We start from the raw sequence: 100,193 nt of genomic DNA on the forward strand, positions 1-100,193 counted from the left end.
TTTTTAACAATTTGCAGTTTCATCTCTGAAGTTCATTTCATTTTCTATTTTTACCAAAATTTTGAAAAATGAGACCTTTTTTGCAAGTTGAAAATCTTTCAAAGAGATGGGGAGAAGTCATGCTCTTCGAAAATATTTCGTTTACGATTTTCGAAGGACAGAAAGTTGCGTTAATTGCAAAAAACGGAACCGGAAAATCAACACTTCTCAATCTTCTCGCAGACGAAGATTCGCCGGATTCGGGAATAATCACCCTTACAAACGATATAAACATTGGCTATTTTGAACAAATACCAAACTTAAATCCTGAGAATACCGTTCTGGAGGAAATTTTTGAATCGGATAACCTAAAACTAAAAACAATAAAAGAGTTTGAGCTCGCCGTAGCAAAAAACAATCAGAATGCAATTGCCAGCATTTCGGCTAAAATGGACGAATTAAATGCCTGGGACTTTGAAGTTGAAATTAAACAAATTCTTACCGAGCTAAAAATCAATATTCATGACAAACTCGTGAGAGAATTATCAGGCGGACAGCAAAAACGGTTGTCGCTTGCCAAAGTCTTGGTAAACAAACCCGACCTGTTGATATTGGATGAACCTACAAACCACCTTGATTTGGAAATGATTGAATGGTTGGAGGCTTACCTTGAAAAAACAAAATCGACACTTTTAATGGTCACACACGACCGCTATTTTCTTGACCGTGTTTGTAATGAAATCATAGAAATGGAAGACAACCAGATTTACAGGTATCTGGGAAACTATTCCTATTTTCTTCAGAAACGAGATGAGCGCATTGAAATTCAACAAGCTACGGTTTCAAAAGCTAAAAACCTGTTACGCACTGAAATGGAATGGATGCGTCGAATGCCCAAAGCCCGCAGCCACAAAGCAAAATACAGGATCGATTCGTTTTATGATTTAAAAGACAAGGCATCACAAAAAATAAAAGAAGAGAATGTAAATCTGAATGTAAAATCAGCTCGGCTTGGAAAAAAAATTATCGAAATCGAAAATGTTTCCAAATCTTTCCCGGGGGTTAAGCTGATTGAAAATTTCAGTTACAAATTTTCACGCTTTGAAAAAGTTGGGATTGTAGGAAATAACGGTACAGGAAAATCTACATTTTTAAACCTGATAACCAACAGCCTAAAACCTGATTCGGGAGCAATTGAAATAGGGCAAACAATAAAATTTGGTTACTACAGACAGGAAGGAATTCAGTTTGATCCCAAAGACCGGGTTATTGATGCGGTAAACAAAATTGCAGAGTATATTTATTTTGAAGATGGAACTAAAATGAGCGCTTCACAAATGCTGACTCATTTTCTATTTCCACCTGAAACGCAATACAACTATATTGAGAAACTCAGCGGAGGCGAACAAAGAAGGCTGTATTTGTGTACTGTTCTGATGCAAAATCCAAACTTTCTCATTCTTGACGAGCCAACAAACGATTTGGATATTATGACCCTTAATGTTCTGGAAGAATACCTACAGTCATTTGCAGGATGTGTAATTGTTGTTTCGCACGACCGTTTTTTTATGGACAAAATTGTTGATCACCTTTTTGTTTTTGAAGGGAACGGAGTTGTAACTGACTTTCCGGGAAACTATACCGTTTACAGAAACAAAACGCTGGAAGAAAAAGAAAAACAGGAAGCAAAAAAAGCTGCCAGTGTTTCCAAAGAAAAGCCCAAGAATATTTCAAATAAAGACACAGAAAAACGTAAACTCTCTTTCAAAGAAAAAAGAGAATTGGAGCAACTGGAAAAAGACATTGCTGAATTGGAGGATAAAATAAATACAATTGAAGAAGAACTGAATTCAGGTAATTTGCCGCACGATAAACTTTTTACAAAATCGGAAGAATTAACACAGATGAAAACTCAACTTGACGAAAAAGAATTTCGCTGGTTGGAATTAAGTGAGTGGGAACAATAAAAAAAATACTGATTTTTAGCTAAATATCTTCAAAATCAACATTTGTGTAGTCTTTGGCAGGCCCGTCAAGTACAACTTCTTCTTCCAAATCTACCTCCTCTGAAGCGGACTCCGGTTGATTTTTACGAATATACCCTATTATCTCCTCAAGGCTATCCGCAAACTTCTCAAAGTCCTCTTTATAAAGAAAGATTTTATGCTTTTCATAATGAAACTTACCATTATCAGCATACTTTCTTTTGCTTTCCGTAATGGTTAAATAATATTCATCATTACGTGTACTTTTTACATCGAAGAAATACGTTCTCTTGCCGGCTCTGATTACTTTAGAATGAATTTCCTGCCTAAAATTGCCTTCAGAATTTTTCATTCCATCCTTATTTTCAACGCTTTCCATTCTTTGTTGTTTTCGATTTTTTTTACCAATGTTAGTATTCCAAAAATAAAAAAATTATTTTAATATCCTTCTTATTGGCAATATTACCTCAACATTTACAGCACTTTGTACTAATTTATAATTATTCCACACAAACAAACAAATTCTTTGAAAAACAAACAGTTAAAGAAAAATTCAGTTTCTCAGGTTATTTGTAAATTGTTTTTTTTGACGCCAATAAAGTATTGTATAACAGTGAAACACGCGTCATAGGCCCAACGCCACCGGGAACCGGAGTGATGTACGAACACTTTTCAGCAACCTCTTCAAAAAGAACGTCTCCTTTTAATTTGAATCCGGATTTTGTTTTGTCTGATTTAACCCTTGTTGTTCCCACATCGATAACAACGGCACCTTCTTTTACCATATTCCCTTTTACAAATTCGGGAACTCCCATGGCAACTATCAGAATATCAGCGTTTCGGCAAACTTCTTCCAAGTCTTTTGTGCGGCTGTGTGCAACTGTAACGGTTGCATTAATAGCTTTTTGCGACATCAAAACACTCATTGGCCGGCCTACTATATTGCTTCTTCCCAGAACCACACAATTTTTCCCGCTGGTTTCAATATTATAGCGTTTCAATAATTCAACAATTCCAAACGGTGTTGCAGAAACAAATGACGGCAGCCCAATAACCATTCTGCCCACATTAATCGGATGAAATCCGTCTACATCTTTTTTGGGATCGATGGCTTCAATTACTTTTTGCTCCGAAATATGTTTTGGCAAAGGCAGCTGAACAATAAATCCGTCCAAATCTTCATCATTATTCAATTCATGAACTTTAGCCAGCAACTCATCTTCCGTAACATCCTCTTCATAACGAATAAGCGATGATTTAAAACCAACGGCCTCACAGTCTTTAATTTTGTATGCCACATAGGTTTCACTTCCACCGTCGTGGCCCACAAGAACAGCAGCAAGGTGAGGTGCTTTTTCACCGTTTTCTTTCATTATCGCTACTTCAGCAGCAATTTCCTGCTTCATCTCAGCAGAAATCTTTTTCCCGTCGATTAAAATCATTTAATTTTTTTTGAATTCCGGATATTTGCTAAACAATCAATTTAAAATCTTCTTCCTCCGCGCTGCATTCCGCTCATCACGCGTTGCATATTTTTACCCTGAGAAACCATTTTCATCATTTTCCGGGTTTCAGTAAATTGTTTCAAAAGGCGATTAACTTCCTGAATATTTGAACCAGAGCCGTCTGCAATTCGTTTTCTGCGGCTTCCGTTAATTAGTGAGGGGTTTTCACGCTCCTCATTTGTCATGGAAAAAATAATGGCCTCAATACTTTTAAAAGCATCATCATCCAAATCCATGTTCTTCATTGCTTTTCCCATTCCCGGAATCATGGACATCACATCTTTAAGATTTCCCATCTTTTTTATCTGGTTTATCTGCTTCAGGAAATCGTTAAAATTGAATGTATTTTTTGCAAGCTTATTCTGTAGTTTTTTCGCTTCTTCGGCATCAAACTGCTCCTGTGCTTTTTCTACCAAAGAAACAATGTCACCCATTCCTAAAATACGATCAGCCATACGGTCGGGGTGGAAAACATCAATGGCATCCACTTTTTCACCGGTACCTACAAATTTGATTGGCTTTTCAACTACCGATCGGATAGAAAGCGCAGCACCGCCACGGGTATCACCGTCGAGTTTGGTAAGAACAACACCGTCGAAATCCAAACGATCGTTAAATTCTTTGGCGGTATTTACTGCATCCTGGCCGGTCATTGAATCGACAACAAACAGAATTTCTTCCGGATCAACTGCTTTTTTTATCGCCGCAATTTCATTCATCATCTGCTCGTCAACTGCCAAACGACCTGCGGTGTCGACAATAACTACATCGTATCCTTTATTCTTGGCTTCTTTAATCGCAGCCTTTGCAATTTTTACAGGATCCATGTTCCCTTCTTCGGTATAAACCGGAACATTGATTTGCTCTCCCAGTACTTTTAACTGGTCGATTGCCGCCGGACGGTAAACATCGCCTGCTACCAAAAGCGGATGGCGTCCTTTTTTGCTTTTCAACAAATTGGCCAGCTTACCTGAGAATGTGGTTTTCCCTGAACCTTGTAATCCAGACATCAGAATTACGGTAGGATTACCGGTTAGATTCACATCTTCAAATTTACCTCCCATTAATGATGTCAACTCGTCTTTTACGATTTTCACCATCAACTGCCCCGGCTTAACCGCTGTAAGCACTTGTTGTCCGAGCGCTTTTTCTTTTACATCGTCGGTAAATTTTTTGGCAATTTTAAAGTTAACGTCGGCATCAAGCAACGCACGACGAATATCTTTTAACGTTTCAGCTACGTTAATTTCGGTAATCATTCCCTGGCCCTTCAGTATTTTGAAGGACTTCTCCAGCCTGTCACTTAAATTCTCAAACATGCTTTAAAACTTTTCTAAATGAGTTGCAAAAATAAAGTTTAAAGTTGAATGATAAAAGTTTAGAAAAAAAAGTTTATCGCATTTTATCAGCAATAGCTCTTTAATAATAATTGTTTCCCGAAAATACAAACAATAGTCCGGTAAAAACACAAGTTTCAAAAATTTTCTTTTACTAACTTTGTGTTCAGAAAACAAAACATATGAAAACTCAAATCATCGAAATTATAGCTCAGAACCTTGGTATAAGGAACAATCAGGTTTTGAACACCATAAATTTGTTTAATGAAGGCGCTACCGTTCCGTTTATTTCGCGTTACCGGAAAGAGCGCACCGGAAGTTTGGACGAAGTTCAGATTTCAGAAATAAAAGAGCAGAACGAGAAATTTACGGAACTGGAAAAACGTAAAGAGACCATTTTAAGAACCATTGACGAGCAGGAAAAACTTACGCCCGAGTTAAAAGTCAGAATTGAAAATTGTTTTGAAGCCGTTGAACTGGAAGATATTTACCTTCCGTACAAACCCAAACGCCGTACCAAAGCCACCATTGCCCGCGAAAAAGGATTGGAACCGCTGGCAAAAATTATAATGAAGCAAATGGAGCTTGACCCAATTTTTCGGGCCAATTCATTTCTGAATGAAGATGTGAAAACTGCGGAAGACGCGCTTTCCGGCGCCCGCGATATTATTGCGGAATGGATAAGCGAAAACGAGAAAGCAAGAAATATTGTTCGCCGTGGTTTTGATTTGGGTGCAGTTATTTCGTCGAAAGTGGTAAAAGGCAAAGAGGAGGAAGCTGCCAAATACCGCGATTATTTCGACTGGAACGAACCCTTGAAAAAATGCCCTTCGCACCGTTTACTGGCGATGCGTCGTGGCGAGAAAGAAGGATTCCTGCGGGTTTCTGTTACGCCCGATGAAGAGCGCGTTTTGGAAAATCTGGAACGTTTTTTTATTCGCGGGAATAATGAAAGCTCAGATCAGGTTGCGCTGGCAGTAAAAGACAGTATGAAACGATTGGTTCAACCGTCAATTGAAACTGAGTTTACCAATCTTTCAAAAGAAAAAGCCGACGAAGAGGCGATTAAAGTATTTGCCGAAAACCTGAAGCAACTTCTACTTGCACCTCCACTGGGTCAGAAACGAATATTGGCAATCGATCCCGGTTACCGCACGGGCTGTAAAGTGGTTTGTTTGGATGCTCAGGGAAACTTGTTGCACAACGAAACCATTTATCCGCACAAGCCGCAGGAAGAACGAAAAATGGCTGCGAAGAAAATCACATCAATGGTGGAAGTGTACCAAATTGATGCGGTTGCCATAGGAAACGGAACCGCCAGCCGCGAAACCGAAGCCTTTATAAAAAAATTACGCTACAACCGCGAAATTCGTGTGTATGTGGTTAGCGAAGATGGTGCGTCAGTGTATTCAGCGTCGTCGGTTGCACGAAAAGAATTTCCGCAATACGATGTTACCGTGCGAGGTGCGGTTTCTATTGGCCGAAGGTTAATGGACCCGCTGGCTGAATTGGTAAAAATAGATCCGAAAAGTATTGGCGTGGGGCAATATCAGCACGATGTAGATCAGAAAAAACTAAAAAGCAGTTTGGATACCGTTGTTGAACTTAGCGTAAACTCAGTGGGTGTGAACCTTAATACGGCCAGCCAGCATTTGCTAACCTACATCTCGGGTTTAGGTCCGCAACTGGCAGAAAACATTGTTGCTTTCAGAAAGGAGAACGGAGCTTTCACTTCCAGAAGCGAATTAAAGGATGTGCCTCGAATGGGGCCAAAAGCATTTGAGCAGGCCGCAGGATTCCTTCGAATTCCCGATGTGGAGAATCCACTCGATAATTCAGCCGTTCACCCGGAATCGTATAAAATTGTTCAGAAAATGGCCAAAGACATTCAATGCGAACTAAAAGATTTGGTGCGCAATGAAACGATGGTTGCAAAAATTAATTTCGAAAAATACCTGAGCAACGAAGTGGGCTGGCCAACGCTAAACGATATAAAAAACGAACTGCAAAAACCAGGGCGCGACCCGCGAAAACCCATTAAAGTATTCGAATTTGCCGAGGGAATTTTTTCGATTGAAGATTTAAGAGAGGGAACTGTTATTCCGGGCATTGTAAACAACATTACCAAATTTGGCGCCTTTGTAGATGTTGGCGTAAAACAGTCAGGACTGGTGCACATTTCGGAACTGGCCGACCGTTTTATTTCCGACCCGAATGAGGTAGTGAAACTGCACCAGCATGTGATGGTGAGAATAAAAGAAGTAGACCTAGCCCGCAAAAGGATTCAGCTTTCCATGCGGGGGGTAAATCAGGAATAAAGCGGCTTTTGAAACCGCTCTATTTCCCAGGTATGTAATTTTGATATATGGTGATTTACTCATTGCCATAATACGCAGTAATTCTGTCCCCAACATTCTTTTCCAAATTCCTATACCACATGGCGTAATCAAAACGATGATATACGCCTTCATTATATGGTCCTATCTTTAGATTTTCACCTTCCGGTATTGTTGTTGTCAGCGCTCCTTTTTCTGCGTTTATCTTAGCCCCGCAATAATGTTCAACTTCACGTATGAATTCACCGGTTTCATCGTTAAAAAACACCGCGCCCAAATTCTCTGATGATTCAGCATAGACATTGTCAGTTCTCCAGTTAAGCGGATTGATACAATTTGCGCCGTCCATTAGCATGGGGCCTCCTGTTGAAGTTATTGACTGAGTATTGTATGTTACAACCACACCTATATCAGTAGCATTTTGAGCGGCAGTTAAACCTGCTCTCGACAGATCGGCATCGGTTACTGTGTAGCCAATCAAATAGGCAGCTACTAAACGATTGCGGAGTTCGGCGTTATCGCCAAAACGTTTTTTCACCAACTCAATCAGTGCCATTGTTCCCTGGCTATGCCCGGCAATAATAAACGGACGATTATTATTGAAATTCTTGATGTAATAATCGAAAGCGTCCTGAACATCAACTGCCGCCTGCTTAAATTCTTTTGTATCTGTTGCGAGTCCTCCGCCCGACATATCAACTTTTGTCGACATCTGACGATAGTACGGTGCAAAAACATTGGCATTTGATTCATACACACTTGCCTGGGCTTTAAAAATCCCGATGGCTAAATCCCGCTCACCGGCATCGGTTATATCCATCGCTCCACTGGTGTTGCTGCTAACCGTAGGATACACATAAAACACATCTACACTTTCTGTTACGGTTGGAATCGACACCCAATTTTCCAAATCACTGTAATCAACTCCATGATTAATTTCGAAATCATCTTCGTTCTCTTCGCAATTGTATAACAACACTGAGCTCGTCAAAATAATAACCGGCATAAAAATGTAACTGTACATTTTCGTGTTTAATTTTTTCCGAGGTTTGTTTAATTTCATTTTTTAAGTTTTTACTGTTTGTAATTATTACTGCATCTGTTTATTATGTCGCTTACGTTCTCTCTGCAACCTACTCAACTATTAGCAATCATTGAAATTATCCCCCGCCAGGGCAAACCGATAAATAAAAAATATGCATTTATTAAAATTTAATTTTACAATGTAAAATCACAGACTGCGTCCTTTTAGTGTATCCGGAGAATCACCTTTTAAAGATTAGAATTACTCAGCTTTTTATCAATTTTCCAATGTCTCATTAAATAACATACATGTCTCACTAAGAATAACACCAACAATAACAAGCTGAATAAAAAGCACATAACAACCTATAATTTTAGACACAAAGGGGTAATATATAAATAGCTGAATTTAATTTTTACTTTTTGTCTTTTGAAATATTCTATTTTGTCTTTTTTGAGAACGAGTAAATGATACAAATTTCACGACTGCCCTTATTTTTATTTATTGTCAATCCAATTACACAAAAGTATCCTGCATCAACCTTTGATAATAACACCTCCAGGCCACTTTAAAGTCAGAAAAAAAGAATCATGAAACACTATTATCAACTTAATACCCAAGAGAATTTTTGATCCCGGGTATCTCGTCGGAGGCATCAGCTCTTCAACCTGGAATTTCAAATTATAAGCTTACTCTGTCAACAAAGAATGTCGCTTAGGATAACTTCTCCAATTTTACTATCAGCCATTGAAGAAGATTAATGTACGTGAGCAATTTTACAATCGGATAAAAATCCTCCTTTTGTAAAGAAAATAACAAACGTACCAAAGCATTGCCGCAACCAAAAGAGTTGAAAGAATGATAAGAGTAATCTCCCCTGTCCACCCAAAAATCCGATAAATAAACGGATCGACAAGACTGCTAAAAAAGCTTCTGAAGCTACCGGCCATTAAATAAATAAACAAAGGATTCATTCCGAATACAGCAAAAAACATAGGTACTTTCTTAATATTTAATACATCAATTATCCAATATGAAATGGCCATTCCAATCAGGCACCAGCCTCCACTTACAATGATAAATGAGCTGGTACAAATATGTTTAATTATCGGAATATTCGGGCTCACGGCAAAACCAATAATTACTCCGGCTGCCCCAACAGACAAAAGAACCATAATCTTCTTTTTAGGCAGCCAGTCATTTTTTAATATGTAGCCAACAATTACTCCCCAAATAGTGTGCGCCGAAGTGGGAATAGCATTAAACGGCACCCAGTTTCCATGTTCCAGACTTCCTGTAAGCATTAAATCGGTCCACGACCCAAAGTTTTGCCCTGCTGTAAAAGGATGATTAAATCCTTCAACAGGCCAAAAACGGTATAACAAATCTGAAATAAGAATTAAAATAAATGAAATAAGTAACTGCCACATGATTTTTTTTCTCATAATGAGAAAAGCAATCAGATAGGTGACAGAAAGCTGTGCCATTACATTATTAAAATTTGAAGTTGTGGGTCCCGAACTTATCGCCCAGCCAATAAGTAAAAGAAAAAGACATCGAAGCAATACATGTTTGAACGTTTTCATCCAGCTATCTCCCCTGTCCCATCTTTTCGAAATTGAAAATGGCATGGCAATACCAACTATAAACATAAAAAAGGGCTGTATGAGATCCCAGAAATGAAGGCCCTCCCACGGTACATGTTCCAATTGTTGTTGAAGGAAGCGTAAAACAGTGCCACTTTCTGATAAATCAATCTTACTAAATAATCCGCCAATGCCGCCAACAAGCATGAACATTGTAAAACCACGAAAAAAGTCAATTGAAAAAATTCGATCCTCTTCTTTAGATAAATTTGTTGTATTCATCGGTTTAGTTTTAAAAAGGTTTGGAAATTAAGTATAATATATATGGAATTTGGATTTTTCCGCTGGAAATATTTATCTGGTAAAAAATAAACAAAAAGAAGAATTCTTTCACAAAGGATGATCCTTCAGTTTGCAAGCGAGGCCAGCCAACGTCACACAAACTTTCACCGTGGATATTTGCCTTGCAGATTTGCATCAGGCAATATCTAAAGCAGACAAACATCTACATAAAACTTGAACAGAAACTCAATTTCGAAATTTTCAGGAGCATCACTAAAAACCCCTCATTGAGCGTTTGGCTCTATCAGCAGAGCAGATTGCAGATTTTCCAACGCTCTTTTATTCCTCGCTGTCATCCAGCAATTCCTCATTTTCAAACTCTTTTTCCAAAAAATCTTCTGCTTCCTCAACCAGTTGCGAAATTAGATCTTCATCTCCCGGTTCACCATCGATCCAGTGAATTTCCTGATTATTCCAAAAATCATCAATATCAGCTTCAATAATAAAACGGGGGTTTTCGGTATGAACCACAAAAATAGTATCCGGAGTTTCCAGAGAATTGTCGGCAAGTAAAAATCGCGGTAACATGGCTTTATCTTTTTATCGTTAAATAATTGAATAACTATAAACTATTGTTTTGTTATTTCACCAAAAACAAAAATAAGAGATTATATTGACATAAGACACACAAAATCAGCAATGAATATTAAAATGATGTAAAATAATACACTAAACTAACATTTAGAAATTTAAAAATCTGATTTTATTGACGACCTATATTGTTTCCAAAATAGAAAGAGATTACTATTTTTAGCACTCTTAATAAAAAAAACTGCCTGTAATGAACAAACTGAATGACATCCTTTCTCTCATCGATGGTTATATTGGCGGATCTCAATGGTTCGTATTTTTACTGTTGGGAACCGGAATATTTTTTACCATTTATTTAAAATTTCCTCAGTTTAGATATCTAAAACATTCCTTTCGAATTGTACGTGGAAAATTTGACAGAGAAGGAGATCAGGGCGACACATCTCATTTTCAGGCATTAACCACAGCCTTATCGGGAACGGTAGGGACAGGCAACATTGCAGGAGTTGCTTTGGCCATTCACCTGGGAGGACCGGCAGCATTGTTCTGGATGCTGGTAACTGCTGCTTTAGGTATGACCACTAAATTTGTTGAGGTTACGCTTTCGCACAAATACCGCGAAACAGCTGCAGATGGTTCCATCGCCGGCGGCCCCATGTATTATATGAAAAACAGGCTAAATCTAAAATGGCTGGCAGTAATTTTTGCTATCGCCACTATACTCTCCTCTTTCGGAACAGGAAACTTGCCGCAAATCAATAGCATTTCCAATTCGCTTTTCGAGACTTTTGGAATCAACCACATGCTTACAGGAGGAGTTTTAGCAGTTCTTCTTGGCTTTGTTATTATTGGCGGTATCAAACGAATTGCCAGTGTAACGTCAAGGCTCGTGCCTATTATGGCATTAGTATATTTTGTAGGTGCCATTGCAGTAATTATTTATAACTACGAAAATATTATTCCATCGCTTGTTTCCATTTTTGGCGATGTTTTTACAGGTTCAGCTGCAGCAGGTGGATTTTTAGGCGGAAGTATAGCATTTGCTTTTAACCGGGGCGTAAACCGCGGACTCTTTTCCAACGAAGCAGGCCAGGGGTCGGCTCCGATTGCCCACGCTGCAGCGCGCGCACATGAACCTGTTTCTGAAGGTTTGGTAGCACTTCTCGAACCTTTTATTGATACAATTATAATTTGCACCATAACGGGTTTGGTTTTGCTTTCGTCTGGTGTGTGGACCGAAAAAATGGAAAATACTTTTCAGGAAACAGATATGGTTGTTCTGGATGGAACCTATTCCGAAAGGAATAAAGACGATGTAGAACAACTACACAATTATCTGGTTGGAAAAGCTGACTTACCATTATTTACCGGAACACTGAATGTGACAAACGGAATTATTGAAAACCAACCAACCATTTTGCATGCACGCTCGGTAGCCGAAGAAATAAAAGTTTGGACAAATGATCAACCTTACTCCGGTAAAATAGAATTCAACGAGGGAAATATTGCAAGTGGCCAGGGTGTTACATTAACAGGGAAATCGTTGATGCACAGCGCCCCTCTTACTACTGTTGCTTTTACCAGGAGTTGGTTTGGCGATTACGGGAAATACATTGTCTCCATCGGTTTACTGATGTTTGCCTTTTCAACGGCAATAAGCTGGTCGTATTACGGCGACCGCGCGGTTACCTATCTCTGGGGCTCAAACAAAGTAATATATTACCATATCATTTATGTTATCGGATTTTTTCTGGCATCGTTTACCGATACAACCATTATTTGGACACTCTCCGGAATTACTATCGCCTTGATGACCATTCCCAATTTATTTGGAATTCTCTCGCTGGCAAAAGAAATGAAGAATGAGGTGAAATCGTTCTGGCAGGAATATGCAAACCGTTTCCCCGATGAAAAACTACCAAAGGGATAATATCCTCGTTTCTATGTATCAAAAATAAATCTGTTGTTATTTGGTAAAGACAGTTGTCTTTTTCATGTAGGTTTGGATGTAAATTATAAAATTCTCAAAAGACTCTTTCTAATAAACTAAAAACATTCTAAATTATAATCTTCCGGAATTTATAACAGAAATCTGGTTATTTTTATTTCCTCCTAAATAAACCAAATTTTCAATAAATGAGAGCCTCTTATAGCCCTATAGTTAATGTGAGATATTTACACCACACATCGCTTAATTATATCTTTCTTAAGTACCCAGAGATAATTGACCAGAAATTCAGACTATCTTCCAACGCCGTGCCCCCAAAGGCGAGCATCTGCTTTGGGAACTAAAAAAAACATTTATGAAAATTTAATCCTTTCTCAAATTAATAAAACCAAACATGAATACACTAAAATTAAAACTCTTAAAAAAAACAATTCTGCCACTGCTACTATTATTGCTCACTTATACTTTATTTGGACAAAGAGGATATCTTGTAACCGACAGCACCACGTTGAGTGGAATAAAAATAATGGATAAAGGAAAAACAGGAAACGCCTTGTGGTGTGAAATAAAAAAAGAAAATAAAACACAAAAATTTTCTCCCGATGATGCAAAAGAATATGGATTTCATGATGGACGAACCTATGTGTCAAAAGAAATACCATATTCCGATTCAACCAGGCGTTTCTTTCTTGAACAACTCGCAGAGGGAAAACTAACGCTGTTTTATCTTGCCGAAAAAAAACATCATACTTTTTTCATAGAAAAGGACAGTACTTCTTTTTCTGAACTTCGCAAAGGAAAGAAACATAAAGATTCATATTTCCAAAATCAGCTAGAGAAAATTACATCCGATTTCCCTGTAATTAAAGAGAATGCCCGTTTTGTTAATTATAATCCAGAGGACTTAGGAAGATTTATTACCGATTATAACAACCGTTTGTACCGTCCATTTCCTCGTATAAGGATAGGAATTGTTGTCGTCTCCGAAATGTCGAAATTTAAAGCATCCTCACCAAAAACAGATGGTTATAAATACATATTAGACTATAGTAAAGTAGATTTCAAATATCAAAATTCGTTGAGCGGTGGACTATTAATAGACCTACCGGTATCAGCGAGTTATTTTTCATCACACATGGAAATCCAATTTGTAAAACATAATTATTCATATTCAGTTGGAGTGAACGAAAAGACGATCGATATATCGACCAATCTTTCATCTATAAAAACGCCGGTATTATTGCGATATACTTACCCGTTAAAAAAAATAAGCCCGTTCATTAATGGCGGAGCTATTATTGCTTACAACACCGATAAAAAAACACAAATGTCAGGTGTGGAATCTTCGGAAAATTTAATCAGCGCTCCAACCATCTCATACCTTCAGGAGGGATTTGCTGCCGGAGGAGGTATAGAATACCGACTAAATTACAAACATTCGCTTTTTTTTGAAATAAGATATAATAAACTCTATAGCAATGACGCAACGTTAAACAACACAGATATCCAATTTTTAAGCGGTTTTAACTTCTAATTGAAATCTTCAAATTGTCTTAACCCCTGGCTATTTTCAAAACTAAAAAAGATAAAACGATGAAAACTTCAGTCTTTTATTACGCTCAAAAAAAACTCAGATTTAAAAATACAACAATTAAAAAATTCTTTTCTACAGTTTTGTTTCTCTTTCTGTCATATTTTATCGACGCACAAACTAATTTTCGTCCGGGGTATTACATCACCTGGGAAAATGATACTGTTTACGGATTTATCGATTACAGGGGCGAAATCAGAAATTCCAGTTTTTGTTCATTCAAAGAAAATGAAAAATCAGAATCTGTTAGGTTTGAACCATCAGAAATTAAGGCATACCGCTTTACCGACAGTAAATATTACATTTCAAAAGAGATAAAAATTGACGACAGAGAAAAGCAGGTTTTTGTAGAATTCCTGCTGAATGGAATTATTGATTTGTATTTCTATCGCGACATAAATAATTATATGTACCTGATTGAAGGAGAGAATGGACAACTCGTTGAACTCACCAATGAGAAAAATACTGAATATATTGCAGGAAAAGGCGAAACCGAAAGAAAAACACTAAAATATATCGGGCAGTTAAAAGCTACGCTGGCGGATTGTAAAGAAATTCAAAAGGATATTGAAAACGTAGCACTAGAACACGAATCGCTGATCAATATCACCAAAGAATATCACGATTATATGTGTGACGATGAACAATGCATCATTTATGAAAAACAGGTGCAAAAGAGTAAAATTAAAATCGCGCCGGTAATAGGTGGTGGAATTTCGTCACTGTATTTTGATAAAGGCGAATTTTCGAATTACAATTTTGACAACACGCAGTTTCCAATGATTGGTTTACTGATTAATATTTCTTTGCCCAAGTGGAACGAAAAATTATCGATGGAGATCGAAGCGGACTTTTCCAAGCTTGATTTTCAAGGCTCGTACATTGACGACCATTCGAGTTTTAAAACAGATTATTACAACGCACAAATTAATGTAATTTCATTTCAGCCGTCAGTAGCTTTAAAATATAAATTTGGAAATGGTAATATCAAGCCAACTTTAGCTGCCGGAATATATTCCAATTTTTTAGTTTCTCCCGATGAAAAAGTAGGCAAAAAAAGCATTCATACCGATGCTGAATATAACTCTGAAACTTACGAGACTCCTCTTGCATCGAATGTTTTCGGTGTGCTTTTGCAAGCAGGATGTAATTTCGAACTTAAAAACCGAACTCTATTTTCAAATATAAAAATTTGCCAAACTGCACTAAAAGAAGCTGGTGTTTCAACTTTTGTAAATTCAGCAAATTTGAGTGTTGGAATGTATCTTTCAAAAAATTAGTCCGCGACACAAAAAGCATAAAATCGAGTTTAAACCGGAGCTAACTTTTTTAATATCCCGTGTATTAAACGAGTAACTTCAATTTTGGCTCGTTTTTCTGTTGCTTTTCAGATGTAAGTGAAAGCAGCTCATTAACACTTGTCGTCCAGTTGTTACCAACAATTTCAAAATCGTTTGTTTTATTTAAAGTAAATAACCAATGATGTAAACGTCTTGTAATTCTATCCGGCGATTCCTGAAACCGATAGTTTGAATGCATATTTACTTCTACCGTTGCACCTTTAAATTTGTAGTTTATCCCAAAAGAACCGATTGAATATTTGTAAGTGGGATTACAAACATCTGCCTGGCTGATAAAAAGGGAACCACTCTTCTGTATCGTTCTATAACTTTGTTGTACAGAACTCTTCAATTTATTCAGAACCGTTTCGTTTTCAACAACAAGCTTCTGTGTGTCAACAACCATACTTTTTCCTTGTCCCCGAAAATAGTTTATCAAAAATTTTCTGGGTAGTTTGAACAAAGAAATGTATAACATCGCCAGAACAGAATTGAATTTTCTTTTAAAAAAATCTTCGCTTATTTTCGGCACAAAATGGTTCCACAGGTACAGGTCGATACTCATTAATAGTTTCATAACCAGAAGTATTTTATAATTTCAACAATCAAAACCACCATAATTTAATGTATATCCCGAAAAAAGAACACCACAAAACACAGTATGTTTTTAGAGAAATGTGAATAAATCTAAAAAAAGCAGACAACTCAAAACCAAAACATTAAATTTTAAACTTTCTACCTAAAAGCGATTTATTATTTTTGCGCTGAAAAACAAAGACAATGCAGAAAATTTATCCTGAAAATTTTGAAGTAAAAATCGGGTTCGACCGTATTCGTGAAATGCTACACAACAAATGCCTGAGTACCATGGGAAGCGAATGGGTAGATGAAATGCATTTTCAGGAAGAATTCGAAAATATTCAGAATCAGCTGGGAGAAGTTGATGAATTTTGTCGGATTATCCGCGAATTTGACAACTTCCCGGCCACTCATTTTTTCGATTTACGCAGTGCTCTGCAGAAAATAAAAACCGAAGGTCGTTTTTTGGAGATATCAGAACTGTTTGACTTGAAACGTTCGCTGGAATCGATTCGCGCCATTGTTTTCTTTTTCAACAAACAGGACGAAGAAGTATTTCCCCTGTTAAAAAAGAAAATTACTGCCGTTCAGATTTTTCCATACATCTACGATCGTATAGACAGTATCCTGAATAAATTTGGTAAAATCCGCGATAACGCTTCACCCGAACTGGCACAAATCAGAAAAGATATTATTTCAAGGCAATCGAGCATGTCGAAACGGCTGCACGCTATTTTAAAACAAGCGCAAAAAGACGGGTTAGTTGATGAAGAAGCAACCATTTCTATTCGCGACGGGCGCGCTGTAATTCCGGTTTCATCAGGCAATAAACGAAAATTACAGGGAATTATTTATGATGAATCGGCAACCGGAAAAACGTCGTATGTAGAGCCAAATGAAATCGTGGAGATGAACAACGAAATCCGCGAACTGGAATATGCCGAACGACGTGAAATCGTTAAAATCCTAACCGATTTTGCCAACGATATTCGCCCCTATCTGGACGAACTTTTTTATTCTTACGATTTTCTGGGTGAGATTGATTTTATTCGTGCCAAAGCAATGCTGGCAGTTGAGTTCGATGCCATTAAACCTGATGTACAAAACCAGCCGGTTGTTGACTGGTACCAGGCAATTCACCCGCTCCTTCAAAAAACGTTAAAAAAAGAAAACCGGAAAATCGTTCCTCTAAATATCCGCTTAACCGAAGAAAAACATATTTTGCTGATATCGGGGCCAAACGCCGGAGGAAAGTCTGTCTGCCTGAAAACCGTGGGATTACTGCAATACATGTTGCAGTGCGGACTTTTAGTTTCCATCAGCGAAGGAAGTAAAACCGGTATTTTCAGCCGCCTTTTTATTGACATCGGCGATGAGCAGTCGATGGAAAACGACCTGAGTACCTACAGTTCGCACCTGATGAACATGAAACATTTTGTGAAGTTCAGCGATGAAAAAACACTCATCCTCATCGACGAATTTGGAACAGGAACAGAACCCATGCTGGGAGGTGCAATTGCAGAAGCTATTCTGGATCAGCTCAACCAATTGCGAGCATTTGGTGTGATTACAACGCACTACACCAACCTGAAACATTTTGCTTCTTCAGCGGAAGGAATTGAAAACGGAGCGATGTTGTATGATTCGCAACATATGAACCCCTTGTTTCAACTGGAAATAGGGAAACCCGGGAGTTCTTTTGCTTTTGAAATCGCACGAAAAATTGGTTTGCCCGAAGATATTTTGGAAAAAGCGACCGAAAAAGTGGGGAAAAAGCATATCGATTTTGATCGTAACCTGCGACAAATCAATCGCGACAAACGCTACTGGGAAAGTAAACGGAAAAAAATTCGCCAGGTGGAAAAAATCCTGGATGAAATGGCGGCCAATTATGAAAGTGAATTACAGGAAACCAAAAAGCTGCGAAAAGAAGTGCTGGCTAAGGCCAAAGAAGATGCAGACGGATTGCTTTCAGGCGTAAACAAAAAAATTGAAAATACCATTCAGGAAATCAGGGATGCACAGGCAGAGAGAGAACGTACAAAAAAGGCGAGGGAAGAACTGGACGACCTGAAAAAACTTGTAAAACACAAGAGTGACAGCGACGATAAATTTATTCAGCAAAAAATTGACAAACTCCGTCAACGCGAAGACAAGCGGAATAAACGACGTCCGAAAGATGAAAAAAAACCAATTCCAAAAGAAAAACTGGAAGAACGAGTAGAATTAAAACCCGGTGATAAAGTTCAGATTAAAGGTCAGAATACAGTAGGCGACCTGATTGAATTAAATGATAAAAACGCGGTGGTTGCATTTGGACAACTGATTACAACATTACCCCGAAAACAGGTAGAACGCATCAGCAATAACGAAGCAAAAAAACTGGAAAAAGGAAAACGTACGGGGAATTCATCTCTAACCCAAAATTTCTCGCAACGGCGTTTAACATTTAAACCTGAAATTGATATTCGCGGACAACGTGTAGAAGAGGCCATTTCAAAAATTCAGGAATTTATTGATGAAGCCATTATGTTTGAAGTGGCGCAATTGCGGATTCTTCACGGAAAAGGCCACGGCATTTTAAAATCAACTATTCGCGACTATTTACGTTCGGAACCCATGGTACGCAGCTACAAAGACGAACATGTGGATTTTGGTGGTGCGGGAATTACAGTGGTGAATCTGGCTTTGTAACGAAACCTGCCCTATCCCCTCAAAGGACGTAAAAAAAGGGAGCGGAACTCCCGTAATTCTTACAATTCATCAATTTTTGCAGCCATAATAAAATCATTCTCTGACAGACCTCCGATGGCATGCGTGCTCAACTCTACATCAACACTTTTGTAGTGGACACAAAGGTCAGGATGGTGGTCCTCATTCTCGGCAATCCGCGCCACTTCCTGTGCAAAAGCCATACTTCGTTTAAAATTTTCAAATGGAAAACTGTACTTTATTGTTTTATTGTCGATCACTTTCCAATCGTTTTTTAACCTTTCCAAATATTTTTCAATCTTTTCGCTCTTTAATGGTTCTTCATTTCCGTTGCAGGGTTCACATTTTTGTTCTTTTAATAGTAACATAATATTTCAATTTTTATGATTCATAATTTACAGTTAAAGTCAGTGAAAAGAATATGCCATAAATTGTAAGCTGGCCGAATAACCGCTAGACAGCCGCAAAAACCGGTTTAAACCATTTAGATTTTAAAAAATTGTGGATTCGATGCACGGGAGATGGGAAAGCTGTTCCACACCAAACTTCAACACAAAAAGAAATAGACTCTGATTTTCAACAAAATAAAACACAGGAACGGCGTTTTCTCATAAAAAAGACATGTACTCCGAAATTTGGCATATTATTGGGACATTTACTTATGTTATTAAAAAAGAGGAGAAGTTATGGAAACACATGAAAAATTTAAAACAGAAATAAACCAAAAATTAAGTGAAGCAAACGCAAAAATTGTGGATTTAAGAAGGCGATCAAAAGAAAAAGGAAATACAGACGTAAAAAAGGATTTGTCAGTTATTTTACGACATCTGGAATCAGTACGCAACAACATCATGCTACAATATGAAAAAATCGACAAAACACAAAAGAAACAGGACGAGTTTCCCGAGTTGAAAAAAAATATTTACAGAAGTTTCGACTCATTTGAAGAGGCATTTTCACAGGCTGGTTCTTTGGTAAAACCGAGCAAATTCAGAACACGGGAGCGTTCAGTTGACTTTAATAATCCATTTGGAAACAGATAATATTCCTGATTCAGAGAGTCAAAAAGGGAAGCAAAATCCGGGAAACGGATACGCCTCCCTTTTTTATTTTTTTCTTTTTCTCAAAAAATTGATTAATCCTCCAGCTAGTAACAGATTCTTTTGCTGCTGCGTTAATTTACAAACGACCGGAAATTCCGCCCCTGAAATTTTGTTTACAACAAGGGCTGGTTTGCTCTCACGAATTGCTTCCCACACAAACTGAAATTCGAGAATATCACCGGAGTCTATTTTATCATAATCTCGCTGATCTTTAAAGAAAAAAGGAACAATACCGTAATTCACCAGATTTTGAAAGCCAATACGGGCATAATTTTTTGCAATAACTGCTTTTTGCCCCAAATAGCGAGGTGCAATTGCTGCATGCTCACGGCTGGAACCCTGTGCGTAATTTTCTCCTGCCACAACCACATGCCCGCCATCCGATTCTTTCATCGTCAAAGCTTTATCAAAAAATTCCTGATCGATTACATAATATGCGTATTTACTGATGGCTTCAATATTACTTCGTAACGGTAGAACTTCTGCCCCCGCTTTTAAAATTTCATCAGTAGAAATATTATCTTCCATTTTTAAAGCTACCGGCACTTTAAACGAATCTTCCACAGCTTCAAAATCGGGTAGCGACTTTATGTTTGGCCCTTTTTTCAATTCTATATCTTCATTTTTTTGTGCAGGAGGAACCAACATAAATGTATTTTTAGAAGCGTTTTCCGGCTCTTCATATTTGGGATATTTCATATACTTCCCATATTTTTTGGGATTGGTTATTTTCCCGAACAATGCAGAAACTGCCGCTGTTTCCGGACTACACAAAAACACCTGGTCGTCGGCAGTACCTGAACGGCCGGGAAAGTTACGCGGCATAGTGCGCAGGCTAATGGTATTGGAAGCAGGCGCCTGCCCCATTCCGATACATCCCATACAACCGGTTTGATGAAAACGTGCTCCGGCCTGCATCAATGCGTTTATCGCGCCCATTTTACTGAGATCTTCAATTTTTTGCCGGGAGGAAGGGTTGATATCCAGTGAAACTTCAGGAGGCATATCTTTTCCTTTTACGATTTCACTTACCATCCAAAAATCACGCAAGCCCGGGTTGGCAGAAGATCCAACAACCACCTGCGAAATCGGCTCCCCATCCACCTCATACACCGGCACTACTTTACCGGGGCTGCTGGGTTTGGCAATCAATGGCACCAAATCAGGAAGATGGATGTGGTCAGTTTTATCATATTTTGCCCCTGCATCGACCGTAATCTCCTGCCAGTCGTTTCCGCGATCTTCCTGTTTGAGCATCACCCAGGTCATATCATCCGACGGAAAAACGCTGGTTGTTGCCCCCAATTCTGCTCCCATGTTGGCAATCACGTGTCTGTCCCATGCCGAAAGTGTTTTTACCCCTTCTCCAAAATATTCAATAATGTACCCCACTCCACCTTTTACATCATAGCGTCGTAACATCTCCAGAATAATGTCTTTGGCGCTCACCCAGTCGGGCAATTCTCCTGTAAGTTCCACACCAAATATCTTAGGCATGGTAATGTAAAAGGGTTCGCCTGCAGCTGCGGTAGCCACGTCGAGTCCGCCGGCACCAATGGCCAGCATCCCCATACTTCCTGCAGAACAGGTGTGACTGTCGGAGCCAATCATTGATTTCCCCGGTTTTCCAAAACGCTCCATATGAACCACATGACTAATGCCATTTCCCGGCCGGCTAAACCAGTGTCCAAACTTTTTTGCTGCCGACTGTAAAAACAGATGATCGTCGGCATTCTTAAAATCAGTTTGTAAAAGGTTATGGTCTACATACTGAACTGCAACTTCTGCGGAAACTCTTTTGATGCCGATTTTTTCCAGCTCCAGCATAATCAAGGTTCCTGTTGCATCCTGTTGTAAAATGTGATCTATTTTTAACCCTATTTCTTCACCCGGAACCATTTCTCCGCTTAGCAGATGAGACTGAATGAGTTTTTGTGTGACATTTAATTTTTTCATCTTTTTATCCTTTTGCTTCGTTCATTTCCAATTCCATTTTCTCACTGATCTGATCCTTTTCCTTTGGAGAAGGTCTTAAAATCAAACGGATTCCGCGGTCGTAGGTAAAATAATTCCAAACCCAGTTGGCAAAAACCACTGCCTTATTTCTAAAACCAACCAAAAATAAAAGGTGAACAACCATCCACAGCAGCCACCCGGCAAAACCAAAGACTTTGATATTTCCAGGCAAATCGGCAATGGCTTTATTTTTTCCAACCGTAGCCATCACTCCTTTATTTTTGTATTTAAACTTTTTAGGCGAACGATTTTTCGCCATCCGTTTCAGGTTTCTTGCTATATGCTTTCCCTGTTGAATAGCAACCTGTGCAAGTCCGGGAAGACCTGCCTCATAGTTATCTGTTTTCATAAGAGAAACATCGCCAATGGCAAAAATCCGTTTAAAAACATCATTTGTCGATTTTCCTTTCTGAACCTGATGAAATTCATTTACAACAAGTTTTCCTTTTTTGATACTTCCGTTTTCAAAACCTTCCGGTACATTTCCTTTCACTCCGGCGGCCCAAATCAGCGTTTTTGTCGGAATTTTATTTCCGTTATTTAATGTTGCTGTTTGTCCGTCGTATTCTTCAATCATAGTGTTCAAAACGACCTGAACTCCCATCTTCTTCAAATACATGTGAGCCTTTTCTCCGGCTTTCTCCGACATGGCAGGAAGCACGCGATCCATGCCTTCAACCAAATAAATTTTAACTTTCCGAATGTCCAATTCCGGATAGTCTTTGCGCAATGCATGATATTTTAATTCGGCCAGAGCACCACAAACTTCAACACCTGTAGGTCCGGCGCCAACCACTACAAAATTGATGGGCGCACTGTTCTTTAGTCCTCGTCTTGAAACTTCCAATCGTTCAAACTGCTGAAAAATATGGCTTCGTAAATCGAGTGCATGTGTCACCTGTTTTAAGGGGAATGAATTTTTAGCAATACTTTTATTCCCAAAAAAGTTCATTTTAGCACCGGTTGCAATCACCAGGTAATCGTATTTTAAACTCCCGGCGTTGGTTTCAACTTCATTTTTTGTAGGAATTACCCGTTCAACCGTCACCATCCGAAAATAAACATCATTTTCCGGATCCATGATTTTTCTCAAAGGTCCCGCCACTGAATCGGGCTCCAATCCGGCGGTAGCTACCTGATATAAAAGTGGTTGAAAGGTGTGGTAGTTGTACCTGTCAAGTAAAACCACCTGGAAATCTTTTTTTGAGATACTCCGCAATAAATGAATCCCGCCAAAACCTCCTCCAACAATTATCAAGCGTGGTTTATCCGACTCGGGGATATTTAAAGTAAATTCTGAATGATGCTGCATAATATTTAACCTTTCCCTTTTTACTGAAAATAATATTCCACTTTTAGTGTAATCTGTAACTATTAGTTCCCGGAAAGATCATCCTACGCTATCATCGGCATTTAGGGCGCTTGGTTATAATCTTATCAATTATTTTTTGAAAAGAGCTTTTGCAAATCTGTAGAAATAAGTCTCATCTTATCCAAACATTTCCACAGGAAAACAATTACCATAATTCCCGGGAACCCGACTTAAACCAAAGCATTTCAACCAGTAAACCACCACTGCTTGTTTTTTGAAAAGTAAAGTTTTCTGTTGGAACGACTGTTGTCTCGCTTAAACTGAAAACCGACGGGAGAAAATTTTGCAGAAACAAAAAAGAAAAAAATATGGCAGTGGATACAAATGAAAAAAATAAAGTTACAGCGTTTGAAAACAGGGAGTGGCTGGATTCCATTGATTACGTCATCAAAAACAGTGACCCGGAACGTGTGGAGGAAATTTTTGAATTATTACGAAACAGAATCAGTGAAAATGGAATATCGTTAAATCACCAACTCAACACACTTTATATAAATACAATTCCCAAAAATGGAGAGTCAAAATATCCGGGAAACCGCGAGTTGGAGCGGAAAATTAAAAGTATTATCCGCTGGAACGCCATGGCAATGGTTGTTCAGGCCAACAGAAAAAAAGACGGAATTGGAGGCCATATTTCAACCTATGCTTCAGCTGCTACGCTTTACGAAGTTGGATTTAACCATTTTTTCAGGGGAGGTGATGACGACAAACCAGCCGATATTATTTATTTTCAGGGACACGCCTCTCCGGGAATATACGCTCGTTCGTTTCTGGAAGGAAGAATTTCAGAAAAGATGCTGGAAAATTTCCGGCGTGAATTAAATCCCGACGGAGGATTACCTTCTTACCCACACCCGCGATTAATGCAGGACTACTGGCAATTTCCAACTGTTTCAATGGGGCTGGCGCCAATTATGGCCATTTACCAGGCCCGGTTCAATAAGTATTTACAGGACAAAGGCTTGCTCAAAGCTCCAAATCAAAAAGTGTGGGCATTTTTGGGCGATGGTGAAATGGATGAGCCCGAGTCGATGGGGGCGCTTACACTGGCTTCACGTGAAGAACTGGACAACCTGATTTTTGTAATCAACTGCAATCTTCAGCGCCTCGACGGCCCGGTGCGCGGAAACGGATCGATTATCCAGGAACTGGAAGCAGCTTTTAAAGGAGCCGGCTGGAATGTGATAAAAGTTGCACAGGGAGAAAACTGGGACCCTCTGCTTGATAAAGACAAAAACGGCGCGCTTAAAAAACGCTTAGGCGAATTGGTTGACGGGGAAAGACAGAAATTCTCCATTTCAGGGGGGGATTATATTCGAAAAGAATTCTTTGGAAAAAGTGAGGAATTAAAAGCATTGGTGAAAAACATGAGCGACGAGGATTTGGAAAAACTTCGCCGAGGCGGCCATGATCCTCAAAAAGTATTTAATGCTTACAAAAAAGCGGTGAATACAAAAAATAAACCCACTGTAATTCTGGCACAAACCATAAAGGGTTACGGTTTAGGCGAAGCCGGTGAAGGAAGAAACATTACGCATCAGCAAAAAAAATTAAACGAAGAAGAGCTGATGCATTTTCGCGACAGATTTAACATTCCAATTTCAGATGAAGATGTGGCAAAAGCTCCGTTTTACAGACCAGACGAAAAAAGCGAAGAGATAAAATATTTAATCAAAAGACGAAAGGAATTACAAGGATTCCTTCCTAAAAGAAACCGGGGGAAAGCAAAATTTGAAATGCCGGAATCTAAGGTTTTTGAAGAATTTTTCAGAAGTTCAGGTAAACGCGAAGTAGCTACAACTCAGGCTGCTGTTCAGCTGCTTTCAAAACTTTTAAAAGATAAAAATATTGGAAAACTAGTCGTTCCAATCGTTCCCGATGAATCGAGAACATTTGGAATGGACGCGCTGTTTCGACAATCGGGGATTTACGCCCATAAAGGCCAGTTGTACGAACCGGTTGACAGGGAAAGTTTGCTGTATTACAAAGAGGCCAAAAACGGCGCAATTCTGGAAGAAGGAATCACCGAAGCTGGCTCCATGTCGTCGTTTATTGCTGCAGGCACAGCTTATTCAACGCATCAGATCAATTGCATTCCCTTTTATGTTTTCTACTCCATGTTTGGATTTCAGCGGGTTGGTGATTTTATGTGGGCCGCCGCTGATGCGCGGGCCAAAGGATTTTTGCTGGGAGGAACTGCCGGACGGTCTACGCTCGCAGGAGAAGGCCTTCAGCATCAGGACGGACACAGTCACCTGCTTGCCTTAACCATTCCCACAGTACGAGCCTACGACCCGGCATTTGCCTTTGAGCTGGCTGTAATTATTCGTGATGGGATAAAAAGAATGTATGACAACGGAGAAGAAATTTTCTACTACATCACAGTAATGAACGAAAAATATAAAATGCCGCCAATGCCTGCACGAAAAGAGATTGAAACGGGAATTATAAACGGAATGTACAAATACCGCAGCAGCCAGAAAAACAAACACAATATTCATTTGCTGGGAAGCGGCTCCATTCTGAACGAGGCACTAAAAGCCGCCGACATGCTCAAAAAAGAATACGATATTTTCCCGGAAGTGTGGAGTGTTACCAGTTATAAAATGTTGTATGACGATGCCGTGGAAACAGAACGTGTAAACCGCTTTAATGAAGAAAAACGGAAAAGTTATATCGAGGAATGTGTAGGCACCGATCTGGGGACCTTTATTGCAGCAAGCGATTATGTGAAAGCACTTCCACTTTCGGTTTCCAGGTGGTTTCCCGGAAAATTTACAGCACTTGGAACCGATGGATTTGGCCTTAGTGAACACCGCGATGAATTAAGAGAACACTTTGAAATCAATGCAAATCATATTGTTTGGGAGACTTTGTTGAATCTGTATTATCAGAAAAAAATCAACAAAACGGTTTTAAATCAGGCAAAAGAAAAACTGAACATCAACAGCGATAAAAAGTCGCCTGCAAACATCTGATAAAAAATCGAAAAATCTATCAAGTATTTGTTTTATAAAACTTTAAAAGAAATGAAAAAAGAAATTAGAATTCCCGATATAGCAGAAAATGTTGAAACCGGATTAATCGCCGGAATATTGGTTTCAGCAGGCGATAAAGTCTCGGAAGATCAAGCCCTGGTTGAGATAGAAACCGACAAAGCAACCACCGATATTCCTTCGCCTTTTGATGGCGTTGTTGACGAAATAAAAGTGGAAGAAGGTGATGAAGTAAAAGTAAACCAGGTTATTATAATTATTGAAACCGAAGGAGAAGCGAAAGGCGACACAGAAAGCGACGACAAAAACAAAGAAAAAAACGCTGGCTCGGAAGACGAAAAAGAGGAAAAGACAAAAGAAAAAGCTGAGGATGATGGCGAAGAGGCGGGAAGTAAAGATGACGAACAAAGAAAAAAAGAAAGTGACACAACTGAAAAAGATGAAAAAGAAACAAAGGATTTAAGTGATATTCCTGCATCACCATCAGTTCGAAGGCTGGCGCGTGAATTGGATGTAGATTTGACTCAGGTTGAGGGCAGTGGACCGGGGAAAAGAATTACTGCAGAAGATGTAAAAAGTTTTAGCAAAAGACCGGAGAAAACAGAAGAACAAAAAAAATCTGCTCATCTACCCGATTTTTCGCAGTGGGGACCGACATCCAAAAAATCAATGACAACCATTCGAAAAATTACCGCAAAAAATGTTTCAAAAGCATGGCAAACGATTCCGCATGTAACTCAATTTGATGAGGCCGACATTACCGGACTTGAAGATTTCAGGAAAAATTATGCAGGAAAAGTGGAAAAAGCCGGTGGAAAGCTTACCGTTACAGCTATCTTATTAAAAATCTTGGGATTCGCGCTTCAAAAATTCCCTCGTTTTAACTCCAGCCTTGATATCGAAAACGATCAAATTATAAACAAACATTATTACAATGTGGGAATTGCCGCAGATACGCCACAGGGTTTGCTGGTTCCGGTGGTTCGCGATGTGAATTCAAAATCGCTTACAGAGCTCTCTACAGAACTAAGCGAGCTGGCACAAAAAGCCCGCGACAAGAAACTTTCCACAGAGGAAATGCAGGGAGGCAATTTTACAATTTCGAATCTTGGTGGTATTGGCGGAACTGCATTCACACCTATTGTTTTGCCGCCTCAGGTGGCCATTCTGGGTGTATCAAGAGCAAAATACAAACCGGCTTATAAAGACAATGAGTTGAAAAAACGCTTAATCATCCCGTTATCGCTTTCATACGATCACCGGGTAATTGATGGTGCGGACGGCGCCCGCTTCCTGCGTTGGATTTGTGATGTGATTGAAGACCCTTATGCCATTTTGCAATAAAAAGAACAAATTATGAGTACATCAGAAAAACATAAATTGGTAATTATAGGTGCAGGCCCGGGGGGCTACCGAGCCGCTTTCATGGCGGCTGATCTGGGACTTGATGTTACGTTGATTGATTCGGAAGTCAACCCGGGAGGCGTTTGTCTGTACCGGGGATGTATTCCAACCAAAGCCCTGCTTCATCTGGCGAGAATAAAAGCCGATGCCGAACATGCAGGCGACCTTGGAATTCATTTTGATAAAGTGAGAGTAAATACAGAGGAAGTTGGAAAATGGAAAACCGGCGTAGTGAAAAAACTTACCGGTGGTTTGGGCCAGCTGGTAAAAGCACGAAAAATAAATTATGTCCGCGGGAAGGCAACATTTTTGGATTCGGAAACCATTCAGATCGAAACAAACGAAGGCGATAAAAAAGAGATAACATTCGAAAATGCAATCGTTGCAACCGGAGCCAAACCCATCGAACTGCCGGGAATTGATATGAGCAACCCGAAAATAATGCATTCGGCACAATCGCTCGAATTAAAAGACATTCCCAATAAAATGTTGGTTGTTGGCGGAGGTTACATCGGGTTGGAAATGGCGGTAATTTATAAATCGCTGGGAACGGAAATAACAGTCGTAGAACTGACTGACGATTTAATGCCGGGAATGGATAAAGATTTGGTCCATGAATTCAAAAAGGTCAATAAAAATACCTTTAAAGAAATTCTTCCGGAGACAAAACTAAAAACCCTCCGGGAAAAAGGTGAAGCAATTGAAGCCGACTTTGAAGACGCAAAAAAAAAGAAGTTTAGCAAAACATATGATAAAGTTCTCGTTTCGGTAGGGCAAAATCCGAACTCCCGAAATATAGGTCTGGAAAATACTTCAGTAGGAACCGATGAAAAAGGTTTTATTAAGGTGAACAAGCGAATGCAAACCACACAAAAAAATATTTATGCCATTGGCGATGTTGCCGGGCCGCCTCTGTTGGCGCATAAAGCAAGCTACGAAGGAAAAGTAGCCGCAGAAGTAATAGCGGGGAAAAAATCGGCAAACGATGCCAAAGCAATCCCGGCTGTAATATATACCGAACCCGAAATTGCAGTTTGCGGACTCAGCGAAAAAGAGGCAAAAGAAAAAGGAATCAGTTACAAAGTAGTAAAATTCCCGTGGCCCGCGTCGGGTAGGGCAATTGCAATGAATGAAAAATCGGGATTTACAAAACTTTTAGTAAACCCCGACAACGAACGAATTTTAGGAGCGGGAATCGTGGGCAGAAATGCAGGAGATATGATTGCTGAGATAGCACTTGCCATTGAAATGGCAGCTACTGCAGAAGATGTGGCATTAACCATTCACCCCCACCCTACGCTTTCGGAAACCATTATGGAAGCCGCCGAAATGTTCTACGGGCATCCGGCGCACACATTCATAAAAAAATAAAATTTATCATAATGAAAACAATTATTATCAGCGACATAAAAAGTAAAAAAGATTCAATAATAAAATTCGGATTACATCTTGCAAAACATTTGGAAACAGAAGTTGATGTTCTTCACCCAATCGATTCGCGGGTACATCAGGGGGAATACAGTGCGGTTTCCGATTCACAATCAGTTACACCCGGAAACACTCTTTCGCACGGAGAAATCATTTTCAGAGAAAAAGAGAGTGTAAAAAAAGATCTGGATAAATTACTCAGTGGCGAAGCATCGAGGCTAAATTATCCGCTGAAAATAAATGTAGCTGTTGAAGAAGAAAGTATTGATGATGCAATAAAAAACAGTTCAAATGATAGCGATGACAAGATTTTTGTTATCAGCGCTGAACCCGATGGAAATATTTTTCACTCAAAAAATGAGATACGAAGTACTGTAAAAAACAATAATGCGATTTGTTTGCTGGTTCCGCCGGGGACTTCATTCTCTTCGCTCCATAAAATTCTAATTCCGGTTGATTTCCACACCAGTCATGTAAATACATTTACCGGCCTTCATTCTTTTTTCAAAAAGATAAATCCGTATTTGATTGCTGCAGATGTTTCAGAAAACAGCGATTATGCGGAAAAAGAGCTTAAAAGTCAAACCTGGATGGAATTGGTAAAAGAAATCATACCCGCTTCAAAAATAAGTACCAGTACACTGGAAGGAAAAAATTACGCTGATACCATTGCCCGCTATTGTAACCGAAATAGACCAGATTTGTTACTGCTATCGCTGCAAAAACAAAATCCTGTAAAACAAATGTTTAGTAAAAATGACCTGGATAAACTAGCCGATAAGGTAAATGTCCCCGTTTTAATTCACTATTATTAACAATTGTAGAATTTTACGCAGAGATGAGGAAATGTTACACAAAACATTTAAAACACTCTCTGTCTCCATTTTATAAGTTAACTCCGAACCGCTGCACATAACCTGGGATTCAGCCCTAAAGCAAGATATAAAAAGCAGGCATCCGTGTTCTGGCACATTTTTATCACTAATAATTACTGAGAAAAATATAAAGTTATGAAACGCAGTATTAAAGAATTATTAGGATATACAATACAAGCTATTGATGGGCAAAAGGGAAAAGTAAATGATTTTTTGTTTGATGACGAAACATGGATAATTCGTTATCTGGAAGCTGAATTAGGAAATTTTTTTTCCGAGAAACGGGTGCTTATTCCCCGAAATCATTTAAAGGAACCTCATTGGGAAAACAAACATTTTACGGTTGATCTAACGGTTAAGAAAATAGAGAATTCGCCTGATTTGGAATTTGACCTACCTGTTTCGCGTACTTATGAAAAGGAACTGGCTAAACATTACGACCTAAAACCCTACTGGCCGGTAAACATGACAGTGCACAACGGAATTACGTCGCTTTATGATCCGCGGAGCCCTTTACAAATTCCAACAAAAATTGTAGACAAAGAAATAGAAGAAACTCATTTACGAAGTTTCAAAGAAATAAGCAGCTACAATATAAAATCCATTGATGACCGATTTGGACATATCCACGATCTGATTATCGACGACGATTTATGGCAAATTGTTTATGTAGTGGTCGACACAATAAATATTGTGCCCTGGAGCAAAAGAGTTCTTTTACCTATAGAGGTGATAAAGAGAATTAGTTATAAACATCAGCAAGCAGTAATTGATTTGCCCAAAGAAACCATTAAAGATGCTCCGGAATATGATCCTTCAATGGCTATTAACTCAGAGTTTGAGAAAGTCTTGTATGATTTCTACGGAAGAAAAGTAATTCACTAAACAGGAAACAATAAAAAAGGAATTGTTATATCATTAAAATTCATCATTATGAAAAAGATAAGTTTACCCTTTACCGGGCTACTGACAGCCCTTCTTTTTATGTCAGTACAATCATGTACAAACAGTACAAAAAACAATCAGGAGAGTGAAAAAGAAATACAGCCGGTGCTGGAAGAAAAGCATGCGGAAACAAATTTTACAAAAGCAATTTGTGTACTGCATCCTACCGAAGGCAACGATGTGAAAGGAACAGTAACATTCACTAAAACTACCTCGGGAGTTGACGTTGTTGCCGATCTGGAAGGTCTGACTCCGGGAAAACATGGTTTTCATATACACGAATATGGCGATTGTTCAAAACCCGACGGAACATCAGCTGGAGGACATTTTAATCCGGACCATAAAGACCACGGCGGACCGGCGGACATGGAAAGACATGTTGGAGACCTCGGAAATATTGAAGCAGGTGAAGATGGAAAAGCACATCTGGAATTGAATGACACAATGATTAAACTAAATGGTGAACATTCAATTATTGGCAGAGGAATTATTGTTCACGCGGGAGAAGACGATTTAACGTCTCAACCCACAGGAGCGGCCGGTGCCAGAGTCGCCTGCGGAGTTATTGGAATAGCAGGCACAGAATAAATTGATAAAAGAAAAAGAAAGCGATACTAAAAAGAGAGGCCAACCGGTCTCTCTTTTTTACATTTTACGAACGTCGAGAAATAAACCCGACTCGTAGTTTTTTAAACGCTCAATCTTCTTTGAAATATTTCCGGCTGCGTTTTCAGGGGTTGGCATTTGCTCTGTCCCTTTTGCACTTTTTAATCTTTTCATGGTAGGAAATTTTTCATTCTCCGGTAATCCATAAATATAATCCTGCATTTTTGTATCGATTAACCCGGGAGCAAGCGCACAAAAATGAATATCGGGAAACTCTTTGGCATACAAATTTATCAGCATATTTAATGTGGCTTTTGACAGGGAATATGCATTCCATCCGCGTGAACCGCTTACCGATGCTCCGGATGAAATAGCCACAATTTGTTTGATTTCTTTAACCGCATCAGTCAGAGCATCAATAAGTAATTTATTGGCCCACACATTTACATCCATCACTTTCTGTATCTCGTTGAGCTGAGTCTCTTTTAAATCTTTTATTTCACTCAACATTCCGGCATTTAAAATAACGAGGTCAAGTTGTTTTACTTCCTGTAGAAAAGAAAAAATATTTTGAGGTAAACGTTCAAAATCAGTCACATCCTGACTCAAAAAATGAAAATTTTCGTTCGAGTCTAATCCCTCATTTATTTTCCTGCTGATGCCGAAAACCGTGTTCCCATTTTCAAGATAATATTTTGCAAATCCAAAACCTAATCCTGAACTGGTACCTGTTATTAGAATATTCATAATTATTTTTTTTGTTCATTTTTTTCAAAAGGGAATCAACAAACCGCGCTGCAGAAAAGCTAATTCTGACGAAATTTTGAAGTATTTATAATTGAAAACAATCCGTATATCAACGCATAGATACCTATTAAAACCGTAATCATACGTGTACTCTCAAAAGGATTAAGAACGATAATCCCTCCGGTAACAACCGACAATATTCCTACGAGTAACATAATTGTATTTGTAAAACCTGCATTTCTGTTTCTAAAAAAAGAAAACATTAAAATTGCTCCGATTACCAAAGCCCAAATACCGATAATAGCGACCAAAAGAGTGGCAACCAACTCCGGTTTTGACAAAATCAACACTCCCAGTAAAAGTCCGATTATACCTTCCGGCAACAACAAATACCAACGCGAATTATTTTTTCTTAAACGAACAGCGCCGGCAACTGTTGCAATCCCGCCCACCAGGATAGTAAATGCAAAATAAACTCCAAGTGCAGCTAAAGTTATCCCGGGAAACAGGATGGCTACCAGTCCGAAAACAATGGCTAAAAAGCCATTTATATTGATAAAATAACGTTTAAACATCTTTTACAATTTTATTTATTTACAAATCGTTTAGAAATAATTGTACCAATTTAAAAAGTGTTGCTTTAAGAACATTCCTTAATTCTTCCTGCGAAGAAATTCTACAGTCACTCTACATAATTCCTCACACTGCGATTTTAATAAAGAATTCTCTGTTCAATCCTTTAAAACACGAGTCTTCCGGAAGACCAGACTCAGCTTGTTTTGAACAAATGATAAAACTACTTTGTTTTTATTTTTATTCTCTCCCCAAAAAAACACACAAAACACTCACAATCAAAACAATAAACAACAAACAAAACCATCTCATTTTGTCAGGGAACACTTTATTTTAAAAATTTCATTATCCTTTTTATCGCCCTCTGGCTCCATAACAAATTTGGTTACTTTCAATCAAAAATACTCGATTCATGGCATAGTATTTTCATCTTTTTATATAGAAATAAAGTTAAAAATTATTTAAGCATGAATGGGTTATTTTTGGGTATCATTTATTTGGTTTCAATTTCATTTTTTATAACTCTCTTTTTTATAATGTTATTAAAAAGGAGAGGCCCATGGGGAAGTTTTTGGACCTTTTTCGCCATTATACTTCTGTCGGTATTTGTTGCCGACACATGGGTTGGTCCGGTAGGCCCTATATTTTTCAACCATATTTATTGGGTACCTCCGCTGACTGTAGGATTGCTGATTGCACTTCTACTGGCAGCAACGACACCCAGCCCAAAGACAAAAAGTGAATTGGAGCTGCAGAAAAAAGAAATAACAGAAAACAAAAAAGCAACCATTACACTTGGAACCTTTTTTTGGTTCCTGTTTGCTGTAATGCTTATGCTCATAATAGCCGGTTCTGTTTTTAAATAGTGAATAGTTAATAACCACAAAAATTTGAAAAAGTTATGAGACAATTAAAAATGAAAAAAACGATTACAAGTTTATTTGCAGTTGTATTTGCAATGTTCTTCGTCTTTGGAGCTTCGGCGCAAAAACACATGCACCACAAAAACAATTACATGATAAGTGATTTAGAAAGAATGGAAGACGAAAACATGGATTATTTAAACCAGATTTACAAAATCGTAAAAGACTATCCTGCCTTTTCCTACACCTACCGCTTAGAAGATGGTAAAGTTAAAAACGTGGTAGTGGAAGGGGTTAATAATAATCTGGACAGAAAAAGACTTGAAATAGTACTGTTTGACCTGAAAACCAATAAAAACAGGATGAAAAACAAAGCCAACCGAATGGGTGTTTTTTATTCAGTTGACGAACAAGCTGAATATGAAGACGGTTGGGAATCATTAAAAACAGATATTTTAAGTAACCTGAATTATGCTGATGAAGCAAAAAACTGGGGTGTTGAAGGAACCGTTTTTGTAAAATTTGTTGTTGATGAAAATGGAGAAATTCCTTTTATTTCCACAAGTACAAACATGGAATCGCCAATAGACATGCATGTTGATAAACTCGAACAAGCAGCAGCAGAAGCTATTAAAGCAACATCAGGAGACTGGGAACCGAGTGAAGTTGAGAATGAAGAAGTAGCCTCACTCCTTATTATTCCGGTTACATTTGATGTAAAGAAAAGTCCATTTTTACCTACAATGATATTGTAGTTATAAAAACAAGCAAAAAAACGGATTGAATGAATTTTCAATCCGTTTTTTTAATTATGATTTGAGAAAAGAAACCCTGCTAACCAGGTGTTCCCATACTAATCGCCGTTCTTTTTTTATCTGTTCTGATATCCTGAAATTTGTCGATATAAACTGTTTTTACATTTACAAATTCGCGAATACCATTTAAGGCAAGCTCTCTTCCGTAGCCCGATTGTTTAGTCCCCCCAAAAGGCAAACGAGGATGAGATTTTACCAAAGCATTTACAAACACAGCTCCGTCCTCAAATTCAGGAATTAACTCTTCTGCTCTCTCAAGGTTATTGGTAAACAGTGAAACACCCAGACCATAATTTGAAAGATTACTTAAATAAATGGCCTCTTCTGTATCTTGTGCAATAATTATTGGCGCCACCGGACCAAAAACTTCCTCTTCAAAAAGTGGCATACCGGGCTTTACCCCAGTTACTAAAGTTGGTGGATACAAGGCTCCTTCGGGCATATCACCGGCAATAACTTTTGCCCCCATTTCAACCGATTTACGCACCTGTTGAATTACTACTTCCGCTTGTTTTTTACTTGAAAGCGGGCCAATATCGCTCTGCATGTTAAACGGATCGCCAAACGACAAGTTGTTTATTGCCTTTCTGAATTTTTCAATAAATTCCTCACTGATATTTTTATGAACAATAAATCGTTTTGCTGCAATGCAACTCTGACCGGCATTTTGCATACGGGCTTTTAACCCAATTTCAACGGCTTTATCAATCTCTGCATCTTTAAGTACGATAAAAGAATTATTTCCTCCCAGCTCAAGAACCGTTTTTTTAATATTTTTCCCTGCCAATTGAGCTACTTCCGCTCCGGTCTGTTCACTCCCGGTTAAAGAAATTGCTTTTACAACTTTGTGTTCAACAATATCTTTTACTTTCTCTGAACCAATTACTAAATTTTGAAAAACACCCGGAGGGAATCCTGCTTTTTCAAAAATACCCTGGATAGCCCGGGCAGAAATCTGAACATTAGAAGCATGTTTCAATACAATTACATTGCCTGCCATTAATGTTGGCGCAGCAAAACGAAAAACCTGCCAGAAGGGAAAGTTCCAGGGCATTACACCCAGAATTGTCCCCAGTGGTTCAAACTGTACAAAAGCCATATGCGCGTCTGTAGCCACAGCCTCACGATGCAACATCGATTCAGCATTTTCAGCATAATGTTCGCATACCCAAGCACATTTTTCTATTTCAGTTGTTGCTTCTGCTTTTGTTTTTCCCATTTCTTTTGTAATGGTTTGCGCAAGTAAACTGTTACTTTCCTTTAATAAATCTGCAACCTTTAACATCAGCTTCTTACGGTATTCAAAAGTGGTCCTTTTCCATTCATCAAATGCTTCATCCGATTTTTCCAGGGCCTCATTAATTTCAGTATCTGAAAACGTTTCAAACTCTTGAATCACTTTTCCTGTGTAAGGATTTATACTTTTTAATGTCATTATTATACTTTTAATTAAATATTTCTTTTCAGGCATATAGAATATCCAAAATTATTCCACGAAACTTCTGATGACAAAACACCAAAACAAAAACTAATAAGAAATTAATAATTAACACATTACGCAAAAAAACGAAACATTCAGAATTCCGTTAAACAAAAAATGTGTGTAAAAAATCTACAGGTAAAAATATTTATCTACCCCGAATAACATGAATTGCATTCGGAATAATCTCCAGTTTCAAGTTTTTAACTTTTCCGATTACTTCACCGTCGATTTGAAAATCCTGAGTTTTATCCAGCGTTATTTTTGCCTTTTCTGACCGATAAACCTTTACATACTCCATACGATGAAGATTACCGGTAAAACCCGCAAAAATAAAATTAAACACAAACCACCACGGGTAAGGTTTGATTGTTACAATTTCAAATTTTCCGTCACTAATATTTCCAGCCGGATTTATTTTTACTCCTGTTCCGTAGCTCTGAGCATTTGCAATTACAATCATTTCAGCCTTCAACCTCTTTTTTCTTCCTCCTGTTTCAATGTTATATGAAAAAAAAGATTTAGGTGAAAATAGTTCTTTAAAAAGCTGTTTCCCATAACCGATCATTCCCCTTGTATCCTCTTTTTCAAAACGTTTTACAATTCTTGCATTTATTCCTACATCGCTTAAATGGAAACAATAATATTTGTCATTCACCCGGATAACATCCATCGGCACGCCGCGCCCCTTTATACTTATTTCCAAAGCATCGAAAAAACGCGTTGGAATATCAAGGTTAAAAGCCAGTCCGTTTGCAGATCCCCCCGGAATGATGCCAAGTGCAGCTTTTTTGCCAATCATTTCTGCGGCTACCATATTAAATGTTCCATCTCCTCCAAACGCAATAACTTTATCAGGCCGGTAAATATTCAGCAACTCGCGGATATCTTTACTATCGTTTTCTCCCGTTGTTTTGTAAATTTTATACTCAAATCCTTCCGTTTTGGCAAAATCTAAGATTTGTGTTTCATAATCTCCTTTCCGGTTGTTTCCCGACTTGGGATTGATAACAAATAAAATTTTTTGTTTTGATTTCTTTTTCAATGTTCTTTGTTTTATGATGGCTTAAAACTTGTAACATCAATTATACCAAAGAAATTGAGCATAAAACATGAAGTATTTTAAACCTGTTTTTAGAGGAATAAAAAAGCCATTCAAATTCTTAAAAGTATTTTTAAAACAAAAAGCCGGATGGTTAGATGTACCCAAGATTCTTCCCTACAAAGGCTACGGAAATGAAACAGACGTTTTTATAGAAGGTATGGTAATAGAGGATAAAGGATTAACCAAACCAAAAGATAATCAGCAACTTTGGCAAAACATATTGGCAACCTTTAAACGTTTTTCGAGTGACGAAATCCCCGGCGTAAAGGTAAAGGCGGAATTCCTGCATGAAAAACAAATAGCAACTACTGATGAAAAGGGATTCTTTTCCTTTCACTTCTATTTACCTGATAAAAAAAATGAATTACTTACCAAAGAATGGCATACTGTGCACCTCAGCCTACTCGATCAAATTGTGGAAAATCAACCACAAATTTACACAACGGGTGAGGTCAGAATAACTTCCGGAAACCAGTCAAGAATCATTGTTTCGGATATTGATGACACTGTAATGATCTCTCATTCCACCCAAACACTGAGAAAATTGCGGTTGATGCTGTTAAAAAACGCTCTTACCCGTCTGCCATTTCCTGGCGTAGCTCAATTTTACCAATCGCTCAACCATGGAAAAGAAAAACAGGAAAACAATCCCTTTTTTTATGTTTCCAGCAGCGAATGGAATTTGTACGACCTCCTCGAAGATTTTTTCAGTTTTAACAAACTTCCCAAAGGGGTTTTTTTGTTGCGAAAACTAAACAACAGTATCTATAAATTTTGGAAATCAGGAGGAGGAAATCATGACCACAAGTATAAAAAAATAAAGGCGTTGCTAAAATTTTACCCGCAACAAAAATTTATTCTTATTGGCGACAGCGGTCAGCAGGATCCATCCATTTATTCAAAAATTGCATTTGAGTTTCCCGGTCGGATTGAAGCCATTTATATCAGAAGGATCAGGTCGAAAAGTTTTGCCGAAAAACAGGAAAACCTCGACGAAAAGTTACTGGAGGTACAAACGCTTTATACCGAAGTAAAGGACACGATTCAGGCCGCCCGGCACGCTTCAAAAAACGGTTTAATAAATGCGGGGGTACCGTCAGAAATCAAAAACTAAAACAGACAAAAAGGGTATAAAACAAACCAATTTCAAAGCAACTGTTTTGTTTCAAATACCCTTTATTTCATTCGTGCAATTCCGGTTTAATCAATTATCCAGTTCCTGGCTTCAGTAATATCCTCGTGAGAAAAATATTCTACCGCTCCTGAAACAAACGGAGTTGCCAGGTTTGACCACAATTTTTGCCATGCATTTTCGCCGACAACAGCTATCTTATCAATGTCGTCGAAATGCTTTACGTATGTTTTTAAATCTTCCCGGAATGCAGTGGGTGTGATACTTTTTACATTATCCAACTGGACGTAAAACTTTATTTTGCCAAATTTTTCTACCGATTTTTCGATAAGCGGCGTAATTTTGTCGTAATCATTTTTTGTAATGTTGCCATCCACCTTGATGGCAATCAAATCTTTTTGAGTAATATCTAAAACCTGGAACATAAAAGTTGATTTTACAGTTCACTAAACTATCTATTCTTTAAGGCTTGCTTCAAGTGTAATTTCAAGAGAAGAAAGCGCTTGTGAAACGGGGCAATTTTCTTTTGCTTTTGCTGCCAGCTCTTTAAAAATATTTTTATCAATATCTGGCACCACCGCCTCCGTTGTCAACTCACTTTTACTTATTTTAAAACCACTGTCCGCTTTCTCAATGGTCACTTTCGCGGTTGTGTCAATCGATTTGGCTTCGTAACCTTCTTCGGTAAGCAAGCCTGAAAATGCCATAGAAAAACAACCGGCATGTGCTGCCGCTATCAGTTCTTCAGGATTTGTACCTTTCCCATCTTCAAATCTTGATGAAAAATTATACGCAAACTCTTTTCCTGACTCATTAAGTTTTACTGTTCCAATGCCTTTTTTTAAATTTCCTTGCCAATTGGCATGAGCTTTATTTGTTTTCATATCTGTATAATTTAAATTAAACTTTCTTATTTATTTCGGGGATAAAATTTATAATGCGGCAATTGCTTTTTCAAGCTTTAGATTCACCAATCTTGCAAAACTTTTAAGGTCATCGTTTTGAACTGCCTGCATCGATGCAATTGGACTGATTGCTGCTACTTCAGTCTTGTCCGGGGACATTTCTTTTACGATGACGTTGCAAGGTAACATCGTGCCAATCTTGTCTTCCATTTCCAATGCATCGTAGGCAAGAGCAGGGTTGCAGGCCCCCAGAATCCTGTATTTATTATAATTTTCAACTCCCAACTTTTCCTTGAACTTTTCGTCAATGTTGATTTCGGTCAGAATACCAAAACCTTCTTTTTTTAATTCATTTTTTGCAGAAGAAACCGCTGTCTCAAAATCTGCATTCAACACCTTTTCTATATAATATTTCATAAGAATATTTTTAAGTGAAAATAACTTTGCTTTTTAAGCTGTTCTCATTTTCTTCTTTAACAGCTGTGCATTAATAGCAACAATTACAGTACTGAAACTCATTAAAACGGCGCCCAAAGCCGGGCTAATCATTATTCCCGCACTGATTAAAACACCTGCAGCCAAAGGAATAGCCACTATGTTATACCCGGTTGCCCAAATGAAATTCTGGATCATCTTTTTGTAAGTCTCCTGTCCAAAAACAATCAACGATGCGATGTCCCTGGGATTACTGTTTACAAGAATAATATCTGCTGTTTCGGCGGCAACATCGGTTCCTGATCCAACGGCAATACCAACATCTGCAGAGGCAAGAGCCGGAGCATCATTAATACCGTCACCTGTCATACATATAAATTCTCCATTTTTCTGTAATTCCTTAATTTTCTCCAATTTTTGGTCGGGCAAAAGTTCTGCGTAAAAATCATTGAGTCCAAGTTTTTCACTTACGCTTTTGGCCACCTTTTCATTGTCACCCGTCATCATCACCAGCTTTAAGCCATTATCTTTTAACATTTTAACAGCTTCAAATGCTTCATCTCTTATTTCGTCAGCGAGAGCAACAAATCCTACCGGTTTTTCATTTTTCAAAATAAAAACCACTGTTTCCTGTGCGTCTTTAAAATCTCCTTCCGGAATTTTTATATTATTTTCTTTTAAATATCCGGGGCTTACCACTTTTACCTTTTCTCCTGCAACTTCCCCTTTAATGCCCTTACCTGAAATACTTTCGAAGTTTTCAGCTTTATCCCAGTTCAGCTTTTCTTCTCTGGCTTTTCTTAAGATTCCTTCTGCCAGCGGATGTTCCGATTGCGATTCGAGTGACGCCGCCAACTTTATAACTTCTTTGTCTTCTGTCTTTTTTGAAAAACTGCCAAACCTCGTAACTCCAAAATTTCCCTTTGTTAATGTTCCCGTTTTATCAAAGACCACCACTGAAATTTTTCTTGCATTTTCAAAAGCCGTCCGGTTTCTGATTAACAAGCCTCGCTTTGCCGAAACAGAAGTAGAAATAGCAACTACAAGTGGTACTGCCAAACCCAAAGCATGTGGACAAGTTATTACCATTACACTGGCCATTCTTTCCAATGCGAAAACAAATGGTTTTCCAATAAGGAGCCAGGTAGTTAATGTTCCAAAACCAATAACAAGCGCGGCAATGGTTAACCAAAATGCAACTTTATCAGCCAGATATTGAGACTTTGACTTTTTATTCTGTGCCTCCCTTACCATTTTAATTACTTTATTTAAATACGCATCCTCTCCTACTCCTTTTACTTTTACTTTTACAGAGCTTTTTCCGTTGATAGTTCCACCAATAACTTTATCGCCTCTATTTTTCTTTACAGGTTTTGATTCGCCCGTTACCATCGATTCATTGATATTACTTTCACCTTCTTCAATGATACCATCCACCGGAATCTTTTCCCCCGGGCGTACCAAAACCAAATCCCCCGATTTCAACCTGCTCACTTTTATATCTTCTGAATCGCCATTTTTTAAAAGGTGAGCCTCAGAAGGCATCAACTCAACCAGGCTCTTCAATGCTCCCGAAGCGTTTACTACCGATTTCATCTCGATCCAGTGGCCCACCAACATGATATCAATTAATGATGCAAGCTCCCAGAAAAAAGAATCGCCTTCAACACCAAAAGTTGTTGCAGTACTGTATCCAAATGCTACGGAAATGGCTATTGCAATCAACGTCATCATTCCAGGCTGTCTTTTTTTGAATTCTTCTGCCAGTCCGGTAATAAATGGCCAGCCACCGTAGAAATAGATAAATGCTGACAGTACAAAAAGCAGGTATTTTGAAAAATCAAATTCGAAATTGTAGTTCAACAGGTTTTGAATAAACGGAGATAGGACAAGAATGGGAAGTGTTAGGCCCAACGAAATCCAAAACCGTTTTCTAAAATCTTTTATCATATGCCGGTGATGTTCCGTGTGGTCGTGGTGCTTGTGTCCATGATTTTTATGTGATTCATGCTCATGGTGCTGTGAAGCACTGTTGTCGTGCTGTTTATGCCCACCACTTCGCTTTTTAGTTGAGTGAGCCGGCTCACTATTTTGATGATTATGATTGTGCATTCTTTTTATAGAATTATGCCTGAATAATTGTATTGAGTTCGTCAGGCAGTTGTTTACGTTTTTTTCCGGTTTTTAACTGAAGATTATTCAGAAATTCGTCCTCATCAATATTGCTGTTGCTCAAATCTCCCGGATTTAACCACCGATAATAATACTGCAACTGCCCTTCTTTTTTTGCCCAGTTTCTGTTTACGACTGAATTCGGTTTCATTTCTTTTATTTTTGTTGATTTAAAACTTTAAAAGCCTGGCAGAAATCCACCAAGCTTTTTAATTTTATTTGTTCCTACGGCGTATTATATAATACAATCAAATCGTTTTCAACATCTTCGGCACCGCCTTCAATGGCGTTAATCTCAGCAAACAATTTCTCACGGCGCGTATCAACCGTACCTTCTAAAATTGCTGTACCATCTTCTACGGTAACGTCCACCTCATCTTCATTAACATAAGGCGACCACCATAACTGGCTTTGAATATCTTTTTCTATCTGAATATCCGACTTTTTTGCTTCTTCGATATCAATATGATAAGGTGGATAATAAGTATTCCACCCGTAATAGTCGGAATAACGCACATCATTCAAATCGTTTACCTTTAAATTGTTTCTTACATCAATTACACCTTTCACCTTTGATGCAACATCTTCGGCCTGTGCCTTTTCGAAATATGAATCAACTGTTCCGTTTAAATACAACATTCCATTGCTGGCGTTCACATCGAGTTCCCATTTTTCTACAATAGGATCTCTTTTGAAGGCCTCTGTCACATCAGCTTCCAGTTTTGTATCTTCCGGAATAAATTCAGGCACGACAATCAAATGGTTATTTACCCCCAAAACGCCAACAACATTCTTCGCATCTTGCTCCGCTGCTCGTTTGGCTTTTAAATTACTGACCTCGCCCGTTAAGGTTACAACACCCGCATTTACCCTGATCTCCGGATTAAAAGAGTATACTCTTGGGTCGTAAACAAAGGCATCTTCGACAGCTTCTTTAACTTCCGCATCAGAACGGGTTGCGTATTTATCTTTACGCAGATTCTCGTCTCTGGCCCACTGTTTAATGTCAAGCTCGTTACCATTTACCATTTTTACTCCCGTGACCCAGGCATCAGCTATGGCCAGACTTTGCTCGCTGGTGCTACCTACAATTCCGGATAAACTAACATATCCGTTGTTTACTTCCACATCAATCAATGCGTTATCAACCCGAATATCATTTTCCAAGGTGCCTTCAATGTCTTCCTCTATTTCATAATCGGGTCGTATTGTACGATATACAACGCCTACATTACTTTCAACCTTTTTAGCACCTCTTACTCCTTTGGCTACAAATTCGGAAAGTTTCTTTTCCTGCCACGATTCAACCGTTCCCTCCAGATTTACGACTCCATTATTCACAGTTACATCAATTTCATTCGAATCCGTTGCAGGATCATTAAGCAGTGCTTCATCAACTTTCTTCTGTAAAGTAATATCAGAAACATCTGGTGCGTCAACTTTTATTTTGTCAACAACACCACGAACTCCCTTTACAGTTTTGGCAATTTTAACTGCCCTGTCTTTTTCCAGTAAATTATCCACCGAGCCTGTCAGTGTTACAATTCCATTTTGACTTTCTGATTTAATTAAATATGCCGGTGTTGTGGCATTAAACATTAACTCGTTTTCTACTGCTATACTAATCTCACTATCTGTTGGTCCATTTTGTGCAAGGAGATTAGCAGAAGTAAAAAACAGCAACAATCCTGTAAGTAATACAGTTTGTGCAACTTTCATTCTTCTTAATTTCATACATCCTCCTACTTTTTGGGTTCAACAAAATATTATGTTTTAAGAAGATGAAAATCCTATGCCATTTTTTCCTGCATTTAGAAAGAGCACTGATAATGGTGTATGGAGACCTTTATAAAATTGTTTAGCAGATAATTGATGTTGAATGTTTCCACAAGTGAGAGCTTAATCCACATTCAAACCGACAAAAACAAATAATATAGTTTCGTTCTGTAAAAAACTAAAAATCAATATCATACTGATTTATTTTATTATACAATGTTTTCCGGTCGATATTAAGAATTTTAGCTGCTTTTGATTTATTATAATTTGATTCGATCAATGCATTGGTTATCACCTCTTTTTCTGTGATAAGTGTCGCCTCTTTTAACTCTTTCACATCGCGGTGACCATTATAATTGTTTTGCCTCCCTCCCGATTGGAGGTTATTAAACCTTATCTCATCAGGTAAGACATCAGCCTGAATAACATTGCTCTTTGATAACAACACTGCTCGATTTACAACATTTTGAAGCTCGCGAATGTTACCGTGCCAGTTGTATTTAAACATCAGCTTTTTTGCATCCTCATCAATTCCCTCAACCGATTTTTCGAAAGCCCTATTTGCCTGAGCAATAAAAAAAGAAGCAAATTCCAACATATCGTCCCCGCGTTCGCGCAAGGGTGGAAGATGTATTTTAAATCCGTTCAATCGATGATACAAATCCTCTCTGAATTCATTGGTATCAACCAGTTTTAACAAATCATCATTTGATGCGGTAATCACTCTCACATCAACTTTAATTACCTTGTTGTCACCTACTTTATTTATAAATCTTTCCTGTAAAGCACGCAGTAATTTAACCTGATTCTCATAAGAAAGATTCCCAACCTCATCAAGAAAAAGTGTACCACCTTTTGCCCGCTCAAAATAACCAACTTTGTTATTAATCGCTCCGGTAAATGCTCCTTTTATATGTCCGAAAAGTTCACTGTTTGCAAGGTCTTTTGGAATAGCTCCGCAATCAACCGCCACAAAAGGCTTTTTACTGCGCTTGCTTGCATAATGAATTGCTTTGGCAACATATTCTTTTCCTGAGCCCGTCTCTCCTTCAATCAAAACAGTCAGGTCCGTTGGAGCAACAACTTTTACATGTTGCATTACACCCTGAATTGCTTTGCTGTTTCCGGTAATAAATTTTTCTCTGAATGAATTGGAGGTTTCTCTTTCGTCGGTAGATTCCAGAGCCTTATTTATAATCCGCAAAAGTTCTTCCGGCTGGACCGGCTTCGTTATATAATCATAAGCTCCCGACTTTATCAACTTTACAGCCATACGCACCTCGGCATAAGCTGTCATAATAATAACCGGAAGTAGTGGCTTTTTGGATTTTAGTTCCTGTAAAATTTTAAACCCGTCGGTGTTGGGAAGACGATAGTCGCATAAAACAATATCAAAATTATTTTTTTCAATCAGTTTGATACCGTTTCTTCCTGTATAAGTACCCTTTGCCTCAAAATTGTTTTGTTTAAGGTGATTTACTATTAAGTCGCACATAAATGTATCATCGTCTATTACAAGTACTTTTTTCATATTTATCGGTATTTATCCAAATAACTATTGAAATTTACGGATTTATCAAAAAATAAACATATGTTATCTAACAAAAAAATAATAACCCAACTTGCGCTGTACCAACATCGCACAGTTACAGAAATAAAAACGTTATTATTCGTCAATATGTTTAACAAAAAAATGCCTTCGGAAATTAACTTACTCTTGGGAATTAACCAGAACTATCTTAATAATCAGGCAGGCAGCCGTTTTGTGTTGTAGAAAATAAACAGGTCGGGATTAACATTTAGCGGATTGTGTTATCATTCTTACCTCTTGTTTGAAACCTTACAATTTATATCTCCTGACATGCGATTCCAAACAAATGCTTTAACGTGAATTTTTACTTTGAATATTTAAAAGTTAAATATTTAACAATAATCCAACAAACTTATTTTCATTGCAAAATAGGGCTCAAACGGTTTGCCAGCGTGTAGTTGCCTGATAGTTTTTCAGGTACTCTTCAACCTCCGTTTCATTCTCTACTGTTGTACTTTTCAGCACCTCTTCACACTCATGATAAAAGTCAGTTTTTTCTTTATTAGAGAAAATTTTCTTTAATAAACAGTTTACAACTTTCAAAATTTTAATTTCTCTTTTCATGATTTCCTTGTTTTTAATTTATTTTTCAGAATCATTCAGCCGTCTCAGCAAAACGGCAGCATAAGAACTCATCGATGTACTCTGAACAATTATATCATCGGGCAAATGTAAAATAGCCGATGTAAAATTCCAGATAGCTTTGATGCCGCAGTTCACCAGATCTTCTGCCACATCCTGGGCAACGCTATTGGGTGTGGTAAGTATTCCAATCTTCACATCCAAACGGTTTGAAAGACTAAACAACTTATTGTATTCCAGTATATGAATCCTCCCAACATGTGTCCCAATCTTCTTCTCGTCAACATCAAAAGCCGCAATAATTTTTAGTCCTAAAGACTGGTGTTCCTGATAAGCCATTAAGGCGGATCCTAAATTACCAGCCCCGACAATAAAAGCTTCATTTGTACGGTTAAACCCAAGATAATCCTCAAGTGCGTGAATTAATTCATAGGTATTATAACCAACCCTTGGCTTTCCTTTTATACCGGTAACAGCCAGATCTTTTACTACCTGAGTAGGATCACACTTTAAATCTTTTCCAATCATCGGAGCTGAAATATTGATGATTCCCTGCTCTTTAACTTTGTCCAGGTAATACAAATAACCGGGCAACCTTTTTAATGTTGGTTCCGGCACTTTCCGTTTCATTTTGTATTTTCCTGTTTCGTTCATCTATTACAACTTCAATTTGTATTTTTCACTATCAAATATAAACACAAACATATAAAGAAATAATTCTTTATTTTAATTTCATTGTTTTGTTAACTGAAATTTAAGATACACAAACAAAAAAAAATTAAAAATTCAAGATTGCAAAGTTCACATTACAAAAGATTAATGATAGTGCAATTGTCATTAAACTAAAAATTATAAATAATGTAAAATGCTGTTTTTATCAAAATGATATAGATTTGTTCCCAAAATACTTCCTGAGTCAAAATAAATTTGACTATTAATTGCCACAAAAAAAAAGAAAACCCTTAATTTTAGGGAACAAATTATTACAATCGATTATAAAAACAATTCAAACAAGCATGTGTTTCTTTTGAAAATTAAATAAACAAAAACAGATATGACAAAAATGCATAAACCGGATATGGAAGATAAAAAGCAAAGTGTTCAAAAACGAATTGAATCAAAATTATTGGAACAGCGAAAAGTATTTCTGTGGGGACAGGTTGATGACGAATCAGCGGAAGATATTGTAAGTAAACTTCTATACCTTGAGGCCGAAAAACCCGGAGAAAAGATTACCTTTTTTATTAACAGCCCGGGCGGAGTTGTTACCTCCGGACTTTCAATCCTCGATACAATGAAAATAATTTCATCGCCTGTTTCAACTGTTTGTATGGGGCTGGCTGCTTCAATGGGCTCGATTTTGTTGTCAGCAGGAGAAAAGAAACAACGATTTATTTATCCTCTCGGGAAAGTGTTGATTCATCAACCCAGTATCGGAATGTTGCAGGGAACAGCCAGCGACCTTGAAATTCACGCCAAACAAATCATTAAAACAAAAAAACTTTTGGCGGAAATATTGGCAAAAAACAGTAATCATAACGTTGAGCAAATTTTAAAAGATTTTGAGAGAGATTACTGGATGGATTCAAAGGAATCAATCGACTATGGGATTGTTGACGGAGTCTACAAAATGCAATAATACATTTATACTTAGCAAAATTTAAAGGCTCACTATTGAGCCTTTTTTATTGTTAAGATAACTATTTCAAACACAATACGTATCTGTTTTAACCGTTAATTTAAGCATAACTACAACCACAACCATGGAAAACAGAAAATTAAAAGGTTGGATAATTCAGACACTTTTTATCACAATAGCCGGACTTTTTATCATCTATTCCGGATTAAGAATCTGGATCTGGAGTGATGCCAACCAGTTTGCAAAAACCGCTTCGGAAAAATTCAATACAGATAAAACAGCGGCCCTGCTGATATATCTCGATTCTGACAAAATTACACTTAAAGAAAAGAATAAAGCCGTTTGGGCACTGGGTGTTTTAAAAGAAAAAGAAGCTTTACCTCAACTCGAAATGTTATATACAGGTGATACGTGCAAGCACGACGATGCCATTTGCCAATACGAATTATATAAGGCCATTCATAAAATCAAAGGAGATTTTCGGGGTTCATGGCAAGTAAAAAATTAGTTATTTATTTCATTTACCTCTGAAAAGATGGACAAAGCCGTTTTTTCTTCGGGACTCTCCGTCACGGCCACGACCTTCAACAACATAGTAATACACCCCGGGACTGGCATACCGTCCACCAATTTTCCCATTCCAAACCGATTCAACATAGGTATTTTCAAATCCACGAATATCGTTTTTGCTCCAATAATGAATACGTTTCCCCCAACGGTTGAAAATCGAAATTTTTAGACTTTTCATCGACCAGAACTTCACTATAAATTCATCGTTTGTGCCATCTCCATTAGGTGTAAAAACATTGGGGGCTTCAACAAATGAAGGATCAACATAGATATAATCTTCCATCATCGTGGTGTCAACGCATGTTAACGTGTCATTTGCAAAGTTTTTTGCAACCAGTTTTACCATGTATGTTCCGGTATTTTCATACGTATATACGGGATTCTCGTCATATGCTATAAGCAGGATACTGTCAATCTCGCTTTGCCCATTCTCTGCTTCTTCCTTAATTTCATTTAAATCACGATAAAAAAACCACTCATAACCAGTTGGGTCTGCATTTTCAGAAGTATTTGTAAATGTTACCTCAAGCGGCGCTTCTCCTGTCATCTCTTTTGTCCAATCTGCATCTACCTGAAAACTCGCTTTTGCGGCAATAGGTTCATAAGGTACATTGATGTTCGCCTCACATCCAAAACGATCGTAAACACGGAGTGTGTAGTCAACATTTGAAGTTGGTGGATCAAACAGTTCAGGATTGAGAACAGTGGAGAGAACAACGTCGCCCTCTTTCCATTGGACCTTCATATCCCTTGAAAGACTAACTTCCGCATTCGTAGACAAATCGTGATACCTTATTTCAGAAGAAGTGAAGCTGCCATCTAGCGCAAATGATTCGCAACTCGGATACAAAACCGTTCCTTCGGCTTGAATCCAGGAATTAAAAACCCATGCTCTGTAAACAGTTGATGTTTCTCCCTGCGAAACGGTTACCCGATAACATCCATCTGTAAGTCCTGTTATTGAAGATGTGCCGTTTTCCAAACTTTCTGAAAAATAAAAATCAAACGAAGCAGTTTCACTATTGTAAACTTCCCACAAAAATGTTTTAGTTCCCGCAAGTTCAGTACTTACACTTAACTCCCCTGCCGGCATAACCTCGTTATCAACACAAAAAACAAAAATACTGTCTGTTTCAGAAAATGACGGATAGTCGGTTTCTCCTCCCCCAGCAGCTCCAGGAGCCCATATTTGAGCCGTTAAAGATTGGACACCAAAAAAGAACAATAAAAAAAACATTACGGTTAAGCGACTTTGTCTCTTCATAAAAACAAAAAACTTTAAGCTACAATATTAACGTATAATTTTTATTTAATTGTCCGACAGTAACGAAAAATCATTTGTTGAAACTACAAATTCCGCAAATTTTAATATTGTTGATAAAAGCCAATCATTTTTTTAAAGGAAAACACTGAACATCTTTTACTTTTGTTCATTGAATTAGAAAACTGGTTTCATTGTGTTCGAATACTTAAAAGATTTAAATAAAGCGCAGCAAGATGCTGTTTTAAGTTCAGAAGGTCCGGCATTGGTAATTGCAGGTGCAGGTTCAGGAAAAACCCGGGTACTTACTTACCGGATTGCTCATTTGCTGAAACAGGGAGCTCGTCCGTCAACTATTTTGTCACTGACTTTTACAAACAAAGCAGCGCGCGAAATGAAAGAACGGATTGCAAAAGTGGTGGGAGAAAATGCTGCACGTTATCTATGGATGGGAACCTTTCACTCTATTTTTGCGCGCATCTTACGCATGGAACATGAGACAATTGGCTTTCCTTCGAACTTTACCATCTACGACAGTGCGGACAGCAAAAGTCTGATAAAAACCATCATCAAAAATTTTCAGCTTGATGACAAAGTATATAAACCGGGGGTGGTTTCCAGTCGTATTTCCATGGCTAAAAACAACCTGATTACCCCCAATATTTATGCACAACAAACCGAAATCAGGCTGGCCGACAAAAATATGAGAATGCCGGCAATTGCCGAAATTTATAAAGAATATGTAAAACGTTGCTTTTTATCCGGAGCAATGGATTTTGATGACCTCCTTTTAAAAACGAACCTGCTTTTTCGTGATAAGCCGGAGGTTTTGGAAAAATACCAGAAACGATTCGACTACGTCCTTGTTGATGAGTATCAGGACACCAATTATGCTCAATATCTTATTATAAAAAAACTGGCCGCCGCGCACAATAATATTTGCGTAGTTGGCGACGATGCACAAAGTATTTACTCATTCCGTGGTGCCCGAATTGAAAATATCCTGAACTTTAAAACCGATTACCCGACGCACAAAATATTTAAACTCGAACAAAATTATCGTTCTACCCAAACTATTGTTAATGCTGCAAACAGTATCATCGCAAAAAATAAAAAACAAATTCCAAAAACTGTTTTTTCTGAAAAAAAGGAAGGAAAACCCATTAAAGTTCTTTCGGCTTTAACCGACAATGAAGAAGGCTTTTTAGTTGCCCAGGAAATAGCAAAAACACAGTTAAACGATCATTATAAAAATTCCGATTATGCTATTCTTTACAGAACAAATGCGCAGTCGAGGATTTTTGAAGAGGCTCTGCGAAAAAGAAATATTCCATACAAAATTTATGGCGGGTTAAGTTTTTACCAACGGAAAGAGATTAAAGATCTGCTGGCATATTTTAGGTTAACGATAAACCCGGCTGACAATGAAGCGCTAAAAAGAGTCATCAATTTCCCTGCTCGTGGTATTGGAGGAACAACAGTTGCCAAACTCGAGACAGCAGCAATAAATAGCGAAACTTCAATCTGGAAAATAATCACCGGCCTTAGCCAAAGTAACCCGGCCAATCTGAATAAAGGGACCACTTCAAAAGTTTTGAACTTTGCAAAGCTTATTTTGAAATTCACTGAACTGACGCAAAATACAGAAGCGTTTGAGGCAGCAAAAACAATTGCGGAGGAAACCGGAATCTTAAAGGATTTATACAACGATAAATCTCCGGAAGGGCTAAGCAGACATGAAAATATTCAGGAACTGCTTAACGGGATTCAGGAATTCAGCATCAGCGCTAAGGAAGAAGGCAGGCCTGAGAAACTGGAAAATTACCTGGAAGATGTGGCGTTACTTACCGATCAGGATACAGAAAAAGACGAAGAACGGGATAAAGTAACTTTAATGACCGTTCATTCCGCAAAAGGACTTGAGTTTAAAAATGTTTTTGTAGTTGGGTTGGAAGAAAACCTTTTTCCATCCGGGCAGGCCGACGAAAAAAACAAACCGGAGGCGCTGGAGGAAGAGCGGCGTCTGTTTTATGTCGCACTTACCCGTGCGGAAGAAAATGTTTGGTTTTCATTTGCCAATCAACGGTATCGCTGGGGAAAACTGGATTTTTGCACCGCAAGCCGATTTTTGGAAGAAATGGATGAAAGATATATGGATGGATTTGACTTCAACAAAATGCCAAACCAGCGAAGACAACCGGAAAATCAATTGCAGCAGGAAACTTCAAGCCCATCTTTCAGAAGACAAACACAACATACTTCATTTAAAAGAAAAGATACGCAGAACATTTTTGACAAAAAACTCGTTAATCTGAGAGAAGCTGGTAAAACGCAGTCTAATTTTGAAGGAGATGATCCTTCAAAAATTTTTGCCGGAATGCAGGTTGAACATCAACGATTTGGAATTGGCAAGGTTTTAAAGGTTGAAGGTGTAGTTCCCAATTTAAAAGCCACTGTTTTTTTTCAGACTGCCGGACATAAACAACTGCTGCTAAAGTTTGCCAAGCTGAAAATAGTAAATTAAACAGCGTTAAAAAGAAAGAATAAAATTGCGTATTGAAAGGAAATCATTAGTTTTGCACAGTCAACCCCGTTAATTTCATAAGATTACCTGAAAATAAATTATTTATACCATAAAATTCATTCAATGGATTACAATTCAAAAAGAAAGAAACTTCCTTTACCAGAATATGGAAGAAACATACAAAACATGGTTGATCACGTCTCAACAATTGAAGACAGAGAAACCAGAAACCGTGCTGCAAAAACGGTTATCGACGTTATGGGAAATTTGTATCCTTATCTTAGAGACGTTGCTGAATTCAATCATAAATTATGGGATCATCTTGCGATAATGACTGATTTTAAACTTGACATCGATTATCCTTATGAACCGCCTTCTCCTGATATTTTGACAGAAAAACCCAACAAAGTTCCATATAACCAACACAGTATAAAATACAAACACTATGGTTTGGTTATGGAAAAAATGATACAAAAAATTTCCGAGTTTGAGGGTGAAGAAAAAGAAGTACTTACCAAACAACTGGCAAATCACATGAAAAAATCGTTTTTGGTATGGAATAAAGATGCTGTTGAAGACGACAAAATTCTTATGGACCTGAAAGAACTTTCGGGAGAAAAGCTGGAGATAAAAGAAGACATGCAACTCTCTGATATAAAATCGTTAATAGGAAAACCAAAAAAGAAAAAAAATATCGGTAAAAAAAGACATTAACAACCTGCAGAATGTCAACTTTTCAAATTGAAGGCGGTTACAAGCTTAATGGAACAATAGAACCACAGGGGGCAAAAAACGAAGCGCTACAGGTAATTTGTGCCACACTCCTTACAAATCAGGACGTCTATATCGAAAACATCCCGGAAATAAGAGATGTTTTAAAGCTGATTGAAATCCTCGGGAAATTGGGTGTCCAGACCGAACGAATAGAAAAAGGCAAATACCTTTTTAATGCGTCTGAAATAAATATTGATTTTCTGAAAACCAAAGAATATGCAGAATTGGCGGCCAGTTTGAGGGGTTCAATTATGATAATCGGCCCTTTGCTTGCACGCTTTGGGAGAGGATTTATTCCTCAACCGGGAGGAGACAAAATAGGCCGCAGAAGAGTTGACACACATTTTATCGGCTTTCAAAAGTTGGGTGCAAAATTCGAATTTGATGCTGACAACCACTGGTTCTCTATTTCTGCAAAAAAAATGAAAGGCACATACATGTTACTCGATGAAGCATCGGTAACAGGGACAGCCAATATTTTAATGGCTGCGGTTTTGGCAGATGGAACCACAACAATTTATAATGCCGCATGCGAGCCTTACCTTCAACAATTGTCAAAAATGCTGGTTTCCATGGGAGCAAAAATAACGGGCATTGGATCCAACCTGCTTACCATTAAAGGAACAACCGCGTTGAAAGGATGTTCCCATCGCATTTTACCGGACATGATTGAGGTGGGAAGTTTTATTGGATTGGCAGCCATGACGGCATCCGATATCACAATTAAAAATGTAGGATTGAAGCATTTGGGAATTATTCCGGCTTCCTTCCGCAGACTTGGAATAAATGTAGAACAGGAAAAGGATAACCTTGTTGTAAAAAACACCGAACATTACGAGATAGATTCTTATATTGACGGATCAATTATGACTATAGCCGATGCTCCCTGGCCGGGATTAACTCCCGACCTTTTGAGTGTTTTTCTTGTTGTTGCTACGCAGGCAAAAGGCAGTGTTCTTATCCATCAAAAAATGTTTGAAAGCCGTTTATTTTTTGTCGATAAATTGATCGACATGGGAGCTCAGATTATTCTGTGTGACCCCCATCGTGCTACCGTTATTGGCCTGGACAGAAAACACACTCTGCGGGCTACCAACATGACCTCACCCGACATTCGTGCAGGGATTGCCTTGCTTATTGCAGCTTTGTCTGCAAAAGGGGAAAGTTCCATCCATAACATTGAGCAAATCGACCGGGGATACGAAAACATTGATGCTCGTCTAAATTCTCTGGGAGCTAAAATCACCAGGCTATAAGTATCGAAATATTTATATGTATTCATTATTTATAAACTTTCAAAGTATAATTTTCGTTACATATTAAATCGAAATTTATATTTTTGAAAAAATTTGAACACAAAAGGAGTTTATTATGAAGAAATTGGTGTTATTCATTTTTGCTGTTGTTTTGGGAACAGGGATATCTTTGGCACAAGAGCCCAAAATTGGTATTAATATTGGGAATAAAGCACCTGAATTAATAGGAAAATCAGTGGACGGTTCAACGATGAAGCTTTCCGACACACAAGGGAAACTTGTTCTTCTCGACTTTTGGGCGGCCTGGTGTGGTCCATGCAGGAGAGAAAACCCGACAGTTGTTAGTGCCTATCAGAAATTTAAAGATAAAAAATTTGAAAACGGTGACGGATTTACTGTTTTTAGTGTCTCGCTGGACAGAACAGACGCTGCGTGGAAAAAAGCTATTGCCGACGACAAATTGGTATGGCCTTATCACATAAGTGATTTGCAATACTGGCAGTCAAAACATGCTGCCGTTTATGGAGTAAGAAGTATTCCAACAAATTTTCTGATTAACGAAGACGGTGTTATCGTAGCTCGAAACCTGCGTGGACCAGCTCTGGAATCAGCACTTGAGAAATATGTAAAATAAAAAGACATTTTAACACACCTCCATTTTAAAAATATTTCAAATCATTCAAATTGGCACTCTTTGATTAAAAGGAGTGTCAATTTGTCTTTTATATTTGCATGGCAAATTTTTTGATCAAAAAGGTAGCAAATTAAAAATCAGCAAAATGGCAGAAGAAGTCAAAAAAGAACAAGAAATGAATGCTCCGGAAGAGGTGCAGGACAAAAATACAACAGAAACGACAGAAGAAGAGAAGAACGAAAAAGAAGAGGCGAAGGAAAATAAAAAGAAGAAATCGAAAAAGGATAAAAAAGATGCTCAAATCGAAGAGTTAGCTGTTAAACTTGATGAGATTTCAGACAAACACCTGCGCCTTCAGGCTGAGTTTGATAACTTCCGACGTCGTACGATAAAAGAAAAAGCAGACCTGATAAAGTCTGGAGGAGAATCTGTTTTGGTAAGTATCCTGCCGGTGGTCGATGATTTTGAAAGAGCTCTTGATTCGCTCAAAAATATCGCCGACGACGATGCAGGCAAGCAGGGAACTTTAATTATATACAACAAGTTTAAAGAATTCCTGAAACAAAATAACGTAAAAGAAATCGAAGCCCATCATCAGGCGTTTGATGTTGATTTGCATGAAGCTATCACAAAAATTCCAGCTCCTGAAGAAAAACTTAAAGGGAAAGTAGTTGATGTGGTTCAAAAAGGCTATTTATTGAATGACAAGGTAATCCGGTTTGCCAAGGTAGTAATCGGAGAATAAAAATTACACAAGAGAAATGGCGAAAAGAGATTATTACGAAGTATTAGAGGTTGGGAAGAATGCTACACCGGAAGAAATAAAAAAGGCCTATCGGAAAAAGGCAATTCAGTATCACCCTGATAAGAATCCGGGAAACACCGAAGCGGAAGAAAAATTTAAAGAGGCTGCCGAGGCCTATGAAGTATTAAGCAATCCGGAAAAAAAACAGCGTTACGACCAGTTCGGCCATGCCGGAATGAGTGGATCTGCCGGAGGTGGATTTGGCGGCGGATTTTCCGATATCGAAGACATCTTTTCGGCTTTTGGTGATATTTTTGGTGGTCACTTCGGTGGTTTTGGCGGTTTTGGTGGAAGCAGCCGGAGCCGAGGAGGCAGAAGAGTAAGCCGGGGCTCTGACCTAAGGGTAAAAGTAAAACTTAACCTTAGTGAAGTTGTAAACGGTGTTGATAAAAAAATAAAGGTAAAAAAATATATCGCCTGTGAACATTGTAGTGGGACAGGTGCAAAAGATGGCTCATCCTACTCAACCTGCGGAACTTGTCGAGGAACAGGTCAGGTAACCAGAATAACCAATACTTTACTTGGCCAGATGCAAACAACTTCCACGTGTCCTACATGTCAGGGTGATGGGAAAATGATTACAGACCAGTGTAACCATTGTGCCGGTGAAGGAGTGATTCGCGACGAAGAAGTAATCAATATTAAAATTCCGGCCGGAGTTGGTGAAGGTATGCAACTTAATGTTACCGGAAAAGGAAATGCAGGAAGACGAGGAGGTATAAATGGAGACCTCCTGGTTGTAATTACAGAAGAAGAACATCCTGATCTGGTCCGTGACGGGAACAATCTTATTTACAACTTATTTGTTTCATTCCCCGAAATAACACTGGGTACAACGGCTGAAATCCCTACTGTTGAAGGGAAGGTAAAAGTAAAAATTGAGGCCGGCACCCAACCTGAAAAAATACTACGGTTAAGGGGCAAAGGAATTCCTGAGGTAAACGGCTACGGGAAAGGAGATCTTCTTGTCCGGGTTCATGTTTGGATCCCTAAAAAATTAAATGCCGAAGAAAAAAGAATGCTTGAAAAACTTCAAAATTCTCCTGGTTTTCAGGAAGGGCCTTCCTCCTCGGAAAAAACTTTTTTTGAAAAAATGAGGGATATGTTTGAATAAAACACCGCAAAATGAGGTAAATATTTTCAAGATTTTATCCGATTGTTGCTTTAATTCATTATTTTTAAAGTATTAACAATCCAATAAACTACAGATGATGAAAAAGATATTTATCTCGTTTTTTTTTGTGGTAATTACATTTTGTAGCTTTTCACAAAACGATTCAAAACAAATTTTGGGAAAATGGAGTTATTCCGTTGATGCCGGAGGAACAATATTGACAGGTGTTTTTCATTTTTATGAAAAAGATGGTCAGTTAGCGGGAGAAATATTGTCGGATGACGGGTATACAATACCATTCACAAAACTGGAGCAAAAAGAGGCAAATCAATTTTATTTTGAAGCCAAAACCGATTATGATTTGTATAAAATCACGTTAAATTTTGAAGGGGAAAAAATTTCAGGATCAGGCTCATCATACGAGGGAGATGCCCCCATTACAGGAAAAAGGAAGGAATAGTTTAGCTTCTATCATAATATTCAAAACATCTGTATCCTTTATTCAAAATCTTTATATTTTTTGCGGGTATATCTGGCGCAACATCATCTGAGCACATTTATTTGTGTTAAAACATTTCTGTGAATAATTTTAATATACAATATCAATTTCTCGAAAAGGAGCTGCAGGAAGAAATTCTAAATGTAGGTATCCAAAAAACTTTCCAGCCCAACGAAGTTCTTATTCGTGAAGGACAGTTCATCACAAGTTTCCCGCTGGTTTTAAAAGGATTAATAAGAATAACCCGGAACAACGACGACGGAAACGAGTTGCTCTTGTATTATTTAAAAGATAATGAAGTTTGTGCCATGTCACTGACTTGCTGTATGGCAAACTCAACCAGCAACGTACAAGCGATTACAGAAGAAGAAACTGAAGTTATTATGCTTCCCGTTTCGTTGTTGGATAGTTGGATGTGTAAATACCCGTCATGGAAACAATTTGTTATGCAAACATTTCAAAACCGCTTCAGGACGATGATTGACACAGTTGATACACTTGCTTTTTTGAAACTGGATGAAAGATTGGTTAAATTTTTTGTAGACAGGAAGGAAAAATCGGGTTTAAAAACGTTTAACGGAACACATCAGGATTTGGCGCTTCAGCTAAACACTTCACGGGAAGTCATTTCCAGGTTGTTAAAAAAACTGGAAAAAGGAGGTAAAATTCAACTTTCAAGAAATTTTATTGATTTTTCCGGACTTTTGTGACTTTTATTACAGTCCATTTTTTGAAGTCTTATTTTATTTGCAGCAGACAATTCAGAGTTAATAGTTCATAACTATTACTTCAAAATTTTTTGGGTTATAAAATCGGTTAGTAGTTGAAGGTTGTTAAGCCAGATTCAGTGGAATCTGGCTTTTTCGTTTAGCTATTTTCATCAATGCTTTACCAGGCTGCCTGAGTCTCCATCTAAAATCATTATAAATTAGTTAATGTTAATTTCATTTTAAAAACTTAACCCCGTTTTAACTTCGGGATTTTCAATAATTTGATGATATTTGTCACAATTCAGTTACAGAGTTAGACAACCTTTTAAATAATTAGCCAAATGTTTAAAATACAAACGTTAAATAAAATAGATCCGGAAGGACTAAAACTTTTCCCTCTTAGTAATTACGAAATAGCAAGTGAAATACCGAATGCTGACGCCGTTATATTAAGAAGTTTCAAAATGCATGATATGGAACTACCGTCATCTTTAAAAGCAGTAGCGCGGGCAGGTGCGGGTGTAAATAATATTCCAATTGAAAAGTGTACAGAAAAAGGAGTTGTTGTTTTTAATACTCCCGGGGCAAATGCAAACGGTGTAAAAGAACTGGTGATTGCTGGTATGCTACTTGCCTCACGCGATATTGTTGAGTCGGTTACCTGGGCAAAAACACTAATTGGCAAAGGCGATGAGGTACCGGCATTAATAGAACAGGGTAAAAAGAATTTTGCAGGACAGGAAATAAAAGGAAAAACCCTGGCAGTAATTGGATTGGGAGCCATTGGCGTGTTGGTTGCAAATGCTGCATCTGCACTCCGTATGAATGTAGTAGGCTACGATCCTTACATGTCAGTGAAACATGCGTTAAAATTAAGCCGCGAAGTTACCTGGATGGAAGGAGTTCAACCTTTGCTGGCACAAGCCGATTATGTAACCATCAATATTCCATTGACTCCGGAAACCAAAGGCTACATCAACAAAGAAAAATTCAGGATGATGAAGGACGGAGTCCGTATCTTAAACTTCGCCCGTGGAGGCCTGGTTGATACAGAAAGTCTGAGAGAAGCCATTGCATCAGGGAAAGTAGCGCGTTATATCACCGATTTTCCTGACGAAGAAATGCTAAAAATGGACAACGTTATTTCAATTCCTCACCTTGGAGCTTCAACAAAAGAATCTGAAACAAATTGTGCAATTATGGCGGTGGAACAGGTTCAGGATTTTCTTGAAAACGGAAACATTAAAAATTCAGTTAATTTCCCCGAGGCAGCAATGGAGCGCAACGGAGGAAGCAGAATTTTAATTGCCAACAAAAATATTCCCAATATGGTCAGCCAAATCTCAAGTGTTTTAGCTGCTGAAGGCATCAACATTGATAACATGTTAAACAAAAAAAGAGACGATATTGCATATAATATCATCGATGTTGCACAGAAAAATATTGATGAATCAGTAAGAACCAAACTCAAGAATATAGAAGGAGTTTTTATGGTTCGAATTATTCAAGATTAAGAAATTCTGAAATTAAAAGAGGGATCCAAGAGAGTTCCTCTTTTTTTTTAAATTTGCACTTTCCTGAACTTCCGTGAAATTTAGAACTAAAATTACAATCATGACAAAAAGTATCAAGACAAAAGCAGCCGACAATATTCGCATCTTAGCTGCAGCAATGGTAGAAAAGGCTAAATCAGGACATCCTGGAGGAGCTATGGGTGGAGCCGATTTTATCAACATTTTATATTCTGAATTTTTAAATTACGATCCTTCAGATATGACGTGGGCTAACCGCGATCGATTTTTCCTTGATCCAGGTCATATGTCACCCATGTTATATGCAGCTTTATCGTTGGCAGGATTTTACAGCATGGAAGACCTGGAAAACTTTCGCCAGTGGGGAAGTGTAACACCTGGTCACCCCGAAGTCGACGTAGAAAGAGGCGTGGAAAACACATCAGGCCCGTTGGGTCAGGGACATACAATGGCAGTAGGTGCTGCCATTACAGAACGGTTCCTGGCAGAACGTTTTGGGGAATGGTTGAGTCATAAAACCTACGCTTATATTTCTGACGGTGGAGTCCAGGAAGAGGTTTCGCAGGGTGCCGGACGAATTGCAGGACATTTAGGGCTAAGCAACCTCATTATGTTCTACGACTCAAACGACATCCAGCTTTCTACTGAAACAAATGTCGTTTCACTTGAAGATACAGCAAAAAAATATGAAGCATGGGGCTGGAGCGTTTCTATTATTGATGGAAATAATGAAGGTCAAATCAGAGAAGCGCTTACAAAAGCAAATGCAGAAACAGAAAAACCTTCGCTGATTATTGGGAAAACTATTATGGGAAAAGGCGCGCTGACCGACTCTGGCAGTAGTTATGAAAAACAGGTGGAAACCCATGGTATGCCATTATCAAATGCTGGCGCTTCCTTTGAAAAAACAATCAGCAATTTAGGTGGAGATCCTGAAAATCCTTTTGCAATTTTTGATGAAGTAAAAGAATTCTACGAAAATAGAAAAGCGGAATTAAAAGAGGCTGCTGCCGCCCAAAAAGCAAAACAGGCTGAATGGGAGAAAGCCAACCCGGAAATGGCAGAAAAGTTAAACGGTTTCTTTTCCGGAGAAGCTTCAAAATTCGACTTCGCTGCAATTGAACAAAAAGCAAATACAGCAACACGCGGAGCTTCCGGAACAGCACTGGCTTCTTTTGCCGGTAAAATAGAAAATATGATCGTGGCTTCAGCTGACCTTTCCAACTCTGACAAAACAGACGGATTTCTAAAAAAAACCACGCCGTTTAAAAAAGGCGATTTTAGTGGTTCCTTTCTGCAAGTCGGAGTAAGTGAATTAACCATGGCATGTATTGCAAATGGAATGGCTTTACACGGTGGTGTAATTCCGGTTTGCGGAACATTCTTTGTTTTCTCTGATTACATGAAGCCAGCAGTTCGATTGGCAGCATTGATGGAATTGCCTGTAAAATATGTTTGGACTCATGACGCATTCCGCGTGGGTGAAGACGGGCCAACGCACCAGCCAGTTGAACAGGAAGCGCAGATTCGCTTGCTGGAAAAACTCAAAAACCACAGCGGTGAAAACAGCATGCTTGTTCTTCGTCCGGCTGATGCCAATGAAACAACAGTAGCCTGGAAAATGGCTATTGAGAATACAAGTACACCAACTGCCCTGATTCTGTCCCGTCAGAATATCAACGACCTTCCGGTTGAAGGAAATGCGTACGAATCGGCTCTGCAAGCTGAAAAAGGCGCTTATATTGTTTTAAAACCGGAAACTAAACCTGATGTGGTTTTGGTTGCCAGCGGTTCAGAAGTAGCAACTTTGGTTGATGGGGCTAAGCTTCTCTCTGATAAAGACGGGCTAAAAGTTCAGGTGGTTTCCGCTCCCTCTGAAGGCTTATTCAGAAATCAGGCCGCAGACTACCAGGAAAGTGTACTTCCAACCGGAGTGCCTCGCTTTGGAATGACAGCGGGCTTACCTGTAACCTTAGCCGGGCTGGTTGGAGAAAATGGTAAAACCTGGGGGCTGGATTCCTTTGGTTTCTCTGCGCCTTACAAAGTACTTGATGAAAAACTCGGGTTCAATGAAGAAAATGTATACAACCAGGTAAAAGAATTACTTGCTTAAACCTTCTTTTAAAATATTTCAAAAATGCTCTGTAACTTTTGCAGGGCATTTTTTATATACTGCTTTTGCTCCGCCCCTAATGCATCAAATACAGTTATTTCATCAAAGAAAAAAGAGCTGATACTCAAGCTTTATTTTAACTCCCCTTATTTTTTGGATTTTCATTACATTAGCGAAAACAAAAGCCTGAAAAAAAAGGACACACAGAATAAATAAATGAACGATGAAATTTCTTACCCTTTCCATATTAATGATTCTCTCCGGCACGTTCTTAACAGCACAGCAACTTGATTCAACGGCTCTGATTATTATCGATATCCAGGATTTTTATTTCTCGGGAGGAGCATCAGAGTTGGTGGAACCCGAAAAGGCTGCCGACCAGGCTGCTGTCCTTCTTGACCATTTTCGAAAAAAAAACGGTTTGGTAATTCACATAAAACATCTTTTTGAACCGGGTGGTGATATCAATAAACGTGTAAAACCGGTCGATGGAGAAAAAATCTTCTCAAAAAAAGAAGTTAATGCGTTTTTAAATACGGGACTAAACGACTATCTCAAGGCAAACCATATTAAAAATGTAGTTTTGTGTGGCATGCAAACCCATATGTGTTTAGAAGCAGGAACCCGGGCGGCACACGATTATGGTTATGCCTGTACCGTAATAGAAGATGCCTGTGCTACACGGGATCTCACATTTGAAGATGTTACCGTAGAAGCGAAGGATGTTCACTTCTCTACTTTGACCACGTTAAGGAATTATGCGAAGATTATAAAATTGGAAGATTATTTGAAATAACCTCTTTTCCCGAATTTATTTATAATCTGCCCCGGTCAGACTTTTTAATACTGATTCCTGCCAGTTTCTCAACTCTTTTTGCATTTGCTCTACAATTTCAGGAAATTCAGAAGCAAGATTTATTGTTTCGCCCCGGTCTTTTTGGAGATCGTACAATTCAAAACCTGCATCACCGGGTGAGCCACCATCAGCAACCAGTTTAAAACGATCGTTTACCACTGTACGTTCGCCACCATAATCGGCCTCGGAAATAACGTCATATTTCAGATTTCTAAAAGTTCGCGTATATTTTCCGTTCATCATTTTCACCAGCGGCGTTGTTCCTTCCTGCAATTCGGGGTCAATATATGGTTCAGCTTCATCGTCAAACACTTTTCCGGATTCAAATTGCCAGAAAAAAATGGGTTCTCCACGCAGCTTTTCCGGCTCATTAAAAAACGAAACAAGACTTATGCCATCAAGAGGCCGGTCAGGAAGCAATTGCCCTGTAAGTTCCGCCAATGTTGGTAAAAAATCGCTGGTTACAGCCGAACTTTGAACAATTCCGTGTTTTTTTACTCCCTGCGGCCACTCCAACACACCGGGAACAAGAACACCTCCCTCGTATAACGAACCTTTCTGAGCACGGACTGTCATTCCGGTTCTGCCTGCACTTTGAGGAGTTCCGTTGTCACCACAATACCATACCAAAGTATTATCTTTCAATTTGTTTTCCTTCAGAAATTCCCTCAATGTTCCAATAGATCGGTCCATTGCTGTTATTTCGGCATAACGTTCTTTTAACACATCGCGAAGCGAACGTTCAACCCTTTCACCTGTTTTGTTGGAAGTAAGTTGAACAGTTAATCGATCTAAACTGTCGGGTAGATTTTCATAAAGAGCAATATCTTCTGGCAAACCACTGTATGGTTCATGCGGAGAACCAAACCATACCACAATAAAAAAAGGCTGTTTATTTTGATGACTATTTTTAATAAAGCGGATGGCTTCTTCAACAACTATTGCTGAACTTTCGCCCTCAATTTTCTCCGGTTTTCCTCCATTACGGGATAAAACCGGATCGATTTCAAAAAAATTATCGTGCGAGAGCCATTCATCAAATCCCATGGCCCCCGGACTCGTTGGCGAATCCTTTTTCACAGGTCCCAGATGCCATTTGCCATAATGGGCGCAAGCATAACCGGCATCACTTAATAGCTGAGCAATACTTATCTCTTCCGGACGAATAGACCAGTTGGGAGAAAAAGTTCCGTAACGATTAGGGTGTCTTCCGGTCATAAAACTTCCCCGTGTTGGTGAGCAACTGGGGTGGGCAGAGTAAAACCGGTCAAAACGCAGTCCACTGGCCGCCATTTCATCTAAAACCGGCGTTTTTACAAAAGGGTGACCGTTGTATCCAACCTCATCCCAACCATGATCATCTCCCATCAACAAAATGATATTGGGACCTTTGTCCAGCTCTGCGTACCCACTACTTTCTTTCTTGGTATTTGAACAGGCGCCAATGGCCAACAATACTACAATGACTAATGCAAAAAAAAATATTTTCATAACAAGAGAACAAAATCGGTTTTTAGTTACTGCCAAAGTATTTGGATTAAACAGATATTAAATTCAGCATAAGCCAATGTGCTCATTTTAAATAATCAGCAAAAAAGCAGTTAACATTTCAAACTATTTTCGTGCTTCAAATGTTCCTGCTTTTTTCTTCTGTAATTGAATTTCCTATTTCACAACCTGAAGCCAGGCTTCTGCCATAAGTTGTGCACCAGGCATTGCCGGGTGAACACCGTCGCCTGTCCAGTAGGTTTCGGGAGCATATTTTATTGCCTCGTCAAAAACATTTTGGAAAGGCACCCAAAATGCATCAAACTCTTTCGCTATTCTTTTTGCTGCAGCCTGATACTGTTTCATAGGCTCGACCCAGGTTTCATCAACTGACTTTGTATTCAAAACATAGAATGGCTCGCAGATCACGAGCCTGACTCCAGGCAAATTCTCTTTCGTACGTTTTAGCAGAGCACGATAATCGTTTTCATAGATTTCAATTGTACCGTCGTAACGCCCGTTTCGTTTGTGCCAGTAATCATTAACGCCAATCAGAATACTAAGGACATCGGGTTTTAGGTCAAGGCAATCTTTTTCCCAGCGGTCGGCCAATTGATAAACCTTGTTTCCACTTATCCCGCGGTTATATATTGTAAGTTGTTCTTCGGGTAAAGCATTTAACAAAGCTGAAGCAGCCAAAAAAGCATACCCATGCCCAAAAGAGCCGGGGTTATTTGGCAATTCTTTTTCCTTTTCCCGCCCCGCATCGGTAATTGAATCGCCCTGAAACAGAACGGTATTTCCTTTTCCAAACAATGAATATTTTTGTTTTGAGGTACTACCTTTTGCAGGCACTGCATTTGCTACAATCGACGGAATACTCGCCAACGCTGCGGTTCCGGCAGCGGTTCTGGTTATAAAATTTCTTCTTGAAAGGTTCATTGGTAATATTTTAATGAATTGAAAGCCTAAAATTATAAAGTTTTCCCTGCAAAAAGAACAAATAAAAAGAAAGGTTGGTTTTTACTTTGTTTTATACTGTTACTCATAAACTATCGAACAGTCGAAATGCTGCGCAACTAATTATTGTACATTTACATCTTTATGTAAACAGAATTATGAAAGCCGTAAAGTTAATACTTGGAACGATTGTTATCGGACTGTCATTTATTTGCTGTGAAAAAGAAACCGATAGCTTTTCTGAAATTTGCGAACGGTCAGTTATTATTAGTGAAGACCAGTATATTTCCGCTCCAAACCACCAGCTAACAATACTCAGTACGGAATTAAATAACCACTGTTTAAAAATAAGTTTTGCTTCAAGCGGATGCAGCGGAAGTTCATGGGAAGTGAAGTTAGTTGATTCCGGAGTTATTCTATATTCGAATCCACCTCAAAGAAATCTAAGATTGTCATTAAAAAATCAGGAACTATGTGATGCTTATATCGGGAAAGAAATAACATTCGATGTCAGAGCTCTGCAAATTAATGAAAACAAAGTCTTGCTAAATTTAACAAACTCAGGAGATCAGATTTTATACGAATATTAAATCAAACAAACCATTCAGAAAAGAAATCTGTATATAAATACAAATAAGAAAAAAGGTATCTAAATAACCATCGTCATTGCATATAAAGATGGTTAAACAGATAAGCAGGTGATTAAATCACAATTAACAATGAAAGACAATCATGGCAAATTCTCCGGCAAGAATCATTGACAGAAACAACAACCATTTAGCAACTCACCGGGAATCAATCGTGCTTTGTAACCGAACTCTGCCATAATCGGATAGCGATAGGTGTTAAAAATACATTTATTGAGAAAATTTCAACTCCAGTCCATGGAACTTTAGCAATATATTGTTTAATTTGAACTTCTAAAATACTTAATCATCCTTTCTTCAAAGTTCAAAAACAACTAAAAAGAATTTAATTATGAAAATGTGTAAACTGTTCGTTGGAATGATAATCAGCTTTTTTGTATTGGCCACAAATTCGGCATTTGCCCAAGGTGGAGATCAGATTTTAGACGGGATTGGAGAAACGGGATTAATTTCCCGCTATACCTTCGAAGGGAATGCAAAAGATTGGTCCCGTAATAATTTACACGGCAGCATTCATGGCTCCGGTTTTAAATTTAATGATGATGAGATGCTTGGCAAAGTACTTTCTTTACCGGGAAATGGTGAAGTATTTATTTCAATTCCGGGCGAGTCGGTAACAGGAGAGGAGTCATTGAGTATCACCGGATGGATTTACCTGCGTTCAGCAAAAAGCGGGCAGTTATTTTTCGATTTTGGAAAAAACGACCAGGCGCATTTTTTTGCTGCTCCCACAGGAACAGCAGACAATGAAGGTTTTCAAACCCAAATCATCGCTAACGCTAAAAGATATGCTGTAAATTCATCGGCAATTGAAGTTAATCGTTGGAATCATTTAGCCATTGTTTTTAATGCTCCATCCAAAACTTTGAGTACTTATATAAATGGAGAGCTGGCTGGTGAGTCAAAAGATGTTGAGGTCGAGCTGGAAAAACTATTCGATAACGATTCAGGTAAAAATAATAAACTTTACATTGGTAAATCGCTGGTGGCATCTGACAATACGTCTTTAAATGCCAAACTTTACGATTTCCGGATTTACAGAATTCCTTTAAGTGAGGGACAAATCTCCGGGATTCGTTTTAATCCTTTCAGGGATAGAGAAGGAGTTGCCAGAAGAAGAGAAAGACCAGACCCTGATCTTCCTACATTTCCCGAAACAACCCCCCAGTTGTATAATGCATATTTAACAAATGTCCCCGATATTCAGGTAGAAACGGTAGTGGGATATCTTCCCAATCTGCCTCGTTATGTAAAGGGAGAGTACAGTAATAAAACTGAAGGACCAGATGTCAGAGTACTTTGGCCTGCACCAGAAAACAACAATCAGGTACTTACCGCCGGCACCTACACCATAACAGGAAAAGTTGCCGGAACAAATATAAATCCCAAGGCAATAATCACGGTAAAAGAAACAAAGGCACCTGCTACCCCGAATCGTAAACTGGAAGCTTTTAACCTGGATCAGGTTGTATTAAACACCGATCCTCATCACCACGAAACAAAATTTATAGAGAACCGGGATAAATTTTTAAACGGTCTTGCTGAAACAAATCCGGACAATTTCCTTTATATGTTTCGCAATGCCTTTGGACAAGAACAGCCTGCCGGAGCAAATCCATTAGGCGGATGGGATAGCCAGGAGACAAAATTACGTGGTCATGCCACAGGCCATTATCTTAGTGCCATCGCTCAGGCTTATGCAAGTACCGGTTATGATGCCTCGCTCCAGGCTAATTTCGCCAACAAAATGGAATATATGGTGAATACGCTATATGAATTGTCGCAAATGTCGGGGCAGCCCAAAGCAACAGGAGGAGAAAGCGTGTCAGACCCATTGGCAGTGCCGCCCGGCCCGGGTAAATCTGGCTTTGATTCAAATCTGAGTACAGAAAAAATCAGAACTGATTACTGGAATTGGGGTAAAGGTTTTATTAGTGCCTATCCGCCAGACCAGTTTATTATGTTGGAAAATGGGGCAAGCTATGGAACCGATAGTACTAAAATTTGGGCGCCCTATTATACGCTGCATAAAATCCTAGCCGGCTTAATGGATATTTATGAAGTTGGTGGCAATGAAAAAGCTTTGGAAATCGTAAAGGGTATGGGTGACTGGGTCTATACCCGCCTGAGTCAGGTGCCAACCCAAACACTTATAAGCATGTGGAACAGATACATTGCCGGAGAATTTGGAGGAATGAACGAAGCAATGGCAAGACTATACCGGCTGACCAACGAACCTCGTTACCTGAAAGCGGCGCAATTATTTGACAATATCAGGGTGTTTTTTGGTGACGCCGAACACTCTCACGGACTGGCTAAAAATGTGGACATGTTCCGTGGGTTACATGCCAACCAGCACATCCCGCAAATTATGGGGGCGCTTGAAATCTATCGCGATTCTGATTCACCGGAGTATTATCATATAGCCGATAATTTCTGGAATATGGCTACAAACGATTATATGTACAGTATTGGAGGAGTTGCAGGGGCACGTAATCCTTCTAATGCGGAATGTTTCACCGGTCAACCCGCAACACTCTACGAAAATGGCTTTTCTGCCGGAGGCCAGAATGAAACCTGTGCTACTTATAATATGCTCAAATTAACCCGTAACCTTTTTCTCTTTGATCAGAGAGCCGAGTTAATGGACTACTATGAACGTGGACTTTACAACCATATTCTTGCCTCTGTAGCTGAGGACAGCCCGGCAAATACCTACCATGTGCCACTAAGGCCAGGTTCTGTAAAACGATTTGGGAACGCTGACATGGACGGCTTCTCCTGCTGCAACGGCACTGCCCTTGAGAGTAGTACAAAACTTCAGAACTCAATTTATTTCAAAAGTGCAGATGACCAGGCTTTATATGTAAATCTTTACGTACCTTCAACATTAAACTGGACGAAAAAAAATATAACTGTAACACAAACAACTGCTTTTCCAAAAGAAGACCACACCCAATTAATCATTAATGGTAGCGGCAATTTTGATCTTAATGTTCGTGTGCCGCACTGGGCAACAAAAGGATTTTTTGTGAAAATAAACGGGAAAGATGAAAAAAATGAAGCAACTCCGGGAAGCTATCTTACATTAAGCCGTAAATGGAAAGACGGAGATACAGTTGAGTTGAGTATGCCATTTGAGTTTCATTTGGAACCCGTCATGGACCAGCAAAATATTGCCAGTCTATTTTACGGACCGATTTTACTTGCCGCACAGGAAGATGAGCCAAGAAAAGAATGGCGGAAAATAACACTGGATGCAAAAGACATAGGTAAATCGATATCAGGCGATGCAGAGCAACTGCAATTTACCATCGACGGTGTTGTTTTTAAACCTTTTTATGAAACATATGGTCGGCATTCGGTTTATCTGGATGTTACTTTAAAATAGCAAAACATAATGAAAACCATCGACATCAAAAACTGGAACAGAAAAGAACATTTTCTGTTCTTTAGTCGGATGGATTATCCTCAATATAACATTTGTATGGATATTGATGTAACCAACTTTCTGGCTTTTATAAAAGCCAGAAGGTTATCCTTTTATTATTCAATGATTTATGTTACATCAACTGCTTTGAACAGGATAAAAAACTTCAGATACCGGATAAGAGACGGTAAAGTTGTTTTGCACGATCAGATACATCCTTCATTCACCGATATGGATGAAGATAAAAACGCCGAGTTGTTTAAATTCGTCACACTCGATTTGCAGGGTGATATTGAAACATTTGAAAAAAAAGCAAAAGAGGCGAACAAAAACCAAACGGAGTATTTTGAATTTGAAAAACTGGCCGGCCGGGATGATTTAATCTTTATTACCTGTATCCCGTGGATTTCCTTTACACATATTTCGCATACAATTTCCTTAAACAAAAACGATTCTGTCCCAAGAATTTCCTGGGGAAAATATTTTAAACGCGACGGAAAAGTTTGGTTGCCATTTTCTGTTCAGGTAAACCACGCTCTTGTTGACGGCTTGCATATCGGAAAATATATTGATGAATTGCAGCAATATATAGACAACTTAAAATAGTGTTTTGCGGAATATAAAACAAACTTAAGCGGTGAACCTTGGTCAAACAAATTTGTATCTTGCAAGAATGACCGACAATTTCATCGAATATCTGAAAAACTACATTCCTCTTGATAAAGAAGATATTTCAAAATTGTATACTTTTTCTGAAAAAAAAGTGTATGAAAAAAATGAAATGATTTTTTGTGAAGGTAAGATTTCTCACGACATATATTTTGTAGTAAAAGGCTGTGTACGGCTTTTTTATAATGTGCACGGGAAAGACCGTACAGCGTTTTTCTATACCGAAGGCCAGTTTATTTGCGCAGGCGAAAGCTACACCTTTCAGGTTCCTGCAAAAGAAAACTTTCAGGCCATTGAAGAGACTACGCTTATGATATTTAGTCGAAAAAATACAGATAAACTACTGGAAATTTCCCCGAAATTTGAGTTAATTGCACGGATAGCAACCGAAAATGAGTTGATAAGCTGTCAAAAAATTATTGCATCTTTTGTTACTCAATCTGCTGAAGAAAGATACAAGGAACTGCTAAACAACAACGGGAAGCTGTTTCAAAGGGTTCCCCAGCAGTATATCGCGTCGTTTCTGGGTGTATCTCCTGAAACGCTCAGCAGAATAAAAAAAAGAGTGCTGGGCTAATTCTTGACGAAGGTCAAGAAGATCTGTAAAAGACTAAATTACCTTTGTTAAAAAAACAATGAAAACAGAAAAAGTATTGATAGCCGGTGCAACGGGGTATTTGGGAAGACACATTACCAAACAAATAGTACACTCGGAATACGATTCCCGGCTGATAGTTCGCGACCTGAAAAAATCAGGATTTGATTTATCTGTTTATGATGTAGTTGAAGCAGAAGTAACAAAACCGGAAACCTTCAAAAACATTTTTAACGGTGTCGATTATGTTATCAGCACCGTAGGCATAACACGGCAGAAGGACGGGTTGACATATATGGATGTAGATTACCAGGCCAACGTAAATTTAATTGACGCTGCCAGGGCCGGCGGGGTCAAAAAATTCATTTATGTTTCTGTGCTTAACGGGCAGAAACTTCGCCACCTGAAAATTGGCGAAGCAAAAGAAAAACTGGTTGATTACCTGAAAAATTCAGGGATGGATTATTCAGTTATTCGCCCCAATGGTTTCTTTTCTGACATGGCTGATTTTTTAAAAATGGCAAAAAGCGGAAAAGTTTATCTTTTTGGCGACGGGAAGTTAAAACTCAATCCGATTCATGGCGACGACCTGGCAGAAGTTTGTATTAATGCCCTCCGCTCAACAGAAAAAGAAATTAATGTTGGAGGCCCTGATATCCTAAGCCAGAATGAAATTGCAGAACTTGCTCTGAAAGCCTGTTCAAAACCAGTAAAAATAGTACATTTGCCCGACTGGATAAGAAAAGTTACACTTTGGACAGTGAGAACATTTACGTCATCAAAAACATATGGCCCCATCGAATTTTTTCTTTCAACAATGGTTATGGAAATGGTGGCTCCCCGATACGGAACTAAAAAACTGGAAGATTTTTTTACTAAAAAAGTGAAAGATCAATAACCTTTAACCGAAGAACTTCCATTAGTACGACTACAATATCTTTTTATGTGAATTTTGGCTCCCGGCTTTCTCCTGAAAAAAAACAAACAAACTGAGTGATGAAAATTTCAACTGAAATAATTTCAGACAAAAAAGTTTTAAATTACCGGCGAGTCGGTTTATTTTATTATCTTACTAGAAACAAACAAAAGGATTGTATTATGAAATTAGGAGCGTTTTCTGTGAGTCTGAATGTGAAAGACATCAAAGTTTCAAAACAATTTTATGAAAACCTGGGATTCTCCGTTTTTGCAGGAGATGTAACACAAAATTACCTCATTATGAAAAATGAAAATTCATTGATTGGCTTATTCCAGGGAATGTTTGAAAATAATATCCTGACGTTCAATCCCGGCTGGGACGAGAATGCCAACACGCTCAAAAATTTTGACGATGTGCGTAACATTCAGAAAGATTTAAAAAGTAAAGGTATTAAACTGGAACGTGAAGCCGATAAAAACACCAGTGGTCCGGAAAATATCGTTTTATTTGATCCGGATGGTAATGCGATTCTGATTGACCAACATGTGTAAAACAAAAACGCCTCCGAAAAACCGGAAGCGCTCTGTTCTTTTATGTGGTGAAGTCTAATTTTCTACGAGTAATTTGTCAGCCATGGCGTTAGCCAGTTTTACCAATTCTGCTTTTTTATCGGTCTTTAATGCCCCCATTTCTTCAATTGGGTCATACACCATTTCCCATTTTATTTTTTCTGCAAATAATTTTAGATTTTTTACACCTCCGCCATTCCAGGAATAGTTTCCAAAAACTCCAAGGTAGTGGTCTTTGGGTGCCATATGTTCGATGGTAGAAAGCAAAATTTCAACATTCGGGAACAGTGAATTATTGTAAGCCGGGCTTCCGACAATAAATCCTTTATATTTGAAAATGTCGTTAATTATATATGAAGAGTGGGTTTTTGAGGCATCGTAAACCCGAATGTTTTTGATACCGCGAACTGCCAGCTGACGTGCAATTACTTCTGCCATCCGCTGGGTATTTCCATACATCGAGCCATAAACGATAACCACGCCGCAATCCAAATCATACGAGCTCCATTTGTTATAACGTGTAAGCACCCAATCCAAATCACTTCGCCAAACAGGCCCGTGTGTAGCGGCAATCATTTTTATATCAAGCGGAGCCAATTTTTTTATGGCGCGCTGGGTATGCGGACAATATTTCCCAACAATATTGGTGAAATAACGCATAACTTCCACTTCATAGAAATCGAGGTTTATCTCATCATCAAAAATACCACCATCCAGTGTTCCATAGCTACCAAACGCATCACCCGAGAATACAATTTTGGAAGTTTCCTCGTATGTAACCATGGTTTCGGGCCAATGAACCATTGGAATCATTTGGAATTGCAACTTGTGTTTTCCCAAATCAATTTTATAATCATCATACACTTCCACCACATTTTTAGGTGTCAGGTAAAAACTTTCTACAAAACCAAACGTCTTTTTATTTCCTACTAATTTAATATCCGGATACTTCTGAATAATACTTTTTAATGCACCCGAGTGGTCGGGTTCCATGTGGTTTATGATTAAATAATCAATGGCGCGATCTCCGATAATTTCTTCAATTTCATCCAAATACTCATCAATAAACGAGCGCTCAACCGTATCGACAAGTGCAATTTTTTCGTCAACAATTAAATAGGAGTTATATGAAATTCCATGCGGAATAGGCCAAATATTTTCAAAAAGATGGGTACGACGATCGTTAAACCCCAAAAAATAAATGTCTTCCGTAAGATTTACCTGTTGCATAATTCTGATGGTTTAAATTCAACTGTTTTGGCGCGAATTTAATCATTTTGAACCGAAAGCAATACATTCGCAAAAACCAGAAAGAGAATTAAAAACTATTAGATAATACAAAATCAGAAGCGGTTCGGAGCGATTTATAAAAATATCGTATTTTTGAAACGCAGATTTTGTAAAAACAACAAGGATGACCATTGACCAGAAAAACAAAATTATGATGTTCCCAAAAATAGGGAAGTTTATTATCATCTTTTTTTCTATCGCATTTATTGTTGCCGGGGTACGTGCGTATCAACTCTACAGATATGTTTTTGAAGAAAACATAAAAAATGAATATGTGCTGATTAGTCCTGAAAATGCGACCTACGGGCAAGTTACCGATAGCCTTATTACCAACGATATACTTATAAGTGTGAAAGCGTTTAAATGGGTGGCAAAAAAGAAAAATTACCCTATGACAATTAAGCCGGGCCGCTACCTTTTTGAAAAAGGGATGAACAGCAATGAGATTGTAAATATGCTTCGCGGGGGATTACAGAAACCTGTTGACGTAACTTTTAACAATGTACACTTTAAGGAAGATTTGGCTGGAAAAGTAAGCAAGTATATCCAGGCGGATTCTCTTTCAATTCTGAATCTTTTTTATGATGCCGAAAAGATTAAGGAATACGGGTTTTCACCTGAAACTTTCCGGGCCATGTTTATTCCGAATACCTATGAGTTTTACTGGACCACTTCGGCAGACGAATTTGCCGACCGGATGAAACAGGAGTACGAGCGTTTTTGGAATGAAGAACGCCGGGCAAAAGCAGCAGAAATAAATCTGACTCCGGTGGAAGTAATAACACTTGCTTCCATTGTTCAATCCGAAACATCAAAAAAAGAAGAGTTACCGGTTATTGCCGGATTGTATATCAACCGCTTAAAACGCGGTCAGCTTTTGCAGGCCGATCCGACTGTAAAATACGCCGTTGGCGATTTTTCGCTAAAAAGAATACTAAACAGACACCTTGAAATTGAATCGCCTTACAATACTTATAAATATGTGGGCTTACCACCGGGCCCTATTAATTTTCCTGAAACCGCTACAATTGATGCTGTTTTAAATTACGAAAAACACAACTATATATACATGTGTGCCAAACCCGATTTTTCCGGATATCATAATTTTTCGGCCACACTGGCACAACATAACCGGAACGCTGCTGCTTACAGGGCGTTTTTAAATGCCAATAAAATTTATCAGTAAAAATATCTTTCCCTTTGGAAGCGGGAATTAATTTGCGCGAATTTTCAATTTGAAACAAAAAGTATATTAAATGCAGTTAACTTCTCTTTCAAGTTCGACTCCAAACTTATTAAAAACCGATTGTTTAATTTTTTCAGAAAGTTCATAAATCTGTTTCCCGGTAGCCTTCCCGTAATTTACCAAAACCAGGGCCTGCTTTTCATGCACACCAACATCTCCGTCACGAAAACCTTTCCAACCAGCCTTTTCAACCAGCCAACCGGCAGCTATTTTCACCTTACCATCTCCAGACCGGTATACCGGAATCTCGCCAAACTCTTTCTCAATGTTTTCAGCCTTTTCCACTTCAACAAGCGGATTTTTAAAGAAACTTCCTGCACTCCCCAATTCTTTCACATCGGGTAATTTTGACGAACGAATTTCGTCTACTGCCTTTTTAATGTTTTCCAGACTGATTGCCCCTTTCTCGGAAACTCGTGCTTCCAGGTTACTGTAGTCAAGCCTGAATTCAGGAAACTTATCCAGTTTAAATACTACCGAGGTAATGATAAACCGGTTTTTTAGCCCTTGCTTAAAAATACTGTTACGATAAGAAAAACGGCATTCCTGGTTAGAATATTCAACTGTCTCGTTTTTTTCCAGATCGTATCCTTTTACTTTTTCGATAACTTCAGAGACTTCCTGCCCGTAGGCGCCAATATTTTGAACAGGAGCGGCCCCAACTGTTCCGGGAATAAGCGACAGATTTTCAACACCTCCCAACTGAGCATCGACACAATATTTTACAAACTCATCCCAAATTTCACCGGCACCAACCTCCATCCAAATATTTTGCCGGTCTTCGTTAATTGCATATACTCCGGGAATATTCGGGTGAATAACCAACCCGTCAAAATCTTCCAGAAATAAAATATTGCTCCCCTCTCCTATTACCAGTATTTTTTCTTCTTTCCAGCTTTCGTTGGATTGCAGGAAAACGGATAAATCAGCAATTTCTGTAAATTCAAAAAAATACTTTGCTTTTGCTTCTATGTTAAACGTGTTAAATGGCTGGAGAGAGTAATTTTCGAAAAACCGGATCATTGACTTTTTTTTTGTAAAGATAATTTTAATTGTTAAAATCCTCTGCTGAGCGTCCTATTTCTAGCGGTGATGAAACCATTATCGTAAAAAAAACTACAGTCATTCAACCGGCAATACCGATTCGCTTCAAAAGTGCCGCACATTGCCACTTTGCGCCATATATTTTTTTCTATCGGTATTACAAGCATTGTAATTTTTTTAATTTGCTACGCAGCAGTAAATAATACAGACGGTATAAGAAAACAAAATTTATTTTATTACACATAAGTTCCTTTTGCTTCCATAAAAAAGAATTCTTTTGTATTTTCACCGGGTATCCTAACATTCTAATTTCATTTCAATTTTATGTATTTTAATCATAAAAGAATATGCTTGTTCTCAATTACACTGATAGCTATTCTTTTGCCTGTTAAATCATTCTCCAAAGAAAAAAAAGAGTTAAAACGGGAACTTCCGGAAACGATTTCAAAAATACAATTTTACAAGGAGCCCACGAATTTGTCAGTTGATTCAGTTCATCGTCTGCATGAAAGTTTATTTAGAAAATTTACAAGTTATACCCTCCCAAAGAACAGGTTTTCTGGTTTAGAATTGAGATTGATAATCAACAAGCCACTGCCGGTGAATATTTTATTCAAAAAACTGTACTATTTTTGCCTTTGCTAATCCATTTTTCCTTTACCATAAATACATCTTAAACTGCAACTAATATCTGTAAACAATTGAGCACGGCGGATTAAAACAGAAGACGGTTAACAAAAAAGGTTATGAAACAGAAACAAGCTACAGCCGCACTTGGAACAGAAAATGTGTGGCGTTTATTGCTGCAATATGCTATTCCATCGGTTATTGCTATGACGGCAACCTCTCTTTACAATATTACCGACAGTATTTTTATTGGTCAGGGTGTTGGAGCATTGGCAATCTCCGGTTTGGCCATTACCTTTCCGTTGATGAATCTGGGAGCTGCTTTTGGTTCACTGGTAGGAGTTGGAGCGTCAACATTAATGTCCTTGCGCCTCGGCCAGAAAGATTACGACAGTGCAAACAGGATTTTAGGAAATGTGTTTGTACTGAATCTTATTCTTGGAATTGTTTACTCTATTATTGTATTAACTTTTCTCGATCCGATCTTATATTTTTTTGGAGCCAGCGAAAACACTCTTCCCTATGCACACGACTATATGATAATTATTTCGTTGGGTAACCTGGTTACACATTTATATCTGGGATTAAACGCCTTACTCCGGGCCACCGGCGAACCTAAAAAAGCAATGTTCACAACTATTTCCTCGGTAATCATCAACGCCATTTTGACTCCTGTTTTTATTTACGGGCTAAAACTGGGAATCAAGGGGGCGGCAATTGCAACTGTACTTTCGCAAACTTCTATGCTAATTTGGCAAATCAGGATATTCAGCAACAAAAAACATGTTGTTTATTTGCAAAAAGGCACATTCAGATTGAAACGTAAAATTGTACTTGACTCACTGGCAATTGGCGCTTCTCCTTTTGCCATGAACGTAGCATCCTCGGTAATTGTAATTATTATTAACCAAAGTCTTACGCGACACGGTGGCGATTTGGCTGTAGGCGCCTTTGGTATAATTAACCGGTTAATGTTTCTGTTCGCCATGGTAGTTATGGGATTAAACCAGGGGATGCAGCCAATTGCAGGGTATAACTATGGTGCCCGCCAAAACGACAGGGTAAACCTGGTATTGAAATATACAATTATACTTGCAACCGGAGTTATGACAATGGGATTCCTTGTCGGACAATTCTTCCCACGTGCAGTGGCTTCCATTTTCACAAAAGACGAGCAATTAATTAGCCTGGCCATTACCGGACTAACTCTCGTATTTATTACATTTCCGATAGACGGGTTTCAAATGGTAACTTCCAATTTTTTTCAAAGTATTGGAAAAGCAGGAAAAGCAATCTACCTGTCGCTTACCCGGCAGGTTCTTTTTTTACTTCCCTGTTTACTTATTTTCCCAGGTATTTGGGGAGTAAAGGGAGTGTGGTTGAGTCTTCCGGCATCTGATATCTTATCAAGTTTAAATGCCGGCTATTTACTGTACAGAGAATACAAAAAAAACAAAAATTAGATTGAAATTTTATTGCTAAAAAATACAGACGATGCAAGATAAATTTTATATAAACATTGGCAGACAAATAGGAAGTGGTGGTTTGGAAATTGGCAAAAAGCTGGCTACAAAACTTAACATTTCATTTTATGATAATGAACTGCTCCAAATTGCCGCTCGTGAAAGTGGTTTGGGAAAAGAATTTTTTGAACAGGCTGACGAGAAAGACAGTCATAGTATATTTGGAGGACTGTTTGGAATGCGCTCTTCATTAATGGATCAAATTTACACCGGATATTTTCTAAGTAACGAAAACCTCTTTCAAATTCAGAGCGATGTTATTCGAAAACTGGCAGACGAAAAATCATGTTTGTTTGTTGGCCGTTGTGCCGATTACATACTAAAAGAATATCCCCGATGTTTAAATATATTTATAAGTGCAGAGAAAAATGACCGCATAAAACGGATAGCAAAAATTCAAAATCTGTCAGAGGAAAAAGCATGCATTTTTGTAGAAAAGATTGATAAAAAGAGAGCCAATTATTACAACTACTACAGCAATAAAATATGGGGAGCAACAAATTCTTACCATCTCTGTATTAATTCATCGGTTTTGGGTATTGATGAAACGGTTAACATTATTCACAGTTTTGCCGAAAAAAAGTTTGGGCTGTAATAATTTACAGCGTATAAATCCGATTGATTCAAAACTATTTCATCCCATACCTTTCAACACTATCCTTTGCGCAGCAAAGTTTTTATCTTTACAGAAATTTTTTCATCCTTGACAAAACAAAGGCAAAAACGAATCATTGTTTCAGTAACCAGCGATTTGGTTTCGGATAACCGGGTGCATAAAGTTTGTACATCGCTTTATAACATGGGTTTTTCCGTTTTATTGGTCGGTCGCAAAAAAAGAGACAGTTTGCCCCTGCAATCCCGCAAATACAAAACCCGCCGGTTTAAATTACTTTTTGAAAAGGGACCGTTTTTTTATGCTTGTTTTAATTTGCGATTGTTTTGTTTCCTGCTGTTTTCAAAAAACGATGTTTTGCTTGCCAACGATCTGGATACGCTGCCCGCAAATTTTCTTGCTTCAAAAATCAAAGGAAAATCGCTGGTGTACGATAGCCACGAATATTTTACCGAAGTACCCGAACTGATAAACCGCCCGCAGGTACAAAAAACATGGAAACAACTGGAACAAAAAATGGTTCCCAAAATAAAACATGCCTACACGGTTTGCGATTCCATTGCAAAGGTTTATTCTGAAAAATACGGTACGGCCTTTAAAGTAGTAAGAAATGTTCCTTTTGCGGGTTCTGTTTCGGCGAATCTTCCAAAAAAACACAACGAAAAAACAGTTTTGTACCAGGGTGCTGTGAATGTAGGGCGTGGATTAAAACAGGCAATTTTAGCCATGCAGAAAATTGAAGGTGTAAAACTAATAATTGCAGGTGACGGTGATATAAAACCTGAATTGGAAAAACTGGTAAAAGAAAAAAAGCTGGAAAACAAAATTCAGTTTACCGGTCGTTTGAGTTTAGAAGAACTATCCAAAATTACTCCAGAGGCTGACCTGGGATTATCCATAGAAGAAGACCTCGGGTTAAATTACCGTTTTGCCTTGCCCAACAAACTGTTTGATTATATTCAGGCACTGGTTCCGATTTTGGTAACCAATTTGCCCGAAATGGCTGCTATTGTAAAACAATATGAAATTGGAAAAATTACTCCATCGCTGGAACCTAAGGTGTTGGCAGAAAAAATAAAAGAGGTTTTGTTGGATGAAGATGCCAGAAGAACATGGAAAAAAAACCTAACGATAGCGGCCAAAGATCTCACTTGGGAAAAGGAAGAAAAAGTTTTGCAGGATATTTTTAAAAATTTTCTTTAACCGGAAATCAATTGGCATCCAGCATGCTTTCAAAATCGACCATGGTTTTATTTGCTTCTGAATCATTCAACACTCCTGCAGCACATACTAAAGTACGGGTAGGTTTTTTGGCTATCACGGCATAATCATGAGTAGACATCAAAACTGTTTTTCCGGCTTCGTTAAGTTGAATAAACAAATCGAGTATTTCTTCTGAAGTTTCCGGATCGAGATTTCCTGTTGGTTCATCGGCCAGCAAAATCAAAGGATCATTTAAAATGGCACGGGCAATTACCACGCGTTGTTGCTCTCCGCCGCTCAGCAGGTGGGGCATTTTTTTTAATTTATCAGCCACGCCAACTTTTTCAAGTACTTCCTCAATACGCAATTCAATTTTGGTTTTGTCAGTCCAACCCGTTGCACGTAAAACAAAGGCCAGGTTTTCATAAACGTTCCTGTCTGTAAGCAATCTGAAATCCTGAAAAACAACCCCTAACTTCCGACGCAGCAAATACACTTCTTTGTTTTTCAAATTCTCAAGAGATATTCCTGCAACCATACCCAGCCCTTTTATCAAAGGAATTTCTGCATTTAACGTTTTTATCAAACTGGTTTTACCCGTTCCTACTTTCCCAATTATATAAACAAATTCGCCCTCGTTCACAGAAAGATTTACATCAGAAAGTATTTTGTTTTCTCTCTGATAAATATCCGCGCCAACCAATTCAATAACCTTACTTTTTTCCATAAAACCAAAATGTAACCGAATATAAATGTAAATTTCTGAACTAATAATATAATAAACGAAAGAAATAAACAGTTTCTTGTTAAGAAAATACAATCGTTTAAGAGACAGCAACCCAATGTTTATTTCTATTTTAGAAAAATAAATTTACCCAAAACAGAGTTTAATAAAAAAAAGATAAATCTTGACAATGGTTAAGATTTCATTTTAGGAAAAGAAACAAAAGGAACATGAAAACAATACCAATTCTAATTCTATTACCTTTACTGCTTTTTGCTCACAAACAGCTGTTTGCCCAGCAAACCGAGTATTTTACGGATATTCAAAAAGATATTGAACTAGGAAAAGAACTGTTTGAGCAGGAAAAGTACAACGCCGTTTTCCACCAATTTGAAAAAGTACAAAAGAGAGTAGAAGAGAAATCGGAACTCTATTCTGAAGCAGAATTTTACAAATCGGTAGCTGCACTTCGTGCCGGACATTCTGCCGGAGGGAAAATGGTTGATAACTTTATTGAAGAACACCCTGAGAGTCCGTATATCAACCGGGCCTGGCTCAATCTGGGCGACTACCAGTTTGGAAAACGCCAATATTTGGTCGCCCTGAGAAGTTTCTCAAATGTTGACAGGTCTGATATCACTCAGGAAGAACAAATCAAGCTTCATTATCAAACGGGATATTCTCATTTAATGACCGATAACCTTGAACAGGCTGCATCAGAATTTTACCAGATAAAAGATGCCAATAATTTTTACAGCAAACCGGCCTCCTACTACTGGGCTCATATTATGTACCTGGATGAAAATTACGAAGCAGCATTGCAGGGTTTTTCCAAACTCGACGGAGATCCGACCTATTCGCAAGTCATTCCTCTGTATGTAAGCCACATATATTATAAACAGGAAAAATACGACGAGGTAATTAATTATACCAGTTCGATTATTGATGATGTTGCAGAGGAACACAAAACGGAATTGTCAAAAATTCTGGGGGACTCTTATTTTCATTTAAATCAATATACTGAAGCTATCCCCTATCTGGAAACCTATTACAATTCCCCGGGGCCAAAAACCCGCGAAGACGGCTATATTTTAGGATTTTGCTATTATCATGCGGGCAGTTACGACAAAGCAGCTCCGCTTCTTGAAAAAGCTTCAAAAGGAAATGATGAAATGGCACAGAATGCCTATTATCACCTTGCCGATTCTTATATCCAACTGGATGAAAAAGAAAAGGCGCGTGTTGCTTTTGGAGCCGCTTCGGAGCTGGATTTTAACGACCGGATCAAAGAAGACGCCTTATTTAGTTATGCGAAACTAACCTACGAATTATCCTACTCTCCTTTTAATGAAACCATAAAAGCTTTTGACAAATACATCAGTTTATATCCGAATTCAGAACGAAACGCTGAAGCTTATCGCTATCTGGTTGAAGTTTTTATGGTAACACGGAATTACAGTGATGCAATCAATTCCATTGAAAAAATTCAAAATAAAACACCTGCTGTTTTGCGGGCCTATCAAAGAGTCACATTTTACCGCGGGCTTGAATTGTTTAACAATCTGGCCTACAATCAGGCGATCGATTATTTTGATATTTCTCTTCAAAACGGAAGTTATGACCGTGAATTAAATGCCCGGGCATTATTCTGGAAAGCTGAAGCACTGTATCGCGTGGGTGATTACAACAATTCAATTTCCGCCTACAACCAGTTTTTGCGAACAGCGGGGTCTTATTCACTCCCGGAGTTTCAAAATGCCGAGTACAACCAGGCTTACGCTTATTTTAAACTGGAAGATTACGAAGCGGCAGCGTCGCATTTCAGAAAATACATTAATGCGATGAAGGGGCAGCGAACTGCCAAACTGGCTGACGCATTAAACCGCGTTGGCGATTACTATTATTTGAATACCAATTATTCAACAGCCCTGCAATATTACCAGCAATCATACAATATGAAAATCTATGAGCCCGACTATGCTCTTTTTCAAATTGCTTTCTGCCAGGGGCTCGGCCGAAATCAGCAACAAAAAATTAGTAACCTGGAACGTTTGCTGGCCGATTATCCCGAATCAGAATATCAGGACGACGCCCTATATGAACTCGGACGCGCACACGAGCGGCTCGGGCATGGCTATGAGGCACAACAACAGTACCGGCAAATTATTGCCAACTACTCGCAGGGAAGCTATTACCGAAAAGCACAACTCCAGCTGGGCTTAATCAATTACAACAACGGAGACTATGCCCAGGCGCTTACCCATTATAAGGAAGTAGCTGAAAAATTTCCCGGAACAGAAGAAGCTCAAGCAGCTTTATCAGGAATCAGAAATTGTTATATAGAACTCAATAATGTAGATGAATATTTTTCTTACGCGCAACGTTTGGGAAGCGGTGCAAGTGTAACAACCTCCGAGCAGGATGAACTGAGTTACCAGGCAGCAGAAAGAGCATACATGGCAGGCGATTCCGGCTCTTCAACACAGCTGCAGCGTTATCTGCAGCAATTTCCAAACGGGAAATATACACTCAACGCTCATTTTTATCTTGCGGAATCGTTGTACAAAGAGGAGAAATATTCAGAAGCAAATGAACATTACACAACCGTAGCCATGCAACCCTCCAACATATTCAGTGAACAAGCGCTTTCGCGGGCTTCCGAGCTTACTTATAACGCTCAGAATTACGAACAGGCACTGGAAATGTTTAACCGTCTTGAAAATGTGGCGAACAGCAAATGGAACGTATTAAAAGCATATACCGGACAAATGCGTTGTTATTTCCGAATCAACCGCTTACCTGAAGCAATAACTGCTGCGGCAAAAGTTAAAAAATCTGATATCGCCAATGAGGCTTTAATACGGGAGGCAAACTATATAACAGGAAAAGCATATTACAAGCAGGATAATTTAAGCCAGGCACTGCCAGAACTCCGAAAAGTATCGCTGGATACAAAACTGGAAGAAGGAGCTGAAGCAAAATATCTGGTTGCTGAAATTTATTTTCATCAAAACAATAAGGTCGAAGCTGAAAATCAAATCGACGACTTCATTTCAAAAGGAACTCCCTACTTATTCTGGCTTGGGAAAGCATTCCTTTTGCTATCAGACATCTATCTGGACAACAACCAGGAATTTGATGCAAAACACACATTACGAAGCCTGATTGAAAACTACAACAACGATACAGATGGAATAAAAGATGAAGCTTCCGGGAAACTGGCAACCATAGAAGCCAGCGAAAAACGTGAACAACAGGAAGCCATCGACAATTCGCTACAACTGGAGTTAAACAAAAAAGAAAACGAAAATTAAAAGCAGAAAAAATGAGAAGCGAAAATATAAAATACATCCTTTCAATTTTGTTAATTTTTGCCGTTACAGTCGCCCAAGCTCAGCGTGACACGACATTAACCCAGGAGGTGGAAGTTGTAAAAGCCTACAACCCTACAATTTCGGATGCCAACAAAATTAATGACATGCCCAAAATTGAGGAGGAGGAACATCAGAAACCAACATTTAACTACAGCATTTTCAGCCAACCCATCTTTAACGCATTCTCAGTAAATGAGTTGAAAGCAGCTACAGTTTCGATGCCACCGGAAGAAAATACAGGTCTGGGACTGGTACGTGCCGGTCTGGGAAATTATAACAAACCTTATGGTGAAGTCTTTTTTAACAGTCAAAACACAAAAAATACCATTTTCGGATTACACGGGAAACATTTGTCATCGCACGGAAAATTAAAACTGGAAGGTGGCGACAAAGTAAAAGCTCCATTTTCGGAGAATGAAGCTGAAATGTTTATAAAACACCTGTTCAGAAGTTCCATTTTGTCCGTAAATCTCGATTTTACGCACAACGGTTTTAATTACTATGGTTATCCGGTTGATTCCATCCCGGCTGTTCTTAAAGAGGAAGACCAGGAAATAAACTATTTGGGGCAACGGCAAACCTTTAGCAAAGGAGGAATAAACATCAGCCTTCAAAGCGAAAACAACAACCGGAAAGATTTTACTTTTGATTTCAATTTTCTTTACGACTATTTTGGTACCAAAACCGACCAGCGGGAACATTTTGGCGAATTCAGCGCCGATATAAATAAACCACTAAATACCGGCTCTGCAATACTTAACGCCGGAATTACTTTCGTAAAAGCGGATAACGTCTTTAATCGACACCTTGATACAATGGCAACAAGCCAACAGATGTGGTTTACAGTAAAACCAGCTTACTACTTGGGTGGCGACATGGCAAATATCACGATTGGATTTAACACCTGGATTGTCCAGGACAACAATGCAGATTTGGTAGCTAAAATTACACCCAATGTCCGGTTAAATTTTGCCCCGGTAAAAGAAATCATCAATATTTTTGCCGGTGTTGACGGAAACTATGTAAATAACCACTACTCAAAGATTGCCTATGAAAATCCGTTTATTGATCCGGAACATGATGTTATAAACAGTTTTGAAAGATTACATTTTTACGGTGGTTTTGACGGGAAATTTGCAACCAAAACCAACTTCAAGCTTTCGGTGGACTACTCAATGATAAACGAGCAGCCGCTTTATTATCTGTTTGAATATGTTTATCCGCTTGTTGACAACATAAATAATTCGCCCGATCCATCAATTGTTGACAATGACTTTAAAATTATGTACGACGACATGGATCTGCTAAAATTCAACGCTGAAATATTCCATACAGCTTCAGAGAAACTTGATCTTTTACTCACCGGAAACTACTATGTATACAAAATGAATGAGCAGGAACAAGCCTGGAATCTTCCCGACTGGGATGCGAAACTTTCGCTGGGATACAAAATCACCGATCAATTAAGTGTTTCATCCGATATTTATGCAATTGGTGCCAGAACAGCATTAATTCTGGAATCTCAGGGTTTTTCAGATTTAACAACAGTTGCACTCCCTCCGATTCAAAAATCATACAACCTGAACACCGTGATAGATATGAATTTTAACGCCAGTTACAAAATAACCCAAAACTTTTCACTGTTTGGCCAGCTTAATAATTTTGGTTTTCAGAAGTATGAAAGGTGGTTTGGTTACCCGGTACAAAGTTTTAATTTTCTGGCTGGTTTAAGCTACGCATTTTAAAATATAGAAAACGACCATAAACAAGGAGGGTTATTTTACCTCCTTTTTTAGTTTAAAACCCTCTGGTTTAATTACTCATTTTCAAGTTCATAAATTATTAAAAAAAACGCTTAACAAATGCCTTGAAACCAAGGCTTCTTCGTTAATTTTTGCTATATTTGGCCGATGATTTTACGATGATTGAAAAATCAAAATAAAAAATTGATAATCAACTAGTTTCCTATCAAAAGTAAACTGTACTTTTTGACATGGAAACTATTTTATTTTAATAGAAAAAGAGAAAATATAATTTAAGTAATACAAGAATGAGTGAATTAGAAAAAAACGGCCTTGCAAACGGAGGGAATGGAAATTATTCTGCGGACAGTATTCAGGTACTGGAAGGCCTTGAAGCGGTAAGAAAAAGACCGTCAATGTACATTGGCGATACCAACGAAAAAGGATTACACCACTTGGTTTACGAAGTTGTAGATAATTCAATTGATGAAGCTCTTGCCGGCTATTGCGATAAAATAGAAGTTATCATTCATGAAGACAATTCAATTACTGTAAAAGACAACGGGAGGGGAATTCCCACCGAAAAACATACAAAAGAAAATAAATCTGCACTGGAAGTTGTAATGACAGTATTGCATGCCGGTGGAAAGTTTGATAAAGACTCATACAAAGTTTCAGGAGGGTTGCACGGTGTTGGTGTTTCCTGTGTAAATGCGCTTTCAACACATTTAAAAGCAGAAATTCACCGCGACGGAAAAATCTGGGTTCAGGAATATTCAATTGGCAAACCAAAGTATGAAGCAAAAATAATAGGTGACACCGATATTACCGGAACAATTGTAACTTTCAAACCCGATGAAACAATATTCCAAACAACAACATACAAATACGAAATCCTTGCTGCCAGGTTAAGAGAACTCGCTTTTCTGAATGCAGGAATTAAGCTTGATATTATTGACGAAAGACAGCAGGACGAAAACGGAGATCCAAAGACGGATAATTATTTTTCGGAAGATGGATTGAAGGAATTTGTGCAGTATCTCGATGATACCAGAGTTCAGCTGACTCCTGAGGTAATCCATATCACTACAGAAAAAAATAACATTCCTGTTGAAATTGCATTACAATACAATACCTCCTTTTCGGAAAATATTCATTCTTATGTGAATAATATTAATACCATTGAGGGAGGTACGCATTTAACCGGTTTTCGACGTGGTTTAACAAGAACCCTGAAAAACTATGCCGATCATTCAGGAATGCTTACCAAATTAAAATTTGATATCAGTGGTGACGATTTTAGAGAAGGCCTGACTGCCGTTATTTCAGTAAAAGTTGCTGAGCCTCAATTCGAAGGACAAACAAAAACAAAGTTGGGGAATTCAGAAGTAAGTTTATCTGTAGACCAGGCCGTTAGCGAAGCATTGTCATTTTACCTGGAGGAAAATCCAAAATCTGCAAAAACCATTGTCAGCAAAGTAATTCTCGCTGCTCAGGCCAGACATGCAGCAAGAAAAGCCCGTGAAATGGTGCAGCGCAAGAATGCACTATCAGGCGGTGGCTTACCGGGAAAACTAAGTGACTGCTCCGAAAAGGATCCGGCAAAATGTGAAGTTTTTCTTGTTGAGGGAGATTCCGCGGGGGGTACTGCCAAACAAGGCCGCGACCGCAAAACACAGGCTATTCTTCCTCTTAGGGGTAAAATCCTGAATGTTGAAAAAGCAATGCAACATAAAATATTTGAAAACGAAGAGATTAAAAATATTTTCACAGCATTGGGGGTAAATATAGGAACAGAAGAAGATTCCAAGGCATTAAACATGGAAAAACTCCGTTACCATAAAATTGTGATTATGACCGATGCCGACGTGGATGGTAGTCATATTGCAACATTAATAATGACTTTTTTCTTCCGCTATATGCAGGATTTAATTAAAAAAGGATATTTATACATCGCAGCTCCTCCGCTTTTCCTTGTAAAAAAAGGAAAAAGAGAAGCTTACGCATGGTCAGAAAAACAACGCCTGGAAATAATTAATGACTGGGTTGATGGTAACGAAAGTGCAGTTCATACGCAACGTTACAAAGGTTTGGGTGAAATGAATGCCGAGCAGCTTTGGTCGACTACCATGAACCCGGAATCGCGTATGTTGCAGCAGGTAACCATTGAAAATGCGGCTGAGGCAGATCATATTTTCTCAATGTTAATGGGTGATGATGTTCCGCCCCGCCGTAAGTTTATTGAGGATCATGCTACCTATGCAAATATTGACGCTTAAGGCAATCGTTAACCCAAGTTGAAACACAATGAATATTTGCGTATTTTCTTCATCCAGCAACGCTATTTCCGACATTTATTTCAAGGAAGCTGAAAAATTGGGAAAGCTCATCGGAGAAGGCGGACATACATTAATAAACGGGGGAGCAAATGTAGGTTTGATGGAAGCTACAACAATAGCTGCCAAAAATGCAGGAGCAAAAACAGTGGGGATTATCCCGGAACGTTTAAATGGTTATTCACTTACTTCAGATCACGCCCAACAAGTTATTGTAACAACAGATATGCAGGAGCGAAAGGCAAAAATGCGTGAAATATCTGATGCCTTTGTAGCAATGCCGGGAGGCTTTGGAACTTTAGAAGAAATATTGGAAGTTATAACCTTACGACAGTTGTCGTATCATACAAAACCTATTGTTTTTTTAAATACAAACAATTTTTACAAATATCTGATCAAACAATTTGAGACATCATACTCAGAAATGTTTGCCAGAGAAATCAACAGAAAATCGTTCTATGTTGCAAAAACGGCAGAAGAAGTGATAGATTATTTGATTAACTATATTCCGGTTGAACTGGATAGAAAATGGTTTGTTGTACCTAAAAAGGAAGTTTAATAACTGACAAAATTACATGGTACAGATGTTTTGATTTTATCTTTTTAACAAAAGTTTACCTGTGTTGTTAAATAATGCAAAATGATATGGTTCTTATCACTACGTCTTTAAACAGTGGCAATATATTTGCGTTTTATGGAAATGCAAATAATTAAAGAATAAGTAAGAACTAATAATTGTTTTTAGCTATGAAAAAAATAAGTAGATATTCAGTTACACTATTATTGGTAGTTGCAGGAGCTTTCATTGCCGTTTGGACTTACAGTAAATTCTTCGACAAACAGGAAGTAGTAACTATAAAAGAGGAACAACCGTTAAAATATGCAGCTCTTCCGGGTGAAAGTAGCGCAGTATTGCCAGATCTGACATATGCTGCTGAGAATTCGATACACTCTGTGGTACATATTGCCACACAATCGGTTCGTGGTGGAGGCTGGTCAAGCGGAAATCCGTTTCTGGATGATTTTTTCGGATTACGAAGAAATCAACAACCGCAAATTGCACGAGGATTTGGTTCAGGTGTTATCCTGTCAGAGGATGGTTTTATTGTAACCAATAACCACGTAATTGAAGAAGCACAGAAAATTAAAGTGATTTTAAACGACAAAAGAGAGTTTGATGCCCGTTTGGTCGGGACAGACCCTTCCACCGATATTGCACTTTTAAAAGTAGATGCTGACGACTTACCATACTTAACCTATGGTGAATCCGATGATCTAAGACTGGGGGAATGGGTTTTAGCAGTTGGAAATCCGTTTAATCTTACGTCAACCGTTACAGCAGGTATTGTTAGCGCACGCGCCCGAAATCTTGGAATCAATACCGATCAAATGGCAATAGAATCATTTATTCAAACCGATGCTGCAGTGAACCCGGGCAACAGCGGTGGTGCACTCGTTAATCAGCAAGGCAAACTGGTGGGAATAAATACTGCCATTGCTTCAAGAACGGGTTCATATTCAGGTTACTCATTTGCAGTTCCTGTTTCAATTGTTAAAAAAGTGGTCGCTGACTTGAAAGAATTTGGTGAAGTTCAACGGGCACTGCTTGGGGTTAACATTGGAGATGTAAATGCAGAAATAGCAGAGGAATTAAACCTTGACAATGTTGATGGAGTCTATGTTGCAGGTGTTACAGAAAATGGTGCTGCCAGAGAAGCGGGGATAAAAGAAGAAGATGTAATTGTCAGCGTTCAGGGAGACAGAGTAAGATCATCTGCTGAGTTACAGGAAAAAATAAGCCAGTTCCGTCCGGGCGATGATGTAAAAATTGTTGTACTTCGGGACGGAGAAAGGAAACAATTTACAGTAACACTACGTAATAAACACGGTGACACACAAATTGTAAGAGACAGATCATCATATTTGGGAGCTGACTTTGAAGAAGTTAGCAATAACGAGAAAAATAATTTGGATATCGAATACGGTATCAAAATCAAAAATCTCAACAAAGGAAAATTACGAGATGCCGGCCTTAAAGAAGGATTTATTATCACAAACGTGAACAAAAAGCCCATTTATGAGGTCAATGATTTAAAAAGAGAGATTGGAAATGCGAGAGGAGGAATTTTAGTTGAAGGTATTTATCCGAACGGAGAATTAGCATATTTCGTTTTTGGAACGGATTAAAAAAAACTTTCGGAACTATCTTTAACTATTTATTATCAAATTTTTCTTTGATAAGTTTTCTCCTTGATCATTAAATTATAATGTTCTATATTTGCACGTTTTTTAAGGAGAGTTTATGAGACAGCTAAAGATCACAAAGTCAATTACTAATCGGGAGAGTGCCTCTTTAGACAAGTATCTTCAGGAGATAGGAAAAGAAGAGCTTATTACTGTAGAAGAAGAAGTCGAATTAGCACAAAGGATTAAAAAAGGAGATCAGGCTGCTTTAGAAAAATTGACCAGAGCCAATTTACGATTCGTAGTATCGGTTGCCAAGCAATACCAAAACCAAGGTTTAAGCTTGCCCGACTTAATTAATGAAGGTAATCTGGGATTAATCAAAGCAGCAGAAAAATTCGATGAAACCCGCGGTTTTAAGTTTATTTCCTATGCAGTATGGTGGATACGTCAGTCCATTCTTCAAGCGCTTGCTGAACAGTCGAGAATTGTTCGTTTACCATTGAACCAGGTAGGTTCGTTAAATAAGATTAACAAAGCATTCTCAAAATTTGAGCAAGAACACGAACGCAAGCCTTCACCTGAAGAATTAGCTGATTCACTTGAACTCCCTGCCGATAAAGTAGCAGATACACTAAGAGTTTCCGGAAGACATGTTTCTGTGGATGCTCCTTTTGTAGACGGAGAAGACAACAGCCTGCTTGACGTGCTGGTGAACAACGACTCACCAAACGCCGATAAAAGCCTGATTATGGAATCGCTTGCAAGAGAGATCCACCGTGCTTTAGCTACATTAACCGAAAGGGAAAGTGACATTATCCGATTATTCTTTGGCATCGGTTGCCAGGAAATGACTTTGGAAGAAATTGGGGAACGATTTGGCCTCACTCGTGAAAGAGTTCGTCAAATCAAAGAAAAAGCGATCAGGCGATTACGCCATACATCGCGAAGCAAATTATTGAAATCATATCTTGGTTAAGATATTTAAAGGTTGCTGTTGAGCAACCTTTTTTTTGCTCTTTTTTATCTCCTATTTCAACTCCATCAAAACAACGTTTTCCACATGATGTGTATGCGGAAACATGTCAACCGGCTGTACCTTTTGAATTTTATAATAGTCTGAAATCATCGCCAGATCGCGCGCCTGAGTTGCCGGGTTACAACTAACATAAACAATTCGTTCCGGTCTGATATTTAAAATGGTATGTACCACGTCGGCATGCATGCCGGCTCTTGGCGGATCCGTAATAATCACATCGGGCTTCCCCTGCTCTGACACAAAACCATCATTCAATACCATTTTCATGTCGCCTGCAAAAAACGAAGTATTTTTAATACCATTAATTTCTGAATTTACTTTTGCATCTTCGATAGCTTCCGGAACATATTCTATTCCAACTACTCTTTTTGCATTTGCAGCCAAAAAATTTGCAATTGTACCGGTCCCGGTATATAAATCATAAACGGTTTCAGCTCCTTTAAGCTTTGCAAAATCACGCGTAACTTTGTACAATTCATACGCCTGTTTTGAATTGGTCTGATAGAAACTCTTCGGTCCAATTTTAAACTTAAGTCCTTCCATCTCCTCCCAAATGTAATCGCGACCGTTAAAAATTTCTATCTCCTGGTCTGTTATCGTATCATTCCCTTTTTGATTAATTACATACATAAGCGAAGTTATTTCAGGAAACTGATTTCTCACAGCCTCAAGCAACTTCTCTCTCTTATCCACATCTTCATAAAAAAAAGATACAATCAGCATTAGTTCTCCGGTACTAGTAGTACGAATAATCATCGTTCTCAAAAATCCTTTCTGTTCTTTTATATCAAAAAAATCTAAAGAATTGGAAACCGCGTAATCGTATATAAAGTTTCTTATTTTATTTGACGGTTCAGGCTGTAACCAGCACTTTTTAATATTTATTACCTTGTCAAATAAACCCGGAACATGAAATCCAAGTGCATCTAAATTTTCAACTTCTGCTTTAGAATTAATTTCATCGTTCGAAAGCCATCTTTTATTGGAAAAAGTAAATTCCAGCTTGTTTCTATAAAAAGTATCAGTTGCAGATCCCCGAATTGGAGAAACACCGGGCAAATCAAGCTTTCCTATTCGTTTAAGCTGATCCCCTACCTGGCTTTCCTTGTAAAACAGTTGTTTCTTATAGGGTAAAAATTGCCATTTACATCCTCCACAAGTACCAAAGTGATCGCAAAAAGCATCCACTCTGTCTTTTGAATAATCATGAACCTTTGTTACAAAAGCCTCTTCATATCTTTTTCGCTTTTTGGTAACTTGTAAATCAACAATATCTCCGGGAACAACCAAGCGTGTAAAAACGACTTTATCTCCAACTCTCGCGAGAGCCTTACCTTCAGCTCCGATATCTTCTATTTTGACCTTTTCATAGAAAGGTTTTTTCCTTTTTCTTCCCACTTTCTTTTTTGGCAAATATAAGCTCTTTACCTCAATATCTTCTGAAATTATCCCCAATTTGATTCCCATATGAAAAATGACTTTCCCAAAATGAGAAAACCGCCCGACTTACTGTCATTTACACGTTTTTTAATTATGATTGATTTGTTCGTATGAAAGTTTTTTACTTATCTTTGAATTGATTTAATGGTTGGTTTTATTTTCAATAAATAAAACTTTATAGGGGAAAGCGACTTCTGTATTTATGATTGGTTTTGTGTTTAGGGGTTTGTAAATCATCAATCATCTTCAAAAAGCGTCCATAGTGCTTTCCCCTTCCTTCTTTTACCCGTAAGGGTATTTTTTTTGCCTTTTACATTCATCTCTCACAATTCATCTTTAATCATTATCTTTGGCAACTTTTCAATATTCTTTATGATTTCACTTGATAAAATATTTTTAAATTTTGGCGGTTTTGATCTGTTTAGAGAAATAAGTTTTCTAATCAATCCCAAAGACAGAATCGGACTGGTAGGTAAAAATGGTGCGGGTAAAACAACTTTACTCAAACTAATCACGGGAATTGAAAAACCTTCATCGGGAACAGTTGCTCTTCCCAAGGATACTACTCTCGGCTATTTACCTCAACAGATGCATATTACAGACACCCGAACATTAAAAGAAGAGACGACGCTCGCTTTTGACAGAATAATCAGCCTTGAAAAAGAAATAGCAAAAATAAACCAGGAGATTGCTGAGAGCGAAGACTACCATTCGCCGGAGTATTTAAGAAATTTAGATAAACTAACGGAACTCAACGAAAGATATTCAATACTTGGTGGAGAAAACTATGAAGCTGAATTGGAACAAACACTTCTGGGGCTCGGATTTGAAAGAAATGACTTTGACCGCCCAACTTCTGAATTTAGTGGTGGCTGGCGAATGCGCGTAGAGCTGGCAAAACTTCTGTTAAAAAAACCCGATGTATTTCTTCTGGATGAGCCAACCAACCACCTGGATATCGAATCGATTCAGTGGCTTGAAGATTTTTTAAAAAATTACAAAGGTGCAGTTGTTTTAGTCTCACATGATAAAGCATTTCTTGATGCTGTCTGTAATCGCACAATTGAAATAACACTGGGGAAAATAAATGATCAGAAAATGAACTATTCCTCTTTTGTAAAATGGAAAAGTGAGCAGAAAGAAATTCAACTGGCGGCATACAGAAACCAACAGAAGCTAATCGACGACACAGAAAAATTTATTGAGCGCTTTAGATACAAAGCAACTAAATCCGTTCAGGTTCAGTCCAGAATAAAACAACTTGAAAAACTCGACAGGATTGAAATTGAAGAGGAGGACAAATCAAAAATAAATATAAAATTTCCCCCAGCACCGCACTCAGGGAGAGATATTGTAAAAGCAAAAAACATCAGAAAAAGATATGACAACCATTTGGTTCTCGACGATGTGGATGTATACATCGAAAAAGGCGAAAAAGTAGCTTTTGTTGGACGAAACGGGGAAGGCAAAACCACGCTTGCCCGAATTATCATGAATGAATTGGAATACCAGGGAGACTTAAAATTGGGACACAATGTAAAAATAGGATATTTTGCACAGAACCAGGCCCAACTGTTAAATAATGAATTAACGGTTTTTGAAACCATTGATGAAATTGCCGTTGGAGATGTAAGAACAAAAATCAGAGATATCCTGGGTGCTTTTCTCTTTCCCGGCGAAGACGTTGATAAAAAAGTGAAAGTATTAAGCGGAGGTGAAAAATCGCGTTTGGCTATGATACGACTGATGTTGGAGCCTGTTAATTTTTTAATCCTTGATGAGCCGACCAATCATTTGGATATGAAATCAAAGGAAATCTTAAAAAACGCCCTTGCCGATTTTTCGGGAACAGTTTTGGTTGTTTCCCACGATCGCGATTTTCTGGATGGACTGGTCAATTGTGTATATGAATTCAGAAATAAAAAAATCAAACAACATCTTGGAGGCATCTATGATTTTCTTCAAAAAAAGAAAATAGAATCATTAAAAGAACTGGAACTAAAAAACAACTCCAATTCTAAAAGCACCGTACAGACAAATTCATCTGCTGATGAAATTAGTTTTGAAGACAAAAAAGAAATAAATAAAACCATCTCCAAGTTTGAAAAACAGGTGGAAAATACCGAAAATAAAATCACAGAGTTGGAAGAAGAAATTGCTAAATTAGATGCGCTTTTGTCACAACCGGAAAATCTGGATGATCATTCGGTTTTTGAAAAATATAATGATTTGAAAAGCGAGCTTGAAACTACAATGCAGAATTGGGAACAACAGCAAAAAGAACTGGAAAGCTGGCAGGCAAAAAAAATATGGTAATGAATAAAGATGAATTTGTTTTTGGAACCCGGGCGGTAATTGAAGCAATAAAAACCAATCGACACATTGACAAAATATTTTTAAAAAAAGGGCTAAATAACGAGCTTTCGCAGGAGCTTTTTCAGCTGATAAGAGAAGAGCAGATTCAATTTCAGTTTGTGCCTCTGGAAAAAATAAACCGGATTACCCGAAAAAACCATCAGGGTGTTTTGGCACTTTTATCCCCAATTGAATACCATAATATCGAAACATTGTTACCCGGCATTTACGAATCGGGGAAGGATCCTCTAATTTTAATTCTCGACCAGGTGACCGACGTCAGAAACTTTGGGGCGATTGTGCGATCGGCCGAATGCGCAGGAGTAAACGCAATTGTGATTCCGGAAAAGGGAACAGCAAGAATTGGAGGCGATGCAGTAAAAACGTCAGCCGGAGCTATCCACCATGTACCAATTTGTAAAGTACAGGGATTGGCAAAAACAATCAAATTCCTCAAGGACTCAGGAATAAAAATTATTGCCGCAACCGAAAAGGCAAATACCATTTATTCTGATTCAAAACTACATATGCCTCTGGCCATCGTTATGGGCTCAGAAGATACAGGAATTTCAAATTCAATTCTGCAACTTACCGACGAACAGTTAACGATACCAATCTTAGGCAAAATTGAATCACTCAACGTTTCTGTTGCAGCAGCAATTATAATGTACGAAGCTGTACGCCAACGCTCTCAACTATGAACAGGAATAGTCCTTTTGAATGATTCTTCCAAAGAAATAAAAGTTTCGGTGCTGGCCACACCTGGTATTTTTTGAATTTCTCCGCTCAAAATCGTCTTTAAATGTTCATTGTCTTTAGCATACACCTTAATAAAAATAGCATATGCGCCAGTGGTATAATGACATTCAACAATCTCGGGAATCAATTTTAACCGGTTTACTACTTCCGAAAAAAGTCCGCCCTTTTCCAAAAAAATTCCAATGTAAGTACAGGTTCTAAAATCAACCTTTTTGGGATTTATATGATACCCCGAACCTGTGATAACCTCTAGTTCAATCATTCTGTTTACGCGCTGATGAACAGCAGCTCTTGATATCCCTACTTCTTTGGCTACATCTTTAAATGGTATTCTCGCATTCTTGGTGATTATATCCAATATTTTCAAATCAACCTCGTCCAAATTATTCCTCAGTGTCATGTTTTTACAATTTTCCAACAAAAATACCAAAAAAGAAACAAAAATTCCATAAATAGGTCTACATGACAGCAAAATCTAACAATATGAAAATAATACCCTCTGAATGTTAAACCACTACTAACTTGTTATCAAATTGTTAACAAATACCTCGTTATTGTTTCAATTTTCTTTAAAATTATTGGTTTTATTTGTGGATTGATATTTTTACGAAAGTTTGAATATCAGACAGACAGCAATTTAAATTTATATTATAATGAAAAACAAAGTTAGTTGGTGGCTAATTCTTAGCCTCCTTGTTATTGCTGCGCTCTTGGGCGTAGTAATTCCTACCGGTGTGGGAGAACAAGACTATTCAAATCTGGTTGCGGGTGATACTGCCTGGATGTTAACCGCAACAGGTCTTGTGTTATTAATGACTCCGGGTCTCGCTTTCTTTTATGGCGGTATGGTGCAGCCCAGAAATATTATTTCTACCATGCTTCAAAGTTTTATAGCCATGGGTATCGTTAGTGTTTTATGGGTAATTGTGGGTTTTAGTATCGCTTTTGGTGACAGTATTGGCCCAGAAGGTTTTGGTCTCTTCGGTAATCCTGCGACTTTCTTTATGTTTAGAGGAGTGGGCGGAGGAACCGACCCGAATCTGGCTCCCACATTCCCGCTTGCAGTTTTTGCCATGTTTCAATTAAAATTTGCAATAATAACCCCGGCCTTAATTACTGGTTCTTTTGCAGGAAGGGTAAGATTCAGGGCTTATATGTTATTTATGTGTTTGTTTGTAATATTTATTTATGCGCCACTGGCACACTGGACCTGGCACCCAAATGGATTTCTCAGAAACTGGGGAGTACTTGATTTTGCAGGAGGTACTGTTGTACACATGTCAGCAGGTTTTGCAGCATTGGCCGGAGCCATGTTCTTGGGAAGGAGAAAAGATGCTCACAAAGAATTTAAGCCAGCCAATATCCCCTATATTTTGTTGGGGGCTGGTATGCTTTGGTTTGGTTGGTTTGGATTTAATGCCGGTTCTGCTCTTGCAGCTGACTCAGTTGCGGCAACAGCCCTGGTAAACACCAATACCGCATCGGCTGCTGCCATGCTAACCTGGATATTTTTTGATGCTGCAAAAGGAAAAAAACCATCGGCCGTTGGTGCAGCGATTGGCTTGGTAGTGGGGCTTGTAGCCATCACTCCGGCTGCTGGCTTTGTAAATGTTGGCTCAAGTATTTTTATTGGCGTTATTGCAGCGATAATTAGTAATTATGCTATCGCTCTCAGAACAAAATCAATGCTGGACGATACACTTGATGTATTCCCGGCACACGGAATGGGCGGTATCGTCGGGATGTTGGCTACTGCAATTTTTGCCAACGAAGTAGGATTAATACACGGGCACATTACAACATTCTTGTATCACTTGCTTGCCCTTGTTATAGTTGGTGTTTTTACTTTTGGAGGATCTATTTTAATGTATAAAATAACAGATTTAATCGTTCCGCTGAGAATTTCACCTCACGGCGAAAAAATTGGCCTTGATATCAGCCAGCATGATGAGTCTTATGATTTTGTTTATAAAGAAGAATAAGAATATAAACGAGAAAATAAGAAAGCCGGGCATTCCCCGGCTTTCTTATTTTATAGGAACTTGTCTTTTAAAATCCATTTCCAGCGAAATAAATGTTTCTGTTCGCGCTATCCCTTCAACATCTTGTAATTCCTGATCGATTAACTGCTTAAGATGTTTATTTGTTTTTGTTTGAATTTTTACAAATATAGCATATTGCCCCGTTACATAATGGCATTCAACTACTTCCGGAATATTACGTAATGCCTCAACTACCTGTGTATGAAACTTAGCCTTATCAAGATAAATTCCCATATAGGCGCAGGTATTGTATCCCAATTTCTGCGGGTTAACAACAAACTCACTTCCGGAAACAACCCCAATATTTAATAACCTTTGCACTCTTTGGTGAATAGCAGCACCAGAAACCCCACATTCTCTTGCCACCTCCAAAAAAGGAATTCTTGCATTTTTAGTTATTAACTTTAAAATCTTTTCATCCAATTCGTCAATATCCGCCGCCTGCTCAAGGTATTCTTTTGTATTCATTTCAACTTTCAGTAATTATCCGATTACAAATTATTAAACAAATGTAGAAATTTTTGGCAATTTATAAATTACAATGCTTTAAAACATGATAATTGTTACAAATTGTAATTTCCTGTACCAAATATAGTTAAAAGTTGTGCAATCTGATTTATATCCTGGAAATCGCTCTTGAAATATCTGCTCCGGTTGGTTCCTGAAAGACTTTGAGTTCAAACTCCGGCACAACAGCCAGAATATGATCAAAAATATCAGCCTGAATTGCTTCATAGTTTGCCCACACAATATCTTTGCTAAAAACATAAATCTCAATAGGCAATCCTTTACTGGTTGGGTGCAGCTGCCTAACCAGAAATGTGAGATCCTGACGAATCATTGGATGATTATGAAGATACACTTCCAAGTATTTCCTAAAAATACCGACATTGGTTTGACGGCGCCGGCTAATTACATCTTCTTCTGAAATATGCTTGCTTGTATTGTAATCTGTTATTTCCCTTTCTTTTTGCTTGACATAGTCTCGAATTATTTCAAATTTTTCAAACCGGTTTAACATATCTGTATCACAAAACCTGATGCTTGCCATGTCTATATTTACTGAACGCTTTATCCTTCGTCCACCTGACTCTTCCATCCCTTTCCAGTTGTTAAACGACTCGGCGACCAAAGAATAAGTTGGAATCGTTGAAATGGTTTTATCCCAGTTTTGCACCTTTACCGTATTCAGCGTGATATCAATCACCGTTCCATCTGCCCCCCTGCTTTTCATTTCAATCCAGTCTCCTATTTTCACCATGTCGTTTGCAGAAAGCTGAATGGAAGCCACAAATCCCAGAATGGTATCTTTAAACACCAGCAACAAAACAGCCGCCATGGCTCCAAGCCCGGCAAGTAAACCTGTTACATCTTTCTCCAGCAATACGGCAATGATTAAGATCCCTGACATAAAAAACACAAAAATCTTAACCAGTTGAATGTATCCTTTTATTGGGCGATGATGAGAATAATCGGTTGTATTGTAAATCTCCAAAACCGCATTTAAAAACGAATTGGACACAAAAACAATTATAAGTGTAAAATAAACCTGCGTTAATTTTAATAATATTCCGGCTAGCGACAAATAATAATCCTGAGAAAGAATGTCAACCACCGACGAATCCAGTTCGCTTAACTCCTGATGAAGCACCGGATGGGCAAAATTGGAGGTAAAATAAAAAATAAAAGCAGGTGCTAAATGAGCCAAACCTTTGAAAACCTTATTCTTTACAAGAATATCATCCCATGTTGTTTTTGTTCTTTTTGCTATTCTTGATACAATCTGCAATAAGATCTTTCGAGTAATAAGATGCGCCAGACCAGCAGCAAAAAAAATAATAATTAAACAGATTATTGCAGAAATGGGTTTGGCAAAAAAACTTAGGCCTTCCAGGTCTCTCAAATGATCCAACAAAAATTTATAGACAGTTCTCATGTTCTGGTCTGTTGATATTTCTTATTTTCACCCAAAAATAGTAAATGCATCCGACATGAAATTGAAGATTCTCCTTTTTATATTGTTTGTTCCTTTTTTTACCAATGCACAGGTAGATTATCAAAAGTATTTTATAAATAAGTCATTTCGTTTTGACTTTTTACTGGGAGGGAACAACAAAGAAGTAACTGTTTTCCCCCAACAAATGAAACAGGAATCTTTTTGGGCAGGTTCAAAAACAAACTTAATTGATCCGTTTAACTATGGCTCCTATCGTTTTCGAATTTTTGATATCAAATCAGACAGCCTTATTTTCTCCAAAGGATTTAGTACACTTTTTCAGGAATGGCAAACAACAGCTGAGGCCAAAACTACAACAAAAACATTCTACCAGGCTGCTATATTTCCTTTTCCAAAGAAAAATTTCAGAATTGATATTGACGCAAGACAGTGGGATGGAACTTTTAAAACACTTTATTCGTCAGAAATCGCTCCCGACAACTATTTTATTCAAAAAGAAACGCCAACGTCTTTCGAAATTTTTGATATTTTAAAAAACGGAAAATCATCGCAAAAAGTTGATTTGGTAATTCTAGCTGAAGGTTATGTAGAAAGCGAAATGAATAAATTTATCGAAGATGCGAAGCGGGTAAGCACCTATCTTTTGGATGAAGAGCCATTCAAATCAGAGAAAGAAAGCTTTAACATAAAAGCTGTTTTTACACCTTCGGCTGAATCAGGAACAGACATTCCCGGAGAAGGTGTTTATCATAACACATTCTTTAATTCCACCTTCTACACATTTGATCTGCCAAGATACCTGACCACCAGCGATATGAAAACCATTTATGATGCCGCCGCCCAGGTTCCTTACGATCAAATATACATATTGGTGAATACTGAAAGATATGGCGGAGGCGGATTTTACAACTTTATTACCGTTTGCACAGCAGACAATACACTAACAAAAGAAGTTTTTGTGCATGAATTTGGTCATGGCTTTGCTGGTCTGGGCGATGAATACTACACATCAACAGTCGCATATGAAGATTTCTACAACCTTGAAACTGAACCCTGGGAACCAAACCTTACTACGCTTGTTGATTTCGATTCGAAATGGAAAAAATTAATAGATAAATCAACACCGATACCAACACCCAGAGAGTCAAAATACAGGAATACTGTAGGAGTTTATGAAGGTGGTGGATATTTGAGTAAAGGAATTTACAGCCCGCACATTGATTGCAGGATGAAAAGTAATGAAGCCGGAAAGTTCTGCCCCGTTTGTTCTGAAGCGATAAAAAAAGTGATTAAATATTACACCGAATAAAAAAAGAGGCCGTCCCAAAAGGATTTTGTATTCGGGTAGGTATCTGAGAAATTTTTCAAATACTCAACTCTTCAAATACATAATCAGACTTTTGGGACAGCCTCTT

The 100,193-nt window shown here is 38.3% G+C and carries 82 protein-coding genes; 49 read left to right on the top strand and 33 right to left on the bottom strand.

Features of this window, described 5'->3' with window-relative positions:
• Positions 1-68: 68 nt before the first annotated feature.
• Entirely contained in the window at positions 69-1,946 is a 1,878-nt protein-coding gene (locus K5G00_RS06710; RefSeq protein ID WP_238765366.1) for an ABC-F family ATP-binding cassette domain-containing protein, read from the top strand.
• 19 nt (positions 1,947-1,965) lie between these two features.
• On the opposite strand, the gene K5G00_RS06715 is transcribed toward K5G00_RS06710, so the two are convergent.
• The 3 genes from K5G00_RS06715 to ffh all read right to left on the bottom strand — a co-directional run bounded on the left by K5G00_RS06715 (position 1,966) and on the right by ffh (position 4,788).
• On the bottom strand, positions 1,966-2,343 hold the full coding sequence (locus tag K5G00_RS06715) for a DUF3276 family protein (protein ID WP_238765367.1): 378 nt from the start codon (positions 2,341-2,343) through the stop codon (positions 1,966-1,968).
• Between the two features lie 187 nt (positions 2,344-2,530).
• On the bottom strand, positions 2,531-3,406 hold the full coding sequence (gene folD / locus K5G00_RS06720) for a bifunctional methylenetetrahydrofolate dehydrogenase/methenyltetrahydrofolate cyclohydrolase FolD (protein WP_238765368.1): 876 nt from the start codon (positions 3,404-3,406) through the stop codon (positions 2,531-2,533).
• Positions 3,407-3,447: 41 nt separating this feature from the next.
• The gene (ffh, locus tag K5G00_RS06725) at positions 3,448-4,788 is read right to left on the bottom strand and encodes a signal recognition particle protein (protein ID WP_238765369.1); all 1,341 of its coding nucleotides are present in this window, start codon (positions 4,786-4,788) and stop codon (positions 3,448-3,450) included.
• A gap of 200 nt (positions 4,789-4,988) precedes the next feature.
• Between ffh and K5G00_RS06730 the strand changes: the two genes are divergently transcribed.
• Entirely contained in the window at positions 4,989-7,124 is a 2,136-nt protein-coding gene (locus K5G00_RS06730) for a Tex family protein (protein ID WP_238765370.1), read from the top strand.
• A 55-nt stretch (positions 7,125-7,179) separates the two neighbouring features.
• Here K5G00_RS06730 and K5G00_RS06735 read toward each other — a convergent pair whose 3' ends face one another.
• The 3 genes from K5G00_RS06735 to K5G00_RS06745 form a co-directional block, all read right to left on the bottom strand.
• Positions 7,180-8,205, bottom strand: a complete 1,026-nt coding sequence (locus K5G00_RS06735; RefSeq protein ID WP_238765371.1) for a DUF3089 domain-containing protein — start codon at positions 8,203-8,205, stop codon at positions 7,180-7,182.
• 737 nt (positions 8,206-8,942) lie between these two features.
• Positions 8,943-10,034 carry an acyltransferase family protein gene (locus K5G00_RS06740; RefSeq protein ID WP_238765372.1) on the bottom strand — a complete coding sequence of 364 codons (1,092 nt, stop codon included), beginning with the start codon at positions 10,032-10,034 and terminating at the stop codon, positions 8,943-8,945.
• Positions 10,035-10,373: 339 nt separating this feature from the next.
• The gene (locus tag K5G00_RS06745; protein WP_158863568.1) at positions 10,374-10,622 is read right to left on the bottom strand and encodes a hypothetical protein; all 249 of its coding nucleotides are present in this window, start codon (positions 10,620-10,622) and stop codon (positions 10,374-10,376) included.
• A gap of 253 nt (positions 10,623-10,875) precedes the next feature.
• Between K5G00_RS06745 and K5G00_RS06750 the strand changes: the two genes are divergently transcribed.
• From K5G00_RS06750 to K5G00_RS06760, 3 genes are all read left to right on the top strand, one after another.
• Positions 10,876-12,555, top strand: a complete 1,680-nt coding sequence (locus K5G00_RS06750; protein ID WP_238765373.1) for an alanine/glycine:cation symporter family protein — start codon at positions 10,876-10,878, stop codon at positions 12,553-12,555.
• A 412-nt stretch (positions 12,556-12,967) separates the two neighbouring features.
• On the top strand, positions 12,968-14,107 hold the full coding sequence (locus K5G00_RS06755) for an outer membrane beta-barrel protein (protein ID WP_238765374.1): 1,140 nt from the start codon (positions 12,968-12,970) through the stop codon (positions 14,105-14,107).
• Between the two features lie 59 nt (positions 14,108-14,166).
• Complete coding sequence (locus tag K5G00_RS06760; RefSeq protein WP_238765375.1) at positions 14,167-15,444, top strand: hypothetical protein; 1,278 nt, start codon at positions 14,167-14,169, stop codon at positions 15,442-15,444.
• A 64-nt stretch (positions 15,445-15,508) separates the two neighbouring features.
• Here the strand turns inward: K5G00_RS06760 and K5G00_RS06765 are convergent, their stop codons facing one another.
• The gene (locus tag K5G00_RS06765) at positions 15,509-16,081 is read right to left on the bottom strand and encodes a hypothetical protein (protein WP_238765376.1); all 573 of its coding nucleotides are present in this window, start codon (positions 16,079-16,081) and stop codon (positions 15,509-15,511) included.
• Between the two features lie 203 nt (positions 16,082-16,284).
• Between K5G00_RS06765 and K5G00_RS06770 the strand changes: the two genes are divergently transcribed.
• A complete protein-coding gene (locus tag K5G00_RS06770; protein ID WP_238765377.1) occupies positions 16,285-18,777 on the top strand; it encodes an endonuclease MutS2 in 2,493 nt (830 codons plus the stop codon).
• A 59-nt stretch (positions 18,778-18,836) separates the two neighbouring features.
• Here K5G00_RS06770 and K5G00_RS06775 read toward each other — a convergent pair whose 3' ends face one another.
• Positions 18,837-19,163, bottom strand: coding sequence for a 4a-hydroxytetrahydrobiopterin dehydratase (locus K5G00_RS06775; RefSeq protein WP_238765378.1), 327 nt, complete (start codon positions 19,161-19,163; stop codon positions 18,837-18,839).
• 318 nt (positions 19,164-19,481) lie between these two features.
• Between K5G00_RS06775 and K5G00_RS06780 the strand changes: the two genes are divergently transcribed.
• A complete protein-coding gene (locus K5G00_RS06780) occupies positions 19,482-19,838 on the top strand; it encodes a hypothetical protein (RefSeq protein ID WP_217447706.1) in 357 nt (118 codons plus the stop codon).
• 63 nt (positions 19,839-19,901) lie between these two features.
• Here the strand turns inward: K5G00_RS06780 and K5G00_RS06785 are convergent, their stop codons facing one another.
• A complete protein-coding gene (locus tag K5G00_RS06785) occupies positions 19,902-21,854 on the bottom strand; it encodes an aconitate hydratase (protein ID WP_238765379.1) in 1,953 nt (650 codons plus the stop codon).
• 4 nt (positions 21,855-21,858) lie between these two features.
• Positions 21,859-23,226: an NAD(P)/FAD-dependent oxidoreductase gene (locus K5G00_RS06790; RefSeq protein ID WP_238765380.1), complete on the bottom strand. Its 1,368-nt coding sequence runs from the start codon at positions 23,224-23,226 to the stop codon at positions 21,859-21,861.
• A gap of 368 nt (positions 23,227-23,594) precedes the next feature.
• Here K5G00_RS06790 and aceE point away from each other — a divergent pair, with 368 nt between their 5' ends.
• From aceE to K5G00_RS06820, 6 genes are all read left to right on the top strand, one after another.
• Positions 23,595-26,264 (top strand): pyruvate dehydrogenase (acetyl-transferring), homodimeric type, encoded by a 2,670-nt coding sequence (gene aceE / locus K5G00_RS06795; protein ID WP_238765381.1) that lies wholly within the window; start codon positions 23,595-23,597, stop codon positions 26,262-26,264.
• A 51-nt stretch (positions 26,265-26,315) separates the two neighbouring features.
• Positions 26,316-27,626, top strand: coding sequence for a 2-oxo acid dehydrogenase subunit E2 (locus K5G00_RS06800; protein ID WP_238765382.1), 1,311 nt, complete (start codon positions 26,316-26,318; stop codon positions 27,624-27,626).
• A gap of 12 nt (positions 27,627-27,638) precedes the next feature.
• Entirely contained in the window at positions 27,639-29,057 is a 1,419-nt protein-coding gene (gene lpdA, locus K5G00_RS06805; RefSeq protein WP_238765383.1) for a dihydrolipoyl dehydrogenase, read from the top strand.
• Between the two features lie 11 nt (positions 29,058-29,068).
• Entirely contained in the window at positions 29,069-29,929 is an 861-nt protein-coding gene (locus K5G00_RS06810; RefSeq protein ID WP_238765384.1) for an adenine nucleotide alpha hydrolase family protein, read from the top strand.
• Positions 29,930-30,124: 195 nt separating this feature from the next.
• Positions 30,125-30,874 carry a PRC-barrel domain-containing protein gene (locus K5G00_RS06815; RefSeq protein ID WP_238765385.1) on the top strand — a complete coding sequence of 250 codons (750 nt, stop codon included), beginning with the start codon at positions 30,125-30,127 and terminating at the stop codon, positions 30,872-30,874.
• Between the two features lie 48 nt (positions 30,875-30,922).
• On the top strand, positions 30,923-31,522 hold the full coding sequence (locus tag K5G00_RS06820) for a superoxide dismutase family protein (RefSeq protein ID WP_238765386.1): 600 nt from the start codon (positions 30,923-30,925) through the stop codon (positions 31,520-31,522).
• A 57-nt stretch (positions 31,523-31,579) separates the two neighbouring features.
• Here K5G00_RS06820 and K5G00_RS06825 read toward each other — a convergent pair whose 3' ends face one another.
• Positions 31,580-32,287, bottom strand: coding sequence for an SDR family NAD(P)-dependent oxidoreductase (locus K5G00_RS06825; RefSeq protein WP_238765387.1), 708 nt, complete (start codon positions 32,285-32,287; stop codon positions 31,580-31,582).
• Positions 32,288-32,346: 59 nt separating this feature from the next.
• Positions 32,347-32,862: an HdeD family acid-resistance protein gene (locus K5G00_RS06830; RefSeq protein ID WP_238765388.1), complete on the bottom strand. Its 516-nt coding sequence runs from the start codon at positions 32,860-32,862 to the stop codon at positions 32,347-32,349.
• 465 nt (positions 32,863-33,327) lie between these two features.
• Here K5G00_RS06830 and K5G00_RS06835 point away from each other — a divergent pair, with 465 nt between their 5' ends.
• Positions 33,328-33,726 carry a hypothetical protein gene (locus K5G00_RS06835; RefSeq protein WP_238765389.1) on the top strand — a complete coding sequence of 133 codons (399 nt, stop codon included), beginning with the start codon at positions 33,328-33,330 and terminating at the stop codon, positions 33,724-33,726.
• A 50-nt stretch (positions 33,727-33,776) separates the two neighbouring features.
• Positions 33,777-34,478, top strand: a complete 702-nt coding sequence (locus tag K5G00_RS06840; RefSeq protein WP_238765390.1) for an energy transducer TonB — start codon at positions 33,777-33,779, stop codon at positions 34,476-34,478.
• Between the two features lie 79 nt (positions 34,479-34,557).
• On the opposite strand, the gene K5G00_RS06845 is transcribed toward K5G00_RS06840, so the two are convergent.
• On the bottom strand, positions 34,558-35,973 hold the full coding sequence (locus K5G00_RS06845; RefSeq protein WP_238765391.1) for an NAD-dependent succinate-semialdehyde dehydrogenase: 1,416 nt from the start codon (positions 35,971-35,973) through the stop codon (positions 34,558-34,560).
• 193 nt (positions 35,974-36,166) lie between these two features.
• Positions 36,167-37,063, bottom strand: a complete 897-nt coding sequence (locus tag K5G00_RS06850) for a diacylglycerol/lipid kinase family protein (protein WP_238765392.1) — start codon at positions 37,061-37,063, stop codon at positions 36,167-36,169.
• A gap of 67 nt (positions 37,064-37,130) precedes the next feature.
• Between K5G00_RS06850 and K5G00_RS06855 the strand changes: the two genes are divergently transcribed.
• Entirely contained in the window at positions 37,131-38,237 is a 1,107-nt protein-coding gene (locus K5G00_RS06855) for an App1 family protein (RefSeq protein ID WP_238765393.1), read from the top strand.
• 86 nt (positions 38,238-38,323) lie between these two features.
• Here K5G00_RS06855 and K5G00_RS06860 read toward each other — a convergent pair whose 3' ends face one another.
• The 9 genes from K5G00_RS06860 to K5G00_RS06900 all read right to left on the bottom strand — a co-directional run bounded on the left by K5G00_RS06860 (position 38,324) and on the right by K5G00_RS06900 (position 46,370).
• Positions 38,324-38,680, bottom strand: a complete 357-nt coding sequence (locus K5G00_RS06860) for a SpoIIAA family protein (RefSeq protein WP_238765394.1) — start codon at positions 38,678-38,680, stop codon at positions 38,324-38,326.
• A 30-nt stretch (positions 38,681-38,710) separates the two neighbouring features.
• The gene (locus K5G00_RS06865) at positions 38,711-39,139 is read right to left on the bottom strand and encodes an OsmC family protein (RefSeq protein WP_238765395.1); all 429 of its coding nucleotides are present in this window, start codon (positions 39,137-39,139) and stop codon (positions 38,711-38,713) included.
• A 48-nt stretch (positions 39,140-39,187) separates the two neighbouring features.
• Positions 39,188-39,577, bottom strand: a complete 390-nt coding sequence (locus K5G00_RS06870; protein ID WP_158863614.1) for a DUF302 domain-containing protein — start codon at positions 39,575-39,577, stop codon at positions 39,188-39,190.
• Between the two features lie 33 nt (positions 39,578-39,610).
• A complete protein-coding gene (locus K5G00_RS06875; RefSeq protein WP_238765396.1) occupies positions 39,611-41,707 on the bottom strand; it encodes a copper-translocating P-type ATPase in 2,097 nt (698 codons plus the stop codon).
• Between the two features lie 13 nt (positions 41,708-41,720).
• Positions 41,721-41,918: a hypothetical protein gene (locus K5G00_RS06880; RefSeq protein ID WP_238765397.1), complete on the bottom strand. Its 198-nt coding sequence runs from the start codon at positions 41,916-41,918 to the stop codon at positions 41,721-41,723.
• A gap of 74 nt (positions 41,919-41,992) precedes the next feature.
• The gene (locus tag K5G00_RS06885) at positions 41,993-43,501 is read right to left on the bottom strand and encodes a BON domain-containing protein (protein WP_238765398.1); all 1,509 of its coding nucleotides are present in this window, start codon (positions 43,499-43,501) and stop codon (positions 41,993-41,995) included.
• A gap of 220 nt (positions 43,502-43,721) precedes the next feature.
• On the bottom strand, positions 43,722-45,074 hold the full coding sequence (locus K5G00_RS06890) for a sigma-54-dependent transcriptional regulator (RefSeq protein WP_238765399.1): 1,353 nt from the start codon (positions 45,072-45,074) through the stop codon (positions 43,722-43,724).
• Positions 45,075-45,509: 435 nt separating this feature from the next.
• On the bottom strand, positions 45,510-45,698 hold the full coding sequence (locus K5G00_RS06895) for a hypothetical protein (RefSeq protein ID WP_238765400.1): 189 nt from the start codon (positions 45,696-45,698) through the stop codon (positions 45,510-45,512).
• Between the two features lie 18 nt (positions 45,699-45,716).
• On the bottom strand, positions 45,717-46,370 hold the full coding sequence (locus tag K5G00_RS06900) for a redox-sensing transcriptional repressor Rex (protein ID WP_238765401.1): 654 nt from the start codon (positions 46,368-46,370) through the stop codon (positions 45,717-45,719).
• A gap of 400 nt (positions 46,371-46,770) precedes the next feature.
• Here K5G00_RS06900 and K5G00_RS06905 point away from each other — a divergent pair, with 400 nt between their 5' ends.
• Entirely contained in the window at positions 46,771-47,355 is a 585-nt protein-coding gene (locus K5G00_RS06905) for a ClpP family protease (RefSeq protein ID WP_238765402.1), read from the top strand.
• A gap of 124 nt (positions 47,356-47,479) precedes the next feature.
• On the top strand, positions 47,480-47,863 hold the full coding sequence (locus K5G00_RS06910; RefSeq protein ID WP_238765403.1) for a hypothetical protein: 384 nt from the start codon (positions 47,480-47,482) through the stop codon (positions 47,861-47,863).
• Positions 47,864-47,872: 9 nt separating this feature from the next.
• Here the strand turns inward: K5G00_RS06910 and K5G00_RS06915 are convergent, their stop codons facing one another.
• Positions 47,873-49,189, bottom strand: a complete 1,317-nt coding sequence (locus K5G00_RS06915; protein WP_238765404.1) for a T9SS type B sorting domain-containing protein — start codon at positions 49,187-49,189, stop codon at positions 47,873-47,875.
• Between the two features lie 193 nt (positions 49,190-49,382).
• Here K5G00_RS06915 and K5G00_RS06920 point away from each other — a divergent pair, with 193 nt between their 5' ends.
• The 11 genes from K5G00_RS06920 (at position 49,383) to K5G00_RS06970 (ending at position 61,943) form a co-directional block, all read left to right on the top strand.
• Positions 49,383-51,710 carry an ATP-dependent helicase gene (locus K5G00_RS06920; RefSeq protein ID WP_238765405.1) on the top strand — a complete coding sequence of 776 codons (2,328 nt, stop codon included), beginning with the start codon at positions 49,383-49,385 and terminating at the stop codon, positions 51,708-51,710.
• A 123-nt stretch (positions 51,711-51,833) separates the two neighbouring features.
• Complete coding sequence (locus tag K5G00_RS06925) at positions 51,834-52,424, top strand: DUF4290 domain-containing protein (RefSeq protein WP_238765406.1); 591 nt, start codon at positions 51,834-51,836, stop codon at positions 52,422-52,424.
• Positions 52,425-52,435: 11 nt separating this feature from the next.
• Positions 52,436-53,740: a UDP-N-acetylglucosamine 1-carboxyvinyltransferase gene (murA, locus tag K5G00_RS06930; protein ID WP_238765407.1), complete on the top strand. Its 1,305-nt coding sequence runs from the start codon at positions 52,436-52,438 to the stop codon at positions 53,738-53,740.
• Positions 53,741-53,855: 115 nt separating this feature from the next.
• On the top strand, positions 53,856-54,374 hold the full coding sequence (locus K5G00_RS06935; RefSeq protein WP_238765408.1) for a peroxiredoxin family protein: 519 nt from the start codon (positions 53,856-53,858) through the stop codon (positions 54,372-54,374).
• Between the two features lie 145 nt (positions 54,375-54,519).
• Positions 54,520-55,119 carry a nucleotide exchange factor GrpE gene (locus K5G00_RS06940; protein WP_238765409.1) on the top strand — a complete coding sequence of 200 codons (600 nt, stop codon included), beginning with the start codon at positions 54,520-54,522 and terminating at the stop codon, positions 55,117-55,119.
• Between the two features lie 16 nt (positions 55,120-55,135).
• Positions 55,136-56,293, top strand: coding sequence for a molecular chaperone DnaJ (dnaJ, locus tag K5G00_RS06945; protein WP_238765410.1), 1,158 nt, complete (start codon positions 55,136-55,138; stop codon positions 56,291-56,293).
• 94 nt (positions 56,294-56,387) lie between these two features.
• Positions 56,388-56,753, top strand: coding sequence for a DUF2147 domain-containing protein (locus tag K5G00_RS06950; RefSeq protein ID WP_238765411.1), 366 nt, complete (start codon positions 56,388-56,390; stop codon positions 56,751-56,753).
• Positions 56,754-56,872: 119 nt separating this feature from the next.
• The gene (locus K5G00_RS06955) at positions 56,873-57,502 is read left to right on the top strand and encodes a Crp/Fnr family transcriptional regulator (RefSeq protein WP_238765412.1); all 630 of its coding nucleotides are present in this window, start codon (positions 56,873-56,875) and stop codon (positions 57,500-57,502) included.
• Positions 57,503-57,843: 341 nt separating this feature from the next.
• Positions 57,844-59,016 (top strand): phosphoglycerate dehydrogenase, encoded by a 1,173-nt coding sequence (locus K5G00_RS06960; RefSeq protein ID WP_238765413.1) that lies wholly within the window; start codon positions 57,844-57,846, stop codon positions 59,014-59,016.
• Between the two features lie 100 nt (positions 59,017-59,116).
• Positions 59,117-61,147, top strand: coding sequence for a transketolase family protein (locus K5G00_RS06965; protein WP_238765414.1), 2,031 nt, complete (start codon positions 59,117-59,119; stop codon positions 61,145-61,147).
• A 223-nt stretch (positions 61,148-61,370) separates the two neighbouring features.
• Positions 61,371-61,943, top strand: a complete 573-nt coding sequence (locus K5G00_RS06970; RefSeq protein ID WP_238765415.1) for a cysteine hydrolase family protein — start codon at positions 61,371-61,373, stop codon at positions 61,941-61,943.
• A gap of 15 nt (positions 61,944-61,958) precedes the next feature.
• On the opposite strand, the gene K5G00_RS06975 is transcribed toward K5G00_RS06970, so the two are convergent.
• Positions 61,959-63,494: a sulfatase family protein gene (locus K5G00_RS06975; protein ID WP_238765416.1), complete on the bottom strand. Its 1,536-nt coding sequence runs from the start codon at positions 63,492-63,494 to the stop codon at positions 61,959-61,961.
• Between the two features lie 174 nt (positions 63,495-63,668).
• Positions 63,669-64,433 carry an SGNH/GDSL hydrolase family protein gene (locus K5G00_RS06980; protein ID WP_238765417.1) on the bottom strand — a complete coding sequence of 255 codons (765 nt, stop codon included), beginning with the start codon at positions 64,431-64,433 and terminating at the stop codon, positions 63,669-63,671.
• A 176-nt stretch (positions 64,434-64,609) separates the two neighbouring features.
• On the opposite strand from K5G00_RS06980, the gene K5G00_RS06985 reads away from it, so the two are divergent.
• The 6 genes from K5G00_RS06985 (at position 64,610) to K5G00_RS07010 (ending at position 71,262) form a co-directional block, all read left to right on the top strand.
• A complete protein-coding gene (locus K5G00_RS06985) occupies positions 64,610-65,041 on the top strand; it encodes a hypothetical protein (protein WP_238765418.1) in 432 nt (143 codons plus the stop codon).
• A gap of 388 nt (positions 65,042-65,429) precedes the next feature.
• Positions 65,430-68,489 (top strand): beta-L-arabinofuranosidase domain-containing protein, encoded by a 3,060-nt coding sequence (locus K5G00_RS06990; RefSeq protein WP_238765419.1) that lies wholly within the window; start codon positions 65,430-65,432, stop codon positions 68,487-68,489.
• A 9-nt stretch (positions 68,490-68,498) separates the two neighbouring features.
• A complete protein-coding gene (locus tag K5G00_RS06995; RefSeq protein WP_238765420.1) occupies positions 68,499-69,134 on the top strand; it encodes a chloramphenicol acetyltransferase in 636 nt (211 codons plus the stop codon).
• Between the two features lie 67 nt (positions 69,135-69,201).
• Positions 69,202-69,774, top strand: coding sequence for a Crp/Fnr family transcriptional regulator (locus tag K5G00_RS07000; RefSeq protein ID WP_238765421.1), 573 nt, complete (start codon positions 69,202-69,204; stop codon positions 69,772-69,774).
• Between the two features lie 58 nt (positions 69,775-69,832).
• A complete protein-coding gene (locus tag K5G00_RS07005; RefSeq protein WP_238765422.1) occupies positions 69,833-70,690 on the top strand; it encodes an SDR family oxidoreductase in 858 nt (285 codons plus the stop codon).
• A 200-nt stretch (positions 70,691-70,890) separates the two neighbouring features.
• Positions 70,891-71,262 carry a VOC family protein gene (locus K5G00_RS07010; protein ID WP_238765423.1) on the top strand — a complete coding sequence of 124 codons (372 nt, stop codon included), beginning with the start codon at positions 70,891-70,893 and terminating at the stop codon, positions 71,260-71,262.
• A gap of 54 nt (positions 71,263-71,316) precedes the next feature.
• Here the strand turns inward: K5G00_RS07010 and K5G00_RS07015 are convergent, their stop codons facing one another.
• The gene (locus tag K5G00_RS07015) at positions 71,317-72,510 is read right to left on the bottom strand and encodes an FprA family A-type flavoprotein (RefSeq protein ID WP_238765424.1); all 1,194 of its coding nucleotides are present in this window, start codon (positions 72,508-72,510) and stop codon (positions 71,317-71,319) included.
• 184 nt (positions 72,511-72,694) lie between these two features.
• On the opposite strand from K5G00_RS07015, the gene mltG reads away from it, so the two are divergent.
• Entirely contained in the window at positions 72,695-73,756 is a 1,062-nt protein-coding gene (gene mltG, locus K5G00_RS07020) for an endolytic transglycosylase MltG (RefSeq protein ID WP_238765425.1), read from the top strand.
• Positions 73,757-73,822: 66 nt separating this feature from the next.
• On the opposite strand, the gene murB is transcribed toward mltG, so the two are convergent.
• Positions 73,823-74,839 carry a UDP-N-acetylmuramate dehydrogenase gene (gene murB / locus K5G00_RS07025; RefSeq protein WP_238765426.1) on the bottom strand — a complete coding sequence of 339 codons (1,017 nt, stop codon included), beginning with the start codon at positions 74,837-74,839 and terminating at the stop codon, positions 73,823-73,825.
• Positions 74,840-75,606: 767 nt separating this feature from the next.
• On the opposite strand from murB, the gene K5G00_RS07030 reads away from it, so the two are divergent.
• From K5G00_RS07030 to K5G00_RS07040, 3 genes are all read left to right on the top strand, one after another.
• Positions 75,607-76,950 (top strand): MATE family efflux transporter, encoded by a 1,344-nt coding sequence (locus K5G00_RS07030; protein ID WP_238765427.1) that lies wholly within the window; start codon positions 75,607-75,609, stop codon positions 76,948-76,950.
• A gap of 31 nt (positions 76,951-76,981) precedes the next feature.
• Complete coding sequence (locus K5G00_RS07035; protein ID WP_238765428.1) at positions 76,982-77,605, top strand: cytidylate kinase-like family protein; 624 nt, start codon at positions 76,982-76,984, stop codon at positions 77,603-77,605.
• A 108-nt stretch (positions 77,606-77,713) separates the two neighbouring features.
• Positions 77,714-78,826 (top strand): glycosyltransferase, encoded by a 1,113-nt coding sequence (locus K5G00_RS07040; protein WP_238765429.1) that lies wholly within the window; start codon positions 77,714-77,716, stop codon positions 78,824-78,826.
• Positions 78,827-78,833: 7 nt separating this feature from the next.
• On the opposite strand, the gene K5G00_RS07045 is transcribed toward K5G00_RS07040, so the two are convergent.
• Positions 78,834-79,553, bottom strand: a complete 720-nt coding sequence (locus tag K5G00_RS07045) for a cell division ATP-binding protein FtsE (RefSeq protein ID WP_238765430.1) — start codon at positions 79,551-79,553, stop codon at positions 78,834-78,836.
• A gap of 227 nt (positions 79,554-79,780) precedes the next feature.
• Here K5G00_RS07045 and K5G00_RS07050 point away from each other — a divergent pair, with 227 nt between their 5' ends.
• The 6 genes from K5G00_RS07050 to K5G00_RS07075 all read left to right on the top strand — a co-directional run bounded on the left by K5G00_RS07050 (position 79,781) and on the right by K5G00_RS07075 (position 90,165).
• Entirely contained in the window at positions 79,781-82,864 is a 3,084-nt protein-coding gene (locus K5G00_RS07050) for a tetratricopeptide repeat protein (protein ID WP_238765431.1), read from the top strand.
• An 11-nt stretch (positions 82,865-82,875) separates the two neighbouring features.
• A complete protein-coding gene (locus tag K5G00_RS07055; protein ID WP_238765432.1) occupies positions 82,876-84,669 on the top strand; it encodes a TonB-dependent receptor in 1,794 nt (597 codons plus the stop codon).
• A 305-nt stretch (positions 84,670-84,974) separates the two neighbouring features.
• Positions 84,975-86,945 carry a DNA topoisomerase (ATP-hydrolyzing) subunit B gene (gene gyrB / locus K5G00_RS07060; RefSeq protein WP_238765433.1) on the top strand — a complete coding sequence of 657 codons (1,971 nt, stop codon included), beginning with the start codon at positions 84,975-84,977 and terminating at the stop codon, positions 86,943-86,945.
• A 28-nt stretch (positions 86,946-86,973) separates the two neighbouring features.
• Positions 86,974-87,561, top strand: coding sequence for an LOG family protein (locus tag K5G00_RS07065; protein WP_238765434.1), 588 nt, complete (start codon positions 86,974-86,976; stop codon positions 87,559-87,561).
• Between the two features lie 188 nt (positions 87,562-87,749).
• On the top strand, positions 87,750-89,189 hold the full coding sequence (locus K5G00_RS07070; protein ID WP_238765435.1) for a Do family serine endopeptidase: 1,440 nt from the start codon (positions 87,750-87,752) through the stop codon (positions 89,187-89,189).
• 115 nt (positions 89,190-89,304) lie between these two features.
• Positions 89,305-90,165 (top strand): sigma-70 family RNA polymerase sigma factor, encoded by an 861-nt coding sequence (locus K5G00_RS07075; protein WP_158863693.1) that lies wholly within the window; start codon positions 89,305-89,307, stop codon positions 90,163-90,165.
• Positions 90,166-90,216: 51 nt separating this feature from the next.
• Here K5G00_RS07075 and rlmD read toward each other — a convergent pair whose 3' ends face one another.
• Positions 90,217-91,692 carry a 23S rRNA (uracil(1939)-C(5))-methyltransferase RlmD gene (gene rlmD, locus K5G00_RS07080; protein WP_238765436.1) on the bottom strand — a complete coding sequence of 492 codons (1,476 nt, stop codon included), beginning with the start codon at positions 91,690-91,692 and terminating at the stop codon, positions 90,217-90,219.
• A gap of 345 nt (positions 91,693-92,037) precedes the next feature.
• Between rlmD and abc-f the strand changes: the two genes are divergently transcribed.
• The gene (abc-f, locus tag K5G00_RS07085) at positions 92,038-93,981 is read left to right on the top strand and encodes a ribosomal protection-like ABC-F family protein (protein WP_238765437.1); all 1,944 of its coding nucleotides are present in this window, start codon (positions 92,038-92,040) and stop codon (positions 93,979-93,981) included.
• Positions 93,981-94,721: a 23S rRNA (guanosine(2251)-2'-O)-methyltransferase RlmB gene (gene rlmB / locus K5G00_RS07090; RefSeq protein ID WP_238765438.1), complete on the top strand. Its 741-nt coding sequence runs from the start codon at positions 93,981-93,983 to the stop codon at positions 94,719-94,721. The genes abc-f and rlmB overlap by 1 nt, the downstream gene beginning before the upstream one ends.
• Here the strand turns inward: rlmB and K5G00_RS07095 are convergent.
• The gene (locus K5G00_RS07095) at positions 94,712-95,179 is read right to left on the bottom strand and encodes an Lrp/AsnC family transcriptional regulator (RefSeq protein ID WP_238765439.1); all 468 of its coding nucleotides are present in this window, start codon (positions 95,177-95,179) and stop codon (positions 94,712-94,714) included. The genes rlmB and K5G00_RS07095 overlap by 10 nt on opposite strands.
• A gap of 253 nt (positions 95,180-95,432) precedes the next feature.
• Between K5G00_RS07095 and K5G00_RS07100 the strand changes: the two genes are divergently transcribed.
• Complete coding sequence (locus tag K5G00_RS07100) at positions 95,433-96,761, top strand: ammonium transporter (protein WP_238765440.1); 1,329 nt, start codon at positions 95,433-95,435, stop codon at positions 96,759-96,761.
• A 45-nt stretch (positions 96,762-96,806) separates the two neighbouring features.
• Here K5G00_RS07100 and K5G00_RS07105 read toward each other — a convergent pair whose 3' ends face one another.
• Both K5G00_RS07105 and K5G00_RS07110 read right to left on the bottom strand, forming a co-directional pair.
• Complete coding sequence (locus tag K5G00_RS07105; protein ID WP_158863705.1) at positions 96,807-97,289, bottom strand: Lrp/AsnC family transcriptional regulator; 483 nt, start codon at positions 97,287-97,289, stop codon at positions 96,807-96,809.
• 148 nt (positions 97,290-97,437) lie between these two features.
• Positions 97,438-98,757: a mechanosensitive ion channel family protein gene (locus K5G00_RS07110; protein WP_238765441.1), complete on the bottom strand. Its 1,320-nt coding sequence runs from the start codon at positions 98,755-98,757 to the stop codon at positions 97,438-97,440.
• A 55-nt stretch (positions 98,758-98,812) separates the two neighbouring features.
• On the opposite strand from K5G00_RS07110, the gene K5G00_RS07115 reads away from it, so the two are divergent.
• Positions 98,813-100,087: a M64 family metallopeptidase gene (locus K5G00_RS07115; RefSeq protein WP_238765442.1), complete on the top strand. Its 1,275-nt coding sequence runs from the start codon at positions 98,813-98,815 to the stop codon at positions 100,085-100,087.
• Positions 100,088-100,193: the final 106 nt, after the last annotated feature.

Origin of the sequence: Maribellus maritimus (assembly GCF_022267315.1) — a bacterium.
GTDB lineage: Bacteria > Bacteroidota > Bacteroidia > Bacteroidales > Prolixibacteraceae > Draconibacterium > Draconibacterium maritimum.

Bases quoted from the DNA above. Each gene is read 5' to 3' on its own strand.
- K5G00_RS06840 (WP_238765390.1), top strand. From the start codon at position 33,777: ATGAAAAAAACGATTACAAGTTTATTTGCAGTTGTATTTGCAATGTTC.
- K5G00_RS07005 (WP_238765422.1), top strand. From the start codon at position 69,833: ATGAAAACAGAAAAAGTATTGATAGCCGGTGCAACGGGGTATTTGGGA.
- K5G00_RS06760 (WP_238765375.1), top strand. From the start codon at position 14,167: ATGAAAACTTCAGTCTTTTATTACGCTCAAAAAAAACTCAGATTTAAA.
- murA (WP_238765407.1), top strand. From the start codon at position 52,436: ATGTCAACTTTTCAAATTGAAGGCGGTTACAAGCTTAATGGAACAATA.
- K5G00_RS07075 (WP_158863693.1), top strand. From the start codon at position 89,305: ATGAGACAGCTAAAGATCACAAAGTCAATTACTAATCGGGAGAGTGCC.
- K5G00_RS06965 (WP_238765414.1), top strand. From the start codon at position 59,117: ATGACAAAAAGTATCAAGACAAAAGCAGCCGACAATATTCGCATCTTA.
- mltG (WP_238765425.1), top strand. From the start codon at position 72,695: ATGACCATTGACCAGAAAAACAAAATTATGATGTTCCCAAAAATAGGG.
- K5G00_RS06815 (WP_238765385.1), top strand. From the start codon at position 30,125: ATGAAACGCAGTATTAAAGAATTATTAGGATATACAATACAAGCTATT.
- K5G00_RS06925 (WP_238765406.1), top strand. From the start codon at position 51,834: ATGGATTACAATTCAAAAAGAAAGAAACTTCCTTTACCAGAATATGGA.
- K5G00_RS07045 (WP_238765430.1), bottom strand. From the start codon at position 79,553: ATGGAAAAAAGTAAGGTTATTGAATTGGTTGGCGCGGATATTTATCAG.
- K5G00_RS06870 (WP_158863614.1), bottom strand. From the start codon at position 39,577: ATGAAATATTATATAGAAAAGGTGTTGAATGCAGATTTTGAGACAGCG.
- K5G00_RS06940 (WP_238765409.1), top strand. From the start codon at position 54,520: ATGGCAGAAGAAGTCAAAAAAGAACAAGAAATGAATGCTCCGGAAGAG.
- K5G00_RS06765 (WP_238765376.1), bottom strand. From the start codon at position 16,081: ATGAAACTATTAATGAGTATCGACCTGTACCTGTGGAACCATTTTGTG.
- K5G00_RS06860 (WP_238765394.1), bottom strand. From the start codon at position 38,680: ATGTTCCAGGTTTTAGATATTACTCAAAAAGATTTGATTGCCATCAAG.
- K5G00_RS07030 (WP_238765427.1), top strand. From the start codon at position 75,607: ATGAAACAGAAACAAGCTACAGCCGCACTTGGAACAGAAAATGTGTGG.
- K5G00_RS06800 (WP_238765382.1), top strand. From the start codon at position 26,316: ATGAAAAAAGAAATTAGAATTCCCGATATAGCAGAAAATGTTGAAACC.
- K5G00_RS06750 (WP_238765373.1), top strand. From the start codon at position 10,876: ATGAACAAACTGAATGACATCCTTTCTCTCATCGATGGTTATATTGGC.
- K5G00_RS06970 (WP_238765415.1), top strand. From the start codon at position 61,371: ATGAAATTTCTTACCCTTTCCATATTAATGATTCTCTCCGGCACGTTC.
- K5G00_RS07110 (WP_238765441.1), bottom strand. From the start codon at position 98,757: ATGAGAACTGTCTATAAATTTTTGTTGGATCATTTGAGAGACCTGGAA.
- dnaJ (WP_238765410.1), top strand. From the start codon at position 55,136: ATGGCGAAAAGAGATTATTACGAAGTATTAGAGGTTGGGAAGAATGCT.
- K5G00_RS06825 (WP_238765387.1), bottom strand. From the start codon at position 32,287: ATGAATATTCTAATAACAGGTACCAGTTCAGGATTAGGTTTTGGATTT.
- gyrB (WP_238765433.1), top strand. From the start codon at position 84,975: ATGAGTGAATTAGAAAAAAACGGCCTTGCAAACGGAGGGAATGGAAAT.
- K5G00_RS07065 (WP_238765434.1), top strand. From the start codon at position 86,974: ATGAATATTTGCGTATTTTCTTCATCCAGCAACGCTATTTCCGACATT.
- K5G00_RS06740 (WP_238765372.1), bottom strand. From the start codon at position 10,034: ATGAATACAACAAATTTATCTAAAGAAGAGGATCGAATTTTTTCAATT.
- K5G00_RS06995 (WP_238765420.1), top strand. From the start codon at position 68,499: ATGAAAACCATCGACATCAAAAACTGGAACAGAAAAGAACATTTTCTG.
- K5G00_RS06895 (WP_238765400.1), bottom strand. From the start codon at position 45,698: ATGAAAAGAGAAATTAAAATTTTGAAAGTTGTAAACTGTTTATTAAAG.
- K5G00_RS07115 (WP_238765442.1), top strand. From the start codon at position 98,813: ATGAAATTGAAGATTCTCCTTTTTATATTGTTTGTTCCTTTTTTTACC.
- K5G00_RS07055 (WP_238765432.1), top strand. From the start codon at position 82,876: ATGAGAAGCGAAAATATAAAATACATCCTTTCAATTTTGTTAATTTTT.
- K5G00_RS06935 (WP_238765408.1), top strand. From the start codon at position 53,856: ATGAAGAAATTGGTGTTATTCATTTTTGCTGTTGTTTTGGGAACAGGG.
- K5G00_RS07100 (WP_238765440.1), top strand. From the start codon at position 95,433: ATGAAAAACAAAGTTAGTTGGTGGCTAATTCTTAGCCTCCTTGTTATT.
- K5G00_RS06715 (WP_238765367.1), bottom strand. From the start codon at position 2,343: ATGGAAAGCGTTGAAAATAAGGATGGAATGAAAAATTCTGAAGGCAAT.
- aceE (WP_238765381.1), top strand. From the start codon at position 23,595: ATGGCAGTGGATACAAATGAAAAAAATAAAGTTACAGCGTTTGAAAAC.
- rlmB (WP_238765438.1), top strand. From the start codon at position 93,981: ATGAATAAAGATGAATTTGTTTTTGGAACCCGGGCGGTAATTGAAGCA.
- K5G00_RS06830 (WP_238765388.1), bottom strand. From the start codon at position 32,862: ATGTTTAAACGTTATTTTATCAATATAAATGGCTTTTTAGCCATTGTT.
- K5G00_RS07095 (WP_238765439.1), bottom strand. From the start codon at position 95,179: ATGACACTGAGGAATAATTTGGACGAGGTTGATTTGAAAATATTGGAT.
- rlmD (WP_238765436.1), bottom strand. From the start codon at position 91,692: ATGGGAATCAAATTGGGGATAATTTCAGAAGATATTGAGGTAAAGAGC.
- murB (WP_238765426.1), bottom strand. From the start codon at position 74,839: ATGATCCGGTTTTTCGAAAATTACTCTCTCCAGCCATTTAACACGTTT.
- K5G00_RS06770 (WP_238765377.1), top strand. From the start codon at position 16,285: ATGCAGAAAATTTATCCTGAAAATTTTGAAGTAAAAATCGGGTTCGAC.
- K5G00_RS07015 (WP_238765424.1), bottom strand. From the start codon at position 72,510: ATGCAACAGGTAAATCTTACGGAAGACATTTATTTTTTGGGGTTTAAC.
- K5G00_RS06890 (WP_238765399.1), bottom strand. From the start codon at position 45,074: ATGAAAAAAGTACTTGTAATAGACGATGATACATTTATGTGCGACTTA.
- K5G00_RS06775 (WP_238765378.1), bottom strand. From the start codon at position 19,163: ATGTTACTATTAAAAGAACAAAAATGTGAACCCTGCAACGGAAATGAA.
- K5G00_RS06990 (WP_238765419.1), top strand. From the start codon at position 65,430: ATGAAAATGTGTAAACTGTTCGTTGGAATGATAATCAGCTTTTTTGTA.
- K5G00_RS07010 (WP_238765423.1), top strand. From the start codon at position 70,891: ATGAAATTAGGAGCGTTTTCTGTGAGTCTGAATGTGAAAGACATCAAA.
- K5G00_RS06745 (WP_158863568.1), bottom strand. From the start codon at position 10,622: ATGTTACCGCGATTTTTACTTGCCGACAATTCTCTGGAAACTCCGGAT.
- K5G00_RS06905 (WP_238765402.1), top strand. From the start codon at position 46,771: ATGACAAAAATGCATAAACCGGATATGGAAGATAAAAAGCAAAGTGTT.
- K5G00_RS07050 (WP_238765431.1), top strand. From the start codon at position 79,781: ATGAAAACAATACCAATTCTAATTCTATTACCTTTACTGCTTTTTGCT.
- K5G00_RS06900 (WP_238765401.1), bottom strand. From the start codon at position 46,370: ATGAACGAAACAGGAAAATACAAAATGAAACGGAAAGTGCCGGAACCA.
- K5G00_RS07035 (WP_238765428.1), top strand. From the start codon at position 76,982: ATGCAAGATAAATTTTATATAAACATTGGCAGACAAATAGGAAGTGGT.
- K5G00_RS06835 (WP_238765389.1), top strand. From the start codon at position 33,328: ATGAATGGGTTATTTTTGGGTATCATTTATTTGGTTTCAATTTCATTT.
- K5G00_RS06735 (WP_238765371.1), bottom strand. From the start codon at position 8,205: ATGAAATTAAACAAACCTCGGAAAAAATTAAACACGAAAATGTACAGT.
- K5G00_RS06790 (WP_238765380.1), bottom strand. From the start codon at position 23,226: ATGCAGCATCATTCAGAATTTACTTTAAATATCCCCGAGTCGGATAAA.
- K5G00_RS06820 (WP_238765386.1), top strand. From the start codon at position 30,923: ATGAAAAAGATAAGTTTACCCTTTACCGGGCTACTGACAGCCCTTCTT.
- K5G00_RS06875 (WP_238765396.1), bottom strand. From the start codon at position 41,707: ATGCACAATCATAATCATCAAAATAGTGAGCCGGCTCACTCAACTAAA.
- K5G00_RS06810 (WP_238765384.1), top strand. From the start codon at position 29,069: ATGAAAACAATTATTATCAGCGACATAAAAAGTAAAAAAGATTCAATA.
- K5G00_RS06755 (WP_238765374.1), top strand. From the start codon at position 12,968: ATGAATACACTAAAATTAAAACTCTTAAAAAAAACAATTCTGCCACTG.
- K5G00_RS07070 (WP_238765435.1), top strand. From the start codon at position 87,750: ATGAAAAAAATAAGTAGATATTCAGTTACACTATTATTGGTAGTTGCA.
- K5G00_RS06780 (WP_217447706.1), top strand. From the start codon at position 19,482: ATGGAAACACATGAAAAATTTAAAACAGAAATAAACCAAAAATTAAGT.
- K5G00_RS06885 (WP_238765398.1), bottom strand. From the start codon at position 43,501: ATGAAATTAAGAAGAATGAAAGTTGCACAAACTGTATTACTTACAGGA.
- K5G00_RS06855 (WP_238765393.1), top strand. From the start codon at position 37,131: ATGAAGTATTTTAAACCTGTTTTTAGAGGAATAAAAAAGCCATTCAAA.
- lpdA (WP_238765383.1), top strand. From the start codon at position 27,639: ATGAGTACATCAGAAAAACATAAATTGGTAATTATAGGTGCAGGCCCG.
- K5G00_RS07000 (WP_238765421.1), top strand. From the start codon at position 69,202: ATGACCGACAATTTCATCGAATATCTGAAAAACTACATTCCTCTTGAT.
- folD (WP_238765368.1), bottom strand. From the start codon at position 3,406: ATGATTTTAATCGACGGGAAAAAGATTTCTGCTGAGATGAAGCAGGAA.
- abc-f (WP_238765437.1), top strand. From the start codon at position 92,038: ATGATTTCACTTGATAAAATATTTTTAAATTTTGGCGGTTTTGATCTG.
- K5G00_RS06730 (WP_238765370.1), top strand. From the start codon at position 4,989: ATGAAAACTCAAATCATCGAAATTATAGCTCAGAACCTTGGTATAAGG.
- K5G00_RS06845 (WP_238765391.1), bottom strand. From the start codon at position 35,973: ATGACATTAAAAAGTATAAATCCTTACACAGGAAAAGTGATTCAAGAG.
- K5G00_RS06710 (WP_238765366.1), top strand. From the start codon at position 69: ATGAGACCTTTTTTGCAAGTTGAAAATCTTTCAAAGAGATGGGGAGAA.
- K5G00_RS06980 (WP_238765417.1), bottom strand. From the start codon at position 64,433: ATGAACCTTTCAAGAAGAAATTTTATAACCAGAACCGCTGCCGGAACC.
- K5G00_RS06960 (WP_238765413.1), top strand. From the start codon at position 57,844: ATGTTTAAAATACAAACGTTAAATAAAATAGATCCGGAAGGACTAAAA.
- K5G00_RS06975 (WP_238765416.1), bottom strand. From the start codon at position 63,494: ATGAAAATATTTTTTTTTGCATTAGTCATTGTAGTATTGTTGGCCATT.
- K5G00_RS06950 (WP_238765411.1), top strand. From the start codon at position 56,388: ATGATGAAAAAGATATTTATCTCGTTTTTTTTTGTGGTAATTACATTT.
- ffh (WP_238765369.1), bottom strand. From the start codon at position 4,788: ATGTTTGAGAATTTAAGTGACAGGCTGGAGAAGTCCTTCAAAATACTG.
- K5G00_RS06915 (WP_238765404.1), bottom strand. From the start codon at position 49,189: ATGAAGAGACAAAGTCGCTTAACCGTAATGTTTTTTTTATTGTTCTTT.
- K5G00_RS06865 (WP_238765395.1), bottom strand. From the start codon at position 39,139: ATGAAAACAAATAAAGCTCATGCCAATTGGCAAGGAAATTTAAAAAAA.
- K5G00_RS06985 (WP_238765418.1), top strand. From the start codon at position 64,610: ATGAAAGCCGTAAAGTTAATACTTGGAACGATTGTTATCGGACTGTCA.
- K5G00_RS06910 (WP_238765403.1), top strand. From the start codon at position 47,480: ATGGAAAACAGAAAATTAAAAGGTTGGATAATTCAGACACTTTTTATC.
- K5G00_RS07105 (WP_158863705.1), bottom strand. From the start codon at position 97,289: ATGAATACAAAAGAATACCTTGAGCAGGCGGCGGATATTGACGAATTG.
- K5G00_RS06785 (WP_238765379.1), bottom strand. From the start codon at position 21,854: ATGAAAAAATTAAATGTCACACAAAAACTCATTCAGTCTCATCTGCTA.
- K5G00_RS06880 (WP_238765397.1), bottom strand. From the start codon at position 41,918: ATGAAACCGAATTCAGTCGTAAACAGAAACTGGGCAAAAAAAGAAGGG.